We start from the raw sequence: 115,343 nt of genomic DNA, 5'->3' as shown, positions 1-115,343 counted from the left end.
GTGCACCCCCATGGGGTTTCCTTTATAAGTCATCTGTCCAAACAGGATAGATTCCCAAAAAGAATACATTTTAGGAAGATGCTTGTCCCAATCTACTTTAGCAACATCATTAAAGAAAAATCCTATGGTTTCATCCATAACTACTTTAGCATAAAATGAATTGACAAGGTGTTCTATGTCCTCTCTCGACTCCAGTTTTTTCATACTTCAAATGTACTCCAAAATCAATTTAAAACTCAAATGAATCAATTGATAAAATTCATCAAAACAATATTTTATCTTTGCACCGGAATGGGCGAAAGCCAAACAGTATAAACAAAAAAACAAATGATATACAATGACAGGAGGTTTCAGAAAAAAGATCCGGCAGAAAAACGCTGAAAACAGTGGTTTTGGTACCAACGCATCCGGAAGATTTATCAACAAAGACGGACTTCCCAATGTTCAAAGGAAAGGGGTGAATGTTTTCAACAGGCTAAGCTGGTACCACACAATGCTGAACCTGTCGTCATTCCGCTTTATTTCCTATTTAGTGGTTGCTTACATTCTTATCAATCTCGTTTTTGCGATGATCTATTACCTGATTGGCGTGGAACATCTCACCGGTATTGATAAAAGTGACCCGATCAATGAATTTATAGACGTTTTCTTCTTCAGTTCCCAGACGTTTACAACCGTGGGATATGGAAGAATAGCACCTGTAGGTTTTTTAGCAAGTCTTGTGGCTACTTTTGAAGCTTTTCTGGGATTGCTTACCTTTGCCATTGCAACAGGACTTTTCTATGGAAGATTTTCAAGGCCAAGAGCATTTCTTAGATTTTCTGATATAGCTGTTATTGCTCCTTTTCAGGGCTCGCAGGCGTTAATGTTCAGGCTGGCCCCTTATAAAAATAATGCATTAACGGATGCCGATGTCATTCTTTCGGCGGCTATTGAAGTGATAGAAAACGGTGTCGCCAAAAGTAATTTTTACAGACTTGATACACAGTTGAGTAAAATCAATACCTTGGCACTCAACTGGACAGTAGTACATAAGATTGATGAAAATTCTCCTTTTTATGGCTTTTCTGAAGAGGATTTTAAAAATACCGATATTGAACTTATTGTCCAGATAAGAGCATTCGATGAAGTGTTTTCAAATACCGTAGTGCAAAGGTCTTCATACACTACAGGAGAAATTGTTTATGGGGCTAAATTTGTTCCGATGTACTATCCGAATAAGGAGAACCTCACCACTATTCTGGATCTGGATAAAATTAATGAGTATAAGAAGGAAGAGCTTCCGGAGTTTGTGCGAAATAATGAATAAATGAACTTAGATTTTTATAAAAAGCAAGCAATACAAAAGCAGAAAGAGCATAAAAAATTTCTGGACGGCTTAAAGAAAAAACCGCCCAAAAATCTTGATTATATTGTACAGGAAACCCATGAAGAAGTTTTTGATGAAATAGACTGTCTGCAATGTGCCAACTGCTGCAAAACAACAGGCCCTTTATACACTGAAAAAGATATTGAACGTATTGCCAGGCATCTTCGCATGAAGTCTGCAGATTTTGAAGCTAAATTCTTAAGGGTAGATGAAGATAATGACAAAGTACTGCAGAATCTTCCGTGCTTTTTTCTAAACAGCGACAATACCTGCTCTATCTACGAAGTAAGACCCAAAGCCTGCCGGGAATACCCGCACACAGACCGTAAGAAGATTTACCAGATTAATAATTTGATGCTGAAAAACACAGTAATATGCCCCGCCGCTTTTGAATTTGTGGAAAAAATGATGAAGAATATTACGAAGTAGATTTTATAGATGCAAGTAGCAAGAGGGAAGCTTTTGTAATAAACTGTTTTAGCTGATAGTTCATTGAAATAAACTTCCGACAACTAATTGAAATTTTTTTTCCAAAATCCTCTTAAATAATTATAAAGTACGTTAAATAAGCTGTTTACATATAATTTTATAAATGATGTCTCGTTTAAGTTAAACAATCATTTAAATATTACATTATGAAAAAGTTATTTTTAACGGCAGCATTTACATTAGTCGGTGTAATTGCAGTATCAGCCCAATCAACAACGCAAAAACCAGCTGATACCTCCACAAATAAACCAACGACCACTCAAACTCAACCGAATACACAGACAACAAGTCCTTCGGATCCAAAAACCCAGCAGGAAAAAGCGCCTGTTACAACAATGGAGAATTCACCCGCAACAGATCCCACAGTAAGCACTACCCCTACTGATGCTACTAAGCCGGCAGATACTCCTAAAGAAGAAAAGAAAGACAAGAAGAAGAAAAAGTAAAGCACTTTAGCAAACATTAGTCTGAATCCTGGAATTTTAAATTTCAGGATTTTTTTTGCTCAATTTCTGTAATCCTGAACCGGATTATCTTATGAATTAACTCCAACGGAAGCGCTTCGGTAATTGGAAACTGTACCGCTCCTTTAGAAAATATGTATCTTCTTTCTTTGAAATCAGCCTCAAAATGACTGATGCCCTCAGCCCCGGGATATAATCCAATATGTTTTTTGTATCCTGCAAAATAGATCATCGGCTTTCCTTTGTATCTGAAAGCAGGCATTTGGTATCCAATATATTCTTCCAGATCAGATGTCTGAGAATGAATGGCTTTTCTTAGTTCAAGCAGTTTTTCCTGCACTTCTGCCGGAAACAGAAGAATATATTCATCAATATTTTTAATGGTGCCTTTCATTACATAAAAATAAAAAAAGCGCTGCATATAGCAGCGCTTTCTCCTTTCACTTTTTACTTTTTTCCCATTATCCCGGGAACAGGCTATATCAAAAAAGGTCGGGATTTTTTCCCAACCTTTACTTTTTTATGTTATACAACTCCTTGAGCCAACATAGCTTCTGCTACTTTTACGAAGCCGGCAATATTAGCACCTTTTACGTAGTTTACATAGCCATCTTCGTCTTTTCCGTAGTCTCTGCAAGCTTTGTGAATACCAATCATGATTTCCTTCAATCTTGCGTCTACTTCTTCAGAAGTCCAGTTAAGGCGGATAGAGTTCTGAGTCATTTCTAATCCTGATGTAGCCACACCTCCGGCATTGGAAGCCTTACCAGGAGAAAATAATACTTTATTATCTAAGAAATAGTTGATCGCATCTAATGTAGAAGGCATGTTAGCCGCTTCAGTTACACAGATACATCCGTTTTCAACTAATTTTCTTGCGTCATCTAAATCTAATTCGTTTTGAGTTGCAGAAGGGAAAGCTACATCACACTTCACATCCCAAGGACGTTTTCCTGCATGGAATTCAGCAGATGGATATTTTTTCGCATAATCTTCAGCTCTGTTGTTTCCTGAAGATCTAAGCTCTAACAAATAATCAATCTTTTCTCCGCTGATACCATCTTTATCGTAGATATATCCGTCCGGACCTGAGATGGTTACTACTTTAGCCCCAAGCTCAGTTGCTTTTTTAATAACTCCCCACGCTACGTTTCCGAAACCTGATACCGTTACAATTTTATCCTTGAAATCCTGTCCGATCGTTTTAAGCATCTGCTCAGCGAAGTATACAACACCATATCCTGTAGCTTCAGGACGGATTAATGATCCTCCGTAAGCAAGACCTTTTCCTGTAAGAACTCCGGTAAACTCGTTTCTGATTTTCTTGTACTGTCCGAATAAATATCCGATTTCTCTTGCTCCTACACCAATATCTCCTGCAGGTACATCTGTTTCAGGGCCAATGTGCTTGCACAATTCTGTCATGAAAGCCTGGCAGAAACGCATTACTTCCATATCAGATTTGCCTTGCGGATCGAAATCCGAACCTCCTTTACCACCTCCCATTGGAAGTGTTGTTAAAGAGTTTTTGAATACTTGCTCGAAAGCTAAGAATTTTAGAACGGATAGGTTTACAGTAGGGTGGAAACGGATTCCTCCTTTGTATGGTCCAATAGCAGAGTTCATCTGAATTCTGAAACCTCTGTTAACCTGAATTTCTCCTTTGTCATCAACCCATGGAACTCTGAAAATAATAATTCTTTCAGCTTCAGCCATTCTTTCAAGCAGCTTCATTCCGGTATATTCTTTTTTAGTAGCAATGAATGGAATTACAGTTACGGCAACTTCTTTTACGGCCTGTAAGAATTCCGGTTCGTTAGGATTTTTTGCTTCAATTTTTGCAATAAACTCTTGGATTTTCTGGTCAATATTATATTGTTCCATATATTAAGGTTGAATATTATTGTCAACAAATTTAATTTTTTTTTCAAGATTCACAACACTATATTTTAACATTGTTAAAAATTAAATAATAATGTTTCGTAATATTATTAAATTAATAATTCGCGAGTAAATTTTATTAAAAATGAAATGTTATGTGTGAAATAATGCAATATTAAGAAATCATTAAATATCAAATTGCCATAAATTGCCTCCCGGAAAATGATTTTACTTTCCCTAAAAGTTCCAATTCTAAAATTATCGGGAGAATTTTGTAAGGGGAAGCTTCCATTTTCTGTGACATGTCATCCAAAGAAATCTGCGGATGTTCTTTAATGATCTGATATATTATTTGTTGATTTTCAGATAATTGTACACTGGTCTCGCTATAAGGAAATAACTCTTCTATTTTTTCTTTCGGATCATTAAACCCAAGCATGCTGATTAGATCTTTTATAGTGGAAATGGCAATGGCTTTATTATGGAATATCAACTGATTACATCCCTGGCTGGTTGGTTCTGTAATTTTTCCGGGCAGGGCAAATACGTCACGGTTATAATCATTGGCAAAGGTAGCTGTACTTACCGAGCCGCCTCCAAATCCAGTTTCTACTACGATGGTTGCAGGAGACATCCCCGCAACAATTCTGTTTCTCTGAATGAAGTTTTCCCGGTCAGGCTTTTTTGAAGAACTGAATTCTGTGATTAATGCTCCTCCTTCGTCTATTATTTTTTCGGAAAGGCGTTTGTTTTTTGAAGGGTATAAAAATTGAAAACCATGAGCCAAAACTCCTACAGTAGGTTTCCGGGTGCGGATAGACTGCTCGTGAACCTCTTTGTCTACTCCCAAGGCCAGTCCGCTCACTGACATCAATGAAGAAGGGAGTAAAGCCTCAAAAAAGTCTTCAATAAATTGCCGGCCATATGAAGTAATGTTGCGGGTTCCCACAATACTCAATTTTGGAAGAGCATCATTAATCTGACCTTTTTGATAGAGAATGGCTGGAGAGTCATTGCAATGGCGAAGAAGTGAAGGCGTTTCATTAAGGTGTCTTAATCTGATCTGGATATTATTTTTTTCGCAAAAATTTAATTCATATTCTGCGAATTTCAAATGAGCTTCATTGCCAATATCTGAAACTGTTTTTTGTCCTATACCTTCCAGGTTCTTATAGTCTTTCTTTGCTCTTTTCCATGCTTCCTGAGCGCTTCCGAATGTACGGACAAGCCTGTGAAAATGAATGTCGCCGATCTGGCTGCATTCGCGGAGGGCAATGGCATATAAATATTCTTCGGAGATCATGTGTGTTTTTTTCAAATGTAAGGAAATAAGTTTTATTTTCTCCTCAATTCCTCCAGATGATCCCAGATATCATCTCTTTTTTTATAAGGAAGCTCCATAAAATCTTCAGGATGGTTTTCCTTATATTCCTGCCACAGCTTATCATCTTTTTCACTGTAATAATTAGGAAATTCCCAAATGAATTTTTTCTTCTTTTCACCTATATTTTTAAAGGAAAATGCAATGATACTTCCTACTACTGCGCCTGAAAGGTGAGCCTGCCACGAAATTTTACTGGGTTCCTGCATATTATAGAATAGTTCTTCAGGAAGCATTCCCCATACTAAGCTTCCATAATAGAGCACAACAAGCATGGAAATGGTCAGAAGTTTGGTATTCCATTTGAATACCCCGCTGAAGAATAGGAAAAATGCGAGAACATATACTACACCGCTGGCTCCGATGGTACATGTATACATATAGTCGCCGGTGAGAATGTCAATAGGGGGAAGAAGCCATACCAGAAGTCCCGTGGCCAGCCATCCGATTATAAACACTTTGTTCGCTACTACAGGATAAAACTGATAGAGCAGAAACATCAGCGCAGCTATTGGAATAGAATTCCCTATGATATGATCAATATTTCCATGCAGAAGAGGGGAAGTAACCACACCAAGCAGTCCTTCCGGCAGGAGTGGTATGATGGCTCCAAAACAGCTTTGAAAAAAGCCCTGCGTTTGTAAAAAATACCCGAACCACATCGCGGAAAGCATCAGCAATGGGTATATAACCGCTCTTTTGGAAATTACGTTTTTAAACATGAAGATTTTATGTCAAATCAAAAGCCAATGATAAATTTCGGAAAAATTGGCGACGAATTCCCTTCTACTTATCTGATTTTAAGACAAAAAGTTTCAAATTTATTTTTTAAACTTATTATTTTGGCACTGATTTTATAGAAATATTTGTTGTAAGTATTTAAAATTTAATAAAATTAGATTCTTTAAAGCCGTTTTTAGCTTTAAAAAAAATTATATTAATATTTTTGCAATGAAAATTATTTAGAGTAATGAAGAAGTTTTTATTGATTCTTTCCTTTTTTGTGGGAATGTATGCAAGTGCACAAGAAGAATTGAAAAAAGATTCCGTAGTGGTAGACACAGTAAGATACTGGTCGGTTTTAGGAAAAAACACATTAATGATTAACCAGGCTGCCTTTTCAAACTGGGTAGGAGGGGGAGCCAATAACGTAGGTTGGCTTGCCGGAGCGAATTACAACATTACCTATGAAAAAGACAAAGATCTTTGGGAGAATATCATTATTCTAGGTTACGGGCAAAATGATACGAAAGGGCTTGGAATCAGGAAAACTCAGGATGTTATTAATGTTTCTACCAATTATGGGAGAAAGTTTTCAAAAAGCTGGTATTTCTCTTTAGGCGCCGGATTACAGTCACAGTTTGCGGCAGGATATGAGGATGGAAACAATCCTGAAGCAAAAAAAATCTCAAACTTTATGGCACCCGGTTACCTGAACCTTGGTATGGGTATTACGTACAGGCCGAATGATGATCTTACGGTGACCTTACGCCCTACCAACGCCAGATGGACTTTTGTATTGGATAAAGATCTTCAGACAGCAGGTAGCTATGGTTTGAAGAGCGATGGTGATACTTCATTACTGCAGTTCGGTTTTCTGGGGACGGCTGTATACAAGCTGAAGATAATGGAAGATATCTACTTAACAAATACGGCTTCTGTATTTTCAAATTACCTTGATCACCCGGAAAGACTGGTTCTGGCATATGGAGCATTGCTTAACCTTAAAGTGAACAAGTATATTTCATCCAATGTAACGGTAGATTTGTTATATGATCATAACCAGATAGAAAAAACACAGCTGAAGCAAACCCTTGGAATTGGTTTTGCCTATACATTAAATAATGGTGTAAAACGTTCTGACCGTAAAGACAGCCAGTGGTGGATAAAAAAATAAGACAATATCTCTGTATTCCAATAAAAAGCACTTCAGAAATGAGGTGTTTTTTTGTTTCCAAATTACTGTAATTTTAAGTTGATTTAAGTTTGGTTTATGGAAATATACAACTTAAATGATTTATTATCAAATGATTATAGGTGTTAATTTACTGTTGTTAAATTCATTTTATAGTGAATTTTATTCCGGCAAAGATTATTATTTATACATTTGTAATAAATCGACATTATGAAAAAACTTTTATTGATCAGTTCTATTTCTTTAGGGGCTGCAGCAATGGCTCAGGAAACTAAAACAGAAGCTCCGGCAACAGATACTGTAAAAGCCTGGTCTATTCAGGGGCAAAACACATTAATGCTTAATCAGGCGGCCTTTTCCAATTGGGTAGGCGGTGGAGCCAATAACGTGGGATGGCTTGCCGGTGTCAATTACAATCTTACTTATGAAAAAGGGAAAGATCTTTGGGAAAACATCATTATCCTTGGTTATGGACAAAACAACACACAGGGAACAGGTGTAAGAAAGACTCAGGATGTTATCAATCTTTCTACCAATTACGGACGAGAGTTTGCCAAACACTGGTATTTCTCGGCGGGTGCAGGTCTTCAGACGCAGTTCGCACCGGGGTATGAAGATGGGAATAATCCTGATGCTAAAAAGATTTCTAATTTTATGGCGCCCGGATACCTGAATTTAGGGGCTGGAGTTACTTACCGTCCTAATGATAATCTTACGGTAACATTGCGTCCGGCGAATGCGAGATGGACATTTGTTTTGGACAGTGATCTTCAGAAAGCAGGAACCTATGGCCTTAAAAACGACGGAGATTCTTCTCTTTTCCAATTCGGTTTCCTCGGTACGGCAATGTATAAGCTGAAAATTATGGAGAACATTAGCTTGCTGAATACGGCTTCTGTATTCTCGAATTATCTTGACCACCCTGAAAGACTTGTTCTGGGATACAGCGGAGTTTTGAGCATGAAAATCAATAAATATATCTCTACGAATGTTACTCTTGATCTTTTGTATGATCATAATCAGATCTGGAAAACTCAGTTGAAGCAGACACTAGGCGTGGGATTGGCTTACAATTTTGATAACGGTAAGAAACGATCAGATAATAAAGGAAATCAGGACTGGCTGAAAAAATAAGACAGAAAGGATTATAATCAATAAAAAAAGCACTTCAAAATGAAGTGCTTTTGTGTATCAATATATAAGTCTTAGAATTCTATATCAACTTCCAGTTTCTCTGCCAACAACTTTGAAATTTTCTCTTTTAGAGGTTCTATATCAATGTTCTGCATTGCATCATTGGCAAAAGCATATAAAAGTAATGCCTGTGCCTCCTTTTTAGAAATTCCTCTTGCTCTCAGGTAGAATAAAGCATCTTCATTCAGTTGGCCTACTGTACAGCCGTGAGAACATTTTACATCATCAGCAAAGATCTCTAACTGAGGTTTGGTATCAATACTAGCCCCTTCACTTAGCAATACGTTGTTATTCTGCTGATAAGCGTTTGTCTTCTGAGCAATTTTATCAACGAAAACTTTTCCATTGAAAACCCCGTGCGCATTACCGTCAAAGATACCTTTATAGTTCTGGTAACTTTCACAGTTCGGGAAGTTGTGGTGAACTGCCGTGTGATGGTCTACCAACTGATCTTTCCCGATGATTGTGATTCCGTTCATGAATGAATTGATATTAGATCCATTATGAATAAAATCAAGGTTGTTTCTTACCAATTTACCGCCGAAAGAGAAAGTATTAACAGTTGTTAAGCTGTCTTTCTCCTGTCTTGCAAAAGTATTGTCAATAAGGTAAGTTGTGTTGTTGTCATTTTGAAGCTTGTGCCAGTCTGCTTTTGCATTAGGGTAGGTAAAGATCTCCGTTACAGAGTTTGTCAATACATAAGTGCTGTCAAAATTATGGTGGCTTTCAATCACTTCTACTTTTGCTCCTTCTTCTACAATCAAAAGGTTTCTTGTATTATAGAATGTATTTTCCTCCTGATTTTGAGAAATATAAAAAACGTGGATTGGTTTTTCAATCACTACATTTTTAGGAACTTTCAGGAAGAAACCATACTTGCAATAAGCAAGGTTAAGGTTGGTAAACGCTTGTTCTTGAGAAGCAATGGTATTGAAATATTTTTCAAAAACCTCTTTATGCCTGTCGTCATTCAATGCATAATTGAATGAAAGAAATTCTACATTTTCAATAGAAACTTTAGAAAGTTCTTTGTGAAGTTTACCGTTTACAAAAACAATCCAATCAAAATTTTCTTCCCCAAGGTGCAGTTCGTCAAACTGTTCTTTGGTGATATTGTGGCTCTCTTTCGGGAAGAAGTTGTAGCTTTTTTCCGTGATCTCCTTTAGATTGGTATATTTATATTCTTCGTCTTTTTTTGTAGGAAAACCTAGGTTGGCAAATCTTTGAAGAGCAGCTTTTCTGCTGTCGTCCAGAAATCTGTGACGAAGACTCTCCAAAAATTCATTATGGTTCTCTATAATTTGTTCTTTTAAACTCATTGTTTATTTGAAATTTGAAATTTGAGATTTGAAATTATGAGCGGTTAAATTTATTTCCGTTATGTTCAGTAGCTTTTAAATACTTCATAAAACCTGAAATCATTTTTGATTAATCCGCATAATCTTTTTTCAAATCATTAAATTCATTCTCGTTAATAAAATCTCTATCAAATGCTCTGATCAACTGAGATCTTACTTCTCCACATGATCCTTTCGACATAGATAAAAAATTAATAAACTCTTTATTTCCTTCCCTTTCAAAGCCTTCTGCATTACAGAAGCAGATGAACGGTCGATTTGATTTTTAATATTTTGACTGCAATTTGAATTTTGTATTAGTGAGATGAAAATTTTTTGGCATAATTCCCCGGATTTTTCCATATATCTAAATCCTCAAAATTATTTATAGTGGCCATAATTTCAAATCTCAAATATTTAATTTCAAATTAATTAAGAAGCCAGTCGTACCCTTTTTCTTCAAGCTCTAATGCTAAAGATTTATCACCTGTTTTGATGATTTTTCCATCTGCTAAAACGTGAACAAAATCAGGCTGGATATAGTTTAGCAATCTCTGATAGTGGGTAATCAAAAGAACTGCATTTCCTTCATTTTTAAAGTGGTTTACTCCATCTGCAACGATTCTTAAGGCATCAATATCCAATCCGGAATCAGTTTCATCCAGAATCGCTAATTTAGGATCAAGCATCATCATCTGGAAGATCTCGTTTCTTTTCTTTTCACCTCCTGAGAATCCTTCATTCAGTGATCTTGAAAGGAAATCTTTCTTAATTCCCAGTTTTTCAGACTTCTCACGGATTAATGCAAGCATTTCTTTAGCAGGCATCTCTTCCAGTCCGTTTGCTTTTCTTGTTTCATTCAAAGCAGCTTTGATAAAGTTCGTTACAGAAACTCCCGGAATTTCCACTGGATACTGGAAAGAAAGGAAAATTCCTTTGTGGGCTCTGTCTTCAGGAGCATCTTCACTGATATCTTCTCCCTGGAAAAGAATCTCTCCACCAGTTACTTCATAATCTTCCTTTCCGGCGATTACAGAAGATAGAGTAGATTTTCCGGCTCCGTTCGGCCCCATAATAGCGTGAACTTCGCCCGGCTTTATTTCAAGATTAATACCTTTTAATATTTCTGCGCCATCTTCAATTTTGGCGTGAAGGTCTTTAATTTGTAACATTCTTGCTAACTTTTGCTTTTTATAATTGTATGAGCTTCCTTCCTGTAAATATTGTCTTTATCCGGAACATTTCCTGGGCAGACGGGTTGGAGCTTTTTATATTTTATGTTTGTTATAATCTCCTGTGAAGATTACAATTTATAACCGTATAAAACAGTTTTTTTGATCTGATAAAAACGCTGAAAACCTTGCCAATAAATCAGTTAGTTTTTCTCTGATAGATCTTTTTGGGGAGAATGGAATTATCCCACAGAACCTTCTAATGAAATCTCAAGTAATTTCTGAGCTTCAATAGCAAATTCCATAGGAAGTTTATTTAAAACTTCTTTGCTGAATCCATTCACAATCAGAGCAATTGCTCTTTCTGTATCAATACCTCTCTGGTTGCAGTAGAAAATCTGGTCTTCCCCGATTTTTGAAGTTGTTGCCTCATGCTCTAACTGCGCTGTAGGGTCTTTGATTTCAATATAAGGGAAAGTATGTGCCCCACACTCATTACCCATCAATAGAGAATCACACTGCGAGAAGTTTCTGGCTCCTTTTGCAGAAGGCATTACTTTCACCTGTCCTCTGTACGAATTTTGAGATTTTCCGGCAGAAATACCTTTTGAGATAATTGTTGATCTGGTATTCTTTCCGATGTGGATCATTTTTGTTCCGGTATCTGCATACTGATGATTGTTGGTAACCGCAATAGAGTAGAACTCTCCGATAGAATTGTCTCCTTTAAGAATACAAGACGGATATTTCCATGTTACTGCAGAACCTGTTTCTACCTGTGTCCAGGAGATTTTTGCATTTCTTTCGCAAAGCCCTCTTTTCGTTACAAAGTTGAATACACCTCCTTTTCCTTCTTCATTACCCGGATACCAGTTCTGAACTGTTGAATATTTAATCTCAGCATTATCTAAGGCGATCAATTCTACAACAGCTGCGTGAAGCTGGTTCTCATCTCTTGACGGTGCTGTACAGCCTTCAAGATAAGAAACATAACTTCCTTCATCTGCCACAAGAAGCGTTCTTTCAAACTGTCCTGTACCAGCCTGATTGATACGGAAATAGGTGGAAAGCTCCATAGGGCATTTTACGCCCTTGGGAATATAGCAGAAACTTCCGTCAGAAAATACTGCGGAATTCAGTGCTGCGTAAAAATTATCTCCTCTTGGAACTACTTTACCCAGATATTTTCTCACTAAATCCGGATGGTTTTTAATAGCCTCAGAGATGGAACAGAAAATAATTCCTTTTTCTGCCAATGTATCCTGGAAAGTGGTTTTCACAGAAATTGAGTCCATTACGATATCTACGGCAACTCCTGAAAGTCTTTTTTGCTCTTCGATATTAATCCCTAGCTTTTCAAATGTTTTCAATAACTCAGGATCCACTTCGTCAAGACTGGCCAGTTCAGGCTTTACTTTAGGAGCAGCATAGTAACGGATTGCCTGAAAATCCGGCTTTTCATAATTGATATTGGCCCATTCAGGCTCTACCATTTTCTGCCAGATTTTAAAAGACTCCAATCGCCATTCAGTCATCCACTCCGGCTCCTCTTTTTTAGCAGAGATGGCACGGATGATGTCCTCATTTAAACCGATCGGGAAATCTTCATAATCAATCTTCGTTTCCCAACCGAATTCATATTTTTTATTTTCTAGATCGACTCTTAAATCGTCTTCTGTATATTTACTCATTATTTTTTTTTAGATTTCAGATTTTCGATTTCAGAAGTCAGAAAAGTTCTGAGGTCTGAAATCTAGAATCCAATGTCTTTTTCTAAAGACTAAATGATTCTCCACATCCACATGTTCTGGATGCATTAGGGTTATTAAAAACAAACCCTTTCCCGTTCAATCCTCCTGAATACTCAAGAGTTGTTCCTGCCAGATAAAGGATGGATTTTTTATCTATAATAATTTTAATGTTATTATCTTCAAATATCTGATCTGCGTCTGTTTTTTGGTTATCAAACTTTAAAACATACTCTAAACCAGAGCATCCACCGCTTTTCACCCCTACTCTTATATAATCTTCAGCAGGGTTAAAACCATCTTCCGTCATCAACTGGATGGCTTTCTCCTTTGCATAGTCTGATACTTTTATCATTGTATTTATTTAGAATGATTTAATGATGCAAAAATACGAACTAATTTCCGCAATCTCAAATCGAAGATATCTATTTTAATGATTCTTATATTAATAGCTCTGTAAAGAGGGAGGAATTATGTTAAAAAAAGATAAATACAGCCATTCAATGAGAAGATATTCTTACAGGTTTTAACCTTGAATCTTATTTTTGATCTATAAAGAAAATTGGTAATGAGACAAAAAACAGTTGCTTTTTTTGTGTTGCTTTTCGCAGCAATGTCTTACGGTCAAACCACACGATATGTATACGAGACACTGGTAAATCCGGATTCCATCAATCTGGTAAGTATGAAAAGTGAGCGGACTTTTCTGGATGTTAAAGGAGACCGTTCTTTATTTATCAGTGAAAATAAACTAAAAAGAGATTCTCTTTTTTTGGCGCTCAGATCAGAAGCGAAAGAAAATGATAAAAAAGAAGAAAAAGATTTTTCGAAGAGAGAGGGAAAAAAACCTGTCGAACCAACTTTTTTTGAATATTTTATTACCAAAGCCATTCCGGAACAGAAAGTGTATTACTATGAGAGGGCAGCCGGAAAACAAATTTATTATCAGGAAGACAGACCTGTAAAATGGGAAGTGACCCATGGTATAGAAAAACAAAACGGATATCCCGCCCAGAAAGCCGTTGCAGAGTTCGGAGGAAGAGTGTGGACAGCGTGGTTCACCAAGGAAATTCCACTGTCTGACGGACCCTACAAATTTTCGGGATTACCGGGATTGATTGTAAAGCTTGAAGATGATAAAGGAGATTATAAATTTGATCTTGTTAATAAGATTACAGTTAAAAATGCTTTTGAAGAACAGATAAGTTCTGATGCCAAGCTAAGTACAAGAACCAATTTTCATGGTGATAAAGCTGCCTTGGAATTAGAGTTTGGGAAAAATAGAAAGGCAGTTGCTGGCTATAACGGAGTAGGAAATATGAATATGGGAGGTGGAAGACATGGAGGCGGCATGGGCCGCGGAATGAATGGAGGAGGAATGAGAGGCGGCGGCCACGGCGGTGGAATGCACAGAGGCGGAATGGCTGGAGACAGCCAGGGAAGTATGACATCACAAAGTTCATCTGTAGAAATGCCTTCGTTTACCAATACTGCACAAAATCCAATTGAATTAAAATAAATAAAATATAAATGAAAAAATTAGGTATTATCGCATTAGCACTCTTCATACAGAATGTTTCTGCACAAACAAACCGGTTTGTGTATCAGGTGACTATGAAGCCTGATGCTGAAAATAAATCAGATATCAAGACTGAAAACGCCTATCTGGATATTTCCCCTGAAAAATCTGTATTTTACTCTGAAAACAGGATCAAAAGAGATTCTATTATGCAAAAGGCATTTCAGGGCGGAGGCGGAAGAGGAAGTATCAACAGAGAACAGATGGAGGGTTTAAGATCCAATATCAATTATTCTGTGGAAAAAGACAAAACAAACCAAAAGACGTATTTTAAAGACAGAATCGGGCGTGATCTTTATTCGTATGAGGAAGACAGACCTCTGAACTGGAAAATTGAGTCAGAAACCAGAAAAATAGGAGAGTATAAAGTTCAGAAAGCTGAAACTGATTTTGGAGGAAGAAAATGGACCGCCTGGTTTACAACGGATCTTCCCTATCAGGATGGGCCCTATAAATTTGGCGGACTTCCGGGGCTGATTGTAAAAATAGAAGATGATAAAGGAGATTATTCCTTTGACTTAATGAAGAATTATAAAATTGCTGAATTTCCTACTTTGAATCAGTTTGGAAATGCAGTAAAAGTAAAAAGAACAGATTATCTGAAACAGCAGCAAAAATTTAGAACAGATCCCATGTCATTCATGAACCAAAGCGGTGGCGGACAAGGCGGGTTTTCAATGACTGTGAGAGCTGGCGGCGGTGGAAGAGGTCCTGGGGGTGGCGGAAACCCAAACCCTGCCGATATGAGAAAGAGAATGGAGGAAAGGGTAAAAGATGAAGCTAAGAAAAACTCTAATCCAATCGAACTGCAATAAAAATAAAAAACCCTGAAAATATTTCAGGGTTTTTATATTTTGTTATAGATGATCAGGGCAATACATAAAGTTATGTGCAAATGTCTGCAGTTTTTGAATCCATAGAGCTGAAGCTCCAGGTCTTCTGTCTTCTACATTGTATGAATGACATGGTGTATGCTTCATTCCACCCCCGATATTTTTCATTGCATCTTTAGAAAGCTTAACAGCTTTGTTCTCAAAATTTTTTTTGGTTTTCATTGAAATTAGTTTTATAAACCACTAATATATAAAAATTATTTCAATAATTGGTTGAAAGTATCTCCCTGTCTGATGTCTCCGGTGTTATATCCTTTCATAAACCATTCTTTACGCTGTGCAGAAGACCCGTGAGTAAAACTTTCCTGATTTACATATCCCTGTGCTCTTTTCTGAATATTATCATCTCCTACCGCCTCTGCAGCATCAATTGCTGACTCAATGTCTCCGGGTTCAAGGATATGCTTGCTGTCATTGGTTCTTTTTGCCCATACTCCGGCATAGAAATCTGCCTGGAGCTCTGTTGCTACAGACACTCTGTTCAGCTGTTCTTCAGAATATCTTCCGCTTCTTCTTAGCGCATCCACTTTTTGTGTGGTTCCCAATAGAGTCTGTACATGATGCCCCACTTCGTGAGCAAGAACATAAGCTACTGTAAATTCTGTTACTTTAGCTCCGAATTTCTGCTGAAGTTCATTGAAGAAACTCATATCCATATACACTTTCTGATCAGCAGGACAATAGAAAGGTCCCATGGCAGACTGTGCAGTACCACATGCAGAAGAGGTTGTATTTTCAAAAAGAACTACTTGTGGAGCACTGTAAGTCATTCCATTTTCTTTAAATATCTGATCCCAGGTAAGGATATTCCATTTGGCCATCATATCAACCATTTCTCCGACCTGTTTTTCACCGGCCGTAAGCTCTCTTTGTTCAGTAGGATTTCCTGAAGACTGCATGCTGCCGGAATTCAAAATACCGGATGGGTCACCTCCCAAAAAGAATACGATGGCTGCTATAATAAGAGTTCCAAGTCCTCCTCCTACAATCATACCTCCACTTCCTCCTCCGGAACCACGGCGGTCATCAACGTTTCCGCCTCTGTCGTCTGTCCATTTCATGATAATAAATTTATGTGTTAATTTAAATAATTTACGCCAAACTATAAGCGAAAAATATTTAGATCTTTATCTGTTAAGCTGTTTCGTCTTTAACCAGTACGAAGTAGACTGATAAGCCGATACGGCATCATCTACCAGTTTCTGATCTGCTTTTTTTATTAATTTTTCGTCATAATACAGCTTAAATGCCGGCGGTAGATCGCTTTTTTCCAGTTCCAGAGAATATTGTTTTACTTTTTTTACCGGAGAAATAATCGTAAGACGCCCGTCTTTCACGAACCCCAGATCCTGATAGGTTGCAATATAAGCTTTAGGCTGGAATTCTTTTTTGAATACATCCTGTCCCAGAAATTTAGATTGATAGCTGAAATTCAATAGCCCTAAAACAGTAGGCATCAAGTCGATCTGAGACATCAATCCCTCAAATTTTTGAGCTGGTATAAATCCTTCTGAAAAGACCATCGCGGGAATTCTGTATTTATCCATCGGAAGTTCCGTTTTTCCGGCACTTGAGGCACAGTGGTCTGCAATGATCACAAAAACAGTGTTTTTATACCAATCCTGTTTTTTAGCCATTTCGAAGAACAGTTTAAGAGAGTAGTCGGTATATTTTACGCCTCCTTCACGTGATTTTGCTGTTCCCGGAATATCTATTCTTCCGTCAGGGTAAGTAAATGGCCTGTGATTGGAAACAGTCATCCAGTGATTGAAAAACGGTTTCCCGGATTTTGCTTCAGCATTCATCACCTGAATTGCTTTTTTAGCCATATCTTCATCAGCTACCCCCCAAACATTGGCAAAAGTGATTTCTTCGGGCTTAAAATTGTTTCTGTCTATAATGCCATAGCCGTTTCCGGCGAAGAAGTCCTGCATATTGTCAAAATAGCTGTATCCTCCGTATAGAAACTTGACATCGTATCCTTTGGATTTGAAAACACTTCCGGTTGTAAATTTATTTTTATTATCATCCCGCTTAATGATACTTTCTCCTGCTGTAGGAGGAATACAAAGCGTTAAAGCTTCCAGGCCGCGCACCGTTCTGTTTCCCGTTGCATACAGGTTGGTAAACATCAATGACTTCTCTGCAAGGCTGTCCAGAAAAGGGGTGATTTTTTGAGTGTTGCCATAATGTTCCATGAAATCTGCGGAAAGGCTTTCAATAGAGATCAATACAACATTTTTCTTAACTTCAGGCTGTTCTGCAACCACAGATCTTGAGAGTGTCTGCTGTGGATATTGGCTTAGGAAATTCTTTTCAGCCTGCTGTTGGTTAATCTGTGAATAAAACTGGAAATAATCCAGTTCATTATGAGTAAAGGCCCAGTAGAATTTAGGAAGGCCGTTGGCTTCAATTTCATCTGCAAAAACATTGTCTGACCGGATTTGCATTAAAGATGGTATCGCAAGGGCACTAAGGGCACAAAGGACCATAAAACTGCCTAAAAGCACCATTTTTTGTTTAAAATCTGGCAATTCCAGCAGTTCATCTTTTGTCTTTTTATAAATGAACCATGTGATGGTAAGTGTAATGATCATTATTCCTGAAAATAATGGAATTACAGGATAGCTTTCCATGATATTCCCGATCACTTCATTGGTGTAAATAAGATAATCTACCGCAATGAAATTATAGCGGACTCCAAATTCATTGTAAAAAAAGTATTCGCTGACTCCGTTGAAGATAATCAGAAGAACATAGAGTAATAATGTGATGAAATATAGAGCATTACGAATCTTAATTCTTTGTGCAGGAAGAAAAAGCATCAGTCCGAAGAAAAGGGTTTTTATGCCTACAAAAACTAATGCGATCTCCATAATTGATCCTCCATACTGCTTGAATATATTATTGGGTATAAGCCAGATATAAAGGAAGAACAAAACGAGTGCACTCAAAATAATGTATCCGTAAGGCTTTTTATATTTTGAATCAGACAGAAAGAGGAAGTAAATTGCAAGGATAGAACTGGCCAATATGAAAACAAAAATGTCATTCACCAGACCTATCAGCAAAACTTTTATAACTTCGAAAAACCCAAAACCGGCTGTGGTGATAGGATGAAAAAAGAATACTGTTCTTATTATCAAAGAAACAATAAGATAGAAAACTCCTAAATATAGGAACGGTTTTATTTTGCTTAAAAACATGTATGTACTGTTTTTATTAGTTTTCACAAAGATAGTTTTTGTACAGAACTTTTGAAGCAAAAAAACAAAAACATCCGTTTATTAATTAGATTTATGTTTCAGAGATGCTCTAATAAAAAAGGACTATTAAAAAATAGTCCTGATATTGTGTAAAGGTTGTTCCCGGTTAAGAGTGTCCGAATCCGATATTTCCTTTTTTATCTGATAGTTTCTTTTTGAAATCAATCATTCTTAATGCTGTAACGGCTGCTTCTACCCCTTTGTTTCCAAGATCTCCACCGCTTCTCGCGATAGATTGCTCTTTGGTGTCATCTGTTAATACACAGAAAATAGTTGGAGTATCAGTCATGATGTTGCAGTCTTTTATTCCCTGTGCCACTGCAGAACATACATAGTCAAAATGAGGGGTTTCTCCACGGATTACACATCCGATAGAAATTACTGCATCATATTTTCGCTCTTTGCAAAGCTGCATGCTTGCGTAGCTCAATTCAAAGGCTCCGGGAACAGGGAAAAGTTTGATGTTTTCAGATTTTACTCCTTCTTTCTCAAGTATTTCCAAAGCTGCATCACGAAGATTGTACGTTACAAAATCATTCCACTCAGAAAAAACAATGCCGATAGAAAAATCTTCGGCATTGGTTATATGAAGTGGCTTGTAATCGGAAAGATTAACTGTTGCCATTTTTTAGTAATATTTAGTCATTTCAATATAAGAATCAGACATTCCGTTGTCGTAGTCCTGATATTTCTCGTCAATTGTAGCGAAGTATTTTTTAGCTTCTGCATTTTTCTTCAATCCCAGCGCAACAATTCCAGCTTTTCTTGTGAAGTAGTAGGTGGTGTAAGGATCATCAGAAGCAGTAGCTGCTTTGTCTAACAAAGCTAAAGCCTCATCATTTTTGTTAAGACCTGACTTTGCATCTGCCATAGCTCCGTATTTCATTGCTACTAAAGTTTTGTTATCAGATGAAAACTGGTCTAAAAGATCATAAGCTTCCTGGAATTTTCCTTCTTTGAATTTCAGTAAACCAGCATTATAAGAAGAAAGTTTACCAATTTGTGTAGAAGAATATTCGTTATATGTACCGATAAAACCTGGGTTAGCTGCAGATTTTCCACCCAAAGCATCTTTATCTTTACCTTCAGTAAGACTTTTTTGAGCAGAAAGGAAACTTTTCACAGCTTCAGCATTCTTTGGAGCCACTACAAATTGCTTGTAAGCGAAGAATCCTAAAACGCCTAAGATTAATGCCCCAAATACAAAACCTAGAGGTTTTGAGTATTTTTCAACAAATCTTTCAGTGTTTAAAGCTTCTCTGTCAAGGTCTTTAAAGAACTCAACCGTTTCTTTACCTTCTTGCTCATTCTGAGCACTCTTTCCCAATTTTGCCATAAGTTTTTAAAAATTGAAATGCAAATTTAATTGTTTCTGAATGATTTACAAAATACTTTGTGAGTATTATTGATGAAATGTTGTGAATTGTTATTGGCGAATGAGGGATTTATTAAAAAAAGACGCTCCGGCAGGCTCAGAATGACAACTCTACTACTACCTGTTCTTATTTCACAGTAAATTATTAGCCTTGTCATGCTGAGCTTGTCGAAGCATATATGTCTTACCTTTAATAGCCTAAAATATGGTACACTTCAGCACCAAACTTCTTCAGCTTTTCATCACCATTCAAATCTTTTAATCCGATAAGGAAACTGAACTGGGAAACCGTTGCACCTTGTTTTTCAACCAGCTTTGCAGCGGCTTCTGTAGTGCCTCCCGTTGCCAAAAGATCATCATGAATCAAAACTCTCTGTCCCGGTTTTAGTTGTCCTTCGCGGGTTTCAATGACTGCACTTCCATATTCCAGGTCATATTTTTCTGAAATGACAGGTGGAGGAAGCTTTCCCGCTTTTCTGATTAAAATAAACGGAACTTCCAGTGCTACAGCAATAGCGATTCCGAATAAATAACCTCTGCTTTCTATTCCACAGACTGCATCTACTTTCCCTTTGCTGAAGGCTGCAAGATCTGAAATAACGTCTTCATAAAGTTTCGGATTTAAAAAGATGGGTGAAATATCCTTAAACTGTATTCCCGGAATAGGAAAATCAGGGATATTTTCAATTGTTTCTTCTAATTTTTTGATCAGTTCTGCTGAAGCCATTTATTAATTGATTTTATAGCTGGATATCTTCCAGTCTCCATTTACATTTTTAAGCCCGAAAGTTACTTTTAAGGAAGTGGTTTTCCCGCTTTTATCCGTTACATCATAAGTAGCATTTACGCTTGCACTGTTAGCATTAGCTCCGCTTGTTGTAATGTTCTTTACGCTTACATTTTTTACAGATCCAAAGCCTGAAGTAGGATTGGAGAAAGACTCATAGCTTCCCCAGCTAGGGTTGCTGGCTGTTTCATAAGCTGCTTTTAAATTCTGTGAGCTTACACTGTTCAAAAACTTGCTTACTGTATTTTTGGGATCTGCTGTGGGTTGTTTCGGAGCTGCCGGAGTTGCAGGAGCAGCAGTTGAAGGATCTGTAGCAGTTCCTGTGGTAGCAGATGGATTGTTTGGATCTACTACAGCGCTTGGCTGTTCCGGTACAGCAGTAGTGTCGGTTTTAGGAATGGCAGGAACTTTCAAGGCAGCGGCATTGACGTCAAGTCCGATTTTTGACATTTTAAAAGTTTTTGCAGTTGTTTTTACAGAAACTGTGATATCTATTTTGTTGTCTACCACTTTTGCAGCAGGAATAGAAGAAAATTTCAGGTTGAATCCTTTAAAGTTATTATCCTGCATCAGGTTTTTTGCTGTTGCTAATCTTACCCCGTTACTGAATACTTCAAGAGTCGCTTCAAGACCAGCTCCTGTAAATGAAACAGGATTTCCTGCTGTATCTACAAGTCTGGGAACGATCTGAATAGCTGTAGGTGCACCTGATCCATCATCTCCTGTAGGTCTTGTTACAAGGGTTAATGATCCGGCTTTCACATCATTAGGATCACTCTCTTTGGCTTTATCATCCCCGAAGATATTCATTTCTCCCAGTGACGGCGGGGCAGTACTTGCCCATTCTATTCCGTTTTTCTGTGCCACTTCGTCTGCAAGCGACATGATTTCAGGAACTTTTTTTCCATTAATCAGTTTTCCAAGGGCTTTTAGCTCGTTAATATCACCATCTGCTTCTACACCAAATGTTTTTAGGATATAAAGAGCCTCATTAAACTTAATCTGTTTAATGGTAGGTAAACTGGAAGTCATATCGTTGATACTTGACTGCAGTGTTTTAGTATTCGTAGCATCTACATGATCTTTCTTACATGCTGTAAAAAGCAACAGACTGAAAACAAGTAGAAAAGAAAACTTTTTCATTTTTATTTGGTTTGTTGCAAATTTAATAAAACCTTTATTAATACTGGATTTTATTTTCACTTTATGTTTTGCTGCTTATTTTATTTCTTTTTAACGATAGCCATAATTCTATATTCTTATTTTTTGTTGGGTTGTTCTTTCAGAGCTCCTTTGAAAAAATTGCTGAAGATAGTCTGCATATTCGGGAATGAAGGATCCTGCCAATACGATGTTTTATAATTACTGCTTTCTTTGTCAAACTTCACTTTCTCAACATCATTTTCATTACTAAAACGTAATTCAGTAGGATAAAAGTTATTGTAAAGGATGATCTGGTTGTAATCCGGCTCGCTTTTATGTTTTAATTTTACAAATGCCACCTCGTTGTATTCAAGAAAATCCTTCAGTGTTTTTTCAGATCCTTTTTCGAAAGACATATTCAGGATGGTTCTGATATCAAAAAATCTGAATCCGAACAGGGAGAATTCCTTTTCCTGAAGCGCGGCTCCGGTTACTTCAATCTGATCTTTTCGGTCACCTTTTAGTTCTTTGATTGTATTTCTTTTCGTTTTATAATCTTCCGGATTTCCTACGTTTTTAAGTTTTGGGAGCTGTAAAGAGTTACCATAGTCCCATGAAGATGTTTCTTTTTTCTCATTTTTAGGTTCCGTCAGCCTGAAAATCCTGTACTGTTCTACATTGGTACTCTTCAGTTTTTTGGATTTATTATCAAAAATATACGTTACCATTCCATCGGCATAGCTGTTCAGTTTACCGTTTACGGTTACGTAGGCGTTAAAATTTCCTTTGATGAATATATATCGGGCAGGTTTGCTATTTTTGAGGACGATGGTTTCAATTTCCCTGACCTGATCATTAAGCTTGATAACCGGCTGATCAAAGTCAGAATAGGAGAGTGTGGCCACCGGAAAATTATTATACACCAGCTGAAACTTTTCCTGTGCGGGAGATAATGCCTGTTTATCAATTTTCCCTTCAATATCAGAGAATGCCAGTATGTTTCCGTCTTTTCCAAATACTGAAACCCTTGGGAGGGGCTGATTTGTTTTTTCTGAAACAAATGTGACGGTTTGAGCCTGAAGAAAACTGGACAGAAATATAAATAATGAGTAAATGACAAATTTTGTTTTCATAGTAAGCGTATGTTTTACAGATTATTTTAACAATCAGTCTTTTATAATTTTATTTTGTTACATATTTCTGTTTAAGCATTAACAAGGCATAGATATTTTACGATCTCAGCTTTTGTTGGGAAAAATAATGTAATTTTATTTGTATTAATTGTTGAGATCGGTTCACGGCTTTTTGTGATGTGATCCCGCTAATTTCAAACTTAATGAACAGTTTAAAGAAAAGATATCATTACTACCGTTTTTTTCTTAGCACCTGGAAGCTGAGGAAAAATTTTCCATTTTATAATGTGGAATCTCTGGCAGAAACCATAGATGAAATCCGTATTCATAAAAAAAATATCAGCAGATTTGGAGACGGAGAATTTCGTTTGGTACTGAACACTGCTGGCATTGGCTTTCAAAATGGGAGTGAAGAAATGACGAATAGGCTCCGTGAAGTTCTCACCTCAGATTTGCCTAATCATCTCGTTGCTATTCCTGAAACGTTCTCTCTGAGGAATAATCTCAATTGGAGGGTGAAATTTTGGTGGTTGAATTACATCAATACAGTGGGTGTTCAGATTTCGCATCATCTGAACCCGAAGAAAAAATATTCTAATGCTTTTATTACAAGATTTTACTTGGATTACGAAACCAAAAAACACATTCCTGAAATTCTGGTGAAAATAAAAAAGCTTTGGAAAGATCAGGATATTTTGATTGTAGAAGGTGAATATTCAAGATTAGGAGTTGGAAATGACCTTTTTGATGATGTAAAATCTCTACAGCGAATTCTTTGCCCGGCGAAAGATGCCTTTTATTCATACCAGGAAATTTTTTCTGAAATTAAAGCTTTTGGAAGAGATAAACTGGTACTTTTGGCATTAGGTCCTACAGCAACGGTAATGGCTTATGATCTGGCAAAAGAAAACATCTGGACAATAGATATAGGGCATGTAGATTTAGAATATATGTGGTATTTGCAGAATGCTCAGGAAAAAGTACCTGTTGCCGGAAGATTGGTGAATGAAGCTGTTAAAGAACAAATTGTAGAAATACCAGTAGGAGAGAGGGTGAAATATGAAAGTTCCATAATAAAGAGAATGTAGATTATCTTTATTATTTTTTTACAATCCTTGAATTTTCTCATCTTAATAAATAATGTTTTTTTACTTTTAAGAAATCTGAGAAAAGGATATAACAAATAAACAAATGATTAAGAAAAGATTTGATCAAGTAAATCGGCTTGTAAAAGATATTTTAGCTTTTGAGAAGATTAAAAAAAACAAGCCTGAAAATACACAAAAGGCAGTATTAGTTGGTATTAAACATCACTATACCTATCATCGTTTTTTTTATTTACTTCTCAAATTCTATAAACTGGCAGGATACAACGTCTATTATCAGATGGATTTTGCTACATTCAGGAATATACGCAACAAAGAGAAATACCTCAGTATGATTGTGCGGGAAGATAATTTCTTAATTGTGAATAAGAAATATAAACCTGAAAATTACATCGAGATAAAAGATGAAATGTTCAGCCCTGATTATTTTTCCACTTATTTTGAAAAGAATAATAATACGGATTATGTATTTCATGTTCCTATGAGCTTTCATCCTTTAATGTATCATTACGGGTTTTGGAATCACAAGATTGATGTGGGCAAAGCAAGAATTAATGCAATCTTTTGTTATGGTAATTTTGATGCTAAGGCATATCTTGATATTAAAAGAACAGAGTTTTCCGTGGTTCCCAGAACTGAGCTTCTTAGCTTTATGAAAAAGAAATCTCAGTTTACAGCGCTTTCCGGAGTGGGTGAACTTTTAAAAAGGATCAAAGAAGGGAGTCTGGAAAAAAAATATGCCTTTGCCATTAAGGAAGATTTCGAACTTCCCATGGCAGAAGTGAGAGAAACGTTATCTTATTTTAATTTTTACTTCTGCTGCCCTGGAGTTGTAATGCCTTTGTGTCATAATGTAATCGAAGCAATGTCTGTAGGCACTATTCCAATTATTCAGAAAGAGTATGCAGAAGTGATGTATCCTAATTTGGCGGACGGCATAAATGCTGTAATTTTTGATAATCTGGAGCATCTGGAGTCTATTTTACAACATATCTTTGACACACCGGAAATTGAAATCAATAGGATGAGAGAAAATGTATTAAGATACTTTCAGGACTATCTTACTCCGGAAAGTGTAGTAGAGCATCTAAATGAAAGCATAAGGAATAAACAATTAGTTTATTTGCAAGCCGAGTACAGAAGTGTCAAGCTTGTTCGCTAAAGCATTTACTTCAAATTGTCTATAATAAAAAAACAGAACTGTTTTATGCTTATTATTATGAATTCCATAATGTTGATATCCATTGCATGAATAGAGAACGTTGTATTCGCAATAAAAAAGACCGGTCATCATGATGACCGGTCTTTTTTTTATTTTGTTGAGAGTCCTTAGAAAGGATACTCATAAATTTCAGATTCGTGTAAGAATGGGTTTCCTGTAGGGATCAGCTTCAGTTTAGATAAAGCTGAAAGTACAGTAAACATAAATAATCCAATTACGAATAATAAAGCTCCAAGGATCAGGATAAATACTTCAGGAGTGTTCCAGTAAGGTCCTACTGTTCCCGGCATTACCATATTGAAATAATCCAGAATGTGTCCTAAGATTACCACTACAGCCATTGTTGTAACAACTTTATAGTTTCTCTTGATGCTGCTGCTTACTAATACCAATAAAGGTAATAAAAAGTTAACGATCAACATTGGTAAGAACGTTGTGCCGTAGTGCTGGAATCTTCCAAAGAAGTAGTTAACCTCTTCCGGAACGTTCGCATACCAATAAAGCATGAACTGAGCGAACCATGTATACGTCCAAAGCATACTTGTAGCGAAAAGGAAAACTCCTAAATCGTGTAAGTGGTTATCATTGAACTGAGGAAGGAATCCGTTTTTCTTAAGGTATACACTTAGTAAAATGATTACAGCGATACCACTTGAAAGGCAGCTCACCATTGAATACCAGATGTACATAGTAGAGTACCAGTGAGGGTCAATAGACATCAACCAGTCCCAAGCCCATGCAGCAGAAGCAAATCCGAAGAATGCAATATATCCTACAGCCCATCTGTAAAGGAATTGATATTCTACTTTTGATTTTGTCTCATCTACTTTTTTAGACTGAGCTTTCAGTTTCCATGCGAAGAAAGAAGCACCTAATACATAGATGAACGTTCTGATGGCATAGAAAGGAATATTCAGGAATCTTTTCTTTTCAAATAAGATCACATCGAAATGAGCAGAGTTAGGATCTGTCAAATCCGGATCCATCCAGTGGAAAAGGTGTCCTTGGTGGAAGATATTTAAAAGCATTAAAATGATCAAAATAGCTCCTCCGTATGGAATGTAAGAAGCAATAGCTTCCATCACTCTTGTAATAATAATTGGCCAACCTGCATGTGCAGCGTGCTGAATACAGTAGAAGAATAATACTGCACAACTTACTCCGAAGAAAAATACAGCTACAAAATGTATTGCCGCTAATGGCTGGTTGTGAACCTGTAGAGTAGCGTGCTCCAGGTGAGCTGCGTGATCTTGAGGTCCTACCATTTCACTTGAGTGTGTAGGTGCATTATGACCGGAAGCATGAACCGCTTCCATCATTTGTTCAATCTTCTCAGTAGAGATTCCCTTGTTCATAAAGAAACCAATACCGAATAGCACTAAACCTGCAACAAGAAGTATTAAAGAAGTTGATTTTAATTTTGGTGAAAAACTATACATTTCTTTTCTTATTTTTTAGTTTCAGTAGTAGTTTCAGGTTTTGCTTCAGTAGTAGCTGCTGCCGCTGGTGCTGCTGCTCCTTTTTTGAATGCACTCATCACATACATTGCAACTCTCCATCTGTCTCCAGCGTTTAGTTGTCCTGCATAAGATCCCATCGCGTTTCTACCGTTTGTTAATACATAATGAACAGATCCTACAGTAATTTCTCTGTCAGCATAGTTAGGCACTCCAGAGAATGCTCCGCTTTGTACGATAGACCCTTGTCCATCACCTCCTGTTCCGTGGCATGCCGCACAGGTGTGATCAAACAATATTTTTCCTCTTTCAAGATCTTTAGCTGCATTAGCCGGGTTCAGAGGAGATACTGTAAGTTTTTTGGAAGCTTCATACCCTGCGTTGTACTCGTCAACATTCTTAGGTAATAAGCTTTCTTCAAAAACACCGTCTTTATTTTGAGGAACTGATCCTTCTACCGGAGAAAGACCTGTTGCACCATTATTTTTAACAAAAGCAGGAATTTCATTTTCATGATCAGAATAAGCGTCCTGAGCTTTCATCAATGGATCATAAGCTACCGGAAAATACATATCCGGGAAATACACCAGCGGAGTGTTCTCCTTTGGTCCGCAAGAGTTAAGTAAAACTGTTGTTAAACCTAAAACTGCTGTAATTTTTAATACATTCTTTTTCATTTTAAGCATCTTTAACAGTTATTTCTTCAACTCCAGTTTCAATAAGCAACTGTTTTACAGATTCTACATCTTCAGTTACAAATTCCATCATGAATTTATCATCAGTAGTTCTTGGGTCAGGGTTCTGAGCTGGTGCTCCTGGATACATTTTGTTTCTAACCAAGAAAGTTAAAGACATCATGTGAGCTGCGCAGAATACCATTAATTCAAACATCGGAACTACGAATGCCGGCATGTTGTGTGCCCAGTCAAAGGCAGGCTTACCACCAATGTTCTGCGGCCAGTCATGATTCATTACATACCAGGTTAAAGTAGCACCAATAGTTACTCCATAAAGAGCATATAAGAATGCAGCATCAGAAATTCTGGTTTTCTTTAACCCTAAAGCTTTGTCTAGCCCGTGAACCGGAAACGGAGTATAAACTTCGTTTATCGCGATTCCTTTATCGTTGAATGCTTTAACGCCGTTCATTAAATCGTCGTCGTCAGCATAAAGTCCGTATACAATTTTAGTGGTGCTCATCTCCTTCTTTTGCTTTATAAGTTTCACCTGAGATTTTCAAAATCGATTTTAATTCAGCCTGCGCAATTACAGGGAATGTTCTTGCGTATAATAAGAATAATACAGAGAAGAACCCGATTGTTCCTAAGTATACACCCACATCAATGATCGTTGGTTTAAACATAGTCCATGATCCTGGTAAGTAGTCTCTTGAAAGGTTGATAACGATGATATCAAAACGCTCAAACCACATACCGATGTTGATGATTAATGCAACAATGAATGTCCAGATAATGTTCGTTCTAAGTCTCTTGAACCAGAATGAAGCAGGGATAACAAGGTTACAGATGATCAATGACCAGAATGCCCACCAGTAAGGTCCTACAGCAGCACCCGGAGAAAGATATGTGAAATCTTCAAATCTGGATCCTGAGTACCATCCGATGAAATATTCAGTTGCATAAGCTACAGTTACCATACCACCGGTTAAGATGATTACGATGTTCATAATTTCGATATGATACATTGTAATATACTCTTCTAAGTGACAAACTTTTCTAGCTACCAGCAATAGTGTTTGTACCATTGCAAATCCTGAGAAGATCGCCCCGGCTACGAAGTATGGAGGATAGATCGTAGAGTGCCATCCTTTAATTACCGAAGTTGCGAAGTCAAAGGATACGGTAGTGTGTACTGAGAATACAAGTGGAGTAGCCAAACCTGCAAGAACCAAAGAAAGTTCTTCGAATCTTTGCCAGTGCTTTGCTTTACCACCCCAACCGAATGCTAGGAATGTATAAATTTTCTTAGTCCAAGGAGTTTTAGCTCTATCTCTGATCATTGCAAAGTCAGGGATTAGTCCCATGAACCAGAATACAGTTGATACTGAGAAATACGTGGAGATCGCAAATACGTCCCAAAGTAGAGGAGAGTTGAAGTTCCCCCAAAGAGAACCGAATTGGTTTGGTAAAGGGAATACCCAGTATCCAACCCAAACTCTACCCATGTGAATTACAGGGAAGATTGCTGCCTGTACAACCGCAAAGATCGTCATCGCCTCTGCAGATCTGTTTACAGACATTCTCCATCTCTGTCTAAATAATAATAATACTGCTGAGATTAGGGTCCCGGCGTGACCGATACCTACCCACCATACGAAGTTGGTAATATCCCAACCCCAGTTAATAGTTCTGTTAAGCCCCCATGCTCCAATACCTGTCCCGATAGTGTAAGCGATACAGCCGAATCCATAGAGGAATAGAACTAGTGCAGCATATAATGAGATCCACCATAATTTACCTGCTCTTTCTTCGATAGGTCGTGCAATATCTTCTGTGATATCGTGATAAGTTTTGTGACCAATAATTAGAGGTTCCCTTATCGGAGCTTCGTAATGTCCTGACATTTTTTACCTATTTATTATTTAAACTTTATTTTTCTACTCTGTTTCTTACTTTAGTGTGATAGAACACGTTTGGTTTTGTGCCGATCTCCTCTAGTAAATAATATCTTCTGTTAGAGGCGTACTGCTCTCTGATTGAAGAATCTTTATCATTCATGTCTCCAAATGTCATTGCACCAGTAGAACAAGCTTTAGAACAAGCAGTCTGGAATTCTCCATCCTTCACTTTTCTTCCTTCTTTCTTAGCCTCAAGAATAGTATTCTGAGTCATTTGGATACACATTGAACATTTCTCCATTACCCCTCTAGTTCTTACAACTACGTCAGGGTTAAGTACCATTCTTCCTAAATCATTGTTCATGTTGAAATCGAACTTGTCATTTAGGTTATAAGTAAACCAGTTGAAACGTCTTACTTTGTACGGACAGTTGTTTGCACAATATCTGGTACCGATACATCTGTTGTAAGCCATATGGTTTTGACCTTGCTTACCATGTGAAGTAGCCGCTACCGGACATACTGTTTCACAAGGAGCGTGGTTACAGTGCTGACACATTACCGGCTGGAAGATTACATCCGGATTATCAGCAGGGTGATTTAATGCACCTCCTTCTTTGTTGAATGCAGTACCGTATAATTCTGGTACAGCCAATCCGTCTTTTAACCCTTCATATACTTCTACAGTTTGTCTTGAAGAATAGTAACGGTCAATTCTTAACCAGTACATATCTCTAGACATTCTTACTTCCTCCTTACCCACTACAGGAACGTTGTTCTCTGCCTGGCAGGCAATAATACATGCTCCACAACCTGTACAGGAGTTCAGGTCAATAGATAAATTGAAGTGAGGTCCGTCTGTATCATCAAACGCATCCCAAAGGTCAATTTTTCTTGCCGGAAGAGCTCCGCTGATCGTGTGATACTCCAAAGGTTTGTTCCATCCCTTGTGTTCATCATCAAAAGGAACATTGATGAATTCAGCCAAAGGAACTTCTTTAGCGATTTCATAACGGCCCATTAATGTATTTTGAAGCTGAATCCCTGCGAATTCGTGGTCTTCTCCTGTTTTCTCGATTTTAACACCGGAAAGAACAAGGTTTGAACCGTCAAATAAAGGATAAGCATTTACACCTGTATCTGCAGTGGCTCCTGAGTTTTTCTTACCATATCCAAGCGCAAGACCTACAGATCCTTCAGCTTGTCCCGGCTGTACAAATACAGGAACGTTTTCTATTTTAACTCCGTTTACAGTAAGGTTTACAATAGAACCATCTAACTGCATTCTCGCGTTAAGATCGTTGTCAATTGCAAATTTCTCTGCATCTTTTGGAGAAATCGTCAGGTAGTTATCCCAAGACATTCTTGTGATTGGGTCAGGTAATTCCTGTAACCAAGGATTGTTCGCCTGAGTACCATCTCCCATAGAAGTCTTAGTATAAAGTACTAATTCTAATTCAGAAGGCTTGAAGTTTCCTAGTTCAGCAACAGCCTGAGCTGCGTTTCCACCTGCATAAGATAAAGTTGTTGCATTGGTAGAAGCGTTGATCCCGTTATACAATGCTTTGTTGAATGAAGTACCACCTAATAAAGAAGCAGAGTTTGCTTTTAAATAATCGTAGTAGTTGTTTGCGGCATTGTTTTTACCATTTTTCCAAACCAGCAAAGATTCTTCAATCTGTCTTGATTTGTAGATTTTCTGGATGGTAGGCTGCATTAATGAATATACTCCTGTCTGTGGCTCGATATCTCCCCAAGATTCCAGCCAGTTTGCTACCGGAATAACAGCTTTTGCTGCTTTGTACATTTCATTTTTCTTATCAGCAACAGCAACTACGTAAGGTACTTTTGATAAAGATTTTTTGAAATCTTCTCCTTTTGGATGAGAGTAGATCGGGTCTACATTGTTGGTAATTAATACACCAACCTGCCCACCGTTTACCCATCCAAGGAATTCCTGGTATCTTGCACCGTTAAATTCTTTCAGGAAGTTTGCTTTACCTGTGAAAGCTAATGAACCCAGTTTTTGGTTGATTAAGTGTGCTAAAACCTGAGCTCCTTTAGAACCGTCAGCAAAAACAACAGCTTTGCTTCCTTTTGCTTTCAATTCATTAGCAATTTCAGTTGCTGTCTTGTCAGAAGTACCGCCACCTACGATTGCGTTGTAAACTTCAACTAAAGTTTTGTTTACTGCACTTGGTTTTAATCTGTATCTTGAATCGGCATTAGCCCCGGTTAATGACATGTTAGATTCTACCTGAATGTGTCTCAACATGTTTGGCCCTGGCTTTCTTGCTGCCGCATAAGAAGTTTCTAAGCTTGAAGCATTATAATCTCCTAGGAAATCCGCCTGGAAAGAAACAACCAGTTCAGATCCTTTAAGATCATAAACAGGGAGTGCTCTTTGTCCGAATACTTCCTGAGCTGCATCCAATCCTGCAGAGTAAGGAAACGCATCGTACGTTACTAATTCTGCTGTAGGATATTTTGCTTGAAATTCACCGAATAACTTTTTGAAAGTTGGCGAAGCAAAAGAATGTGATAAAAGTACAATCTTTTTACCTGATGCTTTAGCTTCTTCCAAACCTTTAATAACGAAACTGTCTACTTTGTCAAAAGTTTCATCTTTGCCGTCTAGTTTAGGCTGTTTTACTTTATCATTATCATATAAAGAAAGTACACTTGCCTGAGCTCTTGCGCTAGTTTTACCTAAATCACCACCAGCCGGGTTCGGTTCAATTTTGATAGGTCTACCTTCACGGGTCTTTACCAAAACGCTGGCAAAGTCGAAACCATCAAAATATGTTGAAGCGTAATAGTTAGGGATTCCCGGAATAATATCATGTGGTTTTACCACGTAAGGAATCGTTTTGATTACCGGAGCCTCGCAGGCAGCTAATGTAACTGCTGCTGTGGAGAATCCTAATAATTTAAGGAAATCTCTTCTTGAAGTACTTGATCCGTTCTTCTCAGCATCTCCAAGGAAATCTTCTACCGGAATTTCTTCCTGAAACTCTTTAAGAGCCAGCTTTCCATTTAAAGCTGGGTCTTTAAGTTCATGAATACTTCTGAATTGTATTTTGTTTGAAGCCATTTTATACTTCTAATTTTTTAGTTATTAATAATGACATTTACCACACTCAAGACCTCCAATTGCATCTACAGTGATCTTACCTCCATCTTGTGGATATTGTTTTTTCAACTTGTCATGTAGATTTTTGAAGTACTCTTTATTATAACCGTTGTTCATATCAACTTCAGTCGTTCTGTGGCACTCGATACACCATCCCATAGTAAAGTCGTTAGCCATCTGAACAACATTCATGGTATCAATTTTACCGTGGCAAGCTTTACATACAACATCAATTTTGTTGTTAGGATTCTTTTTGTTGAAAGAATTGATGATTGCCTGCTCCCCAGCAATTACGTGCTGAGAGTGGTTGAAGTAAACGAAGTCTGGCATGTTGTGGATTCTTGTCCATTCAACCGGCTGTGTTTTTCCTGTGTACTGTTGTTTTGCAGGATCCCAACCTGTTGCAGCGTAGATCTTCTGGATTTCTCCGTCATAGAATGCCTTATCTTTTCCAGGCTCCATGTAGTGATCTGCGTTGTATTCGGAAATTGTTCTGTGGCAGTTCATACAAACGTTCATAGAAGGAATTTCAGATACTTTTCCGTATTTAGCACTGGAGTGACATAACTGACAGTCAATTTTCTGTTCTCCAGCGTGGATTTTGTGTGAGAAGTAGATAGGCTGCTCAGGTTTGTACCCCTTGTAAACCCCGATCCACATTAGCCAGTTCCATACTCCGTAAGCGGCCAGAATAGCAAGAATTGCCAGTAAACCTTTACCAATGTAGTGGAACTTTTCATACATTTCACTGAATGAACGAACTCTTGTTTCATTCAATCCTGCTAATTCTTCAGACTGACCTAGTGTTACCAATTGTCTTAGTTTAACCAAGATCCAAACCAGTAAACCTGCGATCGCTAAAAGTGAAATGATAACAACGTTTGTAGTTGTTTTGTCTGCAGGTGCTGCAGTAGTAGAACCAGCGTCAGCTGTTGCTTTTGCATCATCTTTCTTTGGTTCCGGTTCCGGAGGATTAGTTGTGAAAGCTAAAATGTCGTCAATATCCTTATCTGTAAGATTAGGAAAGACCTGCATTTCAGTCTTGTTAAACTTTTCAAAAATCTCATTGGCGTATTTATCCCCGGAAGCCCTTAGAGCTTTGTTGTCTTTGATCCACTTGTGAAGCCAATCTTTGTCTACACCACCTTCTGTCTTTACTCGTTCTACAACCCCCTTTAATGGTGGTCCAACAACTTGTTTGTCCAGCGCGTGACATGCAGTACAATTCGCTTTGAAAAGTTTCTCTCCGTTTTTAGGATCGCCGTCTTGCCCGTAAAATGAAGCACTGGTTGATAGCAATAAGCCTATTGCGATCAACGTTTTTTTATAATGCTTTCTCCAACTAATCATTTAAATTATCTTATGTTAGTAAATTATTGAACATTCAATCAATTCCGCAAAAATAATATTTTTAACAGGAATTTAACGGTATATCGAAAAGGGAAAATATCATTTACGTTTAATTTGTATTGATTCTAAATAACTAGTTTGGTATAGTTTTTTAATTTGTATAAATTTGCGCAAACAAGTTTAAATGAGAAATTTGATTAAAATATTTTCGATATTATCACTATTCGGTTTTTATAGTGTTGGAGCCCAGCAAGTTGTTAAAAAAGATACCCTTTCCGGAACAGAGCTTGTTATGACGATGGATTCTAAAATAAGTGCTGCTTTGGAGGGAATTGAAGGAAAGTGTGCTAAGGTTACTCCATCCAATTCTGCTAAAGATTTCAGTTCTGGTGATAGCGGAATTTCTACAGGGATTACGACAAGACCTCCTAAAATCTATGTTCCGAACAGAGAACTTACGAATGCTGAAATCTGTAAGAAAAATCCTAGAATTTTAGGATTCAAAATCCAGATTACAACCGTAAAAAGTAATGAAGAAGCTAACGAAGTAAAATCCTATTTCAGAAAGAGATTTCCTAACCTGAAAGTGGAAACAGATGCTTCTTTAAGACCTAATTATAAAATTTTGGCAGGAAGTTATTTCACCAAGCAAAGTGCGGCAAGCGATCTTTCAAAAATCAGAGAATATTTTAAATCTGCAGTTGCAGTACAATATAGAATTTTCTGTGCAGAAGCTAAATAGAAAAGATTTTAGTCAAAATAAAAATAAAAAAGCTGAGAAATTTCTCAGCTTTTTTATTGGTAATAGGTTTCCATAAACGAGAAAAATTCTGTCATCCGGAACACATTATTGATGATTAAATAAATGGAAAAAAATGCAAGTGCTACTGTTAAAAATGACATCACTTTAGGGGATGATCTGTAAGCGTAAAAAAGCCATCCCAATAAAAGGGGATATACGAAAACAAAATGTCCACCGTAGATATAAGAGGTGTGAAGCCCGAACCTCATCACACAATGAATAATCATATCAACAGAAAATGAGATCGCAATTACCTGAACCCATTTGTTTTTGAAATTTTTACAATAACTCCAAAAGAGAAGTATCAATAATAAAGCTGTAAAAAAGTAGGGAAACGGTGATGAATAAAGGTCCATATAAAGTCCTTTGAAATTAAATCCCTTCATATTATGCTTATCCGAAATGATAAAACCAGGGAAAAGAATATTGCCTCCGAAAAAGAATGAGATGATCATATCCCAAGTGGGCATTGATTCTACATTTGAAAATTTTTCATACTGTTGATTGGTCTTGGAAAAGATATTTTGGTATTTAAAATCAATTCTGTTTAAGTAAAGCAACACAAAGCAGATCGAAGCAACAGCGGTTCTAAGCACCGCATTACCGAATTTTTTCCAGTCTCTGAAAACCTTTTTTTCAAAAATAAGAGGGATGAAAACTTTTACAAAATTGGTAATGGTAAGTCCTCCTATAGTAATGCCGGCGAGAGAAAGTGCTGCTGCCGGAATTTTTTCTTCCTGTCTGAGCTTTATTGCGGCATAGTAATTATACAGTGACAATAGAAACAGGGTATAGGTGAAGTTTTCAGGAGTAAATGATAGTATGATATTGGTTGAAAAAGCTCCGAAAAATAGGATCATTATCCAACTTAGCCATAATGGAAGACAGATAATATTTTTCAGATATTTAAAGACCTGAACAATATTTAAGGTGATGATAATGTTACTGAGCCATGCCAGCGTAAGTCTGAAATTCATATCCATTTTTCCACCGGAAATGAGTAATGAAAACTCTCTTATCCAGTTGAAAAAATAGTAAGATAGGGGATGTCTCTCAAAACTGCCTCCAGTCATCAGAATGGATTTATTGTCAAAGCTGAAATAAGCGTCCCACGGAATTCTGCTGTCAAAAATGATTCTGTAATGAATTGCAATATATGAACCTAAAATTCCGTAGCAAATAATAAAAAACAGAAAAACTGCCCATTCAGTATAAGTGGAAGGAAAAATCAGTTTAAAAAAATTGATGATTTTTGTTTTGATAAAAGACACGTCTGGAATTTTTTGCAAAAGTAAAATAAAAAAACCACCAAAAGCTGGTGGTTCATAAAGATTGTATAAACGCGATTATTGTTTGATCACTTTTTCTGTGGTAGACGTTCCGTCTGCGAAGTCTACTTTTAACAGGTAAGTTCCCTTTGGCAGTGAAGAAATATCTGTCTTTCCGGAATCGTTAGTGGTAAGGATCTTTCCGGAAATATCAATAACGGATGTTGATCTGACTTTTTTATCTGTCTTAAGATGTACTTCTCCTTTTGAAGGATTAGGGTAAACTGAAAGATTGTCCGCCTGTGTTTTGGAAATCTCGCTGGTGCCGAGGGTTCCATTGGCTATAACCTGTACGTCATCAATTGAAACAGCATCAGCATCAGCGGCAACGTACTGAAACCTTACTTTTACATTGGCCTGGCCAACATAGCTGCTAAGACTTCTCTGCACTGTAACCGTATTGTAAAAGTCGGTGTCAATATTTCCGTCCCCATCGTCAGTAAAGCTTGTTTCACTGTCTTCATTCCAGAGGGTGGTCCAGCTGGTTCCTCCGTCGGTAGAGATCTGTGCCAGAAGATTGCCTTTGTTCAGGCTGATCATGTATCCCCAGCCTACTTTTACTTTAAAGCTGAAGACTGGAGATGTAGCCCCCACGAGGCTGAATGTAGGGCTTACAAGGCTGGCTGTGTTGGCGCCTGCAATCCAGTCGATAGTAGCAGAATTGGTTCCTGCAATTGTAAATCTTGTTTTTAACTCAATAGAGGTGGCGGTAGTTCCGGAAAAGACATTGCCGGTTAAATCCCATGCTCTTGATGTGTTTGTATTAGATCTGGTCCATCCTGTTGGAGGAAATGTCGTCCCTTCGAAGCTTTCCGAAAGTAATGTCTGGGCATGGCTGTAGAAGCCTGATGCCAAAGCTAAAGAAAATACAACTTTTTTCATATTAAATATTTGTCTAAATGTAGTGAAAATATTTAATATGTTAAAAATATGATAGTTAATAAATGTTTTTGTTATTAATTTACTATGAACTGCATGAAAGTGTAGAACATCCTGCAGTATCATCATATCCAGACGGTCTTTTGCCGGAGAATTCGGAATAGAGCTCCTGATATGGGTTTTCTAATGCTTTAGTCAGTTTTTCCAGCATTTCTCTTTTACCAGTGTTAATCTCTTCAATGCATTCGTAAAGAAGATAATTTCTGAGGATGAATTTTGGATTAGTTTTTTTTATCATCGTTACCGAATCCTCTTTTGAAATAGAGTTTAATGCTAATCTTGCTTCATAGGTTGTGATAAAGTGACTCAATTTTGCCAGCATCTCTTCGTTCAAATGAATATAAGAAACATCTTTAAATTGCTCTTTCAAGTCAGAATCCGGAGCTAAGCTTTCCAATCTGCTGAAAAACAGCGTGTAATCTAACTTGAGTTCCTGCATAAGCCCCTGCCAACTGGTGAAGAAATCTTCATCTCCTTTTCTAAGCTGATCCAGTCCGAATTTTTTGCAAAGCATCTGATCATGGCTTTCCCAGAAATAAGTGCCAAAATTATTTAAAGTGTTTTCTAAAAACTTTTCATCTTTGATTAATGGATGAAGGGCATTGGCCAGCTGCCAAAGATTCCATTGAGCGATCTGTCCCTGTTTTCCGAAAGCATATCTTCTTCCGGGGAGATCTGTCGTATTTGGGGTAAAATTCAGATCATATTCATCCATCATAGAGTAAGGTCCGTAATCAATAGTTAATCCCAGAACAGACATGTTATCTGTATTCATAACGCCATGCACAAAGCCTACTCTGAACCATTCAACCATTAAATCAGCAGTGCGGGTACAGATGTTTTCAAAGAAATCTTTATACTTCAGACTGTCTGTTGATGTGATTTCGGGATAATAGTTTTCAATAGTAAAATCAGCCAGTTCCTGCAGATTGTTGTATTCTCTCTGGGCAGACATCAATTCAAAGTGGCCGAACCGAAGAAAACTTTCAGCTGTTCTGATTACTACGGCTCCTTTTTCAAGCTGTGGATTTCCACTGTACATGATATCACGCATTACATTTTCACCGGTAAAAGCCAGGCTTAATGCTCTTGTTGTAGGAACTCCCAGATGATACATTGCTTCACTCATAAGATATTCCCGTACAGAGGATCTTAATACGGCTCGTCCGTCAGCATGTCTGGAATAGGGAGTGGCTCCGGCTCCTTTCCACTGGATTTCTGTTTTTTTGCCGGCGTCATTAGTAATCTCACCAGCGAGAATTGCTCTTCCGTCTCCCAGCTGTCCTGCCCAGTTTCCGAACTGATGTCCCGCATACGCTGTAGCATACGTCTGAATATTTTCCGGAAGGTTATTTCCTACCAGAAAGTCCAGGTCTTTCTCTTGAAATTTTCCCAATCCTATTTCCTCAGATAAGACTTCGTTAAAAGCTATTAATTCGGGCTTATCAAAGCCGGCCGGTTTAATGGTGGCAAATAGAACCTTCGGTGTATTTCTCTGCATAGGGTTGTTAGAGAAATCACCTGGAAAGTTCTCGATAAAAGGCTGTCTGATGCGTTCGATATTCATACATCAAAGGTATTAATTATAAAAGAAAAGACCTTTCAATAATTTGAAAGGTCTTGTATATTTCTAAAAGAGAAATTATTTATTGAAATCTACTTCATCATTGGAATGAAGGTTTTCATTAATGTTGTCCTCTTTCTTTTCTGTTGATTTTTTAGGAGTCGGGTCTACCGGCCTTGGATTTTTGATTTCATCAATAGTCTGAAGACTACCGTCATCTCCATATCCGCCGCTCAGGCCTTTAAGGTTGGCGCAGCCGTCTTTCCAGTCTGAAGGCTTGATAAATTTATCATCAGGAGTTACTCCGAGGGTTTTATCTGCCCATACTTTCTTCATGAAAATAGCCCAGATTGGCAATGCCATTTTTGCTCCCTGACCCTCACCTGTTCCATAGAAGTGGGTTGCTCTGTCTTCCCATCCAACCCACGCTCCGGTTGCTAGTTTAGGAGTAATTCCCATAAACCATCCATCGGAGTTATTCTGAGTTGTCCCTGTTTTAGCAGCAATTTCAACTGCTTTTGAGATTCCTCTTCTTCCTAATTCTCCGGAGGCGGTTCCGAATTGTGCTACCCCTTTCATTAGTTCAATCATGGTGTATGCATACATTGGATTCATTACCTCTTTCGGCTCTACGTTCACTTCCTTGATTACTCTACCGTTGGCATCTTCAATTCTCCAGATCATCTCCGGCTTGTTGTAGTTACCATAATTAGCAAAAGTACTGTAAGCTCCTAACATTTCATAAATTGTAATGTCTGACGAACCTAAGGCGATTGTATTGTTTCTTGGAATATCTTCTGTTACCCCCAGATCTCTTGCGGTCTGGATTACAGCATCTACACCTGTCATCTCAATAAGTCTTGCGGCAACGGGGTTTTGGGAGTGTGCCAAAGCATCTTTTAAAGTAAGCATTCCGCCTCTTCCAGGAACATGCCATCCATTGTGATCATAAGTTCCGTTAGAAACCGCTGAACAAGGCGTCATTCCAAGTTTCATAATCGCAGTTGCGTATACGAAAGGCTTGAATGTAGATCCTACCTGTCTTTTCCCCTGCTTGATATGGTCATACTGGAAGTGCTGCCAGTCTATACCACCTACCCATGCTTTGATTTCTCCTGTTCCCGGAACCATAGACATCAAACCTGCCTGTGCGATCTGTTTGTGATATCTGATAGAGTCCCACGGAGACATTTCTATCTCTTCTTCTCCGTTCCATGTGAATCTTGAAGTTTTGATAGGTTTCTTGAATTCCATCATGATAGAATCATCAGGCATACCGTCAGCTTTCAACATCTTGTATCTTCCGGTTCTTTTCATAGCCTGAACCATCACATCATTGATTTGTTTATCGTTCAGATAGTAGAAAGGTCTGTTCTTTCTTCCTCTTTGTTCTGCATCAAATCTTTTCTGAAGATCTGTTAAATGCTCCTTGATTGCCTCTTCTGCATATTTCTGCATTTTGGAATCAAGGGTAACGTATATTTTTAAACCGTCTTTGTAAAGGTTTAGTTTTTTGCCGGTTTCTTTTTCGTGAGTTTCAAGATATTTATCAATCTCTTTTCTCAGATAAAACTTGTAATAGGCAGAATAATCATCGTTAATATTTTTAATTGGATGATAATCTAATGCAATAGGTGTGGCAACAGCTTTGTCAAACGTAGCCTGGTCTATATAGCCTGTTTTCAGCATTTGATCCAAAACAACATCTCTTCTCGCTTTTGCTCTTTCCGGATTTCTCATCGGGTTGTTTTTTACCGGATTTTCAAGCATCGCAACAAACATGGTTGCTTCTGGTAAAGTAAGCTCTGAGGTCTTCTTGTTAAAGTATATTTTGGAAGCCATTTCAATTCCGTTGGCATTGTATAGAAAGTCAAACTTATTGAAATACAATGTTACAATTTCTTCTTTGGTATATCTCTTTTCAAGACTTACAGCCACTACCCATTCTTTCAGCTTTTGAAAAACAGCCTTAATTTTATTGTCTGCTCTTTTCCCTGTGAAAAGTAATTTTGCCAGCTGCTGGGTGATGGTAGATCCTCCACCTCGGCCTCCGCCAAAAACTACTGCTCTGGCAACAGACTGAAGGTCAATTCCTGAATGTTCCTTGAAACGCTCATCTTCTTTAGCCTGAAGCGCATAGATAAGGAAAGGAGGAAGGTCCTTATAAACGATAGGCTGTGTTTTCTCTTTTTCGAATTTTCCTAAAGTAACTCCGTCTGAAGAAATGATTTCTGAAGCAACAAAGATGTTAGGATTTTCAAGTTCTTTTACATCAGGCATTTCCCCAAGAAATCCTTGAGAAACCGCAAAGAAAAGTCCTGAAATTCCCAGAACTACTGCAACAAGTCCGATCCAAATGAACGAGACCCATTTTCTCCAGGAGGTATCTTTCTTTTTTTTGGGAGGCAGAGGAAATGTTTTCCCCTTATTTCCTGCATTTTTTTTGTTTTCTTCCATTTATGGTTACGGTTTAGCCGTTTCTATTTTTACCCCAATATCCTCTATTCCCAAAAGGTTGTCATTCCTCATCGCCTGTATCAGCCCGATTTCATATTTTCCTTTTGTGGGAAATTTATAATTTAATTTATACTGAAACAAAGTTTCCTTCGTGTCACCAAACCCTGTACCAAGCCATTCTCCATTAGGTTTTGCCAGTACATAATTCAAAGTGTCAGTTTCTTTTTTCTTGTTCTGGAGATTGGTGAAATTTACAATAAACCTTATATTACTGTAAGGGTAAGTATTGTTGTTTCTTACGACAAATATAATATTTTTAGGATTCTGCGGATCTGAAATTTCAAGATTAAATTTTTGCTCACTTTTCTTATTCCATTTGTTATCAACGGAATTCATGATGACGTCTCCTCCTGAGGAAGAGTTGCAGCTGAAGAAAAGGATAAGTGACAGTAATCCTAAAATTTTATGCATTATTATCTTTTTTTGGAGGATATTTTTTCTTGAATTTCTTTTTGTTTGGATTGTTTTGCGGCTTGCTTCCAGCATCAGCATTTCCTTCCGCTTTTTCCACCTGCGGTTTTGGCTGTGAATGTTGTTTTTGAGGTCTGGGCTGATTTCCGGATTGGGCATTGGGGTTTGGATTCTCGGATCTGTCCGGTCTTTCCTGTCTTTCAGATCTGTTTCTTTTTTGCCCCTGCGGCTGTCCGTGCTGCCCTTGCTGATTATTATTTTGCTTATTTTGGCTGTTATTTCTATTCCTGTTACCTCTGTTTTTCTTTTCAAAACGATCCACATTGTTTTCCTGAATAAGGTCAATGGTGTGAGTAGAAGTTTCCGGTTGTTTCAGGTCTTCCAGAGGAAGTGTTTTTTCTCCTCTTTTGTTTTTAGAAATCAGCTTTTTAACAAGATCAATGTCAAAGTCATACCATGCCATGGAGCTGTCTACGTAAGCAAACCACATTTTCTTTTTGAAAACATCAATTTTGATACAGAATGCCTTTCCTTTTTCCGTCTCTAATGTAGTAGAAGAAGAAGGGAAATTGCTTAATGCATCAAGATAGCTGTCAAGCTCATAGTTGAGACAACATTTAAGTTTTCCGCATTGTCCTGCCAGTTTCTGGGGATTAATACTCAGCTGCTGATACCTTGCCACGTTCGTGTTTACAGATCTGAAATCCGTAAGCCATGTAGAACAGCAAAGTTCACGTCCGCAAGACCCGATTCCACCTACTTTTGCAGCTTCCTGTCTGAAACCGATCTGCTTCATATCGATCTTCGTACGGAACGCTCCGGCATAATCTTTAATCAGCTGTCTGAAATCTACTCTGTTTTCGGCAGTATAGTAAAAAGTGACTTTTGAGGAGTCACCTTGGTATTCAACATCAGTAACTTTCATTTCCAGCCCTAGTCTCTGAGCAATTTTTCTTGCTTCAAGTTTTACGCTGTCTTCCTTTTTTCTTGCTTCCTGCCATACCTCAAGATCTTTTTGGTTGGCCTGTCTGTATATTTTGAGTGCAGATTCTTCAGAAAACTTTTTCTTTTTCATCTGAATCTTTACTAATTCTCCCGTAAGGCTTACAACGCCTACATCGTGTCCCGGACTTGATTCTACTGTAACTACGCTGCCTATATGTAAAGGAATATTATTTACATTTTTATAAAACGATTTTCTGTCATTTTTAAATCTAACTTCTACAAAATCACACCTGTTCGGTGCCGGATTGTTGATGTTAGAAAGCCAGTCAAAAACACTTAATTTATAACTATTCCCGCAGGTATTTACATTTTCACAGCCATTTGCGGTTTTCTTAGGGCCGCAAGAATGTGCAGAATCGCCGGATGTTTTACATCCACAACTCATATTTTATTTATTTATAATCTGCAAATTTATGTATTTTTATCTTTATGCAATTCTAAAATACTTAAATAACCTGAATTCGGAACAAAACATTCCTTCCTTTTAATTAAGAATAAAAGCTGAATACTGGTATAGAGTCGCTTTAAAGAGGATAAAAAGGAGATTGTGTTTTTTTTAATTTAACATTTTTAACCAACCGCTGTTTAATTTAACATATGTTTTTGTTTTTATTTCTTTATTTGAGTTTCCAGCGTACGACAGCTTAAAGGTTAAACAATTGTTTAAAATTAAACAATGTAATATCTGTTTTATGATAATGTTATTAAGTACTTAGTAATGAACGGTTTGTCGTGCATTTATCTGAAGGTGTTATTTTAAACATAGTTTTCTTTTCATATATTGTTTAAAATATTGGCAAATATTAACAGACGTATTCAAAATAATTTTATATTTGGCTTATATAATAATAGTCTATGAAAAAAATATTAGTATCAACTGCTTTATTGGCGGGAGTTCTATCTTACGCAGGAGGCTTCAGAGTTTCCCTGCAGGGGGTAAAACAATTGGCAATGGCGCATACTAGTGCTCATGCCGAAGACGCGAGTGTGACATTCTTTAACCCGGCGGGTATGTCATTTATCCCTTCCAAACTGAGCGTAGTGGCAGGAGGGTTTGCTGCAAGTAACAAAGTTACTTTTCAAAACTTCAATACTTTACAAAGTACAGAAACAGATAACCCTGTAGGAACTCCTTTCTACGCTGCAATTACTTATAGACCAATAGAAAAACTAACCGTAGGTCTTAGTGTTACAACACCTTTTGGAAGTACAATCAAGTGGCCTGATAATTGGGAAGGTAAAGAGATGGTTCAGAAATTGGAACTGAAGAGTTTCTACTTCCAGCCAATGGTTTCTGTAAAACTTGCTCCATGGGTGTCATTTGGTGCCAGCTATATCTATGCAAAAGGAGTTGTAGATTGGGATAAAGCAGTAACACAGTTTGGCGGACAGGTTAATATCAATGATAAAAAAGCAAGCGGGCACGGATATGGTTTCGGTTTCTATTTCAGACCTGATCCTAAATTAGATGTAAGTATTGCTTACCGTTCAGCAATAGATATGAAAGCGAAAAACGGTACAGCTACATTCCAGTTCCCGTCTCAATCTATTTATAATCAGCTGAAGCTGAATGCAGCCGGACAGGATGGATTTTCGGCAACACTTCCGTTGGTGGAAGAATATACAATTGGTTTAACTTATAAGGTAACACCAAAATGGCAGGTTTCTGCAGACTTTAACTATCATGGATGGGAAAGATACAGTAAGCTAACTTTAGATTTCGAGAATGCTCCTATTGGAAACAACCCTTCGGATCCTACTGTTCTTACAAGTCCTAAAAACTTCAGAAACTCCAAGACATTCAGATTGGGAACGCAATATGCCTTCACCAATATGTTTTACGGACGTTTGGGAGCTTATTATGATGAAGCCCCTTATACTACAGATAACTTTATTCCGGAAACACCTTCTTATGACACCTATGTTATAACTGGAGGTATTGGTATTAAGCTGAAGCAATTCGGAGTTGATATTGCTGGAGGATATGCAATGCCTCAATACAGAAATGTGAATAATGCTAATTTAGGCTTCTACGGACAGTCGAAAGCAACAGCGTTTTACTTAGGTCTAGGTTTATCTTATAATCCATTTTAATTTTAGAAGACTATGAAAAAAATTATAATATCGACAATTGCAGTTTCTGCACTTCTTTTTACGGTAACAAGCTGTAATACAGATTTCGATACGGATGTTAGAGATATTCCGGTAACAAAAGGTGATGCTGATTTTACAAAATATATTTCACTGGGAAATTCACTTACTTCCGGATATCGTGACGGCGCGTTGTACAGCAGCGGTCAAAATGAATCCTATCCAAGCATCATTGCAGGACAGATGAGACTTGCAGGAGGGGGCGATTTTAAACAGCCGTTGATACCTAATGATGTAGGAGGGTTTAATAATCTTCCGGGCTTCCCTGGTAAATTAACTCTTCAGGTTGTAAATGGATCTTTATCTCCGGTACCAAGCACTCCGGCAGCAGCATTAGATGTATTGTCCGGTGGAGGAACTTATAACAATATGGGTGTGCCAGGGGCAAAATCTTTCCACTTAGTGGCTCCCGGATATGGCAGCCAGGCTGGCCTTGCAACCGGTACGGCCAATCCTTATTTTGTGAGGTTTGCTTCTTCTGCTACTACAACTGTATTGGCTGATGCTATGGCTCAGAAGGCAACATTTTTCTCGCTTTGGATAGGAAATAATGATGTATTATCATATGCTACTAATGGAGGAACAAACTCTCAGACAGTAGGAGGGGTAACAACATATACTGCAGCTACGGTTCAGACCGGAAACACAAATCCTACGACTTACAGATCCAATGATATTTCTGATCCTGCACTTGTTGCCGGATCTATTAAGGCGGTTTTAGATGGTCTTAAGAGTGTCGGGACAACAAAAGGTGTTATCGCAAATATCCCTTCTGTTACTTCCGTTCCTTTCTTCACTACAGTACCTTATAACCCTTTGACACCAGCTGTTTTAGGTGCGAATCTGAATACTTTAAATACAAGTTTATACGGTCCTTTGAAGCAGGCACTTACTGCTTTTGGAGCCGGAGATAGAATTAATCTGCTTTCTGCATCAGGACCCAACCCGGTTTTGATTAAAGATGTTGCTTTGACAGATCTGTCAGCTCAGCTTACTGCTGCATTGACTCCTTCTTTGGGATTGCCTACAGCAACTGCTTTTGGACAAATCTTCGGACAGGCCAGACAGGCTACTGCAGATGATTATATTTTACTTACTACAAGTTCTGTAATCGGAAGCACTGCTGCAGGAGCTCCTGCACCGGTAAATGTGTATGGTATTTCTTACCCGTTACAAAACCAGCATGTTTTAACAAAAACAGAAGCGGGTTATGTAAAAACAGCTACTACTGCCTATAATACATCTATAAAATCTCTTGCAGACTCTTATGGACTGGCTTTTGTAGATATGGGGGCTAAAATGCTGGAGCTGAATGCACAATCCGGTATTTCCTATGACGGAGTAAAATATACTGCGAAATTTGTAACGGGAGGGGCTTTTTCTTTAGATGGAGTTCACCTTACAGGTCGAGGATATGGTATTGTAGCTAATGAATTTATTAAATCTATCAATGCTAAATATAAATCTACACTTCCACAGGTAGATCCAAACAAATATTCAGGAGTTAAGTTCCCTTAATCATTGATAAAATAAAAACTTAGAAACCACAGGAGTAAATCTTGTGGTTTTTTTTTAAATTTGCAAAATCTTTTAAAAAGTAAAAATGGCCGATCAGTTAAGTTATCTATTTTGTACAAGAACCAGCAGGGACTTGGCAGAGAAAATTGCCCAGAATTATGGGAAAGAATTAGGAAAAATCAACTTTCAGGAGTTCAGCGACGGGGAATTCGAGCCTGTTTTGGACGAATCTGTAAGAGGAGGAAGAGTTTTCCTGATTGGATCTACATTCCCTCCCGCAGACAATCTTTTGGAGCTTCTTCTAATGATTGATGCAGCAAAAAGAGCTTCTGCAAAGAGCATTACCGTAGTAATTCCTTACTTCGGACTTGCCAGACAGGACAGAAAAGACAAACCAAGAGCGCCGATCGGTGCGAAATTAGTTGCCAACCTTCTTACGGCAGCAGGAGCAACAAGAATCATGACAATGGATCTACACGCAGATCAGATTCAAGGATTCTTCGAAATTCCGGTAGATCACCTGTACGCTTCTACTATTTTCGTAGATTACATCAGATCTTTAAATCTTGATAATCTTACCATTGCTTCTCCTGACATGGGAGGTGCCAAAAGAGCTAAAAACTATGCAGGCCACCTGGGTGCTGAAGTAGTAATTGCTTATAAGGAGAGAAAAAAGGCAAATGTTGTAGAAGAAATGTTCCTTATTGGGGATGTAACAGGTAAAAATGTAATCCTTATTGATGATATGATTGATACTGCAGGAACACTTTGTAAAGCTGCAGATATCTTAATTGAAAAAGGAGCGAAAACGGTTAGAGCAATGGCAACTCATGGAGTGCTTTCAGGGAAGGCTTATGAGAATATTGAGAACTCCAAACTTTTGGAAGTTATTGTAACTGACTCAATTCCTGTTAAAAATAATTTGTCATCTAAAATAAAAGTGCTATCTTGCGCCCCGTTATTTGCAGATGTTATGACCATGGTTCATGAGCACAAATCAATTAGCAGTAAATTTGTTATTTAATTGATTTTTAGCAACTTGCAAGTTAAAATCAGAACAATTTTTTAAATTTTTTATAAATGAAATCTATTACAATTCAAGGTACAAAAAGAGAAAGCGTGGGCAAAAAGTCTACAAAAGCTTTACGTGATGCTGAATTAGTTCCTTGTGTTGTTTATGGAGGTGAAGCACCTTTGAACTTCTCTGCTGAAGAGAGAGCTTTCAAAGGATTAGTATACACTCCTGAAGCACACACGGTATCTATTGAAGTTGACGGAAAAACAATTCCAGCTGTTCTTCAGGATATTCAGTTTCACCCGATTACGGACAAAATTCTTCACATCGACTTCTATCAGTTATCTGACGATAAGCCAGTTATCATGGAGGTTCCTGTAAGAATTACTGGACGTTCTAAAGGTGTTGTTGCCGGTGGTGTTTTACGTCAGTCTTTCAGAAAACTAAAAGTAAAAGCTATTCCTGCTAACCTACCTGACGAAATCGTTGTAGATGTTACTCCATTAAGAATTGGTAACAAACTTTACATCGGTGGTATCAAAACAGAAGGTTATTCTTTCGTACACCCGGACAATGCAGTAGTAGTAGCTGTTAAGATGTCTAGAAATGCAATGAAAGGAGGTGCAGCCGCTATGGATGATGATGAGGATGAAGAAGTTGCAGCTGAAGAAGGAGCAGCTCCTGAAGCAGCAGAAACTGCAGCAGAATAAGATTTGCTTATTTATACAATATAAAACCTATCAATTTTGATAGGTTTTTTTATGTGATAAAGATAAATACCAATGGGCTGTTTCTGATTTTTGCTTTTCTACTTTTGTTCATGTGTTATCTTTAAGATCAACTATCGAATATTTCTATCGAATGATAACGATCAGCCTATCATTGAATGCCTCCTTTCGAAAAAAAAGCCGTAAATTTGAAGAGTTCTAAATAAGGACGTTTTAATTTAAAAAATAAATAAATGTTTGACATTCAGGAAATAAGAAGCCAGTTTTCTATATTGGACAGAGATGTGAATGGTAAACCCCTGGTTTATCTGGATAATGCAGCTACATCCCAAAAGCCAAATTCAGTTTTGGACGTCTGTCACGCATATTATACAGAACTTAATGCTAACGTTCACAGAGGAATTCATACACTGAGCCAGCTGGCAACAGAAGAAATGGAACTTTCAAGAAGAAAAATCCAGAAATTCATCAATGCTGAGCATGATTTTGAAGTAATTTTTACAAAAGGTACAACGGAAGGGCTGAACCTTATTGCTTATATTTTGACACAGAAACTGCAGAAGGATGATGAGATTATTATTTCATATCTGGAGCACCATTCTAATATTGTTCCGTGGCAGATGCTTTGCGAGAGAACAGGAGCGAAACTTCGTGTGATCCCTATTGATGAAAACGGAATTCTTCAGATGGATCACTTTGACCGTTTTTTAAGTGAAAAAACAAAGGTTGTTTCTGTAAATCAGGTTTCCAATGCGTTGGGAATTGTGAATCCAATTGAGGAAATTATTGCTAAAACAAGAAAGAATACCGATGCTTATATTGTGATAGACGGGGCACAGTCTGCACCGCATTTCAATATTGATGTTCAAAAGATGAATTGTGATTTCTTTGTGTTCTCGGGCCATAAAATGTATGCTCCAATGGGAACGGGGATTTTGTACGGAAAACGCGAAATTCTGGAAGCTTTACCGCCATTTCACGGAGGTGGAGAGATGATTGCTACCTGTTCTTTTGAAGGAACTACCTATGCAGGTCTTCCATTTAAATATGAAGCAGGAACACCCAATGTAGGAGGAAATATTGCTTTAGGCGCTGCGGTAGATTTTATGAACAGAGTAGGGCACGCCCATATTCAGAATCATGAAAATGCACTATTGGAATACGCTCAAAGACAGCTGCTGGAATTAGAAGGAATTAAGATCTATGGTGAAAAAGCAAAAAGAACCGGAGTGGTTTCTTTTAACCTGGAAGGAGTAGGAATTGCTTCCGATGTAGGAATGATCCTTGATAAAATGGGAATTGCAGTTAGAACAGGGCACCACTGTACACAGCCCATCATGAACTTCTTTAATATTGCAGGAACGGTGAGAGCTAGTTTTGCCGTCTATAATACTTTCGAGGAGATTGATATTCTTGTGGAAGGAGTGAAAAAAGCACAGAGAATGTTAAGCTAATTAATTGTAGCTCATTACAATATAAAGTAAAAGCAGCCATTGGGCTGCTTTTTTATTAGTCCATAGGAACACAGTAGCATCGGCCATCAATAATAACCTGGTAATATCCAATAGCGCATTCCAGGCAGATTTCTCCTCCTGCTATAATGCTTTTCATTTTTTCTTTGTTTAGTTTTTTCATAATTGTAGATTTAAAGTGTTAGTAATCAAAGATAAAATAAATTACTGATAGCCTGCTGAAAAAAAATAAAAAAGCCCCGTCAATTAATAACAGGGCTTTTGTATAGTTTTCAAAAGAAATTAATCTTATAAATTCGGTTTCCAGTCAACAACTGCTCTGATAAATGCTTCTGCATTTTCAACAGGAACATTCGGTAAAATTCCGTGGCCAAGATTTGCGATATATCTGTCTTTTCCGAAACGGTTGATCATTTCATTCACCATCTTTTTTATGGTTTCAGGAGTGGAATGAAGTCTTGCGGGATCAAAATTTCCCTGTAAAGTCATTGTATGATTCGTAAGGGTTCTTGCAAATTCAGGCTTAATCGTCCAGTCTACCCCAAGAGCAGAAGCTTTAGACATCGTCATATCCTCCAGCGCAAACCAGCATCCTTTTCCGAACACCACCACGTGAGTAAGAGGACTTAATGCTTCCACAATCTGATTGATATACTGCCAGGAGAATTCCTGATAATCTGTAGGAGAAAGCATTCCGCCCCAGGAATCGAAAACCTGTACTGCAGAAACTCCTTTTTCTACTTTTCTCTTTAAATAAGCAATGGTAGTATCTGTTATTTTCTGTAGTAATAAATGGGCTGCCTCAGGCTGCTGAAAACAGAAGGATTTTGCAATATCAAATGCTTTACTTCCTTTTCCTTCTACACAGTAACAAAGAATGGTCCATGGAGAACCTGCAAAACCGATCAATGGAATCTCATTATCCAGTTTCTGAAGAGTAAGTTCAATCGCATCAAAAACGTATCCTAAAGTATCATTCACATCCGGAGTTTCAATATTCTGAACCTGCTCCATTGTTCTGATAGGGGTATCCAACCATGGGCCAACGGATTCTTTCATTTTGAAATCAATTCCCATTGCCTGTGGAACTACCAGAATATCAGAAAACAGAATCGCTGCATCCAAAGGAAATCTGCGGATTGGCTGTAGAGTGATCTCAGCTGCAAGCTCAGGAGTCTGACATCTTGTAAAGAAATCATACTGATCTCTTAAAGCGATGAATTCCGGCAGATATCTTCCAGCCTGCCTCATCATCCAGACAGGAGGTCTTTCAACGGTTTCTCCGCGAAGTGCTTTTAAATATAGGTCGTTTTTTATCATAATCTATTTAAACTAATATTACCGGGATATTTCGGTAAAAGCTATTCTAAATTCTACTTCTGATTTCTTTTCTTATCAGTTCAAAAACAGAAGCCAGTGTATTTTCTTCAGAAGTGAAAATTTCTTCCTTTGTATAATTTCTCAACTCACCGGAAGTGGTTTCACCAATCGAAAAAAGCTTCATGTCTTCCAGAGAATTTCGCCTTGCAAAACTACGAACTCCGCTTGGACTAAAAAATACTGCAGCATGATATTTTTCATTTATTACGGGATAAGTTTCCTCAGTATTGTATACGGTAACTTTTTTGTACTTAATATTTTGTAAAGGAAGTTCCTTGTCCAGAACATTGATGGCGAGGTTGCCGCAGAAATGAAGAAACTGCTCATGCTGGCATTTCCCGGTAATAAATCTGGAAAGTGTTTCTGCATTTTTCAAAACTTTAAAGGTTCCGAAGCCGTGCTTTCTTAATTCTCTCTTTGTTTTTTCTCCTACACAATAGATCTTATTATAATTTTTGGAGGTGAAATCTTCATTAGGCTTAAACCTGTTTTTGAAAAACGAAATAACTCCGTTCACACTGGTAAAAATAAGAGAATAATTTTTCAGGTCAAAAGGACTGATTATAATAGGCTGGGTCTTAATTACCTCCATGCAATCAGCCAAAATATCCTCTCCTAATTCTTTGGATATAATAGCATGGTCTATATTTTTGGTAAATAAGATTTTCATGTTTTGAAGATTGAAGATAGAAGCCGGCTGTTGTAAGGGGGCTAAATCTGACTTTTAATTTCTGCCATTAATTCTTTTCCACCGTTTTCAAGAATAACTTTTGCAAACTTTTCGCCGAAATTCTCATTTAGAGTATAATCAAAGTTTTCATCCACTGCAATGCAGTTTTTACCGTCAAGAGAGCAAAGTGCAGCTTTGAAGCGGATCTGATCTCCCATGATCTGTGCATACGCTCCGATAGGTGCAGTACATCCTCCTTCCAAAGTGCTCAGAAAGTTTCTTTCAATTTCTACGCAAACTTGAGTAGGCTTATGGTTAATCTGGCTTACAATCTCATTAATTTCAGGCTTCTCTGTATGCCCGGCTACAGATATCACACCCTGTGAAGGTGCACAGATCATCAATGGAAGCATTTCATAATCTATTTCCATTTTCATCCTTTTGATTCCTGCCAAAGATAAAATGGTGGCGTCAAAATCTCCCTCTTCCAGTTTTTGAAGTCTTGTCTGGATATTTCCACGGATATCCGAAAATTCAGTAGTAGGATAATTTCTCAGCCAGAAAGCTCTCCTTCTCAAACTGCTGGTGGCAAGTTTAAGCTCATGGAATTCTTTATTCCTTGCAGATTCCTTTCTGATCAGGATGTCCTCAGGATGGTCTCTTTCCAGATAAGCAATCATCTCGATGTTCTGAGGCAATTGGGTAGGAACATCCTTTAAAGAATGCACAGCAATATCAATTTCATCATTTAATAAGGCAATATCAAGGTCTCTTGTGAAAACCCCGGTAATTCCCAAAGAATATAATGGCTGATTGAGGTTCTTATCGCCAGAAGAAACGATAGGAACAATTTCCGTTAAATAATTGTTGTTCTGAAGGTGCCTCGCAACCTCTCTAGCCTGCCAAAGTGCAAGTGCGGAATTTCTCGTTCCGATTCTAATGCTTTTCATTGAATTCGTTGTTTGGTTGTTCAACTAATATTTCGTGCATTAATTTACTAATTTCTTCGGCTTTTAAAGGATTGTCGATGATATATTTTGCAAAACGGTTGGTGATTTTCTGGATCATTTTATCAGAAAGTTCCATGTCCGTGATGTTTATGTATTTATTCTTTCTGTAGAAATTATGCATTTCATTGCGTTCCATATTCTTTAAAACCGCTTTGAAATGATGAATATTGGGGGCCAGTTTTCGCTTTTTCTCCCATTCAATGAAATCTTTCATCAGTTCTTTGATGATTTTTTCAGCCTTGGGAATTTCTCTTTCGCGCTGCTGAATCGTTTCCTGAATCTGTTTTGAAAGCTCATCCACATCAATCAATGTTACATTTTCATTTTCGGTAACATTCTTTTCCACATTATGAGGAATAGAAAGATCAATCACTAATGTTTCTTTTCCGTTCGGAAAATGAGACCGATTGACAATAGGATGTTTGGCTCCCGTTGCTACAATAAGAATATCAGTGTTTTTTAATTCCTGGTCAAAATCAGAGTAATCAACGTGAGGAATATTATATTTCTGGGAAATCTTTTCAGCTTTCTCCTGAGTTCTGTTGGCAATTTTAATTTTTGGCTGAAAGACATGCTTCACCAGGTTTTCAACGGTGTTCTGCCCAATCTCGCCCACACCCAAAAGAAGAATGTTTTTTTCAGCTATTCTTTTCTGACTGTTTAAAATATAATGTACAGCGGCATAGGAAACAGAAGCTGCACCATTGGAAATACCGGTTTCGTTTTTTATTCTTTTCGAAATCTGAATAGCGGCATTGATGGCTCTTTCCAGATAAGGATTGGAATTTTGTCTCTCTTTTTTGAAACGGTTGTATGCTTTTTTGATCTGGCCAATGATTTCAAAATCTCCGATAATCTGGCTTTCAAGTCCGGCCGCCACTCTGAAAAGGTGAATCAAAGCTTCCTCTTTGGTAAGAATATTAGCAAACTGAAGGAAATCCGTAAGATGTACACCAATTGTTTTGCAATACTCCTCAGCCACTAACAGATAATTGGGAGAAGTGGTATAAATCTCGGTTCGGTTACAGGTAGAAACTACAAATGCATCTCCAAGATCTTCCTGATGGACTCTGGAAACAAAGTTTTTGATGTTTTCATCAAAGAATGCAAACTTTCCTCTCGTTTCTACATCGGCTTTCTCGTAACTTATGGAAAGCACGGCAAAATTCGACGTCTGATGGATGTTGGAATACTGTAACATAAGCAGTCGCAAATTTACGCTTTTTTTAATTAATTACTCTCAGATAGTGTGTATGATAATTATCGTAAAAAACTATAGAGAGGAAAGAACTTGTTTATAGCAGAAAAATGCAAAACTGTGAAACAGCAAAAATTGAAAAATTGCTTATGTAGGTAAATGTACTTGTGCTTTTGACGTTTAATTTTGATCATTTTATACCCTCTTTTGGCCTTTTTCAAGTTTTTAACACCTCATTAAATTTAGTTGAAATCACCCTCTGTAAATAGCTAAACTGAAAGTTAATAAAGAATTATAAATTTTAATAAAATTTTAACCAAATTAAGTTGGTGGGAAATTTCTTTAGTAGTCTTAAATTTATATCTTTGTAATCTTAAAATCAGAAGAAAAATATGAGTTTATTTGATATGTTTACGCAAGAAATTGCGATAGACCTGGGAACGGCTAATACCCTTATTATCCATAATAATAAAATTGTTATAGATCAACCGTCAATTGTTGCAATTGAACGTTCTACGGGTAAACCCATTGCTGTAGGGGAACAGGCTAAGCATATGCAAGGTAAAACTCACGAAGATATCAAAACTATCCGTCCTTTGAAAGATGGGGTTATTGCTGATTTTCATGCTTCTGAACACATGATTAAGGAATTTATCAAAAAAATTCCTGGTATCAAAGGTAAATTCATTCAACCGGCATTACGAATTGTAATCTGTATTCCTTCTGGCATTACTGAAGTTGAGAAGAGAGCGGTAAGAGATTCTGCTCAGAAAGTGAATGCAAAAGAAGTAAGATTGATCTATGAGCCAATGGCAGCTGCCATTGGAGTAGGGATAGATGTACAGAAACCTGAAGGTAATATGATCATCGACATAGGTGGTGGTACTACGGAAATTGCTGTGGTAGCTTTAGGAGGTATCGTATGTGATAAATCTGTGAAGATTGCCGGAGACGTATTTACCAATGACATTGCTTATTACTTAAGAACTCACCATAACCTTTATATCGGGGAAAGAACTGCTGAAAGAATCAAAATTGAAGTGGGTTCGGCAGTAGAGGATCTTGATGTAGATATCGAAGACATTCCGGTACAGGGTAGAGACCTTATTACAGGGAAGCCTAAAGAAATTATGGTTGGATACAAAGAGATTGCGCGTGCATTAGACAAATCAATCATCAGAATCGAAGATGCAGTAATGGAAACGCTTTCTCTTACACCGCCGGAATTGGCTGCAGATATTTATAAAACAGGTATTTATCTTGCCGGAGGAGGAGCGTTATTAAGAGGTCTTGCAGACAGAATTCACAAAAAGACAGGTCTCCCTGTATTTGTGGCTGAAGATCCTTTGAGAGCTGTCGTTCGCGGAACAGGTATTGCTCTTAAGAATATGGATAAGTTCAATTTCTTAATTAAATAATTTTAACTTTTTACGACTATATATCTGAATGGGATTTTTGCTGAGATTATTTTCGAAGAATACTCTTTTCGTCTTCTTTATATTCCTGCAAATTATTGCTCTGGTTTTGATATTCTCCAGAAATGCCATGCAGAGATCCTGGATTGCCGGGCAGACCGCCGCTTTCAATTCCTGGGTTTCCGGATATATTGATGAAGGAGTTTCTTATCTGAAGCTCAAACAGATCAATGAAGATCTTGTGGTTCAGAATAAAGCCCTTATGACTGAGCTTTATGGAAAAGACGGCGCCAAAACCCCTGTCTTTAAAAGAGTTCATGATACTATTGGTGGGGGGCAGATCTACACTTTTGTTGATGGTGAAATTGTTTTCAACAGTATCAACAGAAGAAATAACTATTTTACAATCAACCGTGGCCGCAGAGACGGAGTCTTTCCCCAAATGGGAGTAATGGCACCCAGAGGTATTGCGGGAATTGTAATTAATTCCACAGACAGTTATGCATTGGTTCAGTCGGTCCTAAGTGTAAACAAGATCAGAATTAATGCAGCACTCAAAAACTCAGGATATTTTGGTACTCTAACATGGAATGGAGATAACTCCAGGGTAATGCACCTTGCAGACATTCCAAAATACGTAGCCCTGAAGGTAGGAGATACGGTGGTTACAGACGGTAAATCGGCCATCTTCCCTAAAGGAGTCACCATTGGTACCATTGCAGGATATTCTGTAGATAATAAAACCGGCTTCTGGGATATCTCCGTAGAGCTGAGTGAAAAAATGGGAGCGTTGAATAAAGTGTATGTAGTGAAGAATCTTAAGAAAGCGGAAGTGCAGAAGATTCAGGACACTATGCAGGCTGTAATAAAAAAAGAAAATGATTAGCAGAACTTTATTTACCGATATATTGATCATGATCTTTCTTGTTGCATTACAGATATTTGTACTGAACAGGATTACGCTTTTCGGGAAATATACTCCGGTATTATATCCTGTCTTCGTCATGTTTTATCCGTTTTTCAGAAATAAATTTCAGTTCCTGGCATTGAGCTTTTTAATAGGCCTTTCTATTGATGGTTTCCTCTATTCTTGGGGGATCAATGCATTTGCAACAACGTTGATCGCTTATTTCAGAACGTTGATTTTCAGGACTTCCACAGATACGTCTACAGACTTTTTCTCTTTTCAGTCCCTTCAATGGGCGCAGTTTTTGCTGTTCTTATTTTCAAGTATCTTCCTGCATCAGCTTTTAGTACAGTATATTGAGTTCTTTAAGTTTAGCAGATTTTTTGAAATATTATTTAATGTGTTGGTGACGAGTGTAATTTCGTTTATCTTTATAGTCATCTACGCATTAATATTTAAAATCAAACAAAAAGTTTGAACACACGTTATTTAAAAATTTTTTCCATCCTCGTTACCATCGCCCTCATTTTTGTGGCGAGGCTTGCGTATTTGCAGTTATTCACAGACCGTTATGCACTAAATGCTGCCAATACCTCCATCAAGACAGAATATATTATTCCGCAGCGTGGCGTTATTTTTGACAGAAACGGGAAAATCATGGTAGGGAACCAGCCCGCGTATGAAATCTCTTTTACCCAGGCATTAATGAGACCGGATTTTGATACGCTAGGGTTTTGTAATCTGATGAAAATCTCAAAAGCAGATTTTATCAAAAGAATTGAAGTTATCAAAAAGGAGAAGTATTATTCCAAACTTACTCCTATGACCTTCTTTAAAGATTTGAGCAGAGAAGACATTGCGAGAGTACAGGAAATTATTTTTAAATATCCGGCTTTCAATATTGTGCAAAGACCTCAGCGTCAGTATGAGGTTTCCACATCTGGTAACCTTCTGGGATATACCAGTGAAGTCAATGAACGTGAAATTAAAAAAGATTCCGCCTACTATTTGCCGGGAGACTTTATCGGGAAAACAGGCGTTGAAAAATCTTACGAAAAAGAACTTCGCGGAGTAAAAGGTGTGAAATATATCCAAAAAGACATCAGACTCCGGAATATTGGGTCCTATAAAAACGGATCTCTGGATAAAGATGTGATTACCGGAAAGGATATTACCCTAACCATTGATTATGACCTTCAGAGAACGGCCGAAGAAATGCTGATTAATAAACACGGAGCAATTGTTGCCCTGGATCCTAATAATGGAGAAGTTTTAGTAGCTGCTACCGGTCCGGATATTGATCCTAACCTGTTTACAGGACCTAATAAATCAAAAAATCTATATGCACTGTCAAAAGACACACTTTATGAAAATAAACCTACTTTTGACCGCGCATTGCAGGCAGGATATCCTCCCGGGTCAACTTTCAAGTTATTGACCGCCTTAGCAGCAATGCAGATGGGAGTGATGGATGAAAAAACTATTTTCCCTTGTGGAGGCGGCTTTTTCTATAAAGGAAAAAGAATTAAAGGTCATGGTGGAGCAGATCCGCTTATTCCTTCCATTCAGGTTTCCAGTAACTGTTTTTTCACATATGCATTTATTGCCATTATCAAAAAATATCCGGGCAACCCTTCAAAGGGTGTTGATGAATGGAAAAAGATCATGAGCAGTTTTGGTGTGGGAGAATTTTTGAATAACGACTTTGCTGTGGGTGCAAGAGGAAGAATCCCTTCAGGAGATTTTTACGAGAAAAGATTTAAAGCCATCATGAAAGCCAGTGGTTCCCAAAGAACTGATTTTAAAAACTGGGACGAAATGTCAACCGGTGCTATTTATAACGGAATGGGACAGGGTGACGTTTTGGTAACGCCTATTCAGCTGGCCAATTATGTTGGTGCTATTGCTAATAGAGGCTGGTACTATACCCCTCATATCGTAAAAGCAATTGATGGAAAACCTAATCCTGATCCCAGATTTAAGGTTAAGCATAAGACTCTGGTTGATCCGAAACACTTTGAACCTGTTTTAAAAGGGATGGAGGCCGTAGTTTTGAGAGGAACTGCAAGAGGACTGAAATCCAATGATTTTACGCAATTAGCCAAAACAGGTACTGCACAGGTACCGCAGGGAAAGGATAATTCCATCTTTGTACTGATTGCTCCCGCTGAAAAGCCAAAAATTGTTGTAGTTGCCGTAATGGAGCATGCCGGATTCGGAGCCACATGGGCCGGGCCGGCCTGTACAGTGATTGCTGAAAAATATATTACAGGTGATCTTAAAAGAGAAAATCTGTACAAAAAGATGATCACTTCGAGTTTCATGCCTGAGTACAAAAGGCAATGGATTGCAGATTTAAAGCGGAAAGGACTCTATGTGGATCCTAAACCTGATTCAATTAAACAAAAAAGAATTAAGGACAGTCTGGAGCAGGTGAAGCAGCAAAAAGCGAAACTGCAAAAGAAAATAGAAGAGGAAACTAAAAAAAATAATACTGCTAAAAAAACTGTGAAGCAATGAAATGGACAGAAGGAATAGATAAACTGGGCCTTGGGCTGTACTTCCTGCTTTGCATTTTTGCCATTGCAAATATTTACAGTGTTGACCAGAAACTGGGGGAGAAACAGCTAATATTTTTCTGTATTTCGCTTTTTGTCGGGCTTGTCATTTTTGTCAGCAGAAGTAAGTTCTTTGAGAATATGGCCGGGATTATTTATATCGGCGGTGTTCTGCTGCTGATCGGACTTTTCCCGTTTGGTAAAGAAATCCTTGGGCAAAAGAACTGGTATAAGTTTGGAAGTTTTACCATGCAGCCTGTAGAATTTGCAAAAATAGGGACCGCACTTATGCTGGCTAACTATGTTTCCGGACCTGATTTTAATCTTAAAAATAAAAAGTCCTTATGGACTACCTTAGCCATTATTGGTATTCCGGCAGCTGTGGTTCTTGCCATTCCGGATGTGGGGTCCATGCTTGTATTTATTGCATTCTTCATTGCATTGTACAGAGAAGGACTGAGCGGGCTTTTATTCGGGATAGGATTTATTTTTGCCGGTGTTTTTCTGATTTCATTGGCCATTCCACCCATTTATGTTGCAGTAGCTGTTTTGCTAGTTGCCGGTGTTCTGATTGCGATGAATTATCACAGGATGTCCTGGGATGTAATTACGATTTCAGGAATTGCAGGATCTGTTCTTTTGCTGTGCGGGCTGGCTTTCGGGTCTCCCTATATTTTAGAAAAACTGCCTAAGCACCAGAGAGAAAGAATTGAAGTTCTTTATAAAGGTGAAAAAGCTTTCAGAGATACTTCAGGGTACAATTTATTATATTCCAAAACAGCGATCGGATCTGGAGGCATCTGGGGAAAAGGTTACCGTGAAGGATCTGTTACCCAAGGGAAATTTGTACCGGAGCAGGAAACAGATTATATCTTTTGTACGGTAGGAGAAGAATGGGGTTTTGTAGGAAGTGCCGTTCTTATCTTGTGTTATATGATTTACATCGGAAGGATATACTATCTGGCAGAACAGCAGAAATCCACTTTTAACCGCGTATTCGGCTATTGCTTTGCATCGATTCTGCTAATGCACTTTTCCATCAATTTAGGGATGGTTATGGGGCTTTTCCCTACTGTTGGGATTCCTCTTCCTTATTTCAGTTATGGAGGAAGTTCTTTATTGGCTTTCTCGATGATGACTTTTATCTTCTTTAAGCTTAATTATTCGGATAAGAATAGCTTGGTGTAAAAGAAAGCCGGAAGCTGTATGATAGAAGTTTACGGTTATTGCGCTTACATTTCGTTTTCAAAATAAATCTGCATCATCTGCAAAGGCAGCGATAGCAAATACAATTTCATCAATACGATTTTTATGACACAATCCCATTTCTCAGACGAAAGTTTTGATAACAAAGATTTTACGCAGCATTTTTCAGAAAAAAGTGAGTACGAAAACTGTATCTTCAGAAATTGTAATTTTGAATATGGAAACCTATCCGGTTCCAGCTTTACAGATTGTGAATTTATCGAATGCAATCTCAGCATGACAAAGCTCGTGAAAACTTCTTTTCATGATGTGATTTTTAAAGAATGCAAAATGCTTGGTCTTCAGTTTAGCGATTGTAATCCGTTTGGATTATCATTCAAATTTGAAGGGAGTGTCTTAAATAATTCAGTCTTTTATCAGACCTCCATTAAGAAAATAGTTTTCAAAGATTCTACATTAATAGAGGCCGATTTTACCGAATGCGATTTATCAGGCGCAGTTTTCAGTAACTGTGATCTGTCAGGTGCTGTTTTTGATGCCACTAATCTCGAAAAAACAGATTTCCGAACCTCAGTTAACTATTCAATAGATCCGGCTTTAAATAAGCTTAAAAAAGCCAGATTCTCACTTTCCGAAATCTATGGTCTTTTATATAAACTGGATATTGAAATTGATAAGAACAGCTAAAGGCTGATGGCTATTCGGTAAGGGATATACAATATACTCTAGGGCAATAGAAGCAGAGCTAATCTTATCGTAAATACCAGATATAAAAAAGCCATCAGATTCTGATGGCTTCATTATTTAAATCAATTATTTATAAAATTAAAAATTTGCGGGTGTAGGAAGAGTAGCGGCTGCTAAGTTATTGTAAGCTTCTCCTTCTTCGTTGATCACTCTTTTGGCGAATCTGAATTTAGGTCCCCAGTAAGAATCATTCAGTGAAGAAATCATTACTCCTTTTGATGTTGCTGCGTGGATAAATTTGATCTCACCCTCTTCAGTAACACTTTCTACAATACCTACGTGAGAAATTCTTCTTCCATGAGAAAAGAAAATCAAATCTCCTTTCTGTAGATCTCCTTTTTCAATTCTTTCCCCTTCCTGAGCCTGAGATGCTGCTACTCTAGGTAAGCTAAGACCTGCTGCTGCTCCGAATACAGATAGAACAAAAGCTGAACAATCTATACCGTTTCTGGTTGTTCCTCCGTATCTGTAAGGAGTTCCAAGGTATGTTTCAGCTTCTTCAAGGATACCGTCAATGGTTTTATTATGTTTGATTACTTTCGCAATTTCAGAATTCTTAACTGCTTTTTTAGCATTGGCAATAGACGCAGCCTTTTCAGCCAGGAAAGAGTCGATAAGTTTCTGCTTATCCTGCTCCATTTTTTTGTTATCTATAGAAGCTAGTTTGGCATCTGTTTTGTATTCTTTTGTGTAAGTTGCTGGTTTTGAAACCACATAATTAGTAGCACACGATTGCAATGAAACAGTAGTAACTAAAGCAACTAAATAAAACAAAACTCTTTTCTTCATATATATTTGATTATCCGTGTTAAAAAGGAATATTTATTTTCAAAAGCATTACAAAAGTAGAGATTCCGAGCAAAAGACCCCTGTTATGATAATTATCAGGATCTTATTTTAACACATTTTAACATATTATTTACATATGTTAAAGAAAAATAAACCGCAACAGCCCATTTTTGGTAAGTGTGCGGTTTTTTTTATTAAGATTCTTTAACAAACTTATTCCAATTTATCCTGAATCAGTACATTTTTCAAATTGTTAAGTCTAAAAACGGTATTATAATTTTTGTTAATGAATCCGTTATTATAAGCCTATTTCGGGGCTTTAATTCTAATATTCTGTCCATCCCGGATTTCCTCTGATGCATTCTTAACAATTACATCGCTCGGTGATAGCTGTCCAATAACGGTTGTGGTCTCACCATTAGCAATTCCCGATGTCACAGGGACCCAATGTGCTGTATTTTTCTCCACTTTAATAACGAATACACCCAAAGTAGAATTGAGTACAGCTGAAGAAGGAACAGACAATGATTTACTGTTTTCGCTTAAAGGAAGAATAACGTTGGCCACCATCCCCGGAAGAAGCCTTTTATCTTTGTTATATACATCCATTTCTACCCATTGCGAACGTAATTTGTTGTCTAATGCTCCCGCAAATCGTGATACTTTTGCCGTAAATGTTTCTCCGGGAATAGACTGGATGGAGAATTTAATAGCTCCGTTTTTATTCAGTAATCCGGTGTACGATTCCGGAACATTCACAACAAGACGTAATCTGTCCTGCTGTACAAGACTGAACATAGGAAGGTCAGATCCTTTTCCTGATGGTCCCACATAGGCTCCTGCACTTACATTTCTGGTAGCGATGTTCCCGCTGAAAGGAGCCCTGATCTGCAGATAATTTTTAACATCAGCAACTTCCCGGTAGGATGCTTTTGCTGCCTCCAATTGGGCGAGATCAGATTTCTGTGCGGCCAGGGCCTGCTCAAGATCAAGAGCAGAAATTGTTCCCGGTGTTTTGCTCGTCTCTTTTAAACGGTCATATTTCGCTTTACTGGCAATGTAAAGGGCTTCTTTTGATTTTAAAGCTGATGAAGCTGCACTTTGCTGAGAATTGATTTCAGGTGCTTCCAAAGTAGCCAGTAACTGGCCTGCTCTTACTTCATTTCCAACATCCACATATAGTTTTTTAACAAAGCTGCTTACCTTTGCGTAAACATCCACTTTCTGATAGGGCTGCAATTCTCCCGGAATAGCGGTAGAGGAGGAAAAATCTTCCTGTCTGGGATTTACTGTTTCAATTTCCGGTGAAGAGGATTCCTCCGTCTTTTTAACTTCTTTCTTCTCCTCATGTCCACAACTTTGGAGGCTGAACATCAGTACTGCCGGAATTAAATATTGATATAATCTGTTCATCTTTTATTTTAATAGCTTAAGGTTATTTATTTTACAATTTCAGGCATAAAGTGTATGCTTTCCTCATCTTCAGGATCGAGAGAAACACTTTGGGTAGTCGCTTTTCCTTGTCCCCAGGCAAATGCCAGCGGAAGGATGAAAAGCGCAGCAAAAGTAGAGGCTACCAATCCCCCGATTACGGCTCTTCCCAGTGGGGAAACCTGATCTCCGGCCTCTCCTAATCCTAATGCCATAGGAATCATTCCCACAACCATTGCCAGAGCGGTCATTACAATGGGCCTTAACCTCAGCGCCGCGGCTTCTCTGGCAGAAAGTAAAGCATTTCCGTTATGTTTTCTCAGCTGTTCTGCATTGGTGATCAGCAGTACGGCATTGGAAATAGAAACTCCCACAGACATAATGATTCCCATATAAGATTGAAGGTTGAGTGTTGATCCACTGATTATTAATAACGCTAAAGAGCCCACTAAAACGGCTGGTGCTGTTACCAATACAACTCCTGAAACTTTAAAAGACTGGAAGTTAGCGGCAAGCATCAGGAATATCACAACGATAGCAATGATCAAACTATATTGTAAGCTGCTTAATGTTTCGTTTAAGGTCTGGCTTAAACCTATCAGCTGAACATTAAGACCTCTCGGCAGTTCTCCGATATGATCAATTACCTTTTGAACATCTCTTGAAGCAGTTCCCAAATCGGTATGATTAAGATTGGCTGTAACAGTAAGTGTCGGCATTGCTCCGAGGTTGTCGGTTTCTCCATAGGTGAAGCTGTTTTTAATGGTAGCCACATCACCCAGATTCGGTCTATTGGAGTTTTTCTGCAGCGGAATTCCTGCAATTTCCTCTTTGCTGTTCATTTTATTTTCAGGAATCTGAACCTGTACGTTGTAGCTGTAGCCCGCTTTTTCATCGGTCCAAATATTTTTTTCCGTAAATCTTGATGATGAGGTGGAAGCTACCAAAGACCGTGAAACGTCAGACATATCAATACCCAGCTGGGCCGCGCGAACTCGGTCTACATTGATGTCAAGTGCAGGATATTTTATAGACTGACCTATCTGAACATCTCTTAAATACGGTATTTTTTTTAGTTCAGCTTCTATTTTTTTAGCATACGCTTCGTTTACACTTTTATCTCTTCCGGCCAATCTTACTTCAATAGGAGTAGGCGATCCCTGACTGAGAATTTTTTCGGTTAATTCGATAGGTTCAAAAGATAATTTCATATCCGGATTAATGGTTTTTGCTTTCTCCCGGATTTTGTCTTTCAGATCATCCATGTTGGTATGGTAGTCTTCATTTAACCCAACCTGTAAAACGGTTTCATGAGAGCCTGCCATCCATAGGTAAATAGGGCTTACTGAGAAAAGAGTAGGGTGGGTTCCCACATAGGCAGAAGTGATCGAAACATTGTCTTTACCAACAATTTCTTTGATGCCGTCTAATAATTTTAAGGTCTGAAGCTCATTTTTTTCAATCCTGGTTCCGTCCGGAATTCTTGTTCTTACCTGAAACTGAGTTCCGTTCACCTGTGGTAAAACATCTCTTCCTATACTGTTTAAGAACAGGGCTACCATTGCCATCATCAATATAATATAAGCAGAAACCAGAATTTTTCTGTACGGCATAATTCTGTCTAAAAACTTCAGATAGCGGAACCTTATCCTCTCGAACATGCTTACTTTCCCGTCACGGTTGCTGTCTTCGGTTTGCAGCAGAATTTCTTTCTGGCTCCATGTATCACTTTCATCTGTTAATCCTGCTCTCTCAAGTTCTTCAGAATCTGTCAGAACATGTCCGTCTTTTGCTTTATGGTGCTTCACTTTCATAATCCAGTTTGCCATAACAGGAACGAAAGTTTGTGCAAGGAAATAGGAAACAATCATGCTAAAACCGATGGCCAGCGCAAGAGGCAGGAACAGAGATCCCGGAATTCCTCCCATCGTAAATGCCGGTGCAAAAACGGCCAGAATACAAAATAGAATGAGCAGTTTGGGAAAGGCAATTTCTTTACAGGCATCCCAGACGGCGAGAGATTTAGGTTTTCCCATGTCCAGATGCTGGTGGATATTTTCTATGGTAACGGTACTTTCATCCACGAGAATTCCAATAGCGAGGGCAAGCCCGCTTAGGGTCATAATATTAATAGTCTGACCGAATAGATTCAGGAATAACACCGCCGAAATAATAGAAGTGGGAATAGTGAGGATTACAATCAAAGCCCCTCTGATGTCACCGAGAAATAAAATTACCATCAGGCCCGTAAGTATCGCTCCGATAGTTCCTTCGCTCAATAAACTTTTAACAGAATTGATGACGTACGTCGATTGGTCAAATTCAAAGCTGACTTTCACATCATCCGGAAGGTTAGACTGAATCTGGGGCAGTTGTTTCTTTAAATTCTGCACAACATCCCATGTGGAAGCATCGGCACTTTTGGCAATACTCAGATATACGGAACGGCGTCCGTTTACCAGAGCATAACCGGAGGTCATATCCGCTCCGTCAGTAACGGTGGCAACGTCCCTTAAATAAAGATTTTGAACACTGCCTTTGTATAAAGGAATATTCTCGAAATCCTTGACATTTTTAATCATCGTATTGGTGGGAGTGATGTAATATTTGTCTCCGATTCTTACATTTCCGGAAGGGGCAGTCTGGTTGTTGAGACGAAGTGCTTCCACAAGCTGATCAGGAGTCATATTGTGCTGCCGGAGCAAGTCTGGATTTGCATTGATAACCACTGTCCGGATATTTCCTCCAAAGGGAGGTGAGGAGACAATTCCCGGAATGGAAGTAAATGTGGAACGGACATACACATTGGCAAGATCAAGCAGTTCATTATTTGACCTTTTATCACTGCTCAGTACAAGTTGCCCTACAGGAAGTGTGGATGCGTCAAAACGAATAATGAAAGGAGGGTTGGATCCTGGCGGAAAAGCAGCCTGGATTCTGGTGGAAAATGAATTTAATTCTGCAGCAGCCTGTGCCATATCGGTACCGGGATAGAAATTAATCTTCATTAACGTGAGACCCTGAATATTTTTGGTTTCAATACTTTTAATCCCGTTCACAAAAAGGAAAATATTGATGTATTGTTTGGCAAAGAATGCTTCCATCTGCTGTGGGGTATATCCGCTGAAAGGATGGGAAACATAAATTACCGGTAAATCCAGCTTGGGGAAAATATCTACTTTAATGGAGTTCATAGACCGGATTCCGAAGAAAAACAGCCCGGCGACAATCACCAAAATCGTAATGGGTTTTCTTAATGCAAATCTTATTAAGTTCATTGAGATACTATTGATTTATAATTGATATTCATCTTACAGTTCACTTTCAAATACTGAAAAATCGCCCATGGCGGCAGCTTTTAATAGTAAGGCGTTCCATACATTGCTTACGGCAATATCTCTGTCCGTCTCAGCTCTCACCAGGGCATAAATAGCTTGCGATAAATCCACAAGATCTGTTAAGCCGTTTTTGTATAAAACAGACCTTTGGATATAAGCATCAGTGGCAGATTTGAGCTGAACGGGAACCTGATCATAAATGAGAACTGCATTTTTCCACTTATTATCAGATAAGTCCAGCTGTGCTTTTAATTGCTGTTCTGCAAGGTCATATTCACGTTTTAAACCCTGGCTTACATAGTCCTGAGCGCTTATTTCCTTTGACAGTCTGTAGGTTTGTGTCAGATTCCATGAAACGCCGATCCCGAGAAGGTAATTGCTTCTGGTAGGATGAATTCCATCCCAGTAAGAGGAAGAAAAATCATTTTGATTCTGCGCATAGTTGTTTCCAAACCCGGAACCTCTCGTCTGAATGATCCCTACCATTGAAAATGATGGGTAATACTGGGTTTTAAGAAATTGTTTTTCCTGTTCGCTGACATCTATTCTGCTTTTATACAAAGCCAGTAAAGGATGGTTTTCCAAAGAAGAGTTCTTTTCAGAAGGGAAATCTGCCGGAATTCTTTTCAGTAAAGTACTGTCAAGCACAAATTCCTGAGGGGGAATTCCCAATAATTGGGCAAGTTTATTTTCCTGTTCCTGTTCGTTGTCTTTTGCTTTGGTGTAGGTGATCATTGCGTTGGCGTAATCTGCTTTAGCAAGAGAGAGGTCCACACCGGGAACGATTCCGTTTTTTTCTTTCACCTCAACAATTCTTCTGATGGTATCGGTTCTTCCCAGATTCCGGGCATACGAAAGTTTTAGTTTCTGAGCAGCTAAAACATTCAGATAAGCGGCCGTCACTTTTATTTTGTGCTGGAAAATTTCATCCGATAAATCTTGAGTATCTCTCTGGTTTTTAGATTCGGCAACTTTCACCCTTTGCCTGGCTTTTCCAAAGGAGAAAAACTCCCAGTTGACATTGGCCAGATACAGGGCTCCGAAAGAAGCGTTCCAGTTTTGATCGGGAAGAGGAAGCCCGGATGAAGCGACTCCATATCCTCCGAATCCGTACAAAGGGCCGTTTTGTCCGTTGACGGTTCCGTAATCCTGCTGGATACTCATGTTAAGATTGGGCAGGTATTGCCGTTTTGCCAATTCTATTGATTCTTTCGATGACTGCCGATAAGATTCTTTGGCTTTGATGGATCCGTAATTCTGAACAGCTGTTTCCAGCGCAGACTGAAGGGTAAGAACCTGCTGTGCGTTGGCTGTGTTCGTAAAAAAGACGGATAATAATGCGAGAATAAAAACTCTTGAAAGCATCTAACGTATTTTTCTTTTTTCAAAGTAAAAAATACATTTTGAAGCAAATTTGAAGTTGGGGAAATACTATAAAACGACAATTATTTAGCAAAATTCACCATCTGTTCTACGGGTTCAAATATCATGGTGTTTTCTGTTAATATCCTTTCTGAGATGGAAGATTCATGCATGTTGGTATGATCAAAATAGACAGTAATGCTGTGCCAGCCATTTGTGAAATCATAATGAACAGAAAAATCATTGACTTCACAAATCTGTTTTACAATAGACAGCCCGAGCCCGATGCTTTCCTGAGACTGATTGCTTTTCTTAAACCGTTTAAATAAATCCTGGGTCGGAACATGAGGAGGAAGTCCCGTATTATTAATTTGAAAATAATGATGTGTTAAATTGATTTCAATTTTTCCTCCCTCGAGATTATGGCGAATTGCATTAGACAGAAGATTACTCAGAAGGATTTCTGCTAATGTAGGGTGTATTTTAACGAAAACACTTTTTTCACAATTCCTGTTCAGTGTAATCTTTTTTAAAGCAAGGTGATCGGCATACATGCATAATGCTTCTTTTTCCACGCGGCAGAATTTCAGTTCTTCGTTGGTTGGAAATTCGTTGTTATTCAGTTTCGTAAGGAGAATGAGTGAGCGGTTTATCCTGCTTAATTTATCAATAGAATTTTGAATGTCAGTTAATAAAATGGCCTGGTTCTCATTAATCTCTGTTTCTGCAAGCAGTTCTATTTTACTTTGGATAATGGCCAGGGGAGTCTGAACTTCATGGGAGGCGTTTTCTGAAAATTCTTTTACAGAAGCATAGTCTTCCAATGCTTTATCCGTCATTGTTTTCAGGAATTCATTAAGCTTTTTAAATTCCCTGGTGCTTGTTTCCTGAAGCTGCAGCCGGTCCTTTTTCTGAATGCTGAACTGCTGAAGCTCATGAATGGCGTGGTGAAAAGGTTTCAAAATGAATTTAGATAAAATCCTTGCCGTAATAAAAACAATGAGTATAATCAATAATAATTTCCAGATAAGCGCCACAAGCATCCCGCTCATGATCTGCTGCGTGGCGGAAACATAGCCGTATGAAGAAATCTTATAAATTTTGTCATCAACTTTTGTGTAAGAATTGACCTGAATCTTACATTCATTATTGGAAACCCCTTTGTTTTCCAGGCAGGTATGAATAACTTCCGGTTCGGATGGAATATTCTTTTTAGTCTGTAAATTGATAGAAATCGGGAGCCCCTGTGATGTTTTTGCCGGATCTTCTCCTTTTTTTATTTGATTGATAACATAAATGTTAACATGCTTAAGCCTTTCTATTTCAACATTGTCCAGGCGTTTTTTTATGCTGGTATAGGAAATATACATGCTTACCGGAGTAACCAGTAATATAATGGCAATAAACCAGACTGATATTTTATTCAATAAATTCATGCGCCACTATATTTCAGAGCATTAAACTTGTAGCCCAATCCGTAGATGGTTTCTATATAATCGTTGCCGCGCGCAGCCCCGATCTTTTTTCTCAGGTTTTTAACGTGCTGATACACAAAGTCAAAATTAGCTAAATTATCAGTGTAATCTCCCCAAAGATGGTTGGCGATAGACTGTTTAGACAGTACACGGTTTTTGTTCACCAGAAAATATAGCAGCAGTTCAAATTCTTTTTGGGTGACCTCCAGCCTTGTTGTGTGAATCACTACTTCGTAAGTGTCCGTATTTAATGCAATTTCATTGAATTTTACTTCACTGTAGCCATCCATTTTCTTTCTGCGGTATACGGCTCTTAACCTGGCATGCAATTCCGGAAGATGAAACGGTTTTGTGATATAGTCATCGGCACCTTTTTCCAATCCGTTAATTTTGTCATCCAACGCATTTTTGGCAGAAATAATTAGAATACCGCTGCTGATTTTTTCAGTTTTTATATAATTTAAAATGTTTAATCCGTTTCCGTCAGGCAGCATAATATCCAGTAAAATACAGTCATAAGAATGGAAGCTGAGTCTTTCCATAGCCTCATGGTAATGGTAAGCACATTCGCAGATGTAGTTTTCGCCTTCAAGGTAATATTTCATACTTTGGGCCAGTTCATGGTTGTCTTCTATGATGAGGATTTTCATAACGGAAACAAAGGTATAGCTAAATTCTGTATCAAATTTGAAGTTGTAGAAGTCTTTGTCTATGAGTGTTTTAAGCTAAATAAAAAATTCCCCGTAAATCGGGGAATTTAAACTAATATGGAACTTTACAGGACGTTATTTTGTAAACAACATTTCTCTGTATTTTGTCATCGGCCAAAGCTCATCGTCTACCATCATTTCCAGTGCATCAGAAGCTTCTCTGATAGGATCGAATAATGGTTTTACTTGGTTACAATAGCTTTCTGCCTGTTTTTGGCTGTCTGTAATACCTTTTGCGGCTTCTCTTGCTTTAAGAAGATCTTCAACTCCCAGTTTAATTTTAGAAACATTTTCAGAAATGCTTGTAATTAAACTCATCTGTTCTTTTGCCAGAGACTTGAATTCTTTATCACCAAAGATTTCTTTAAGGCCTTTTACGTTTTCAATTAATCTGTTCTGATAATTTAATGCAGAAGGAATGATGTGGTTTCTTGCGATATCACCCAGTACTCTTGCTTCAATATCAATAACGGTAGAGTATTTCTCTAATTTAATTTCGTTTCTTGCTTCAACTTCTCTGTGGTTGAAAATTCCCATTTCTTCATATAGATCTAAGAATTTCTTATCCATTTCCTGCTTTAACGCTTCAGGAGTTGTTTTAAGATTGTTTAATCCTCTTTTCTCAGCTTCTTTTGCCCAGTCATCAGAATATCCGTCTCCTTCAAACATGATGTTTTTACATTGCTTGATGTATTCTCTCAATACATTGAAGATGGCTTCGTCTTTCTTAAGACCAGTTTCAATTAAAGCATCTACTTCTTTCTTGAAATCATTAAGCTGCTTTGCCGCAATAGTATTCATTACCGTCATAGACTCTGCACAGTTTGCAGAAGAGCCTACCGCTCTGATCTCAAATTTATTTCCTGTAAATGCAAAAGGAGAAGTTCTGTTTCTGTCTGTATTATCTAACAGGATTTCAGGAATTTTTCCAACTACATTTAATTTTAATTCTGTTTTCTCTTCCGGAGATAATTTTCCGTTGGTTACTTTTTCAAGTTCTTCCAATACACTGAAAAGCTGAGTTCCGATGAATACGGAAATAATTGCCGGCGGAGCTTCGTTGGCACCAAGTCTGTGGTCGTTGCTTGCAGAAGCAATGCTTGCTCTTAAAAGGTCTGCATACTCATGAACCGCCTTAATGGTGTTCACAAAGAATGTTAAGAACTGTAAGTTTTTCTTTGGATTTTTTCCCGGGCTTAAAAGATTTTCTCCAGTATCTGTTGCTAAAGACCAGTTATTGTGTTTTCCGCTTCCGTTTACCCCTGCAAATGGTTTTTCGTGGAAAAGAATATGGAAGTGGTGTTTGTGAGCTACTCTTGCCATGATGTCCATCAGTAAAGAGTTGTGGTCTACCGCAACGTTTACTTCTTCAAACATTGGAGCAAGCTCGAACTGGTTAGGTGCAACCTCATTGTGTCTTGTTGTTGCAGGAATTCCCAATTTCATACATTCGATTTCCAGCTCCTTCATGAAGTTCATTACTCTTGTAGGAATAGAACCGAAATAGTGATCATCCAATTGCTGTCCCTTTGCCGGAGAGTGTCCCAGTAAGGTCTTGCCAGTTAGTACAAGGTCCGGACGGGATTGGTATAATGCCGAATCAACAAGGAAATATTCCTGCTCCCAACCCAAAGTAGGCGTTACTTTCGTTACGTTTTTGTCAAAATACTGCATTACATTCGTTGCAGCTTCATCTACAGCGTTCAAAGCTCTTAAAAGCGGTGCTTTGTAATCTAATGTTTCTCCTGTATAAGAGATGAAGATAGAAGGAATACAAAGTGTAGTTCCCATAATGAATGCCGGAGATGTAGGATCCCAGGCTGTATAACCTCTTGCTTCAAAAGTATTTCTGATACCACCGTTCGGGAAAGAAGAGGCATCTGGCTCCTGCTGGATCAGCATGTTTCCGCTGAATCTTTCGATCGCTCTTCCTCCTTCAATCGGAGTAAAGAAAGAATCGTGCTTTTCTGCAGTAGTGCCTGTTAAAGGCTGAAACCAGTGCGTATAGTGTGTTACTCCTTTGCTCATTGCCCAGTCTTTCATGGCAACAGCTACCTGATCTGCAATATGTCTCTGGATTTTAGTTCCTTTTTTAATGGCATCTATGATAGAACTGAATGCTTCTTTTGTTAAATATTCTCTCATTGTTTCTTCTGAGAAAACATTTTTGCAGAATAGCTCTGATAATTTCGCAGGGATCTCAACAGAGTTGTCTTTTCTGAAATCCTTAAACGGAAGGGTTTCTAATGCTTTGAATCTTAAGGTTGACATAATTGGGTTGATTTTTTACACGGCAAATTTACAAAAAAAATGAATTGAAAATGCGTTGACCCTAAAAAAATTAGGGGTGTGCTTAATAATTATGTAATTTAAACGGTTGTTTGGTGTTTTTTGAGCGGGGTATTTTGTGATATGACGCCAAAAACCTGAGATTTCAGGCATGTTTTGTAAAGTAGATATATAAATGTATTATATAAAGTACAAGATACAATAATTCTTCGGGATTAAGCTACTTATTAAAAGACAGTTAAAATAAAGTGGGTAAAGATTTTGTATATTTGTGTGAAATTTATTTTATGACAAATTCTAGAGCAAGAGAAACCACAGAGGCTATTGAAAGACTATATATCTCTATGAGACACCTATTTTATAGAGGATTTTTCAAGCCGGGCGGAGTTTCAGGAGAGAGTATCAGAAGTTTGTTGAAAACCATCAATCCGGAAATCTACGGAACCATGAATATTCCTAGCAAATTGGAGCTGGACGGTTTGATGTATGTTTTAGACAGGCTTCCGGAAGGGATTGAAGAATGCGCTTTTATTCATCTTACATCGGATGAAGGGTTTGATAAAGGAAGTTTCGAACCTATTGTTCCCAAGAAAAGAAGAAGAAACTGTTATAGAATAGACGAACACCAGATGAATATTGAGGTTCTTTTGGGCCGTTCCGAAATTTATGACATCCTTACCCACCTTACCTTCCTGTTTATAGAAGCTGATAAAGTTCGTAACCTGGCATTTATCCAGGATGAAAACTGGAAACCTACCCGTGCTTTCAAAATTATTGAAGAAGTGGTGAAGGGTGAAAAGAAATTCAGCAGAAAAGAAAAAGAAGTGGCACTTATTCATCTTTCTTCTTTAATAGGAAGATCTTTTGATGAAACATTAAGAGCTTACAATACTTTCGGTGATGATCATAACCCTGACCGTTTGTTCAAAATCATCTACAACCTTGCAAAAGTAAGTCTGGACGATGCCAAAGGAAGCAGAGAAAGAGAAATTCATTTCAGTTCTATATTAAAAGAAAGAGTAGGGCACCATTATTTTGGTGAAAAGTGGGCCAACAAAGTGAAAGAAGTTTTATTTGAAAACAATCTTCATATGCGTCCTCTACATATTATTTCTGCCAACATGCACTCGGTGAAAAATATGCTCTACGCTAATAATGCCCTTAAAAAGAAACAGCATGACGAGGTAGATTATAAACTCTATGAAGAGATTTCGAATAAAAAAGAACTTCGTGACAAGGTTTTGAAATATGCTTTGGACGAAGGCATGATCCATATTGCCGACAAAAGCGGAAGCAATATTGATGTACAGATTATAGACCTCAGCAAAACAGATCTGAAAAATACACCATTTGCAGACTGCAAGTTCGGAGGAGATGATGTGGTGATGGTTTTTGATTATGCTTTCGGAGAACAGGCCTTTGAAGTAATGGATGAATTACTGAGACCTTTTGAGCATAAAGGAGAAGTGTATATGATGCATGTGAAATCCGTTTCTATCATGGGGAAAGCCGGAATTCTTACCGGAGAAAAAGGAGATATTATGATTCCTACTTCCCATATTTTTGAAGGAACAGCAGATAACTATCCTTTTGAAAATGCCTTGAAGCTGGAAGATTTCCAAGATGACGAGCTAAAAGCTTTCGAAGGGCCGATGATTACGGTACTGGGAACATCTCTTCAGAATAAAGATATTCTTTTATATTTTATGAATACCTCATGGAAGGCCATCGGTCTTGAAATGGAAGGGGCCCATTACCAGAAAGCCATTCAGGTAGCCTCTAAAATAAGACACCATATTTCACCGGATCTGTTTGTAATGTATGCTTATTATGCATCAGATAATCCGTTGGAAACAGGAAGTACGTTGTCTTCAGGAGGATTGGGTCTTACAGGGGTAAAACCAACTTATCTGATCACTTTAAGAATTTTGGAGAAGATTTTAAAGAGTGGTAAGAAAGAAGCTTCTGCTAAAAAATAATTGTAATTCAACAGTATAATATCAGCCTCAAATGTATCTTACATTTGAGGCTTTTTGTATTTTAGAAAACAAAAATAGCAGCCTATGAGTTCAGTGTCAGAATTATCAAAAAGATTCAGAGAAGTTATGCTGGATGGTCTCTGGATCGCCAATACCAATTTTAAAGATCAGCTTTCAGATGTGAGCTGGGAACAGGCGGTTGCCAAAGTAGGTTCTTTAAATACCATTGCTATGCTTACTTTTCACATTGATTATTATATTGCAGGGATCATCAATGTGTTGGAAGGCGGTGATCTGGAGATCAGAGACCAATTCAGTTTTGATCTTCCTCCTCTGGAATCTCAGCAGCAATGGAAAGACCTGTTGAATAAACTATGGACAGATTCTGAAAAGTTTGCGGCATTACTGGAACAAATGCCCGATTCTCAACTTGATGAGGTGTTCGTTGACGAAAAATACGGAACCTACCGAAGAAATATTGACGGAATGATTGAACACAGCTACTATCATCTGGGACAGATTACCCTACTCAAAAAACTATTGAAAAGCCCATCAAAATACTGATCTAGCCGGGATACCTTCTAAAGAACCTGAACTCTGGCAACATGTAATGGGAATCAGGGCTAAAAAAGATTTTAACAATCCCAATTAAAATTCATCTAAAACCATAATAAACAGAATAAAACCTTCAAATAACTCCTATTTGAAGGTCTTGTTTAAATTACCTACCTTTATAAAAAATAAAATTTTAAATGAGAAAATCGGCTGCAATCATTTTTGCGTTTATCATTTCACAATTTCACGCTCAGCAAGGAGCTTATTATCAGCAGGCTGCGAAGTACAAGATGGATATTGATGTTAATGCTGAAAAATTTACCTATCAGGGAAAACAAACTTTAGAATACACCAACAATTCGCCGGATGAGCTGAATGTGGTTTATTTTCATTTATACTGGAATGCTTTTAAACCTAATTCGATGATGGATCAGAGAGTAGCTTCCCAGGGGAAAAATGGAGATGGAAGATTACAGAAAGACGGAATCTCAAGACTGGCCTCTATTCCTAAAGATCAGGAAGGCGCTCAGAATATCCACTGGATTAAACAAAATGGAAAAGAACTGAAATTTGAAGTTCAGGAAACCATTATGAAAGTATACCTGGCAGAACCTTTAAAACCCAAGTCCACCACTACCTTTACCATGGACTGGGATTCTGTGATCCCGCAGCAGATCAGAAGAAGCGGAAGAAATAACAGGGAAGGAATAGACATGACGATGACTCAATGGTACCCGAAAATTGCAGAGTACGATTATGACGGCTGGGCTACTTTCGATTATCTGGGAAGAGAATTTCATGCACCGTTCTCTGACTTTGATGTAACCATCAAAATCAACAAAGATTATGTAGTAGGCGCGGGAGGAATTCTGGAAAACCCTGCAGAAGTAAAAGGCTATGATGCCAATGCTAAAATAAAAGCAGAAAAAGACAAGAAAGTAACATGGAAATGGACTGCAAAAAACATCCTTGATTTTGCCTGGAGTGCAGACAGAGATTATTCCGTAGAAAGCTTCAACGTTCCGGAAGGACCAAAGGTGTATCTGGTGTATCAGAAAAATGATAAAACAAAAGCGTGGGGTGAAGCACAGCCTTACATCACCAAATATTTCCAGATCATGAATTCTCACTTTGGAAAATATGTGTATCCTACCTATGCATTCATTCAGGGAGGAGATGGCGGAATGGAGTACGGGATGTGTACCATGATCTTAGGTGAAGCTAAAAGCGTTAAAGATTTATTAGGCTTAATGGCTCACGAAGGTTCTCACTCATGGTATCAGCAGATGCTTGCCACGAATGAATCTGTACGCCCGTGGATGGATGAAGGCTTCACAAGCTATGCGGAAGGTTATACCATGTATCAGCTATTCCCGGAAGAACTGCCGAATCCTTTTGCCAAAACACTGGATGCTTACAGAAACTTTATTAAAAAAGGAATTGAAGAACCTGCCGTATGGCTGGGAGATCACCATGATAACGGTACCGCCTATACTTACTCATCTTATGTAAAAGGTGAATTATATCTGGTGCAGCTGGGGTACATTATGGGAGAGCAGAATCTGGCAGAAACCTTAAAGCAATATTATGATCAGTGGAGTATGAAGCACCCTTCAGACAGAGATTTCCTTCATATTGCACAGAAAGTTTCCGGGATGGATCTGAAGTGGTTCCATAATTATTGGATCAATACCACAAAGACGATTGATTACGGAATTAAGGACGTAAAGTATGAGGCAAAATCTACTACGATTACCCTTGTTAATAACGGTCAGGTTCCAATGCCCATTGATTTTGGAGTGATGACGGCCGATAAGAAAATTGTTACCTATCAGATTCCCATGAATATGACCCATACATGGAAAGAAAAGGATGTGTATGGTGAATTTAAAACAATGCCTTACTGGCCATGGACACAAAAAGAATATACCCTTACCATTCCTTATACAAAATCTCAATTATCTGTTCTGGGAATTGATTTCAGCCAGAGAATAGCAGATGTAAATATGGAAAACAATTTTGTAGAAGTAAAGTAATTCATACAAAATATCAGATACCGGCGCGGAAATAAAATTTCCGCGCCGGTATTTTTTTAATCTGTGCAGCTGTTTTTGAAGCTATATCATATCAGAATTATTCGGTAATGAGGAAAAAACAGCTCATTTTGTTACAAACGGACAGGCGGGAGACTGCCGGAGGTCTCATTTGCTTTCCCCCGGCTTTCGGGAGACTTCCGGACTTCTCCGGAAGTCTCCCGAAAGCCTGTTTTGAACCTCCGGAGATGTCCGGAAGATTAAAACACTATTGTTTGTAACTTCCGGAGAAGTTGTGCAGGTACAGACGGGCCTGTTTTGGATTAATCAGAATTCTGCCAGTGATAGTATTGAGATCATTGTAATTTATAGGAGATTGGCAGGATGTTTTTATAAAAATTATTAAATTTATTGCTTCAAAATTAAGCGGGAACTTCAACGGTATTTTATGAATTTCCCTGAAAAACATGTCAATGAATTCAATTGTAATAAACGTAGGAAACAGCAATATCAGATTTGGGCTTTTCAATGGTGATAATTGTGATATTTCATGGGTAATCAATACCAAACCTTACAGAACGGCAGACGAGCTTTATGTACAGATGCTGATGCTGTATCAAACCTATAAAATCGATCCAAAGGAAATTGATAAGGTAATCATCGGCTCGGTAGTCCCTCAGCTTACCAAAGTAATGAGCTCCGGAATCAAAAAAATTCATGGTACTGCTCCTGTGATTGTTGACAGGAATACTCCTTCTGCAGTACAGGCAAAATCTAAACAGATGGGAACCGATATTTATGCGAACCTTGTGGCAGCCCATAATCTGTACCCGGACAGAAAGAAGATTGTTATAGATTTTGGAACGGCTCTTACCGCAAGCTGCGTGGCAGAAACAGGAGAAACTTTAGGTGTGATCATTGCTCCCGGAATTGTTACTTCCCTGAATTCACTGATCAATCAGACAGCACAGCTTCCGGATATAGAACTGAAAAAGCCAAAAACGGTTTTGGGACTGGATACGGTTACCTGCATGCAAAGTGGTATGGTGTACGGCTTTTTGGGAATGGTGGAAGGCTTTGTAAGCCGCATCAATGAGGAGGTGAATGATGATTGTTTTGTAGTGGCCACAGGAGGAGTATCTCATGTCTATAAACCTTTGACAGATAAAATTCATGTCATGGACAGGCTCCATACCCTGAAAGGCCTTTATTTCCTTGGAAAAGATTTATAAACCAATATGATTAAAGTTGAGGTTAGCCTTACAAATGCTTTAGTCTTAACCTAAACTTGCTATCATGGAAAAATTTCCCATTATACAAACCGAAAGATTGATTCTTTCAGAACTGAAAGAAAAGGATATTCCTTTTATTGTTCAATATCTTCAGCACAGGATTTTTTCTGATCTTACTTCCAATATTCCGTATCCGTATTTGGAAAGTGATGCCGCATCCTGGCTGAAAATGTCAAAAGAAGCTTTCGATAACCATACAGGATACACTTTTGCCATTCGAAATAAAGAAGATCAAATTATGGGGGCTATCGGGCTGCATGACAGAGATGATGATAAGGCAGAACTGGGATATTGGATCGGAATCCCTTACTGGAATAAAGGATTGGTAACCGAAGCGGCACAAGCGGTTTTAGATTTTGGTTTTAAAAAACTGGAGTTCAATAAAATTTTTGCGACTCACTTTCTGCACAATCCGGCATCCGGGAGAATTATGGAGAAAATTGGAATGAAGCAGGAAGCTGTGCTGAAGCAGGAAATGAAGAAAGACGGAGAATATTTTGACATCGTGCGGTATGCTATTTTTAAAGACTGACCGGCCGGAATATAAAACTTTCGGGCTCCTATAAAGCAAAAGCCAGTGAATATATTATTCACTGGCTTTTTATCTGCTATTATTCTATGAACTCTTTTAAAGTCCGCCAAGACATGCATCGCATTCTTTTAACGGATATACCCAAACCCCGCTTTCATCCTGGAAAGGGAGATTTTTACATCCTACTTTTCTTACGCCGTTATCATCAGTATAAAAACATTGATCCGGACGGATACCTCCATTAATTTTTGCGGTGTCTTTTCTTGTTAATTTTTTCATGATATTTTGTATTAGTTGTAGTCAAATATAATTAATTATTCAATTTACTGTATATGTTTTATTGAATTTGTTGTTGTATTATAAAAAACATCCTAATAAGAAGTTATCTTTTGCTTTTGAAAAAATCTTTTACTAGAGAAGAGCACTCGGCTTCCATGATTCCTGTAATAATTTCTGTTTTTGGATGCAGAGAAAGATGTTTATTGATAAATCCTCTCTGCTCGTCTCTGGCTCCAATTACCACTTTTGAGATCTGAGACCAGGAGAGTGCACCGGAGCACATCACACAGGGCTCTATGGTGACGTATAGCGTACAGTCTTTTAAATATTTTCCTCCAAGGAAATTGGCGGCTGAGGTGATGGCCTGCATTTCAGCGTGGGCGGTAACGTCATTCAGCGTTTCGGTGAGATTATGGGCTCTGGCGATAATACGGCTGTTAGAAACCACCACGCATCCTATAGGAACCTCATCTTTTTCTAAGGCGGCTTCTGCTTCCTGGAGAGCCATTTTCATATAATATTCGTCAGTAAACATTTTAATCCGTCATCGTTAAAGTTAAGGGAATTTTGAAACGGTAGCATACAGGATCGCCTTTTATCATCGCGGGAGAAAATTTTTCGGCCAGTGAATAGAGTGCAATTTCTGCCTGCCTGTTAAAAGTGAAATTATCACCCTGTGCATGAACATTGCTTACTGTGCCGTCTTTTTCTACAATAAAAGCAACATCTGTCTTTATTGTTTTTTCTTCAGAATACACCCCGTCCACATACAGGAGATTGGCTACTTCCTGTCTCAGAGAATTGATTCCGCCGGGATAATCTGCAGTTTTTTCTGCATCTGAAAAATATTCAGATGGTGTAAGCTTGGGATTTTTGATGGTATGAAGATCTTCCAGGTTTCTCACCTTCAATAAAGCTCCGATCAGTGCATTGTTTTCAATGCTGTCCATTTTTTTCATGAAAAAAAGAAAGTCTCCTTTAATCTCTGCTTTTTTTACAGTATTGGATTCTGCATCAAATTTTTTTTTGAATTCTTTATTCAGCATCGTTCTGTGCTGGTTGTAATAGTTTTTTACAAGCCTGAATTCTTCTTTCTGCTGCGACAGTAAAAAGGAAGAAATAAAACAGCTGATGCCAATGAATAGAGTTTTCAATAAGGGTATATTTATGTAAATATAACGAAAAATATCAAATCAAGTATGTATTATCAGCTTTCAAGATAGCGGTTTAAAGATTCCTGCAAATGATTGCGAATATCATCAACTAAACCTTTCGGTTCCAGAACGGTAACTTCTTTTCCGAAGGAAAGAATCTCCTGCATAAAGTCGTAGGTAGGATGCAGGAAAAATTCAAAATAGATTTCTTCCGGAGTTTCCCTGGTTTCTTTTTGCGATTGATGAAGCGGAAAACTTCTGATATATTCTCCCTGGTGACGGCTGCATTTTAAAACAATATTCTGGGGTTTCTGTTCTGCCAGATTCATCACTCCGAACGCATTTTTGAAATGTTCTCTGAAGTTGTACTTGTACTTTTCTCTGAACTGATTTTTAGATACATCCAGGTAATTGATTCTATCCAATCCGAATGATTTTAAAACTTTATCCTTTGTATCAATGGCAATAAGGTACCAACGGTCTTTGGATTCTTTTAAGGCTAAAGGATGAACTTTTCTGGAAGTCATCAGTTTGTTTTTATAATTGTAATGCTCAAAGCTTACCACTCTTTTATTTCGGATGGCAAAGAACAGGTCGTAGAAATGCTCTACGCCGGTGGGCTTACGGCTTTCAAAGAAGATGAAATCTGAAAAATCGGGGTGGGTATTCATGGCGTTACTCACCTGGAAAGATTCGAGTAACTTTTGATTGTATTCATCCACTTCCATGATGGGGCGGCTTTCAATATAATACCGGTTGTCACCTTTTTTTTTGTTATGGATGGAAAGATTGAAGAGATCAGAAATCTCCCGGATATCCCTCTGCAGGGTCCGGATAGAGTAGCTTTTGATCCCTGCATCCTGGAATTCAAAAGAGTTTAAAAGATAGTCCTCCAGCTGGGAATATGTTGCCGGAGAACTTTCTAATCTTTTTATAATTAAGGCATATCTTGTCAGATAAAAATCTTTCTTCATTTCTCTTTTTTTAGGGTGCAGCAGCGCTGCAGTTCATGGTAAAGTTTTATAAGACAAATATATGTGGTTAATGCGACAAAACGTGTCGTGTTTTATTTTTTTATCTATTATATTCTTATTAGAAGGATGCCATCAAATTGCCATTTTCATCCCATTTTTTATAAGTTCCGTCATATTCTACGTTGTTGTGGGCTTTATATTCTGTATATTTTTTACCGTTTTTATGATAAGATCTGAACCATCCTTCCTGATATCCGTCTTTATATTCCTCTTCGCAAAAAAGCTCGCCTGTATCATAGTACCGTAAAACAATCCCTGTAAAAGGACTGCCATTGTGAAAATATGTAGGAACTCCTCCGCCGTCTAAACGGTCACATGTTAAATCATGTTCTTTTATTTTTAATAATGTCATATTTTTAATTTACTTCCATATTTTGCCTGCTATCAATATAGCAAGAATATGACAGGTTTAAACAAAAATATAAGCCACAGCATTTGCTATGGCCTATTATCTATGGGAAGAAAATCTTTATGAGAAAGTATATTGTGGTTATTTATCCTAAAAAAGTCTTAAATAATAAGTTTTTAAGATTCTAAATCACTATAATTTAAAAGTTTGCTAATGTATAGTGGTTCACCACTGTTATAAAAAGATTTAAAATGTAGATAATTGTTATTAAACTTGTATGGAATCATGCTTTTAGTAGATCGCATAAATACAATATAATATTCGCCTAATGCTTCATAGATATCACTATATTTAGCATTATTTTGTTCCTCCGAAGATAAATGGTCATTTGCCCACTGTTCTTTTATATATTCTCTAAAATAGTTTATTCTATCATTAGCATATTCTTGAGGTATTTTATGTTCATCCTTTAAAAGGTTTTGTAATATATTTTCATATGCCTTAAGAATATTCTCATAAGAACCAGGCTCTAAGAATAAATCTTCTTTGCCTAAGCTTTCTCCGAAAATAGATTTAAAAACTTCATTTTCTAAAAAAGTATGATCTTTTAATTGAGGATTTACAAATAATATCTTACGTTTGCCTTCTGTGCTTTTTATACCCTCAGTAATATAGTTCTTCGCTGAAACTAAAATAATTTGTTGTTTTTCTTCTGACATAATTTTATTTTTCTAACATCCAATTATACCTCTGTCCGTTGGAAAGTTTGTTGTAGATTATTTCAATATAAAATAATTTGTTAGTACTGTATACAATAGCTGGATATTTATTATCTATTAAAAATGTTTTTTCTCCATTAATCTTTACCACAGAGTCAATATTATATTTTTTCTGAATAGCAGCATCATTATAAATATCCTCTTCGGAATATTTAATATTTGAAGAACTTAATAAGTTTTTCACCTGATCTAAGCTGGTAATTGTAGATTTATTTTTTAAACCCGAATTACTTTCAAGTAAATTATCCACAAGATATACCTTAGAAATAAGGCTGTCATTTCTGTAGTGATAATAGACAAATTTATTATGATTTTTTTTATCAAAATATTCAAGAACTTTAGGCTCATCAATATAAACAAGTCTTCCTAAAGGTTTAGTGCTTCTGGATGTGCGAATATTATCAGGTTTGATATTTGAGTAAAAAATATTCTTTTCAGATGATGTTTGCAGAGGCAAAATGTTATTATACTCATATAATGACATTTTTTTGATTTGATTTATAGTTTTAGGTTGAATATCAGTTAGTATTAATTCTTTTTCGCTGGTACACGAAATTAAAGCTATTACAATTCCTAAATATTTTGATCCTTTTTTCATATTATTTTTTTTTGATTAGGTCTTCTTGTAAAAGTTCCAATATTTCTCCCATTATAAAATCTTCATCTAATTTTTCAGAACTTCTTAATATTTGTTTATAGCCCCCAATTGGTATCCCGGAGCCATTTGATACATCTGCTTTTTCATAAAAATCATGATAAATTGGAGAAAGTGGAATAGGGCCCCTTTCATCAAAAAACTTATCAATAATTTTAGTTTTAGAGTCTACATCACTTGCATAAGCAATAATCTCTAGTAAACTTTGTATTGGTTTTACAAATTTAAGAGGGATCTCAACAGGAATTGCAGCAATGGAAATCCAGTCTAAAATCTCCTCTAATTTTTCTTTTTTTTCTCCTACTAATGCATAGATATGGTTGGTGTCACCACATGCATTTCTCATAGAAGCATTTATTAATTCTTTGTAAGCTCTGTTGTTATTGTTTATAGATATTTCAGCGCCTGTTGCAAATTTATATTTTTTTTCTATAAAAATTTCATTATGCAAATCTTTTCCTTCAGATAGATATTCATGTATCTTTTTATTTATTGGGGTCAATAATTTTTTTTCGTACGCATAGAATCCTCCTTGTGGAACTTTTTGAGATTGAGTTTTAAAATCCAAATGAATTTGTTTTCCAGAAACTAATTTTCCTAATTTATTCATATAGAATACATTTACATATATAAAGTGATCTTTTATAGTATCTATTTCGTATGTATCATAGCATTCATGATGTTCTATCCAGCATATGGCGTTCATACAAAAGTTTATATCACTCTTAAAATCTTCATCATAGATTACCTGGTTTTCTGTAAATCCAAAATCCATATAATATCTGTCTCTCATTTTGAATTCTTCGTGAGGAAATGTAGAATTTAATGTTGGAATATATTTGGGGCCATCAGTTACTAATTTATCAAGGTTTTTATTCTTCCTGATTAATGGCTTCCTTGCTTCTCTTTCATTATTCCTTTTTTCGAATTCCTTTATGAGTTCCTTTTTATCTACTTTAAGAACCTGACCAAGATATACTTTATCATCTGTTAATTTATTAAGGAGCTTTAGCTCACTTGGAAAAATACTATATAATTCTGATATTCTGGCTAAATTTTGCCCAGGATTAACAACGTGAAATAAAGAAGCGTCATTTTTTTTATTATCTTCCTTTCCTAGTGCAATTTTTTTTAATCCTAATGGTTTTACTATACTCATTTTTTTAATTTTAGAGGTTAAAATAGAAATGGCGGCAATTATACCGCCATTTTGTTAAATAAATATTATCCTAAAGTACTGGTATCTTTTTCTCCATGTTGTAATTGTGCTTCTTCATCTAAGCTGAAACTTGTTTCAAACTCCAGTTCTAATGGGTTTTCACAATTTTTAGGATCATTTTCCGGGAAAATCGGTAAAGGTTGGTTTACCGGAAGTCCTGTAGACTTATCCTGAAGGATAGTAAGGGTAGTAGGGATTCTGGTAATCCAGTATTTACCTTGAGGTTCTCCAGTTGGTTGTCTCATTTCATCCACGATACTCATGTACATTGGGTCTCCGATTACAGGAACAGATCCTCCATTCCAGATTAATCCTGTTTCAAGGAAGAATTGAACTGCTTCTTCAAAACCTGGTTTTACCGTAACAATGATTCTTGCCATACCTGCCTGTAGGAAGCTTCTGAATAAAGGATCCATACTTTCGCTCAGGTAAAATTCCTGCCAGCTCTTACGGTTTGCCCAGTAGTACGGATAGAATGTGTAATCCATGATTTCCCATTCAAACGCCTGTTCCATAAACTTGGCAAGTGCGGTATATTTATCCAGATTTTCGTTCAGATATACCTGGAAATTATCCATTGTTGTTTTCTCACCGGCACCATTGGTAGTTTCCTGGCCTAATGTATAAAGATAATCCTGCAATAAATAGGCAATACAGTTATGCTTTAATACATCGTGCTCCATAAATCGATAGAAAGTATCCTGTCTTTCTTTAAGCTGTGCTTCTTTTTCTTTTTGCTCTGCATCTAATCTTGCCTGATCTTCCTGAAACTTTGCATAGGCAGCATCATAAGCTTTAATAATATTGGTGAAAGCTTCTGTTTTCCAGTTGTTGATGTATTCATCACTTAGTTCACAGTTTACGATTACCTTTATGTTGTAATTTCTTACATTATGTCCTTTCACCTGGAAAGATACGGTACCCGTTATGTTAAGACCAGATGATCCTTCATCAAAATTGATGTCGCCATATTCGGAACGACCAATCATGTCTCCTTTTAAGTTTGAACAAACAACTTCAGAATAACGGGCTCCTGACCAGCCTCCTCCTCTGTTTCGGGATGATCTGCAGCTGAAAGATGCATTTTTTCCGGCATAATTGTCTGGAATTACAAACTGTGTATAATCTACACCAAAGTCTTCATTTTGCTGAGGAACGCTTGCCGCACTGTGAATAACCTGTTTTGTAGCGGCAGGAAAAGCATCTACGCTGATTCCATAAATCTGTGCCCAGTGCTGAATCTGCTCTATGGTAGCAGACTTTGGATCTGGCATATACCATGGCTCCGGAGCTTTTCTAGGGTCAACAGGAGCAGTAAGTACCTGTGCTTTGGCAACAGTAAGGGCTAAACGATGTAATCTTGAAGGCTCAGGAACCATAAACTCAAACATAGTACGTTTACCATAGTTATAGATCTGATTCTTCATTTTCTTGTCGATCCATCTGTAAACTCCAGTAATATGTTTAGGCTGTGCAGCATCAGGATTATCGGTATTGGTTACTTTTCCTCTGTTATCATATTCATGAACATTGGTTTCCGTATATTCTTTGATAATTTTCTGTACTCTTTCTTCTGAAATCTTAGTAAGAACTCTTTCCATTGCTCTTTCTGTAATTTCCTGAGACTTCATCATAGCCTGTCTTGTACTGTCGTGCTGTGCATTATTGTTGGCATAGTCAGCTCCAATTTCAAATTTCATCGCACTGTCATTTCCATAGCTGAATCTTGTGTAGGCAGAAATACTTTGCTGTCTCTCAATTTCTTTGGCAACTTCAGTCTGCATATCTGTTCTGGAAGTTTTTGAAGTATCAGAAATTTTCTCAGTTTCTTCAGATTTGGATGTGGTGTCTGTAATTTCAGAATATTCTCTGGAAACAGAAGACTTGTGTCTCAATTCGCTTGCCATAACATTCTCAATGTTAGAGACTTCACCTGGGACATAAGCGTGAACACTTTGTACTACTTTCATATAATCTGCAACTCCGAGTCTCTTGATCCCGAAATTTTTACGTTTTTGGATCAGTACAGGTTCAGGCTCACCAGGATTTTCAATGGCAGCACGCTTCAGAGTAAGCATACCGGTAAGGTTTAAATCTTCTTTTGGGTATTGTGTGGCAATATCTCCATATGCCTGGCTTCCATTATTGAAAATAATCTCAACTCTTAAGCTAAAGCTGGTTCTGAACTTATTGACCAAACATGGAGGTAAAGTGATCTTATTATCTACTACCTGAATATTGCTGAAGTTTTCTTCAAATGCTCCTACAGCATCTGTGGTAGCAATAATCTTAACATTGGCAACGCTCCATGAAATATCCTCAACCTCAAAAGAGAAATTAACAAATCCTCTATTACCGGATAAGTTGTAAGGACTATATGCGTATAAACTATATGCCATAGGTGTTCTTGCAGTATTCTGGGTAAGGGGAACTGAAGCTCCTCCAATGTTTGCATACTGTACTTCCGGAAGAGAGCTGCTCTGCAAGGCTGTTTGCATAGATGAAGAAATGTTTTTCTGTACTACAAGCAAAGCATCAGCATAGCTTTGTACTTCGTCATCAAGAATAATAGTCTGAGCACCAATTTTCAATGTATCACTAGAAAGGATCTGAAGTTTTTCTGCATCTTCTGCTTTGGAAACTTCTCCAAGACTGGCTTCACCAAAAAGCTCAACAAAAAGGTCGAAAGATTCCGGGGAAAGTTTTGCCTGCAAATCTTGTAAATCAATTTCATTTCTAAAAATAAATTCAAAAGAAGGAACTTCGTATTCTTTTAAGCTATTGTAAAGACGTTCTTTTTCTTCATCCGGAGTTTCTGGAGTGATTTTACTTTCTACTTCAGCCAGTTTTCTGTCATAGAGATCCATACGCTCTTTGTTGGCATCCATATACCTTGTATAGCCTTCCTGGTATGCCTGATATCGGGATTTGTGATACTTTTTCTGAAGTTTTTCCAGCTCGGTATTTAATTTGTCCAAACCATCTTTTTGATAGATTGCTTTGCTGGCTGCTAAAGCATTTCTTGCTTCAGATTCAAGTCTTTGAACAGTCATTACACCCAGAGAAGGGTCGGAAGTTTCTGATGCTCTGGCGGTTGTTGAAAAAGGTGTTTCCGAATAATCTTCTGAAAATAAATTAGTTGGTAATACGATCTTTCCATCCAATGCTTTTTCTAATGGCTTCTCACCATTAATTTTGATGATCTCCTCGTTAGTAAGATCCTGATTGCTTGCAAAACCAAGCTGGATAGCCATTAGAATATGACTGATTGCTTCTTTAATATAGAAATCACCTTGTGTAACGACTTGATAAATAAAGTTGTTCCAAAGGAGTGTAAATGTGGCAATTCCTTCTGTGTTAAGCTGTCTGTTGATATTGATAAGGGTCTTGTAATATTCTGTAACGAAAGTCCAGTCACTACTGTCTAATGTTTCTTTTTTCGAAAGTTTTCTTCCGATAATAAGAAGATCTTTGAATGCTCCTTCTTCAATTTTCTTTTCGGTTTCGAATCCTACATTGTTAAATTCTCCTGCAGCTCTTTTCATTGCTGCAAATTTTAGGGTTTTGGCAGGTCTGTTTGTAACTGCAGTGTCAAAAGCACCTGCAACGCCTTTAGGTCTATGGATGAATCCTAAATTTTTGTCTTTAGTTTCTGTTAATTGCGGGTTTCTCAGACTTACAAATCTGAAAAGAGATTGTGATGCATTATTTGTTGAGCTCATAGAATTTGTTTCTTTATAGTTAATAATTCCTTCTCCTACTAAGGATTTTCCTACAGTAAATGCAGATTTTTTTGTTGATGTATTAGTTGTTGGCATTTTGTTTATTTTTTGGTGTACTCAAGAGTTAGAGTAAATGAGTTAATAAGGGAATAGTTATAATCTGGTACATTCAATAGTTCAATGGTAGCCATTTCTCTTTCGACGGTAATGAAGGCCTTTGATCGCCATTGATTTCCCGCAAATGCAGTTTTCATATCATCCCATTCTGTAAACATTTCATTGGAAATAATAGTGTCGATGTCTGGGAATTCAGCTTTCAGCTCAATTTGGCCCGTTCTAGGGATCTGGTCCAAAAACAACGTTTTTTTGTAAACTGGTTTACCATTGATCCATTTCCCGCCTGTTAGCTCTTCTTTGGTGGTATAAGAATGCTGCTTGTCTGCATACTGTTTCTGGATGTAACTTACATCTTGATAAAATTCTCCGTAATAATTTCCTCCTTTTAAACCGGAGAAAGTAGGACTGTTTGAAAATACTGTAACATCATCATAGTAAACTCTTAGTGCTGTTTTTATATTTTGTCCCCCCATCCAGTAGATATATGGAGTTAGTGCACCGTCGTCCTCAATGTCGAAACCTGCTTTATCAGTAGTAGAATGGCTACTATGAAATCCGAATGAATTAATACCTGTTGTATCACTTCCCTTGTATTCAATAGCTCCGGTTAAAGGATTATCCTGTTGTGTCCCGGTAAGCGGAATAAAATTGGTGAAATCTGACAGGTTTTTATACCCAAATACATTATTGGTATTCAGAACAGCTACTTTTGTATATGTATTATCTGCCAAAGGAGTTCTTTTTGCTGAAACAACAGCGTCAAAATCCAGTGTTCTTGCGGCAAAATCTCCACCAATTAAAGGCGTAACAAAATCATGACGTCTTGCTACAGGATTGGATTCAATAACTAACTTATTGAAAGTGGATCCTCCTAATGGAGCATTACAGCCTATAACCACGTTGTTATCTCCCCAAACACCCATTGCATGAGTAGTTGATGCTGCATTGTATCCGATGAAGGTATTTGAACCCCATGCTCCTGAAGAGGTAACTTTTCCATAATTCTGGCCTGCAAAAGCTCCAAGAAATGTGTTTTGAACTCCATGAGTTAGCCAGTAGCCGGATCCTATTCCTAAAGTGGTATTGTATTTTCCATCGATATTTTTAACACCAGCTTCGTCTCCAACATAGGTACATCCTAAAGCTGTTGTTGAATTTTTACCAGCTTCAGTTCCAACCATTACGTTATAACTTCCAGTTGTTAAAAGAGAACCACTGTTTACGCCTACCATAGTGTTCCAGTCTCCGGTTGTTAAATTAGCACCGGCAAAACCTCCGATAGCAATATCACTTTGCCCGGTTGTTAATTTGGGAAGAGCATTATATCCGATTCCAACTCCATAGGTTCCGGTATGGTCTGGGTTCATGTTTCCAAACCATAAGGAATAGGTTTTGGAACTGAAATTGATTTCACCAGCTCTGCCTTCGCTGGGTTGGAAAATGATAGGATTGTTTGTTCCGTTTCCTCTGTTAATAACATCTTGTAATTTATCATTACCGGTATAAGAAGGTTTATCTGAGAGATCATTGTAGCTGCCTGTGAGTGCTACTTTTTTCAGAACTACTTTATCCTGACCTTCCTGGGCTAATGTTACGCTTCCATCAGCATTGGTAGTAGGAATAATACTGAATTCTGAAAGGTTAATATGAAATGCAGATCCATCACTTTGGGTAATTGTGATAATATTTTGAGCTGCATCGTATTCTGCCTTGTCAATATGAATATTATTGGTAGCTAAAGTTCCTAAATCCACAGATTTACTCTGTTGAACACCATTTTCTCCTGTATAAAATACGGTTAAAATATTTCCGTTCAATTGTGGAGCCTGGATAGATGTAGGAGTTTCAATTTTGTTTTTCCAAAGCTGAACATCTTGTGGGCTTAAGTTGGACGCATTTACATCTGCTTTTTTAGAAAAATCATAATCTATCTTTTCTAAAGGTAGTTTTTCATCCTTATGCCAGTAAGACTCCTGCCACTCCCAGAATTCTTCCTGGATGGGAATATCTCCGTTTTCGAAATATTTTTTTAATTCTTGTTTTGTTTTCATTTTGGTAAAAATTTTAATTGATAAGTTGCCCTCCGGTTACCTGAACTCCAGCATCAAAAGAATATGAATAATACTTTGTGTTTTCTCCTAATACAACTTCTGTCAGTCTATTATCAAGAAACGCGTAAGGATCTATATTAAGCACACTGTTGGGAATCTGTAAAGATGTAATAAGATTATTTGCAAATGCATAACTTTTGATTTCTGTAACACTATCAGGTATTACTACAGTAGTAAGTTTATTAGAGCCGAATACAGACTGTCCAAGGGTTTTAAGTGTCTTTGGAAGTAATAAATTTGAAATTTCATTACTTGAAAATGCACCGTCACCAATCTCAGATAGATTTTCAGGAAGCTGAAGTGAGCTTAATTTATTGGATGAAAATGCATAGCTCTGAATTTCAGTGACGCTATCTGGGATGTCTACAGCAGTAATTTTATTAGAACTGAATGTAGATTGTTCAATCACCTTAAGATTCTTTGGAAGTGATAAATCCGAAATTTCATTACCTGCAAATGCAGCGTAGCCAAGTACCGATAGATTCTCAGGAAGCTGAAGTGAGTTTAGCTTATTACTTGCAAATGCCATCATATGAATTTCCGTAACGCTATCTGGGATCGTAATAGATTTAATCTGTGAGCTTGAAAAAGCGTTCTCTCCAATACTTACGATGCCTTGAGGTATTTGTATATCGGTGATCATTACACCCATTGTAAAGTTTTTTGGGATTCTTAAAGTTCCGGGAGGTATGATTAATTTTCTTTTTGTAAAAAAGTCTATTGAAGCATTTTTATCAGCATCCATTTCTGCATATAGGATATTGAATGTACCATTCTCCAGTCCGGAAACTTTTTGCATATCAATTTTTTCGTCTTTATGCCAGTACGAATTCTGCCATTCCCAAAAATCTTCCTGTCTTGGGACATCTCCATTTTCAAAATAGAGCTTTAATTCTTCTTTTGTTTTCATGTTGTTAAGTTATCTATAGGTGATTGTAGCTGTTGAAGGAATGCCAGCCTTACTTAGATCTAATCCTTCAGGCGCTGAAACATTCTTAAGAGAAGGAAGAGAAAATGAACTTTGGCCCACCGTTTTTACTGAATCTGGGATATGGAGAGTTTCTATAACCGTTGCTCTGGGGCAGTTAAAAGCATAATCTCCAATACTAACCAAACCCTCATTTAAAATAATCTCTTCTATTGAATCAGATCCATTAACCATATTGGCTTGATAAGCAAAAGCATTAGTTTCAATAACCTTAAGGGTTGAGGGTGTTCGGACTCTTTTAATGTTTTGCTGATTAAAAGCAGAAGAGCCAATCACTTCAAGTCCTTCATTGAAATTTACTTTCACAATCTGGTAAGACATTCCTGAAAAGGTATAAGATCCATTAATAATTTTTTTTGTATTGGATGGAATGGTAATTACTAATGCTGAACCAAGAAGTTCATTGTCATTCGTAAAAAATGGTACTACTTTTTCAATGCTTTCAATAGAGTTTTGGGTAATTTTTTCATCCTTATGCCAGTACGAGTTCTGCCATTCCCAAAAGTCTTCCTGTCTTGGGATATCTCCATTTTCAAAATAGAGCTTTAATTCTTCTTTTGTTTTCATAGTATTAATTGTTAGATGTCTGCATAGTATAAAATAGTTGCTGTCGCTGGAATACCGGCATTACTGATATCTAAACCTTGCTTTACAGAAACAGTCTTTAAGGATGGAATATTGAATGCATTTTGCCCTACAGATTTTACAGATTTAGGAATATAAAGATCTGTTAAGTCCTTGCTGGTAGTCAGCTGAAAAGCAGCTTCTTCAATAGTTTCTATACCATTTTCTAATACTAATTTTGATAAATTAGCAGAAGTACTTGAGAAGGCATTTGCTTCAACTACTTTACATGATCCGGGAATTGTTAACGTTCCTTTCAGATATTGTCCACCAAACGCTTTGTTTTTTATTCTTTCTAGAGATTTTGGAAGTATAATTTTTGATATACGTTTGGTTGGGAGTGTAAAGGAAAACCCTCCAATGACTTTTACTCCTTCAGGAAAGGCCATAACGGAGTCAGACCCGATGATTTCTGTATTATCTATTGGAGAAAAGATGAACTCCTCATATACAGATACTTCAAGAGAACTGTTGGGAAGTTTTTCACTCTTATGCCAGTACGAGTTCTGCCATTCCCAAAAGTCTTCCTGCTTTGGGATATCTCCATTTTCGAAATAGAGTTTTAATTCTTCTTTTGTTTTCATAAAACTTTGTGTGATTTGTTGGTTAATAAATTGATTGTTGTATCCTCTTTTGTAGTGGAGAATGTCACTTTTGTCTTATATTTTCAGACATAGTTCTGGCTGTCCAGCATTTTTGTGAATGGTGAATTCAAAGGTGTTGAGATTATTTAATGAGATTGCTGTGCGTGTATTATAGAGTTTTCAAAGGTAATGGCGGACAGCGTCAGAACTTGTCGTGTTTTTAGATTTTATTTAAAAAGTATCTTCTTCAAGTATTCCTTCTTCAAAGTCTTCTCTGAAGAAGTTTTCAATGTCATTGAGATAGTTTTCATAATCCATCTCTGCATTTTCGATGTCGCTCCATTCTATGGTGTAGAGGTCTTCATCGAAGAGTATATTGTTGTTGTGATTGGGTGCTTCCATGTTTTGTGTTGTAAGGTGTTGGTTATATTTTGAACATATTTCAAGCTGTTCAGCATAGGTGAATGTTGAATTCAAAGGGTTTTTAAAAGTTTTTAAGGATTGTTGTTTGTGTCTTTTTTGATACTCCAAAGGTAGTAGCAGAGAACGACAAAACTTGACGTGTTAAAAAATATTTTTCTGATTTTTAAAATATAATTGCTAAAGCTTATATGGAGTGTTTATAAGGTAAAAAGCTTATATTTTATTTTTGATGAGTTTCTGAACGATTTGGTTCAAAGTTTCTCTGTTGTCATCAATATAGCTCAATCCGGCCTGTATCAGGTTTTCAATATTAGATCTTCTCACGTTATCCATTGCTGGAGAAGCATTTTTTAGTGAAGGATTCAGGCGGTAATAATTCTTCTGATTTCTAAGTCCCAGCGTTTGAAACATCTGTTCCAGCTGATAATCTACGGTTTCTGCATTGGCAGACATTAAAATGTCAATAATAGGGCTCACCCAACCAATTTTTCCTGCTTTTTCAAGCCTTTTAAAAGGATAAGGTCTTGCTTCAATTCCTGTTCCGATAGATATTACGATCATGTCATTTACAGTTGGGTGGTTGGCTTTCTGATGGTTTTTTAAAACCTCTGCGAAAGGAATTTTTCTTGCTTCTGCATAAGCGCAAAGAGCAGGATTATTTGCAAACATACCGCCGTCAATCAGGCTGAAGATCTGTCCGTACATGGATTTGATCTGCACAGGGCTGAAATAAGTAGGAGCTGCCGAAGTCGCTCTGCAGATATCCTTTACAAAGAAATTATCTGTGCTGAGGTGCGCTTTCCAAGAGTTGAAAAGCTTTGCTCTTCTGTTCTCGATATCATAACTTGTTATTAAACATGGTTTTATTAATTCTTTTAACTCTAAGTTTCCAAAAAAGTCGTTCAGGTTTTTTTCAAGCGATTCCTGTGGAATTTTTTCATTCAATAATCCGAATGGATTGACCAGTTTTTCCCAAAAAGAAACCTGGAAAATATCGCCACCCTTCTCAGCATATAATTCCAACCCCTTCTGGATAGAATATTTTGCTTTTCGGGTTTCATCGGGACATAAAATAATAGAAGCAATCAGACCTCCGGTGCTGCTGCCCGCTACCAGATCAAAATAATCTCCGAGCTTGGCAGTCGGTTTATCATAATACTGAAGCTGTTCTTCTATGTAACGCAGAATAATGCAGGTAATGATTCCCCTTATTCCACCTCCGTCCAAAGAAAGAATGGTTGTCTTTTTCATGTGATATTTTTAATGGTTTGTTAAAAGGACACATGCAATCTTAATCTACAGAATCCATATTTTTTTTCCAGAAATGCTGAGATTCTATACTGAGATTTCATTGCTTTTTTCGTTGTTTTCTTATAAAGCAAAGGTAGGCCGGGGAAGCGACAGAACGTGTCGTATTATATTTAATTTCAGATAAATGATACTAAAAAATAACGTAATTCTGCTTGTCTCTTGGCATCTTCAAAAGCGCTCTCCAACTGGTTTTTACGGGACCTTTTTTAGATGGAATATTCTTTTTTTCGAAGTGGGGAAGATCCTTAAATGTCTTCCAGTTTCCACCCCAATCCCAGCCATGGCGGGCAAAAATTTTTACACACTCATACCAGTCTGCAACTTTATCATTATCCCAGTCTTTTGCGGTATCCCAGCTTGCCGTTTTTCCGTCAATGATCAGGCATATGTCTACAGCAAGACCATAATTGTGGATACTTTGCCCAGCCTTTGCATTAGTTACCTTCTTTCCTGAAGTAATTCTTCCGATTGCATACAGCTTTTCCTGTTCTTCAAAAGATCTTAGGCCCTGTGTAATCCTGATTTTGGCTCTTCCGGTGAGTGCTTCATCACATTCGGTTATAATTTGCTTTACTTCATCTCTTACCAACGGGTGAAGTTTTTGAATCCGTTCTAAGGTTACTTTGTCCATATTTTGTATTTTCTTGTAGAACAAAAGTATAGCGCGGAAGCGACGAAACTTGACGTATTTTATTTGAATTTTGTTTAAAAATTCCAAAACATTCATCCTGAACCGTAAACAGGATCGATCAAAAGATTTGTCATCTTAAAATATAAAAAGTGAGAAAAAAATTGCTTTTGAAAAATAGAATTAGTAAATATGGTGCAGAAAAACACAATATCAAATGCATACCATCTTACCCTTTTTACTTGCTATGGTCGCAGCCATCGTGCTGCTCAATATGTGGGCGACCAAATTAAAAATTGCCTACCCGATTCTGCTTGTTGTATTTGGGCTTCTCGTTAGTTTTGTACCGGGGCTTCCGGTAGTAAAAATCAATCCGGATCTTATCTTTTTTATATTTTTACCTCCTCTTTTATTCGAAGCTGCCTGGTCTATTTCCTTCAAAGAAATGAAAAAATGGTGGCGTATTATCGGAAGTTTTGCCTTTTTGGTAGTCTTTTTTACTGCGTTGGCAGTAGCGGTAACGGCTAATTACTTTATTCCCGGATTTACCCTTGCGCTTGGGTTTTTGCTGGGAGGAATTGTGTCTCCGCCTGATGCGGTAAGTACCGGAGCCATCATGAAGTTTGTAAAAATACCATCCAGTACATCTGCTATTCTGGAAGGAGAAAGTCTTCTGAATGATGCTTCTTCACTCATTATTTTCAGGTTTGCCCTGGTTGCAGTAGGAACCGGACAATTTATATGGCAGGAAGCTTCGCTTGATTTTTTATGGATGATCATAGGAGGTGCAGGAATCGGATTAATACTGGCATGGATCTTTGTACAGGTTCATAAAAGACTTCCTACGGAAGCAGCTTCAGATATTGCCCTTACTATTATTGAGCCTTATCTCATGTATTGGATTGCAGAACAGTTTCATGCTTCCGGTGTTTTAGCTGTTGTTGGCGGAGGGCTGTATATGTCAGGCAAGCGATTAATATTTTTAAACAGTACCAGCCGTATCATGGGATATAGTGTATGGCAGAGTTTTGTATTCATATTGAACGGTATTGTATTCTTAATTATAGGCCTTGAGCTTCCTGAAATTGTTGGAGGGCTGCGATGGGAAGGAATTCCTTTGGGTACAGCCATTCAATATGGCGTATTCGTGACAGGAATTTTAATTGCTGCCAGAATTATAAGCTCTTATGCGGCAATGCTGGCTACGCTGATTTTCCGGCCAAGTGTAGCGCCCCGCGCTTCTTCCACCAGAAGACGTTGGCTGATGCCTCTTATATTGGGATGGACGGGAATGAGAGGGGTGGTTTCATTAGCTGCGGCATTGGCCATTCCTATTACTCTTGAAAATGGGCTTCCTTTTCCGAACAGAAACCTTATCCTCTTTATTACTTTCGTTGTGATCCTCTTAACATTGCTCGTACAGGGACTCACGTTACCCTACCTGATAAAATATGGACATGTATTTGATGACTTTGCAGATGATGAGAAAGATAAAAAAGTAAGAGATGAAATAAAACATAAACTGAAACAGCACGTTTATCATTTTCTTAAAGATAAACATGAAAATGAACTGAATGGCCACGCCGGATTAGAAAGAATGCTGAAACACTGGGAAGAAAAAATACAGGCTAAAGATGCAGAATGGATGAATGAAAAAACAAAAGATATCTTTTTTGAAATGCTGGAAAGCCAGAGACAGTTTCTTTCAGAACTGAATAAAGATATAGCCATTAATGAAGAAATTATCCGCCATCAACTTTATCAGCTGGATCTTGAGGAAGAACGGTTGAAAATGATTTAATCTTTGTCTTAATTAGTGTTTTTGACAACAAAATTAACATGCCAATGCGACAAAACATGTCGTGTTTTATTCGGATTTTACTAAAAATAATAAATAAGTTACTGAAACAGTTTTTTGTTTATTTCCGTAACATCCCGTCTTAGCTCTAAAAGTATATGCTGTATATTAGAGTTGTCAACAATTTTAGGCTCAAAATCTTCAGGAAAGATTCCCGAGGCATATTGCCATACTTCTACAATTTCTTCAAAAGGAATGTCATAAGGCTTATAAAATGAATTATCAGCAGAAACAGTTATTGATTTTTTATTACCAGAGATCAACCTTTTGTAAGAAATGCCATCATTCAGCGTAACAAAAACATAACTATTACCCGGTTTCAATTCATTAATATTTTCAACATATTTTCCGATAATATAGGAGCCGTCTTTAAAAGGCGGCATTGAGTCTCCTTGCGCAGGAAAAGCTCTGTACTTTCCATTGGTCAGGAAAGGCAGTGTGATTCTCTGTAAATTTTCAATGTATTCAGGATCACTGTAGCCGGATAAATAACCCATTGATGCTTTTTGCGGAACGATTTCGATGCTGTTGTTTCCTAATTGGTCTACAACAACAGGCAAAACAATTCGATTATCGGGAAGCTTAAGAATATCTTCCAATGGATACTTCCGGATATCAACAGTAAGAAGTAGATCAATACTTATATTGAAGTACTTTGAAATCTTTATTAATACCTCGTAGGGAGCCTCTGAACGGCCACTTTCATATTTAGAGTATCGGTCTCTGCTGATGATAAGAATATCATTGGCAAAAGCATGTTGGGATAAACCTCGTTTACCTCTCAAAAACCTTATGTTATCTGCAAAAATTGACATTGGGACAAATTGTACCAGCAAATATAATAATTTTGGGACAAATAGTCTCTAATTTTGTATCGTGAATCGGGCAATTGTACATATGGATCTTGATACATTTTTTGTATCCTGCGAGAGACGCAATAACTCGCAGCTTCAAGGTATTCCCTTAATTATAGGAGGAGGAGACCGTGGAGTGGTAGCCTCATGTTCCTATGAAGCCAGAAAATTTGGGGTTCGTTCTGCAATGCCTATTCGTATGGCATTAAGGCTTTGTCCTGATGCAAAAGTTATTAGAGGTGATCATGAAATGTATTCCAATTTATCACATACTGTAAGCGAAATTATTCAGGAGAAAGTTCCGGTGATGGAGAAAGCAAGTATTGATGAATTTTATCTGGATTTATCAGGAATGGATAAATTTTTTGGCTGTTACCAATGGACCCAAGAAATTGCCGAGACCATTACGAAGGAGACGGGGCTTCCGATAAGCTTTGCCCTGTCAGGAAACAAGACCGTTTCAAAAATTGGAACTGGAGAAGCTAAACCTGTGGGAAGAATGCAGATCAAAGAATTGGAAGTGCAGCCCTTTTTAAATCCTTTATCCATCAAAAAAATTCCAATGGTTGGGGATAAGACTTTTCAGTTACTGTCAAGAATAGGAATACGGACCATTCAGACGTTGTCCGAAATGCCTGTTTTAGTTTTGCAGCAAATGATTGGAGTCAACGGGAAAGAACTTTGGAAAAAGGCCAATGGAATTGATGAAAATCCTGTAATTCCTTATTCTGAAAGAAAGTCTATCTCAACCGAGAGAACTTTTACCAACGATACGATGGATATGATTGAATTAAAACGGCTGATATCGGGAATGGCAGAGCAGCTGGCCTATCAATTGAGACAGGAAAAATGGCTGACCTCAACCGTGGTAGTGAAAATCCGTTATGCCAATTTCGATACAGAAACCAAGCAGCATAAAGTAGCTTATACTTCAGCAGATCACACCCTTTCGAGAGTGGCACTGGAACTTTTTAATCAGGCATACACAAGAAGAATGAGGCTGAGGTTGGTTGGATTACGGTTTACAGGGCTCGTGCATGGTAATCATCAGATGAATCTGTTTGAAGATACCGAAGAACAGATGAGCTTATACCAGACAATGGATTATCTGAAGAACCGGTTTGGCGCCGGTGCAGTCGGCAGGGCATCAGGTTTTAATTTTGGAAAATAACGTACAAAGCTTTCTATCATGTTTCTTAACTGTCATTCTTTCAACAGTCTTCGTTACGGTACCTTATCGGTAAAAGAATTGGTACAGCAGGCCTATGCGTTGGGTATTAGAGAACTGGTATTAACAGATATCAATACCGTTACCGCTATTTATGATTTTAAGAAAGAATGTGAAAATGTAGGAATTAAACCTATCGCAGGAATTGAGATCAGAAAAGAAAACAGGCTGCTTTATATTGCGGTGGCAAAAGAGTTCTCCGGAATAGGTGAAGTCAATAAGATGCTGACAGACCACAATTGCCATGGAGGTGAACTTCCTGAAACTGCTCCTGTATTTAAAAATGTTTTTATTGTTTATCCGATAGATAATATTCCTTTAAAGCTAAAAGATAATGAGTTTATTGGAGTCCGGGAGGAAGAACTGAACCTATTGATCCGTCCCGAATTGGCAAAGCTGATTCCAAAAATGGCAGTTCTTCACCCAATTACATTCAGCACTAAAAAAGAATATAATCTTCATAAGATATTAAGGGCTATTGACCATAATACTTTATTGTCGAAACTGAATGAACAGGATGTTTGCAGGAAGACAGAATATTTTAAATCCGAAGATGTGATCATCAGGGCTTTTCAAAGGTATCCTGATATTATAAAAAATACCCGGAATTTGCTGGAAGCCTGCCGTTTTGAATTTGATCTTGAAAAAGTTAAGAACAAACAATACTATACGAAGTCTAAAGAATCTGATGTAAAGCTTTTGAGAAGATTAGCCTACTTAGGATTGGAAAAGCAATACGGTAAAAACCATGAAATTGCAAAAATAAGAGTAGAAAAAGAGCTGAAAGTAATTGACGAGCTCAACTTCTGTTCTTACTTTCTCATTACCTGGGATATTGTACGATACAGCAACAGAATGGGGTTTATGCATGTAGGGCGTGGAAGCGGAGCTAATTCTATTGTCAGTTATTGTATCGGAATTACCGATATATGTCCTCTGGAACTCGATCTTTATTTTGAAAGATTTCTCAACCTTGACAGGAAAAGCCCTCCGGATTTTGATATCGACTGGAGCTGGCAAAACCGGGATACAATTCTGGAATATATTTTTAACCGTTACGGAAAAGATCACGTTGCTTTTTGCGGAACAAACGTTGAATTCAAATACAAATCCAGATTCAGAGAAGTGGGAAAAGCTTTTGGGCTGCCGAAAGATGAACTGGATGAACTGACGAAAAAGCCAATGGAAGTTCAGGAAACGAATTCTGTTGTTCAAACCATCCACAAATACGTCAGGCTGATGGAAAGATTTCCCAATCAAAGAAGCATGCACGCCTGTGGAATTTTGATTTCTGAAGAACCCATTACAAATTATTCTGCCCTTGAAATGCCGCCGAAGGGATTTCCGATTGTGCAATTCGATATGAATGTAGCAGAAGATATTAAATTGGAAAAACTCGATATTCTGTCTCAAAGAGGACTTGGAACGATAAAAGATACGGTAGATCTCATCAGAAAAACAAGAGGAATTGATGTTGATATCCGCAATACAAGCATTTCCAAAGATGAAAAAAAAGCTAATGAATATCTGGCTGTAGGAAGAACAATAGGATGTTTTTATATAGAATCTCCTGCAATGCGCGGACTTTTAAGAAGATTAAAGTGCGACAATTACAGAATATTGGTTGCTGCTTCCTCCATTATCAGACCGGGAGTGGCACAGAGCGGTATGATGCGGGAATATATTTTCAGGCACAACCACCCGGATCAGTTTGAGTATTTTCATTCCGTATTCGAAGAGCATTTAAAAGAAACATACGGGATCATGGTGTATCAGGAAGATGTGATCAAAATTGCACAGTATTTTGGCGGGCTTGCCCATGCTGATGGTGATATTCTCCGAAGAGCGATGAGCGGAAAAGAACGGTCCATTGAAAAATTGAATGAAGTAAAAGTCAATTTTTTCAAGTCCTGCAGAAAGCAGGGGCATTCAGAAGCACTTACTGCTGAAGCGTTTCGCCAGATTAAGTCCTTTGCAGGGTATTCTTTCTGTAAAGCGCATTCAGCTTCATATGCAGTGGAAAGCTATCAGAGTTTATATCTGAAGGTGTATTACCCACTGGAATTCATGGTTTCTGTGATCAACAATCAGGGAGGATTTTACCGGACCGAAGTCTATATTCATGAAGCAAAAATGTCTGGTGGAAATGTTCGGGTTCCTTGTGTAAATTCTAGTGAATTCAAGGCTACATTAAAGGGAAAGGATATCTTTTTAGGATTCATGTTTTTGGAAGGACTAGAGACAAGAATCGCCCACGGAATTGTTGAGGAACGGCATAGAAACGGAAATTATAAATCATTGGAAGATTTTATTAAACGTGTTCCGATTGGTATTGAAACAATTCAGATTTTGATTTTTATAGGAGCATTCGGTTTTACAGGAAAACCTAAAAATGAGCTTCTTGTAGAGGCAAGAATATTATTGGTGAATTTTAAACCTGAAAATAGAGGTTTAATGTTGATCGAAGAACCGGCTCAGGAGTTTAAGCTTCCCGAACTAAAAAGAGAAAATTTTGAAGATGCGTTTGATGAAATTGAGTTGATTGGTTTTCCGGTTTCGTGCAGCCCGTTTGATCTGTTACAGACCCAATACAGGGGTTCTGTATTGGTAAAAGATTTATTGAAATTTCATAAAAAACAGGTGAAAATGCTCGCGTATCTTATTGCCAGAAAACACGTTCCCACAAAGAAAGGAGAAATGTATTTCGGAACCTGGATCGATGTCAACGGAGATTATTTTGACACGGCACATTTTCCGGACAGTCTGAAGCAATATGATTTTCAGGGAGGGGGATGTTATCTGCTGTTAGGAATGGTAGAAGTAGATTATCATTTTCCGACGATTACCGTTCATAAAATGGCAAAGATGCCGATGATTCCTGACCCTCGATATTCTTATGATAAAGAAAAACAATATGATATTCATCGGCAGATTAAGGAAGATGTAAGTATGACTCATAGGAAGCCTTACCCACAGGCCCATGAGATTGGACTGCCAAGACACCGAATTAATTAACAATAGCAAATGTTAAGGCTGAAATTTTTCTTCAAAAAAATAAATTCTTTAAAAATTTCTAACGGAAAAGAGTTCCTGTTTTATTTTAAATGATAAAATTCCGTATTTTGATAATGTAAAATAAAGTGTTATTTCGTTTATTTTCAATGTATTATGTGTTTTCGCCTTCCATGGAACTATTGTAGGAAAGGTGATTTTACATTTATCTTTGGCCAAGAATTGCACACGATTTAAAAACCACAAATTACATGAAAAATCTAAGTATTTTGATGAAGGGAATGCTCATTCCTTTATGCTTTACCATAAGCTATTCAAAAGCTCAGGTAGGTATTAACACCTCAAATCCTCAGGCCGCTTTCCATGTGGATGGGGGCAAAGATAATCCCTCATCCGGGCTGCCATCCTCTACTCAAACAGGCAATGATGTTGCTATTACTTCTGCCGGAGAAATAGGGGTAGGAACTATAACACCAGCCGTTAAGATCGATACACGTTCAGCAGCCAATTCCGACAATTCAATCGGAATAGGGGAGACTATTCAAACGGCAGCAGCAGCAGGTGGAGGCGCTGTAAGGTATAATCCGCTGAATGGTGGAAAAATGCAGTATTCTGACGGTGTGGTATGGCAGGACCTTATTTCTTCACCTACAAAAGCTGTAGTGGCAGCCAGCCTTCAGGCAGCCAATTTTGCTGTAAAAATTCCTTACCAGGTTTCTACAGGTATTGCCGGATGGACGGAGGTTTCCGATCCAACAGGTAATTTTACCCCCGGTACAGGTATTTTTACAGCTCCACGAACCGGCGTATATCTTGTTTCTTTTACGTACGATTTTGTAAGGATTCCAATTGTTTCAGGCTATTTTTCAGAAGCAAGGTATGTTGTGAACGGAAACAGCACAGTGAAAAAATGCGTAAAATCTTACTCCAATATTTCAAAACAGGCACAGGTAGCAGGTTCCTGTGTTGCCGGAGTTCAGCTGAATAAAGGAGATACTCTTCAGCCTTATATCTATCAGTCTGTTTATAATGGAAATCTGAGTCTGAGGACAGATACATCCTCTGCAAGCAATGAATATGGCTTCGTAAATCTCTCTATTTTAGAACAATAACACATTTGATATGAAAAAGAAATTAGGACTGATACTGATTATTTGCTCTGGCATGGGGATGAAGGCACAGATCGGTATCAATATGTCTTCTCCTGAAGCAACAGTACATATAGACGGACAAAAAAATACCACTATTTCTGCTTCTTCCAGTTATTATGATGACGTAGTTATTACCCCGTCCGGAAATGTAGGGATAGGAACAAAATCTCCGAAAACAAGACTGGATTTAAGATCAGGGGAACATTTAAACGCAGTTGGAATTGGCGGAACCTCACAATCTGCCTCGGCAGCAAAGCCTGGGGCGATGAGGTATAATTCCGGAACTCAGGATCTGAGCTATTCTAACGGAACGTCCTGGATAACGCTGGCTCATAAAGCTCCCAATGATTTTGTGGATGCAGAAAATGCCTCTACACAAAGCTTCAGTGATGGAGTACAGGCTGCGGTTGCCGGCTGGACCAAAAAAACAGATGTGAATAGCAGTTTTAATGCGGGTACAGGAACCTTTACTGCTTCAAAGACAGGGGTATACATTGTATCATTTACCTTTTCGCTGGCTTCTGGAAGTATTTCGGACGATTCAAGGTACGAAACGCTGATTCAGACTAATTCAGGGTCTTCTGCAACCAATAAGGTATTTAAATGTGTAGGAAGTTACCCGGGAAATAATACCATCGCAAACCGTGTCGCGGGAAATTGTTCCGGAATTTTTAACCTGAACCAGGGAGACAATATTACCGTAAGCCTGAATCAAAAGCTGGGAAGCTCAAAATCACTGGACACAGATCCCACGCTTACTTCTTTAAGTATTTTCGGATTATAAAAAATAGATGATGAAAAAAAATTGTTTACTGATTGTAATGACTTTAAGCTTCCAATATGCATTTTCGCAGATTGGAATCAATACCCCAAACCCGCAAGGCATTCTGCATATTGACGGGCAAAAAGATAATCCTTTATCAGGACCAACATTTACTCCGGCTCAGCAGGCCAATGATGTGCTCGTGAGCAGCACAGGAAAAATAGGAGCAGGAACCTTAACCCCGGCAGTAAAAGTGGATGCCAGAAATTCAGGAAACGGAGCTATTGGTTTTGGAACGTCTGCTCTTACGGCAGCAGAAGCAGATGAAGGAGCAGTGCGTTATAACAGCGGAGTGGAATATTCCAACGGAAATGAGTGGCTTCCATTGCTTACAGCACAACCGGCTGGTAATAAAGTGATTGTGATTGCTGCCAAAACGACTAATAACGTAAAGCTGGCAGCTCCCTCTACACCAACCGTAACAGCTGGTCTACAGAACAGAGCCAGTAACTATCTGGTAGACTGGAGCAAAATATTTGAGAGTAATTCCGGAACTACTTTTAATGCAGCAACTGGAATTTTTACAGCTCCCAGAAACGGAATTTATGTAGCTACTTTCACCACAGATCTTGCTCCACTGGCTATTAATTATACGACAGATCCTTTAAATCCTGTTCAGATAGAGGCCATCTGGCAGCTTTATGATAACACAACAGGATTAACCGCTGCCAATATCGTCAATACCGTGAAATGTGCCAATACCATGTCCTCAAACAGTGTAGGAAATATTGATGCAGGCAGTAACTGTACCGCATCATTCTATATGACGGCAGGGCAGAGACTCATGCCTTATATCTGGTTTAATTTAAATAATTCAAACGTTGCGAATTTTTCGCTTAATAACACGGGAGGTTATAATAATCTGACCATAGCAGAGCAGTAATCAGGAGATCTCATCCAGCGTTTTAATAAAAGCAGACGGATGCAGCCCTGTAATCTTCTTGAATTCAAGAGAAAAGGCACTGTGAGATGAATATCCAGTGATTTCAGCCAGATGATTGATCTTATACTTTCTGTATTGAGGTTCATTTTTCAACTGATTGACAATGTAATTGATCCTCAGGTGGTTAATGTATTGGTTGAAATTAAATTTTTTATGCTTCTTAATAACCGTTGAAAGATATTTTGTGTTGATATTCAGCGTGTTTGCAAGATTGTAACGAGAAATGTTTTTGCTGTTAAACTCAAGGTTTTCTTCAAAAATTTTTAATCCCTCTAGTATGTTTTCCTCTACTTCAGGTGAAATTTTGATTTCTGCCGGAGTAGAGGAGTTTTTGGTCTGAATATCTTCAGACGTTTCCTGTGGGTCTTCCTCATAAACCACGGGAGAAATTCCTTCTCTGTAAATTTTAGCAACAGCTTCCTTATGTTTTTTACGGAGGCGGATGGTATTGAAAACCGCTGCCCCTAAAACCATTGTCAGAGCAATACAGGCTATAATAAGCCCTTTTGAAATGCTGTGGCTTTCATTAAGCTGCTGATGAAAATTTTCTTCTTTTTTGGATAAAGTTTTGTTGACGGCCATGGCTTTGTTGTAAGCAATACTGTCTTTCAGTGTAAGATTTTCTATTTTATACTTTTCGGTATTAGGCTCATCGTGAAGCTGGGCATATGCTTCTTCAAGATTTTTTGTTACCTCAATTTTTTTTTCATTAAATCCGTATTGGTCTACAATTGCCAGAGATTTTTGAAAGTACAGAACGGCGCTGTCCGGCTTATTCTGTTTTGAAAGAGAAAATCCGATATCATTAAGGATATTGGCCCTAAGATAGTAGTTGCTTTCTCCTGCCAGTGAAAGGGCATTTACGAAATAATATTTGGCTTCTTTGAACTTTTTTACCTCAGACAAGTTATATCCCATATTGGTATAAGCGGAAATCAGCAGTTCATTTCGCCTGGCTGTGTTTTTTAGCTTCTTAAATTCCTGGATGGCACTTTTAGAATAGAATGCTTTTTCTTTGTACTGATTCTTATTGAGTAGGATCAGAAAAGAATTGAAGATCATCCCTTTCAGCTCATGTCCTTCCTCTGTATTATTATGTTTTACTTCAGCTAACGCATTTCGGAGACTTGTGGAAGACTCTTTAAGCAGTCCCAGTTTTGCATACTGTGTTCCCTGCATTCTGTATGCTAATGCCTTACCGATGCTGTAATTGCTTTGCGTGGCTGTTTTAAGTGCTTTGTCTGCAAAATCAAGGCTCTTTTCTGCATCCGATCTTAAGTAGCTGTTGAATGACTTTAAATAATAAGCTTTTGCAAGAAACTCCGGTAGATTTTTTCTCTTCGCAGAATCAATAATCTTATTCAGGACAATTTCTGAGCTGTCCGGATTTTTAGAGGAAAGCATACGGGCATATTTGTACTGTCCCTCAAAATCAAACGACTGAGCGAGGGTAAAAATTGAAATAATAAGGAAGAAAAAGAGAATAATTTTTTTCTTCATTGCGTGTGTTTTTTTATTTTTTCTGGTACTTCCAGTTACGGCCTTTACCTTCGGCTATCCATTCCAGAGACTGTTCCAATCTCTTGTTTCTGGTAACGTCTGTTTTGGCTTCGGTAACCCATGCAATATACTCTTTTCTGAAAGACGGTGAAGCTTTTTCAAAAATTTCTTTTGCTTTGGGCCGGGCATTTAATGCCGACTGAAAATAATCAGGAATATCCATTTCTATTGTGGATGGAGGTGCTTTTTTCATGGTAACTCCCATGTCTGTAAGCTCCATGGCTTCCTGAATAGCTTTTATCAGCAAAAGTTGGGAGGGAAGATCTTCAGGACGGGTTATTTTTCCTACACTGAACATGGAACTTTTTTCAGCCGTTGTCTCTATTTCCTGTAAAGTTTTCATTTCCTGATGCAGCCAGAATCCCAGGCTGCAATATTGCTTGAAAGCCGTGATTGAGCAGAGGATCTTTCCTTTATACATAAAAGCAGGAAATTTCCACTTGATGGCTTCTTCTGCATCAGGGCAGGCTTTATGAATGGTTTCACGAAGATACTCTAAGATAGGTTTTGCAAAATCCGGAGATTTTTCAATGTATTCATCAACATTTATACTGTGTTTTCCCATGGTTTTTATTGGAATAATGGTACAATTTCATTGACAAGGAATTTTACCTGATCAGGTCTCCCTCTGTCATTTTTAGGGTTATTGGCATAGCTTCCTGTTTTTACGATAACGATGTTGTGCTCAGGAACCATAATAATATATTGTCCCTGCAATCCAAGGAAATAATAATGCTTGACCGGGTTGTCATGATTAATCCAAAGTCCCATTCCATAGATGTTTTCAGATTTTTCCGTAGGAGTTCTCATCTGTTCTATGAAGTCAGCATTGAGAATCTGCTGATCTCCGGCTTTTCCGTCATTCAGAAATAACTGCCCAAGCTTAGCAAAGTCTCTTGCATTGGAATGGATACAGCAATAGGTTTTTTCCACGCCATAATCATCTGTACTCCATTTAGCATTCTGCTCCATTCCCAGAGGAACCCAGAATTTTTCTGATAAATAGCTCGCCAGTGGTTTATTAAGAGCTTTTCGAAGCGCAAATCCGAGAAGCTGCGTAGATCCGCTCTGATACTCGAATCTGACGCCCGGCTTTTCCTTGAATTTTCTCGAAAATACAGCTTTTACAAGGCTTTTACCATAATAAGCTTTAGCGTTGGGAAGAAACGGATTGTTGTAGTTTTCATCCCAGTCCAAACCGGATTCCATTTGAGCCAGGTTTTTAAGGGTAACCTCATTTCCGAACGGCTTATTGTTAAATTCAGAATAAAAATCTGAAAGTTTTTCATCAATGGACGGAATGATTCCTTCTTCAAGTGCTTTCCCCAAAAGCATTACCGTAACGGCTTTGGCCATAGAAAAAGAATTGGTCTGTGAGAGCTGGTTATAGCCGTTCCAATATTGTTCATGAAGAATTTTCCCATTCCTGATCACTACAAAAGCTGCTGTTCTGGAATGTTGTAAGTTTTCAACTAAATGTTTAGGTAACTCTTTTTTATTGTAATCAGGATCCTCTTCCCAAAGTATGGGTTCTTCTGTAGCAACAGGATTGCCGGGGAAAAGCGTTCCGTCATCAATGTATGCACTTGATTTGCCTTTAAGATAGGTTTTGGAAATACCACTAAATAAATAATCATATCCCAGAAAATAGGCCGCAGCCGCACCTGCTACAGCTCCGCCTATCATATACTTCAGTATTTTCATTTTTTCATGAATGGGGTCTTTAACAAATTTAAAATAATTTGGCTATAAAAATCACAATGAATCATCAAATACGTTATTTTTGCGCTTATTTGATGAAAACATGACCAAAAAATTGATTGTATTGGGGTATTTTCTATGTTCGATGATAACAATAGCCCAAACTTATAAACCTGTTGATACTGCAGATTATATTCAGAGAAAAGCATTTTTAAAAAATTTTGAAGGCAATAATGAAGTCACTGTCAAAAGATTAAAATCACAGTATTCGGGGAAGACAGGTACAGAATTGTCTAAAATCTATAAAGAATTCGGAACTGATTTTGAAAAGCAGGTAAAGAATAAGGATTTTATCTTCAAATCTGAATTTGAAGCCAGTATACACTCAATGATTCAACGTCTGAAAAAGAATAATCCTAAAGTTCCCCAGGATCTGAAAATACTGATCGCAAAAGATAATACTCCCAATGCCTATTGTCTTGCGGATGGCACTTTTGTAATCAATATGGGACTGTACAGCTGGCTGAACAATGAGGAACAGATTGCAGCTGTGATTGCTCACGAACTGGGACATAAAATAGAAGAACATTCCCTGAAAACTTTTCTAAAAATCATTCAACAGGATGAACTGGATAAAGTAGTGGTGGATAATATAAAATCTACAACAACAAGCAGAAGCCATAGCCAGAATCAGAAAGCTTTCGATATTTTAAAAAATAGAGTGTACAAAAAAGGGGTGGAAAGAAGACAAAGTGAAATGCAGGCAGATTCGCTGGGCTATGCCATTTTTAAAAACAGTGATTTTAAGAAAGCAGAATTTGTAAATGCTCTTCAGAGGCTTCAGGATTTTGATACGATCTCGCCAAGAGCACTGAAGGTGGAAACTTATAAAAAGCTATTTAATCTCCCCCAACAGGCATTCAATGAGAAATGGATGAAAAAAGAAGATTTTTCCCTGTATAACTATAATTTTTACAAAGAAAAGCTGAACAAAGACTCTCTCGCCTCTCACCCTGAAATATCGAGAAGAATTGAAATGCTTAAAAAGACTTTTGCAGAGCTTAAAACTCCTGCAGATCCGGAAAAACCTACAGATTTGTTTGTTGCCTTAAAGAAAACGGCTAGGATGGAAATTCTGCCCAATTATTTCCATTCTGAAGATTATGGACTGGGAATTTATACTGCCATGCAGTTTTTGCAGGATGAAGAAGAAGAAAAGTATTACAAAAGCTGGCTGGGAAAATGCTTTTCCAAAATATACGAAGCGAGAAAAAACTATAATCTGAACCGCTATCTGGACAGGATAGAACCCAAAAATCAGAGTGAAAGCTACCAGCAGTTTCTTAATTTTATGTGGAACTTAAGTCTTGATGAAATTAAGAATATTGCAGACTTTTATCAGGCCAATGAGACTCTAGCGAAAGTAAACTGATCTTGATATAAATAGCTTATATATCAATAGGGACGGGTTTTAGTCAAAATATAAAAAAAGAACCCTGATGAAATACCGGGGTTCTTTTTCGTTTTTAGTAATTTAATTTTTCCAAACGGATCTTATTGAATTTTTCTTTTTCGTTATATTCACGAAGCAGAATGTAGCCTTCTTTTCCTACATACGGAGTTACGGCATAATTGTCTTTTTCAGATATGGGAATAATCTCCTGTTTGAATTTGCCGTCAATAATAGTATTGATAAACAGGTTCCATCTTTTCTGTTTGGTAGTTTCATCTTTTTGATAGTCGCGGTAGAAAAATACTACATCTTTTCCGCCATTGAGATACTGTGAAAAGAGATAATCACTGTTTACCCATTTTGATTTTTCTTTTTCAAAAACCTGAACATTTTTTACTTTGAAGTCTTTATCGGTATAAATATATACAAGATCTGTAGTCTTTGGAGCAGAGTACTGGCCTTCCGGCTTATATTTTTCTGATAAAATACCAACACTTCCATCGTTCATAAAATACATGTCTTTGGTCTGAAGCATATAGCCGCTTTCTACCATTCCCAATCTATTGAGTTTTGGAAGAAAAGCAGAAATGTTGGGTTCGTAATTAATTGCTTTTGTATCTACTGAAAAATCAGACTTATTGACGATCATCCTTGCAAATCCTACAGATTGGGAATCATCATAATTTCTTCCCAGAAGAACTACTTTATCATCAAAAGTTTTATCATTATCCATTTTTCGGTATCCGGAATAAAAAGATTCAATATTATCAATAGTATCATCAGATAATCCTGTAACCGGTTTGTTGGACTTTTCTTTTCCTGTTTTCATATCAAGAACCAGAAGACTGAATGTTTTCTGCCTGTCATTGACTTTTTTCATGATACAGTACATGAAATTCTCGTCTCTTTCCAGAACAGATAAAGTTGTATAAAGCTTTTTACTTCCTTCTGTGTTGTATTTGTACCTCCAGACTTCTTTTTTATTTTCATCAAACCTGATGAGGCTGTTGCTGTTCTCGTACTTTCCGTAATCTTTGTATTCAACAGCAAAATATCCGCCTTCTTTCAGTTCTCCTACAGCAGAAACATAGTTATAGCCTTTCTCCTTTTTCTCATCACGGTTTTCCTTTCGCTGTTCTTTCCAGCTTTTAGGCTCGTTGATTTCTTTGAAGGTACCGTTTTCCAGATAGTCATAATAGAGTTTTCTGGTAATAGAGTTGGTCTTAGGATCTATCACCATAGAAACAGGAGTGAAAACTTCTTTGCTTTTTACAAGGGAATAATCCATCATAGAAGGCTTTAGAATAATCTGCCCTTTAAAATCTACATATCCCAAATAAGAAGCAGCGGTGATGTCTCCTTCAAATTCCTTATTGGCAACAGGATTTAGGTTTTTGTCCAGGATTACATATTCAAACTTCTTGGTCTTATCACCGGATTTTCCGTAAGAATACAGAGAGACGTAACCGTAAAGATTGTCTTTATCATCGAATAGAGCATTCATTCCGACATGATCTCCGGCAGCGAGTGTCGTAAGGTCCTGAGTTTGGGAATATACCAGGGTCTGAATCAGCCCAAACATCATTAGCGTTATTTTTTTCATGGTTAAAATTTGAGGGGTAAAAGTAATAAATTAAGCTATATGTTGCGAAAAATAAAAAAGCCTTGAAAAAGCTCAAGGCTAAATATTGGTATAAGTATTTGTGATTACTTATTGTATTCGTAAAGATAGGTGTAAGAATAAGTTCCGAAAGAAGAATTTGTATCTGTAATAACTGATTTCGTAGGATAATTAGCACTGTTTAATGTATGAACTCCATTGGTTTTATGGGTTTCATTGTCAATACCGGTATAATATCCGTTTAAATCGATAAGATTATTGTATCCCAGTTTATTACTTTCTGCATCTATATCGTCAAATATAGCCATTTTTACAAAACCTGTTACATTTTTCATGGGATGGTTATTGGTATCGTAAACGTATGTGACATTGTGTGTAGCTCCCTCATCTATATAGTTGGAAGTAGCTATATTTCCGTTAGTATTAAAATAGACCTCCCTTGAATGAAATTTGATATCTGTAAAAGTTCCTGTTGTCGGATTATAGATCGCAGAATAGAAGTCATTAAATTTAACATGATTATCACTTAGATATTGATAATTTTGTGTATAAACTAAAGTTCCAAGTTTTGTATCGGTCTTTTTTTCAGACATCAGCTTTCCGTTAGAATAAGTGAATTCTCTTGTAACTTTCAATACGCCATTCTGATACATTTCAGTTTTTACAATATAGTCCCCATTATAAGTATATATAGTTTTTGAATTATCAGCAATGGATTCCGTAATTTTAGTTCCGTTGTATTTATATTCCGTAACAGATGATTGTCCGTTTTGGACCATAGTCCTTTTTTTTAGAAGATAGGGAACATTAGCATCGTTACCATTGTTGTTGTTGCTTTCAGAAATTTCGTCATTTGACGAACTACAGCTTGCGATCACTGCCATAGCCAGTGATGAAATAATAAATTTTCTCATTTGTTTTTTTTAAGTTCGGCTAAAATAATATTTTTTATAATATAATTGCTGCCAAATTGTAAAAAGATAAAAAGCCCTGAAACCAGGGCTTTTCAACTATATTTTAGAAAGTAAATTTCTGAAGTTCGTTTTCTCATCAATGATTCTTCTCAACTCCGATACAGGAACTCTTTCCTGCTGCATCGTGTCTCTGTCTCTGATGGTTACCGTGTGATCCGTTAAAGAGTCGTGATCTACCGTGATACAGTATGGAGTACCAATGGCATCCTGTCTTCTGTAACGTTTTCCGATGGCATCTTTCTCCTCGTAGAATAAGTTGAAATCATACTTCAGATCATTGAAGATCTTTTCTGCATATTCTGCTAAACCGTCTTTCTTCATCAATGGAAGAATAGCCGCTTTAATTGGTGCTAATGCCGGAGGTAAAGAAAGAACAGTTCTTTCTGAACCATCTTCCAGTACTTCGTCTCTTAAGCAATGAGAGAATATAGAAAGGAATAATCTGTCTAAACCTACTGAAGTTTCCACTACATAAGGAACATAATTCTCGTTTCTTTCAGGATCAAAGAACTGAAGCTTTCTTCCGGAGAATTCCTCATGCGCTTTTAAGTCGAAATCTGTTCTTGAGTGGATCCCTTCCAGTTCTTTGAATCCGAATGGGAAATTAAATTCAATATCAGCGGCAGCATTCGCATAGTGAGCCAATTTCTCATGATCATGGAATCTGTAGTTTTCATCTCCTAAACCTAAAGCTCTGTGCCAGTTCAGACGTTTCTGCTTCCATTGCTCGTAGAATTCAAGTTCCGTTCCCGGCGCAACAAAGAACTGCATTTCCATCTGTTCAAATTCACGCATTCTGAAGATAAACTGTCTTGCAACAATTTCATTTCTGAAAGCCTTACCAATCTGTGCAATACCGAAAGGAAGTTTATGACGGGAAGTTTTCTGTACGTTTAAGAAGTTAACGAAGATCCCCTGAGCTGTTTCAGGTCTAAGGTAAAGATCCATTGCAGAATCAGCAGAAGCACCCAGCTTGGTTCCGAACATCAGGTTGAATTGTCTTACCTCCGTCCAGTTTTTAGAACCTGTATCAGGATCAGCAATTTCAAGCTCTTCAATCAAAGCTTTTACATCAGCAAGGTCTTCATTCTCCAGAGATTTTGCCAGTCTTGAAAGAATAGCCTCTCTTTTTGCTCTGTATTCTATGATTTTTGGATTCGTTGCAACAAACTGATCTTTATCAAAAGCATCCCCGAATCTCTTCGCTGCTTTTTCGATCTCTTTATTCTCTTTATCTTCAATTTTAGCACAGTAATCTTCCACCAAAACGTCTGCTCTGAAACGTTTTTTAGAATCTTTATTGTCAATCAATGGATCGTTGAAAGCGTCTACGTGGCCTGATGCCTTCCAGGTTGTTGGGTGCATAAGGATCGCCGAATCAATGCCGACAATATTTTCGTTAAGCTGTACCATCGCTTTCCACCAATATTGTTTGATATTATTTTTGAGTTCGGCACCGTTCTGTCCATAATCATAAACAGCGGATAAACCATCATAGATCTCACTCGATGGGAAAATAAAACCATATTCTTTAGCGTGAGAAATCACTTTCTTGAAAACATCTTCTTGCTTTGCCATAATTTTTTAACGTCTGATCTGCAAAAATAGTGAAAATGTGGGAAGATAGAAGCGGGAAGATGGAAGTTTTTATAATGCAGTAATTTAGGAGCCGGGAACCTGCTTTCCGCTGTATCTTTTGCTTTGCAAAAGGATGCCGCTGCAATCAGGGCTAAAAAACAAGAGATAAAATTTCCTTTATTATTGTCTTATTTTGAGACAATTTATCGAAATTTGGAATTTACAAATATGATATCATGAAAAAATCAGCATTCATCGTTATACTGTTTATAGCATTTACCCAGTGGATTTGGGCTCAGAAAATACCCGAAGGGAAAGTTGTTACTACCTATATTACTGCAGAAACGCTACAAAACAAAGCAGGGGAAAATCCTAAACGCAGGGTAACGGTTTATCTTCCCCCGGATTATGACAAATCCTCAAAAAGATATCCTGTCATCTATTATCTGCATGGCTTTTTCTGGAGCGACAGCCTGCTGGTTGCGAATGATAAAATTAATCATATCATCGACCGTGCCATCAGTTTGAAAAAAATAAAACCTGTTATCATCGTGATGCCTGATGAAAGTACCGTGTTCAAAGGAAGTTTTTATGCCAATTCAAAGTCGTCCGGAAACTGGTCAGATTTTACTTCCATTGAGCTGGTTAATCATATTGATAAAAATTACAGAACCATTGCCCATAAAGACAGCCGGGGAATTGCCGGACATTCAATGGGTGGGAATGGTGCGCTGAGAAATGCTTTTCTGCATCCTGAAGTATTTTCTTCCGTGTATGCGCTTTCTCCCGGAATTCTGGATGCCCGCTATTTTGCAATGACTGAAATTGATATGTATAAAAAAGTAAAAAATATCACAGCGATCAAAGATCTTTCAAAACCTGAAAATGCAAGAACCAATATTATCTTCGCTATCGCAAGAGCATACAGTGGAAATGAAAATAAACCGCCCTTTTTTGCAGACCTTCCATTTTCTTTTGATGGAGAGAATCTGAATATAAATGCTTCAGCAGCCGAAGAACTAAAGAAAAATTCTACTTCCGAATTGCCATTTTCACAATATAAAAACCTAAAAAAACTGCATGCCATAAAATTTGACTGGGGAAGAAATGATGAATTGAAACACATTCCCGTCACCTGCATGAACTTAAGCAAAACCCTTGAAATGCTGAAGATCAAACACGAAGCGGAAGAATACATAGGAACGCATGGCAGCGAAGTCAGTAGGGAAAACGGAAGAATAGAAAATCAAATGCTGCCATTTTTTAATGATCACCTGAAGTTTGAGGAATAAGTAAAAACCTCTACTTTTGCTCCATGTTAGAAATTCTTTATCGTGACGAACATCTTATTGCCATCAATAAGCCCAGCGGATTACTGGTTCATAAATCTTTCTATGCCGGAGAAGCTGATACCTACGCCATTCAGGAGCTGAAGAAACAGATCGGGCAAAAAGTGTTTCCTGTACACCGGTTAGACCGGAAGACTTCTGGGGTTCTGCTGTTTACTTTAGATAAAGATACCCTCAGAATCATGAGCGAACAGTTTGCATCACGCGAAGTGGAAAAGAAATACTTGGCCATTCTTCGGGGCTGGACAAAAGAAGAAGAGACTATAGATTATGATTTGGTGAATGAAAATGAAGTCAGACAAAATGCTGTTACCTACTATCGCCGTTTGCAGACTTCCGAAATAGACTTACCCTTTTTAAAGCATCAGACTTCAAGGTATTCTTTGGTAGAAGCCATTCCTGAAACCGGAAGATTTCATCAGCTGAGAAAACATTTTAAACACATCCTGCATCCTATTTTAGGCTGCAGAAAGCACGGCTGCAATAAACAGAATAAACTGTGGCTTCAGACATTTGATATCAATAAAATGACACTCCACGCCCATGAATTGATCTTTGACCATCCCATCTCTAACGAAAGAATTACGGTCAATGCCGCTATAGATGAAGAGTTCAAAAGAGTAGGGGATATCCTGAAATTTGATCTGGGTGCATATTCTTAATTTAAATATGTTTTCAGGATGATCGAACCCTTGCGGTCGCAGTGTTTAAAATGATCTTTTATTTGATGTCTCAATAGATACCATATATCAAACATTTTGATAAAATATCATACATCAATCGAGCATTAATTTTAAAATGAGTAATTTTGTAAAACTTTTTTTCAATGTACAAATCGCTCATTCGGCCCATTCTTTTTAAATTCGATCCTGAAGATGTTCATCACTTTACATTTTCAATGCTGAAGAATTTTGGATTTCTCACTCGATTATTTTTCCCAAAACCTGTTGAAGACAAACGTCT

Annotated in this window: 101 protein-coding genes (2 of these 101 cut by a window edge); 36 read left to right on the top strand and 65 right to left on the bottom strand. The window is 37.6% G+C overall.

The features are described 5' to 3' along the window. Window positions 1–204, bottom strand: partial view of a group III truncated hemoglobin gene (locus tag BLW74_RS13760; RefSeq protein WP_089693068.1) — the 5' portion only. It extends 177 nt beyond the left edge of the window; 204 of the gene's 381 nt are visible here — the first part of the coding sequence; it begins with the start codon at window positions 202–204; its stop codon lies off the left edge, out of view. 133 nt (window positions 205–337) lie between these two features. Here BLW74_RS13760 and BLW74_RS13755 point away from each other — a divergent pair, with 133 nt between their 5' ends. From BLW74_RS13755 to BLW74_RS13745, 3 genes are all read left to right on the top strand, one after another. Then, the gene (locus BLW74_RS13755) at window positions 338–1,309 is read left to right on the top strand and encodes an ion channel (RefSeq protein WP_089693066.1); all 972 of its coding nucleotides are present in this window, start codon (window positions 338–340) and stop codon (window positions 1,307–1,309) included. Further along, the gene (locus BLW74_RS13750) at window positions 1,310–1,798 is read left to right on the top strand and encodes a YkgJ family cysteine cluster protein (protein ID WP_089693064.1); all 489 of its coding nucleotides are present in this window, start codon (window positions 1,310–1,312) and stop codon (window positions 1,796–1,798) included. It begins immediately after the preceding gene. 206 nt (window positions 1,799–2,004) lie between these two features. Further along, complete coding sequence (locus tag BLW74_RS13745) at window positions 2,005–2,304, top strand: hypothetical protein (RefSeq protein ID WP_089693062.1); 300 nt, start codon at window positions 2,005–2,007, stop codon at window positions 2,302–2,304. Window positions 2,305–2,347: 43 nt separating this feature from the next. Here the strand turns inward: BLW74_RS13745 and BLW74_RS13740 are convergent, their stop codons facing one another. The 4 genes from BLW74_RS13740 to BLW74_RS13725 all read right to left on the bottom strand — a co-directional run bounded on the left by BLW74_RS13740 (window position 2,348) and on the right by BLW74_RS13725 (window position 6,306). Continuing rightward, on the bottom strand, window positions 2,348–2,743 hold the full coding sequence (locus tag BLW74_RS13740; RefSeq protein WP_228424908.1) for an iron chaperone: 396 nt from the start codon (window positions 2,741–2,743) through the stop codon (window positions 2,348–2,350). Between the two features lie 104 nt (window positions 2,744–2,847). Beyond that, the gene (gene gdhA, locus BLW74_RS13735; RefSeq protein ID WP_062673086.1) at window positions 2,848–4,206 is read right to left on the bottom strand and encodes an NADP-specific glutamate dehydrogenase; all 1,359 of its coding nucleotides are present in this window, start codon (window positions 4,204–4,206) and stop codon (window positions 2,848–2,850) included. Window positions 4,207–4,396: 190 nt separating this feature from the next. Further along, window positions 4,397–5,506, bottom strand: coding sequence for a DNA-processing protein DprA (dprA, locus tag BLW74_RS13730; protein WP_089693058.1), 1,110 nt, complete (start codon window positions 5,504–5,506; stop codon window positions 4,397–4,399). A 32-nt stretch (window positions 5,507–5,538) separates the two neighbouring features. Then, window positions 5,539–6,306, bottom strand: coding sequence for a rhomboid family intramembrane serine protease (locus tag BLW74_RS13725; RefSeq protein WP_089693056.1), 768 nt, complete (start codon window positions 6,304–6,306; stop codon window positions 5,539–5,541). A gap of 248 nt (window positions 6,307–6,554) precedes the next feature. On the opposite strand from BLW74_RS13725, the gene BLW74_RS13720 reads away from it, so the two are divergent. Both BLW74_RS13720 and BLW74_RS13715 read left to right on the top strand, forming a co-directional pair. Next, the gene (locus tag BLW74_RS13720) at window positions 6,555–7,481 is read left to right on the top strand and encodes a DUF3078 domain-containing protein (protein WP_089693055.1); all 927 of its coding nucleotides are present in this window, start codon (window positions 6,555–6,557) and stop codon (window positions 7,479–7,481) included. Between the two features lie 228 nt (window positions 7,482–7,709). Further along, window positions 7,710–8,633 carry a DUF3078 domain-containing protein gene (locus BLW74_RS13715; RefSeq protein ID WP_089693053.1) on the top strand — a complete coding sequence of 308 codons (924 nt, stop codon included), beginning with the start codon at window positions 7,710–7,712 and terminating at the stop codon, window positions 8,631–8,633. 71 nt (window positions 8,634–8,704) lie between these two features. Here BLW74_RS13715 and sufD read toward each other — a convergent pair whose 3' ends face one another. From sufD to BLW74_RS13690, 5 genes are all read right to left on the bottom strand, one after another. Beyond that, complete coding sequence (sufD, locus tag BLW74_RS13710; RefSeq protein WP_089693050.1) at window positions 8,705–10,012, bottom strand: Fe-S cluster assembly protein SufD; 1,308 nt, start codon at window positions 10,010–10,012, stop codon at window positions 8,705–8,707. A 109-nt stretch (window positions 10,013–10,121) separates the two neighbouring features. Continuing rightward, window positions 10,122–10,232 carry a four helix bundle protein gene (locus BLW74_RS22805; protein ID WP_262487323.1) on the bottom strand — a complete coding sequence of 37 codons (111 nt, stop codon included), beginning with the start codon at window positions 10,230–10,232 and terminating at the stop codon, window positions 10,122–10,124. A 226-nt stretch (window positions 10,233–10,458) separates the two neighbouring features. Continuing rightward, complete coding sequence (gene sufC / locus BLW74_RS13700) at window positions 10,459–11,202, bottom strand: Fe-S cluster assembly ATPase SufC (RefSeq protein ID WP_089693048.1); 744 nt, start codon at window positions 11,200–11,202, stop codon at window positions 10,459–10,461. A gap of 242 nt (window positions 11,203–11,444) precedes the next feature. Continuing rightward, complete coding sequence (gene sufB, locus BLW74_RS13695) at window positions 11,445–12,893, bottom strand: Fe-S cluster assembly protein SufB (protein ID WP_089693046.1); 1,449 nt, start codon at window positions 12,891–12,893, stop codon at window positions 11,445–11,447. A gap of 82 nt (window positions 12,894–12,975) precedes the next feature. After that, window positions 12,976–13,305, bottom strand: coding sequence for a HesB/IscA family protein (locus BLW74_RS13690; RefSeq protein WP_045491822.1), 330 nt, complete (start codon window positions 13,303–13,305; stop codon window positions 12,976–12,978). 213 nt (window positions 13,306–13,518) lie between these two features. Here BLW74_RS13690 and BLW74_RS13685 point away from each other — a divergent pair, with 213 nt between their 5' ends. Together BLW74_RS13685 and BLW74_RS13680 are read left to right on the top strand one after the other, a co-directional pair. After that, window positions 13,519–14,469: a GLPGLI family protein gene (locus BLW74_RS13685; RefSeq protein ID WP_089693044.1), complete on the top strand. Its 951-nt coding sequence runs from the start codon at window positions 13,519–13,521 to the stop codon at window positions 14,467–14,469. A gap of 11 nt (window positions 14,470–14,480) precedes the next feature. Beyond that, window positions 14,481–15,344 (top strand): GLPGLI family protein, encoded by an 864-nt coding sequence (locus BLW74_RS13680; RefSeq protein ID WP_089693042.1) that lies wholly within the window; start codon window positions 14,481–14,483, stop codon window positions 15,342–15,344. Window positions 15,345–15,386: 42 nt separating this feature from the next. On the opposite strand, the gene BLW74_RS13675 is transcribed toward BLW74_RS13680, so the two are convergent. The 8 genes from BLW74_RS13675 to BLW74_RS13640 form a co-directional block, all read right to left on the bottom strand. Further along, a complete protein-coding gene (locus BLW74_RS13675; RefSeq protein WP_089693040.1) occupies window positions 15,387–15,584 on the bottom strand; it encodes a hypothetical protein in 198 nt (65 codons plus the stop codon). A 35-nt stretch (window positions 15,585–15,619) separates the two neighbouring features. Continuing rightward, entirely contained in the window at window positions 15,620–16,483 is an 864-nt protein-coding gene (gene ypfJ, locus BLW74_RS13670; protein ID WP_089693038.1) for a KPN_02809 family neutral zinc metallopeptidase, read from the bottom strand. A gap of 66 nt (window positions 16,484–16,549) precedes the next feature. Next, window positions 16,550–18,628 (bottom strand): LTA synthase family protein, encoded by a 2,079-nt coding sequence (locus BLW74_RS13665; RefSeq protein WP_089693036.1) that lies wholly within the window; start codon window positions 18,626–18,628, stop codon window positions 16,550–16,552. Between the two features lie 166 nt (window positions 18,629–18,794). After that, window positions 18,795–19,313, bottom strand: a complete 519-nt coding sequence (ribH, locus tag BLW74_RS13660; RefSeq protein ID WP_002982386.1) for a 6,7-dimethyl-8-ribityllumazine synthase — start codon at window positions 19,311–19,313, stop codon at window positions 18,795–18,797. A 3-nt stretch (window positions 19,314–19,316) separates the two neighbouring features. Next, complete coding sequence (locus BLW74_RS13655; protein WP_089693034.1) at window positions 19,317–20,024, bottom strand: YfgM family protein; 708 nt, start codon at window positions 20,022–20,024, stop codon at window positions 19,317–19,319. A 229-nt stretch (window positions 20,025–20,253) separates the two neighbouring features. Then, complete coding sequence (locus BLW74_RS13650) at window positions 20,254–20,790, bottom strand: adenine phosphoribosyltransferase (protein ID WP_089693032.1); 537 nt, start codon at window positions 20,788–20,790, stop codon at window positions 20,254–20,256. 3 nt (window positions 20,791–20,793) lie between these two features. Further along, window positions 20,794–21,993 carry a hypothetical protein gene (locus BLW74_RS13645; protein ID WP_089693030.1) on the bottom strand — a complete coding sequence of 400 codons (1,200 nt, stop codon included), beginning with the start codon at window positions 21,991–21,993 and terminating at the stop codon, window positions 20,794–20,796. Window positions 21,994–22,109: 116 nt separating this feature from the next. Continuing rightward, window positions 22,110–23,126, bottom strand: a complete 1,017-nt coding sequence (locus BLW74_RS13640; RefSeq protein ID WP_089693027.1) for a hypothetical protein — start codon at window positions 23,124–23,126, stop codon at window positions 22,110–22,112. Between the two features lie 203 nt (window positions 23,127–23,329). On the opposite strand from BLW74_RS13640, the gene BLW74_RS13635 reads away from it, so the two are divergent. Both BLW74_RS13635 and BLW74_RS13630 read left to right on the top strand, forming a co-directional pair. Continuing rightward, entirely contained in the window at window positions 23,330–24,214 is an 885-nt protein-coding gene (locus BLW74_RS13635) for a GT-D fold domain-containing glycosyltransferase (RefSeq protein WP_089693025.1), read from the top strand. Window positions 24,215–24,317: 103 nt separating this feature from the next. Next, window positions 24,318–25,394, top strand: coding sequence for a glycosyltransferase (locus tag BLW74_RS13630; protein ID WP_089693023.1), 1,077 nt, complete (start codon window positions 24,318–24,320; stop codon window positions 25,392–25,394). A 167-nt stretch (window positions 25,395–25,561) separates the two neighbouring features. On the opposite strand, the gene BLW74_RS13625 is transcribed toward BLW74_RS13630, so the two are convergent. Genes BLW74_RS13625 through BLW74_RS13600 form a run of 6 tightly spaced genes read right to left on the bottom strand, consistent with a single transcriptional unit; the run spans window position 25,562 to window position 33,972 of the window. Then, window positions 25,562–26,893 carry a quinol:cytochrome C oxidoreductase gene (locus BLW74_RS13625; protein ID WP_089693021.1) on the bottom strand — a complete coding sequence of 444 codons (1,332 nt, stop codon included), beginning with the start codon at window positions 26,891–26,893 and terminating at the stop codon, window positions 25,562–25,564. Window positions 26,894–26,901: 8 nt separating this feature from the next. Beyond that, window positions 26,902–27,597, bottom strand: a complete 696-nt coding sequence (locus BLW74_RS13620; protein ID WP_089693019.1) for a c-type cytochrome — start codon at window positions 27,595–27,597, stop codon at window positions 26,902–26,904. Then, entirely contained in the window at window positions 27,590–28,111 is a 522-nt protein-coding gene (locus BLW74_RS13615; protein WP_089693017.1) for a DUF3341 domain-containing protein, read from the bottom strand. The genes BLW74_RS13620 and BLW74_RS13615 overlap by 8 nt, the downstream gene beginning before the upstream one ends. Next, window positions 28,098–29,495, bottom strand: a complete 1,398-nt coding sequence (gene nrfD / locus BLW74_RS13610; protein WP_034691792.1) for an NrfD/PsrC family molybdoenzyme membrane anchor subunit — start codon at window positions 29,493–29,495, stop codon at window positions 28,098–28,100. Before nrfD ends, BLW74_RS13615 begins: the two co-directional genes overlap by 14 nt. Window positions 29,496–29,520: 25 nt before the next feature. Next, window positions 29,521–32,583, bottom strand: coding sequence for a TAT-variant-translocated molybdopterin oxidoreductase (locus BLW74_RS13605; RefSeq protein ID WP_089693015.1), 3,063 nt, complete (start codon window positions 32,581–32,583; stop codon window positions 29,521–29,523). 24 nt (window positions 32,584–32,607) lie between these two features. After that, a complete protein-coding gene (locus BLW74_RS13600; RefSeq protein ID WP_089693012.1) occupies window positions 32,608–33,972 on the bottom strand; it encodes a c-type cytochrome in 1,365 nt (454 codons plus the stop codon). 184 nt (window positions 33,973–34,156) lie between these two features. On the opposite strand from BLW74_RS13600, the gene BLW74_RS13595 reads away from it, so the two are divergent. Beyond that, window positions 34,157–34,714, top strand: coding sequence for a sporulation protein (locus BLW74_RS13595; protein WP_089693010.1), 558 nt, complete (start codon window positions 34,157–34,159; stop codon window positions 34,712–34,714). A gap of 53 nt (window positions 34,715–34,767) precedes the next feature. On the opposite strand, the gene BLW74_RS13590 is transcribed toward BLW74_RS13595, so the two are convergent. The 6 genes from BLW74_RS13590 to BLW74_RS13565 all read right to left on the bottom strand — a co-directional run bounded on the left by BLW74_RS13590 (window position 34,768) and on the right by BLW74_RS13565 (window position 42,923). Beyond that, complete coding sequence (locus tag BLW74_RS13590; RefSeq protein WP_228424906.1) at window positions 34,768–36,045, bottom strand: DUF6080 domain-containing protein; 1,278 nt, start codon at window positions 36,043–36,045, stop codon at window positions 34,768–34,770. A 75-nt stretch (window positions 36,046–36,120) separates the two neighbouring features. After that, a complete protein-coding gene (locus BLW74_RS13585; protein WP_167358428.1) occupies window positions 36,121–36,984 on the bottom strand; it encodes a T9SS type A sorting domain-containing protein in 864 nt (287 codons plus the stop codon). A gap of 82 nt (window positions 36,985–37,066) precedes the next feature. Then, window positions 37,067–38,608: a protein adenylyltransferase SelO gene (locus tag BLW74_RS13580; RefSeq protein WP_089693007.1), complete on the bottom strand. Its 1,542-nt coding sequence runs from the start codon at window positions 38,606–38,608 to the stop codon at window positions 37,067–37,069. Window positions 38,609–38,683: 75 nt separating this feature from the next. Beyond that, the gene (locus BLW74_RS13575; protein WP_089693005.1) at window positions 38,684–41,062 is read right to left on the bottom strand and encodes a transglycosylase domain-containing protein; all 2,379 of its coding nucleotides are present in this window, start codon (window positions 41,060–41,062) and stop codon (window positions 38,684–38,686) included. Window positions 41,063–41,068: 6 nt separating this feature from the next. Beyond that, window positions 41,069–41,533, bottom strand: a complete 465-nt coding sequence (locus tag BLW74_RS13570) for a gliding motility lipoprotein GldH (RefSeq protein WP_089693003.1) — start codon at window positions 41,531–41,533, stop codon at window positions 41,069–41,071. Then, window positions 41,526–42,923 carry a PSP1 domain-containing protein gene (locus BLW74_RS13565; protein WP_089693000.1) on the bottom strand — a complete coding sequence of 466 codons (1,398 nt, stop codon included), beginning with the start codon at window positions 42,921–42,923 and terminating at the stop codon, window positions 41,526–41,528. The genes BLW74_RS13570 and BLW74_RS13565 overlap by 8 nt, the downstream gene beginning before the upstream one ends. A 470-nt stretch (window positions 42,924–43,393) precedes the next feature. Between BLW74_RS13565 and BLW74_RS13560 the strand changes: the two genes are divergently transcribed. The 5 genes from BLW74_RS13560 to BLW74_RS13540 all read left to right on the top strand — a co-directional run bounded on the left by BLW74_RS13560 (window position 43,394) and on the right by BLW74_RS13540 (window position 49,404). Further along, window positions 43,394–44,632 (top strand): OmpP1/FadL family transporter, encoded by a 1,239-nt coding sequence (locus tag BLW74_RS13560; RefSeq protein WP_089692998.1) that lies wholly within the window; start codon window positions 43,394–43,396, stop codon window positions 44,630–44,632. Window positions 44,633–44,644: 12 nt separating this feature from the next. Further along, window positions 44,645–46,207 (top strand): SGNH/GDSL hydrolase family protein, encoded by a 1,563-nt coding sequence (locus BLW74_RS13555; RefSeq protein WP_089692996.1) that lies wholly within the window; start codon window positions 44,645–44,647, stop codon window positions 46,205–46,207. Window positions 46,208–46,292: 85 nt separating this feature from the next. Continuing rightward, entirely contained in the window at window positions 46,293–47,231 is a 939-nt protein-coding gene (locus BLW74_RS13550) for a ribose-phosphate pyrophosphokinase (RefSeq protein WP_089692994.1), read from the top strand. Window positions 47,232–47,287: 56 nt separating this feature from the next. Further along, window positions 47,288–47,932 (top strand): 50S ribosomal protein L25/general stress protein Ctc, encoded by a 645-nt coding sequence (locus BLW74_RS13545; protein WP_089692992.1) that lies wholly within the window; start codon window positions 47,288–47,290, stop codon window positions 47,930–47,932. A 251-nt stretch (window positions 47,933–48,183) separates the two neighbouring features. Next, entirely contained in the window at window positions 48,184–49,404 is a 1,221-nt protein-coding gene (locus tag BLW74_RS13540; RefSeq protein ID WP_089692989.1) for an aminotransferase class V-fold PLP-dependent enzyme, read from the top strand. A gap of 55 nt (window positions 49,405–49,459) precedes the next feature. Here BLW74_RS13540 and BLW74_RS13535 read toward each other — a convergent pair whose 3' ends face one another. From BLW74_RS13535 to hemA, 5 genes are all read right to left on the bottom strand, one after another. Next, window positions 49,460–49,585 carry a GNAT family acetyltransferase gene (locus BLW74_RS13535; protein WP_089692987.1) on the bottom strand — a complete coding sequence of 42 codons (126 nt, stop codon included), beginning with the start codon at window positions 49,583–49,585 and terminating at the stop codon, window positions 49,460–49,462. Window positions 49,586–49,710: 125 nt separating this feature from the next. After that, the gene (gene hemE, locus BLW74_RS13530; protein ID WP_089692984.1) at window positions 49,711–50,742 is read right to left on the bottom strand and encodes a uroporphyrinogen decarboxylase; all 1,032 of its coding nucleotides are present in this window, start codon (window positions 50,740–50,742) and stop codon (window positions 49,711–49,713) included. Window positions 50,743–50,788: 46 nt separating this feature from the next. Then, the gene (locus tag BLW74_RS13525; protein ID WP_089692982.1) at window positions 50,789–51,472 is read right to left on the bottom strand and encodes a uroporphyrinogen-III synthase; all 684 of its coding nucleotides are present in this window, start codon (window positions 51,470–51,472) and stop codon (window positions 50,789–50,791) included. Window positions 51,473–51,513: 41 nt separating this feature from the next. Next, window positions 51,514–52,422 carry a hydroxymethylbilane synthase gene (gene hemC, locus BLW74_RS13520; RefSeq protein ID WP_089692980.1) on the bottom strand — a complete coding sequence of 303 codons (909 nt, stop codon included), beginning with the start codon at window positions 52,420–52,422 and terminating at the stop codon, window positions 51,514–51,516. Further along, window positions 52,409–53,683, bottom strand: coding sequence for a glutamyl-tRNA reductase (gene hemA / locus BLW74_RS13515; RefSeq protein ID WP_089692978.1), 1,275 nt, complete (start codon window positions 53,681–53,683; stop codon window positions 52,409–52,411). The genes hemC and hemA overlap by 14 nt, the downstream gene beginning before the upstream one ends. A gap of 389 nt (window positions 53,684–54,072) precedes the next feature. Between hemA and BLW74_RS13510 the strand changes: the two genes are divergently transcribed. From BLW74_RS13510 to BLW74_RS13485, 6 genes are all read left to right on the top strand, one after another. Next, window positions 54,073–55,098 (top strand): rod shape-determining protein, encoded by a 1,026-nt coding sequence (locus BLW74_RS13510; protein ID WP_045491741.1) that lies wholly within the window; start codon window positions 54,073–54,075, stop codon window positions 55,096–55,098. Between the two features lie 28 nt (window positions 55,099–55,126). Further along, on the top strand, window positions 55,127–55,981 hold the full coding sequence (mreC, locus tag BLW74_RS13505) for a rod shape-determining protein MreC (protein WP_089692976.1): 855 nt from the start codon (window positions 55,127–55,129) through the stop codon (window positions 55,979–55,981). Beyond that, window positions 55,974–56,480 carry a hypothetical protein gene (locus BLW74_RS13500; RefSeq protein WP_002982456.1) on the top strand — a complete coding sequence of 169 codons (507 nt, stop codon included), beginning with the start codon at window positions 55,974–55,976 and terminating at the stop codon, window positions 56,478–56,480. The genes mreC and BLW74_RS13500 overlap by 8 nt, the downstream gene beginning before the upstream one ends. Next, on the top strand, window positions 56,477–58,522 hold the full coding sequence (locus BLW74_RS13495) for a penicillin-binding transpeptidase domain-containing protein (RefSeq protein WP_089692974.1): 2,046 nt from the start codon (window positions 56,477–56,479) through the stop codon (window positions 58,520–58,522). The genes BLW74_RS13500 and BLW74_RS13495 overlap by 4 nt, the downstream gene beginning before the upstream one ends. Beyond that, window positions 58,519–59,748, top strand: a complete 1,230-nt coding sequence (gene rodA, locus BLW74_RS13490; RefSeq protein WP_089692973.1) for a rod shape-determining protein RodA — start codon at window positions 58,519–58,521, stop codon at window positions 59,746–59,748. Before BLW74_RS13495 ends, rodA begins: the two co-directional genes overlap by 4 nt. A gap of 123 nt (window positions 59,749–59,871) precedes the next feature. Next, a complete protein-coding gene (locus tag BLW74_RS13485; RefSeq protein ID WP_089692970.1) occupies window positions 59,872–60,453 on the top strand; it encodes a pentapeptide repeat-containing protein in 582 nt (193 codons plus the stop codon). A gap of 138 nt (window positions 60,454–60,591) precedes the next feature. Here BLW74_RS13485 and BLW74_RS13480 read toward each other — a convergent pair whose 3' ends face one another. From BLW74_RS13480 to BLW74_RS13450, 7 genes are all read right to left on the bottom strand, one after another. Then, on the bottom strand, window positions 60,592–61,302 hold the full coding sequence (locus BLW74_RS13480) for a C40 family peptidase (protein WP_089692968.1): 711 nt from the start codon (window positions 61,300–61,302) through the stop codon (window positions 60,592–60,594). A gap of 306 nt (window positions 61,303–61,608) precedes the next feature. Beyond that, entirely contained in the window at window positions 61,609–62,715 is a 1,107-nt protein-coding gene (locus BLW74_RS13475; protein WP_089692966.1) for an efflux RND transporter periplasmic adaptor subunit, read from the bottom strand. Between the two features lie 26 nt (window positions 62,716–62,741). After that, window positions 62,742–66,011 (bottom strand): efflux RND transporter permease subunit, encoded by a 3,270-nt coding sequence (locus tag BLW74_RS13470; RefSeq protein ID WP_089692964.1) that lies wholly within the window; start codon window positions 66,009–66,011, stop codon window positions 62,742–62,744. 33 nt (window positions 66,012–66,044) lie between these two features. Beyond that, the gene (locus BLW74_RS13465; protein ID WP_089692962.1) at window positions 66,045–67,436 is read right to left on the bottom strand and encodes a TolC family protein; all 1,392 of its coding nucleotides are present in this window, start codon (window positions 67,434–67,436) and stop codon (window positions 66,045–66,047) included. Window positions 67,437–67,516: 80 nt separating this feature from the next. Beyond that, window positions 67,517–68,869: a sensor histidine kinase gene (locus tag BLW74_RS13460; RefSeq protein WP_089692960.1), complete on the bottom strand. Its 1,353-nt coding sequence runs from the start codon at window positions 68,867–68,869 to the stop codon at window positions 67,517–67,519. Next, a complete protein-coding gene (locus BLW74_RS13455) occupies window positions 68,866–69,558 on the bottom strand; it encodes a response regulator transcription factor (RefSeq protein WP_089692958.1) in 693 nt (230 codons plus the stop codon). The genes BLW74_RS13460 and BLW74_RS13455 overlap by 4 nt, the downstream gene beginning before the upstream one ends. Window positions 69,559–69,693: 135 nt before the next feature. Continuing rightward, window positions 69,694–71,889: a glutamine synthetase III family protein gene (locus BLW74_RS13450; RefSeq protein WP_089692957.1), complete on the bottom strand. Its 2,196-nt coding sequence runs from the start codon at window positions 71,887–71,889 to the stop codon at window positions 69,694–69,696. 305 nt (window positions 71,890–72,194) lie between these two features. On the opposite strand from BLW74_RS13450, the gene BLW74_RS13445 reads away from it, so the two are divergent. The 5 genes from BLW74_RS13445 to BLW74_RS13420 all read left to right on the top strand — a co-directional run bounded on the left by BLW74_RS13445 (window position 72,195) and on the right by BLW74_RS13420 (window position 78,298). Continuing rightward, window positions 72,195–73,886: a DUF6909 family protein gene (locus tag BLW74_RS13445; protein WP_089692955.1), complete on the top strand. Its 1,692-nt coding sequence runs from the start codon at window positions 72,195–72,197 to the stop codon at window positions 73,884–73,886. Between the two features lie 84 nt (window positions 73,887–73,970). Further along, a complete protein-coding gene (locus BLW74_RS13440) occupies window positions 73,971–74,450 on the top strand; it encodes a DinB family protein (protein WP_089692953.1) in 480 nt (159 codons plus the stop codon). A 188-nt stretch (window positions 74,451–74,638) separates the two neighbouring features. Continuing rightward, entirely contained in the window at window positions 74,639–76,477 is a 1,839-nt protein-coding gene (locus BLW74_RS13435; protein WP_089692951.1) for a M1 family metallopeptidase, read from the top strand. 470 nt (window positions 76,478–76,947) lie between these two features. Further along, on the top strand, window positions 76,948–77,706 hold the full coding sequence (locus BLW74_RS13425; protein ID WP_089693587.1) for a type III pantothenate kinase: 759 nt from the start codon (window positions 76,948–76,950) through the stop codon (window positions 77,704–77,706). 64 nt (window positions 77,707–77,770) lie between these two features. Then, window positions 77,771–78,298, top strand: coding sequence for a GNAT family N-acetyltransferase (locus BLW74_RS13420; RefSeq protein ID WP_089692947.1), 528 nt, complete (start codon window positions 77,771–77,773; stop codon window positions 78,296–78,298). Between the two features lie 96 nt (window positions 78,299–78,394). Here BLW74_RS13420 and BLW74_RS13415 read toward each other — a convergent pair whose 3' ends face one another. The 16 genes from BLW74_RS13415 to BLW74_RS13340 all read right to left on the bottom strand — a co-directional run bounded on the left by BLW74_RS13415 (window position 78,395) and on the right by BLW74_RS13340 (window position 94,278). Continuing rightward, a complete protein-coding gene (locus BLW74_RS13415) occupies window positions 78,395–78,577 on the bottom strand; it encodes a hypothetical protein (RefSeq protein WP_089692945.1) in 183 nt (60 codons plus the stop codon). Window positions 78,578–78,680: 103 nt separating this feature from the next. Next, window positions 78,681–79,112 (bottom strand): nucleoside deaminase, encoded by a 432-nt coding sequence (locus BLW74_RS13410; protein WP_089692943.1) that lies wholly within the window; start codon window positions 79,110–79,112, stop codon window positions 78,681–78,683. Window position 79,113: 1 nt separating this feature from the next. Then, window positions 79,114–79,731, bottom strand: a complete 618-nt coding sequence (locus BLW74_RS13405; RefSeq protein WP_228424904.1) for an energy transducer TonB — start codon at window positions 79,729–79,731, stop codon at window positions 79,114–79,116. 53 nt (window positions 79,732–79,784) lie between these two features. Further along, window positions 79,785–80,705: a helix-turn-helix transcriptional regulator gene (locus BLW74_RS13400; RefSeq protein WP_089692941.1), complete on the bottom strand. Its 921-nt coding sequence runs from the start codon at window positions 80,703–80,705 to the stop codon at window positions 79,785–79,787. A gap of 118 nt (window positions 80,706–80,823) precedes the next feature. Further along, window positions 80,824–81,117: a toxin-antitoxin system YwqK family antitoxin gene (locus BLW74_RS13395; protein ID WP_089692939.1), complete on the bottom strand. Its 294-nt coding sequence runs from the start codon at window positions 81,115–81,117 to the stop codon at window positions 80,824–80,826. A 173-nt stretch (window positions 81,118–81,290) separates the two neighbouring features. Continuing rightward, complete coding sequence (locus tag BLW74_RS13390; RefSeq protein ID WP_089692937.1) at window positions 81,291–81,833, bottom strand: hypothetical protein; 543 nt, start codon at window positions 81,831–81,833, stop codon at window positions 81,291–81,293. A gap of 4 nt (window positions 81,834–81,837) precedes the next feature. Next, entirely contained in the window at window positions 81,838–82,491 is a 654-nt protein-coding gene (locus BLW74_RS13385) for a hypothetical protein (protein ID WP_089692935.1), read from the bottom strand. Between the two features lies 1 nt (window position 82,492). Further along, the gene (locus BLW74_RS13380; RefSeq protein WP_089692933.1) at window positions 82,493–83,707 is read right to left on the bottom strand and encodes a LysM peptidoglycan-binding domain-containing protein; all 1,215 of its coding nucleotides are present in this window, start codon (window positions 83,705–83,707) and stop codon (window positions 82,493–82,495) included. A 65-nt stretch (window positions 83,708–83,772) separates the two neighbouring features. After that, window positions 83,773–87,585: a hypothetical protein gene (locus tag BLW74_RS22700; RefSeq protein WP_228424902.1), complete on the bottom strand. Its 3,813-nt coding sequence runs from the start codon at window positions 87,583–87,585 to the stop codon at window positions 83,773–83,775. A gap of 5 nt (window positions 87,586–87,590) precedes the next feature. Then, window positions 87,591–89,657 (bottom strand): hypothetical protein, encoded by a 2,067-nt coding sequence (locus BLW74_RS13370; protein ID WP_089692931.1) that lies wholly within the window; start codon window positions 89,655–89,657, stop codon window positions 87,591–87,593. Window positions 89,658–89,670: 13 nt separating this feature from the next. Further along, window positions 89,671–90,627, bottom strand: coding sequence for a leucine-rich repeat domain-containing protein (locus BLW74_RS13365; protein WP_089692929.1), 957 nt, complete (start codon window positions 90,625–90,627; stop codon window positions 89,671–89,673). Window positions 90,628–90,636: 9 nt separating this feature from the next. Beyond that, window positions 90,637–91,272, bottom strand: coding sequence for a leucine-rich repeat domain-containing protein (locus BLW74_RS13360; RefSeq protein ID WP_089692928.1), 636 nt, complete (start codon window positions 91,270–91,272; stop codon window positions 90,637–90,639). 11 nt (window positions 91,273–91,283) lie between these two features. Further along, window positions 91,284–91,913 carry a leucine-rich repeat domain-containing protein gene (locus BLW74_RS13355; protein WP_089692926.1) on the bottom strand — a complete coding sequence of 210 codons (630 nt, stop codon included), beginning with the start codon at window positions 91,911–91,913 and terminating at the stop codon, window positions 91,284–91,286. Between the two features lie 231 nt (window positions 91,914–92,144). After that, window positions 92,145–92,390, bottom strand: a complete 246-nt coding sequence (locus BLW74_RS13350; RefSeq protein ID WP_139265742.1) for a hypothetical protein — start codon at window positions 92,388–92,390, stop codon at window positions 92,145–92,147. A gap of 159 nt (window positions 92,391–92,549) precedes the next feature. Continuing rightward, window positions 92,550–93,587: a patatin-like phospholipase family protein gene (locus tag BLW74_RS13345; protein ID WP_089692922.1), complete on the bottom strand. Its 1,038-nt coding sequence runs from the start codon at window positions 93,585–93,587 to the stop codon at window positions 92,550–92,552. Between the two features lie 190 nt (window positions 93,588–93,777). After that, the gene (locus BLW74_RS13340; RefSeq protein WP_089692920.1) at window positions 93,778–94,278 is read right to left on the bottom strand and encodes a M15 family metallopeptidase; all 501 of its coding nucleotides are present in this window, start codon (window positions 94,276–94,278) and stop codon (window positions 93,778–93,780) included. Window positions 94,279–94,492: 214 nt separating this feature from the next. Between BLW74_RS13340 and BLW74_RS13335 the strand changes: the two genes are divergently transcribed. After that, window positions 94,493–96,076 carry a Na+/H+ antiporter gene (locus tag BLW74_RS13335; RefSeq protein WP_089692918.1) on the top strand — a complete coding sequence of 528 codons (1,584 nt, stop codon included), beginning with the start codon at window positions 94,493–94,495 and terminating at the stop codon, window positions 96,074–96,076. Window positions 96,077–96,174: 98 nt separating this feature from the next. On the opposite strand, the gene BLW74_RS13330 is transcribed toward BLW74_RS13335, so the two are convergent. Beyond that, complete coding sequence (locus BLW74_RS13330) at window positions 96,175–96,948, bottom strand: XRE family transcriptional regulator (RefSeq protein ID WP_089692916.1); 774 nt, start codon at window positions 96,946–96,948, stop codon at window positions 96,175–96,177. 61 nt (window positions 96,949–97,009) lie between these two features. On the opposite strand from BLW74_RS13330, the gene dinB reads away from it, so the two are divergent. The 5 genes from dinB (at window position 97,010) to BLW74_RS13305 (ending at window position 104,084) form a co-directional block, all read left to right on the top strand. Next, window positions 97,010–98,158 (top strand): DNA polymerase IV, encoded by a 1,149-nt coding sequence (gene dinB / locus BLW74_RS13325; RefSeq protein ID WP_089692915.1) that lies wholly within the window; start codon window positions 97,010–97,012, stop codon window positions 98,156–98,158. Between the two features lie 18 nt (window positions 98,159–98,176). After that, window positions 98,177–101,230, top strand: a complete 3,054-nt coding sequence (locus BLW74_RS13320) for a DNA polymerase III subunit alpha (protein WP_089692913.1) — start codon at window positions 98,177–98,179, stop codon at window positions 101,228–101,230. A 248-nt stretch (window positions 101,231–101,478) separates the two neighbouring features. Further along, window positions 101,479–102,339: a complement C1q domain-containing protein gene (locus BLW74_RS13315; RefSeq protein ID WP_089692911.1), complete on the top strand. Its 861-nt coding sequence runs from the start codon at window positions 101,479–101,481 to the stop codon at window positions 102,337–102,339. 10 nt (window positions 102,340–102,349) lie between these two features. Next, window positions 102,350–103,162: a hypothetical protein gene (locus BLW74_RS13310; protein WP_089692909.1), complete on the top strand. Its 813-nt coding sequence runs from the start codon at window positions 102,350–102,352 to the stop codon at window positions 103,160–103,162. Between the two features lie 7 nt (window positions 103,163–103,169). Continuing rightward, on the top strand, window positions 103,170–104,084 hold the full coding sequence (locus BLW74_RS13305; protein ID WP_089692907.1) for a hypothetical protein: 915 nt from the start codon (window positions 103,170–103,172) through the stop codon (window positions 104,082–104,084). Here the strand turns inward: BLW74_RS13305 and BLW74_RS13300 are convergent, their stop codons facing one another. From BLW74_RS13300 to BLW74_RS13290, 3 genes are read right to left on the bottom strand one after another with little or no spacing between them, the layout of a single operon-like run. Further along, the gene (locus BLW74_RS13300) at window positions 104,085–105,644 is read right to left on the bottom strand and encodes an AraC family transcriptional regulator (RefSeq protein ID WP_089692905.1); all 1,560 of its coding nucleotides are present in this window, start codon (window positions 105,642–105,644) and stop codon (window positions 104,085–104,087) included. Between the two features lie 13 nt (window positions 105,645–105,657). Beyond that, a complete protein-coding gene (locus BLW74_RS13295; protein WP_089692903.1) occupies window positions 105,658–106,269 on the bottom strand; it encodes a YdeI/OmpD-associated family protein in 612 nt (203 codons plus the stop codon). Window positions 106,270–106,274: 5 nt separating this feature from the next. Continuing rightward, complete coding sequence (locus BLW74_RS13290; protein WP_089692901.1) at window positions 106,275–107,408, bottom strand: serine hydrolase domain-containing protein; 1,134 nt, start codon at window positions 107,406–107,408, stop codon at window positions 106,275–106,277. A 100-nt stretch (window positions 107,409–107,508) separates the two neighbouring features. Between BLW74_RS13290 and BLW74_RS13285 the strand changes: the two genes are divergently transcribed. Beyond that, window positions 107,509–108,837 (top strand): M48 family metalloprotease, encoded by a 1,329-nt coding sequence (locus BLW74_RS13285; RefSeq protein WP_089692899.1) that lies wholly within the window; start codon window positions 107,509–107,511, stop codon window positions 108,835–108,837. A 94-nt stretch (window positions 108,838–108,931) separates the two neighbouring features. On the opposite strand, the gene BLW74_RS13280 is transcribed toward BLW74_RS13285, so the two are convergent. The 3 genes from BLW74_RS13280 to BLW74_RS13270 all read right to left on the bottom strand — a co-directional run bounded on the left by BLW74_RS13280 (window position 108,932) and on the right by BLW74_RS13270 (window position 113,031). After that, window positions 108,932–110,461, bottom strand: coding sequence for a hypothetical protein (locus tag BLW74_RS13280; protein ID WP_089692897.1), 1,530 nt, complete (start codon window positions 110,459–110,461; stop codon window positions 108,932–108,934). A gap of 104 nt (window positions 110,462–110,565) precedes the next feature. Further along, entirely contained in the window at window positions 110,566–111,393 is an 828-nt protein-coding gene (locus BLW74_RS13275; RefSeq protein ID WP_089692895.1) for a hypothetical protein, read from the bottom strand. A gap of 96 nt (window positions 111,394–111,489) precedes the next feature. Continuing rightward, entirely contained in the window at window positions 111,490–113,031 is a 1,542-nt protein-coding gene (locus BLW74_RS13270) for a glycine--tRNA ligase (protein WP_089692894.1), read from the bottom strand. A gap of 236 nt (window positions 113,032–113,267) precedes the next feature. Here BLW74_RS13270 and BLW74_RS13265 point away from each other — a divergent pair, with 236 nt between their 5' ends. The 3 genes from BLW74_RS13265 to BLW74_RS13255 all read left to right on the top strand — a co-directional run. After that, on the top strand, window positions 113,268–114,323 hold the full coding sequence (locus BLW74_RS13265; protein ID WP_089692892.1) for an alpha/beta hydrolase: 1,056 nt from the start codon (window positions 113,268–113,270) through the stop codon (window positions 114,321–114,323). A 23-nt stretch (window positions 114,324–114,346) separates the two neighbouring features. After that, a complete protein-coding gene (locus BLW74_RS13260) occupies window positions 114,347–115,042 on the top strand; it encodes a pseudouridine synthase (RefSeq protein ID WP_089692889.1) in 696 nt (231 codons plus the stop codon). 164 nt (window positions 115,043–115,206) lie between these two features. Next, window positions 115,207–115,343, top strand: the 5' end (the start) of a protein-coding gene (locus BLW74_RS13255; protein WP_089692887.1) for a quinone-dependent dihydroorotate dehydrogenase. It continues 901 nt past the right edge of the window; only the first 137 of its 1,038 coding nucleotides appear in the window; its start codon is at window positions 115,207–115,209; its stop codon lies off the right edge, out of view.

Source organism: Chryseobacterium culicis, from assembly GCF_900108365.1.
In the GTDB taxonomy this organism is placed as follows: Bacteria; Bacteroidota; Bacteroidia; order Flavobacteriales; family Weeksellaceae; genus Chryseobacterium; species Chryseobacterium culicis.
The sequence above is the reverse complement of the archived record's forward strand: the minus strand, read 5'-3'. Positions and strand labels throughout refer to the sequence as shown.

Coding starts and splice junctions, on each gene's coding strand:
- BLW74_RS13755 (WP_089693066.1), top strand. CDS start 338: ATGACAGGAGGTTTCAGAAAAAAGATCCGGCAGAAAAACGCTGAAAAC.
- BLW74_RS13750 (WP_089693064.1), top strand. CDS start 1,310: ATGAACTTAGATTTTTATAAAAAGCAAGCAATACAAAAGCAGAAAGAG.
- BLW74_RS13745 (WP_089693062.1), top strand. CDS start 2,005: ATGAAAAAGTTATTTTTAACGGCAGCATTTACATTAGTCGGTGTAATT.
- BLW74_RS13740 (WP_228424908.1), bottom strand. CDS start 2,743: ATGCAGCGCTTTTTTTATTTTTATGTAATGAAAGGCACCATTAAAAAT.
- gdhA (WP_062673086.1), bottom strand. CDS start 4,206: ATGGAACAATATAATATTGACCAGAAAATCCAAGAGTTTATTGCAAAA.
- dprA (WP_089693058.1), bottom strand. CDS start 5,506: ATGATCTCCGAAGAATATTTATATGCCATTGCCCTCCGCGAATGCAGC.
- BLW74_RS13725 (WP_089693056.1), bottom strand. CDS start 6,306: ATGTTTAAAAACGTAATTTCCAAAAGAGCGGTTATATACCCATTGCTG.
- BLW74_RS13720 (WP_089693055.1), top strand. CDS start 6,555: ATGAAGAAGTTTTTATTGATTCTTTCCTTTTTTGTGGGAATGTATGCA.
- BLW74_RS13715 (WP_089693053.1), top strand. CDS start 7,710: ATGAAAAAACTTTTATTGATCAGTTCTATTTCTTTAGGGGCTGCAGCA.
- sufD (WP_089693050.1), bottom strand. CDS start 10,012: ATGAGTTTAAAAGAACAAATTATAGAGAACCATAATGAATTTTTGGAG.
- BLW74_RS22805 (WP_262487323.1), bottom strand. CDS start 10,232: ATGTCGAAAGGATCATGTGGAGAAGTAAGATCTCAGTTGATCAGAGCA.
- sufC (WP_089693048.1), bottom strand. CDS start 11,202: ATGTTACAAATTAAAGACCTTCACGCCAAAATTGAAGATGGCGCAGAA.
- sufB (WP_089693046.1), bottom strand. CDS start 12,893: ATGAGTAAATATACAGAAGACGATTTAAGAGTCGATCTAGAAAATAAA.
- BLW74_RS13690 (WP_045491822.1), bottom strand. CDS start 13,305: ATGATAAAAGTATCAGACTATGCAAAGGAGAAAGCCATCCAGTTGATG.
- BLW74_RS13685 (WP_089693044.1), top strand. CDS start 13,519: ATGAGACAAAAAACAGTTGCTTTTTTTGTGTTGCTTTTCGCAGCAATG.
- BLW74_RS13680 (WP_089693042.1), top strand. CDS start 14,481: ATGAAAAAATTAGGTATTATCGCATTAGCACTCTTCATACAGAATGTT.
- BLW74_RS13675 (WP_089693040.1), bottom strand. CDS start 15,584: ATGAAAACCAAAAAAAATTTTGAGAACAAAGCTGTTAAGCTTTCTAAA.
- ypfJ (WP_089693038.1), bottom strand. CDS start 16,483: ATGAAATGGACAGACGACAGAGGCGGAAACGTTGATGACCGCCGTGGT.
- BLW74_RS13665 (WP_089693036.1), bottom strand. CDS start 18,628: ATGTTTTTAAGCAAAATAAAACCGTTCCTATATTTAGGAGTTTTCTAT.
- ribH (WP_002982386.1), bottom strand. CDS start 19,313: ATGGCAACAGTTAATCTTTCCGATTACAAGCCACTTCATATAACCAAT.
- BLW74_RS13655 (WP_089693034.1), bottom strand. CDS start 20,024: ATGGCAAAATTGGGAAAGAGTGCTCAGAATGAGCAAGAAGGTAAAGAA.
- BLW74_RS13650 (WP_089693032.1), bottom strand. CDS start 20,790: ATGGCTTCAGCAGAACTGATCAAAAAATTAGAAGAAACAATTGAAAAT.
- BLW74_RS13645 (WP_089693030.1), bottom strand. CDS start 21,993: ATGAAAAAGTTTTCTTTTCTACTTGTTTTCAGTCTGTTGCTTTTTACA.
- BLW74_RS13640 (WP_089693027.1), bottom strand. CDS start 23,126: ATGAAAACAAAATTTGTCATTTACTCATTATTTATATTTCTGTCCAGT.
- BLW74_RS13635 (WP_089693025.1), top strand. CDS start 23,330: ATGAACAGTTTAAAGAAAAGATATCATTACTACCGTTTTTTTCTTAGC.
- BLW74_RS13630 (WP_089693023.1), top strand. CDS start 24,318: ATGATTAAGAAAAGATTTGATCAAGTAAATCGGCTTGTAAAAGATATT.
- BLW74_RS13625 (WP_089693021.1), bottom strand. CDS start 26,893: ATGTATAGTTTTTCACCAAAATTAAAATCAACTTCTTTAATACTTCTT.
- BLW74_RS13620 (WP_089693019.1), bottom strand. CDS start 27,597: ATGCTTAAAATGAAAAAGAATGTATTAAAAATTACAGCAGTTTTAGGT.
- BLW74_RS13615 (WP_089693017.1), bottom strand. CDS start 28,111: ATGAGCACCACTAAAATTGTATACGGACTTTATGCTGACGACGACGAT.
- nrfD (WP_034691792.1), bottom strand. CDS start 29,495: ATGTCAGGACATTACGAAGCTCCGATAAGGGAACCTCTAATTATTGGT.
- BLW74_RS13605 (WP_089693015.1), bottom strand. CDS start 32,583: ATGGCTTCAAACAAAATACAATTCAGAAGTATTCATGAACTTAAAGAC.
- BLW74_RS13600 (WP_089693012.1), bottom strand. CDS start 33,972: ATGATTAGTTGGAGAAAGCATTATAAAAAAACGTTGATCGCAATAGGC.
- BLW74_RS13595 (WP_089693010.1), top strand. CDS start 34,157: ATGAGAAATTTGATTAAAATATTTTCGATATTATCACTATTCGGTTTT.
- BLW74_RS13585 (WP_167358428.1), bottom strand. CDS start 36,984: ATGAAAAAAGTTGTATTTTCTTTAGCTTTGGCATCAGGCTTCTACAGC.
- BLW74_RS13580 (WP_089693007.1), bottom strand. CDS start 38,608: ATGAATATCGAACGCATCAGACAGCCTTTTATCGAGAACTTTCCAGGT.
- BLW74_RS13575 (WP_089693005.1), bottom strand. CDS start 41,062: ATGGAAGAAAACAAAAAAAATGCAGGAAATAAGGGGAAAACATTTCCT.
- BLW74_RS13570 (WP_089693003.1), bottom strand. CDS start 41,533: ATGCATAAAATTTTAGGATTACTGTCACTTATCCTTTTCTTCAGCTGC.
- BLW74_RS13565 (WP_089693000.1), bottom strand. CDS start 42,923: ATGAGTTGTGGATGTAAAACATCCGGCGATTCTGCACATTCTTGCGGC.
- BLW74_RS13560 (WP_089692998.1), top strand. CDS start 43,394: ATGAAAAAAATATTAGTATCAACTGCTTTATTGGCGGGAGTTCTATCT.
- BLW74_RS13555 (WP_089692996.1), top strand. CDS start 44,645: ATGAAAAAAATTATAATATCGACAATTGCAGTTTCTGCACTTCTTTTT.
- BLW74_RS13550 (WP_089692994.1), top strand. CDS start 46,293: ATGGCCGATCAGTTAAGTTATCTATTTTGTACAAGAACCAGCAGGGAC.
- BLW74_RS13545 (WP_089692992.1), top strand. CDS start 47,288: ATGAAATCTATTACAATTCAAGGTACAAAAAGAGAAAGCGTGGGCAAA.
- BLW74_RS13540 (WP_089692989.1), top strand. CDS start 48,184: ATGTTTGACATTCAGGAAATAAGAAGCCAGTTTTCTATATTGGACAGA.
- BLW74_RS13535 (WP_089692987.1), bottom strand. CDS start 49,585: ATGAAAAAACTAAACAAAGAAAAAATGAAAAGCATTATAGCAGGAGGA.
- hemE (WP_089692984.1), bottom strand. CDS start 50,742: ATGATAAAAAACGACCTATATTTAAAAGCACTTCGCGGAGAAACCGTT.
- BLW74_RS13525 (WP_089692982.1), bottom strand. CDS start 51,472: ATGAAAATCTTATTTACCAAAAATATAGACCATGCTATTATATCCAAA.
- hemC (WP_089692980.1), bottom strand. CDS start 52,422: ATGAAAAGCATTAGAATCGGAACGAGAAATTCCGCACTTGCACTTTGG.
- hemA (WP_089692978.1), bottom strand. CDS start 53,683: ATGTTACAGTATTCCAACATCCATCAGACGTCGAATTTTGCCGTGCTT.
- BLW74_RS13510 (WP_045491741.1), top strand. CDS start 54,073: ATGAGTTTATTTGATATGTTTACGCAAGAAATTGCGATAGACCTGGGA.
- mreC (WP_089692976.1), top strand. CDS start 55,127: ATGGGATTTTTGCTGAGATTATTTTCGAAGAATACTCTTTTCGTCTTC.
- BLW74_RS13500 (WP_002982456.1), top strand. CDS start 55,974: ATGATTAGCAGAACTTTATTTACCGATATATTGATCATGATCTTTCTT.
- rodA (WP_089692973.1), top strand. CDS start 58,519: ATGAAATGGACAGAAGGAATAGATAAACTGGGCCTTGGGCTGTACTTC.
- BLW74_RS13485 (WP_089692970.1), top strand. CDS start 59,872: ATGACACAATCCCATTTCTCAGACGAAAGTTTTGATAACAAAGATTTT.
- BLW74_RS13480 (WP_089692968.1), bottom strand. CDS start 61,302: ATGAAGAAAAGAGTTTTGTTTTATTTAGTTGCTTTAGTTACTACTGTT.
- BLW74_RS13475 (WP_089692966.1), bottom strand. CDS start 62,715: ATGAACAGATTATATCAATATTTAATTCCGGCAGTACTGATGTTCAGC.
- BLW74_RS13470 (WP_089692964.1), bottom strand. CDS start 66,011: ATGAACTTAATAAGATTTGCATTAAGAAAACCCATTACGATTTTGGTG.
- BLW74_RS13465 (WP_089692962.1), bottom strand. CDS start 67,436: ATGCTTTCAAGAGTTTTTATTCTCGCATTATTATCCGTCTTTTTTACG.
- BLW74_RS13460 (WP_089692960.1), bottom strand. CDS start 68,869: ATGAATTTATTGAATAAAATATCAGTCTGGTTTATTGCCATTATATTA.
- BLW74_RS13455 (WP_089692958.1), bottom strand. CDS start 69,558: ATGAAAATCCTCATCATAGAAGACAACCATGAACTGGCCCAAAGTATG.
- BLW74_RS13450 (WP_089692957.1), bottom strand. CDS start 71,889: ATGTCAACCTTAAGATTCAAAGCATTAGAAACCCTTCCGTTTAAGGAT.
- BLW74_RS13445 (WP_089692955.1), top strand. CDS start 72,195: ATGACAAATTCTAGAGCAAGAGAAACCACAGAGGCTATTGAAAGACTA.
- BLW74_RS13440 (WP_089692953.1), top strand. CDS start 73,971: ATGAGTTCAGTGTCAGAATTATCAAAAAGATTCAGAGAAGTTATGCTG.
- BLW74_RS13435 (WP_089692951.1), top strand. CDS start 74,639: ATGAGAAAATCGGCTGCAATCATTTTTGCGTTTATCATTTCACAATTT.
- BLW74_RS13425 (WP_089693587.1), top strand. CDS start 76,948: ATGAATTCAATTGTAATAAACGTAGGAAACAGCAATATCAGATTTGGG.
- BLW74_RS13420 (WP_089692947.1), top strand. CDS start 77,771: ATGGAAAAATTTCCCATTATACAAACCGAAAGATTGATTCTTTCAGAA.
- BLW74_RS13415 (WP_089692945.1), bottom strand. CDS start 78,577: ATGAAAAAATTAACAAGAAAAGACACCGCAAAAATTAATGGAGGTATC.
- BLW74_RS13410 (WP_089692943.1), bottom strand. CDS start 79,112: ATGTTTACTGACGAATATTATATGAAAATGGCTCTCCAGGAAGCAGAA.
- BLW74_RS13400 (WP_089692941.1), bottom strand. CDS start 80,705: ATGAAGAAAGATTTTTATCTGACAAGATATGCCTTAATTATAAAAAGA.
- BLW74_RS13395 (WP_089692939.1), bottom strand. CDS start 81,117: ATGACATTATTAAAAATAAAAGAACATGATTTAACATGTGACCGTTTA.
- BLW74_RS13390 (WP_089692937.1), bottom strand. CDS start 81,833: ATGTCAGAAGAAAAACAACAAATTATTTTAGTTTCAGCGAAGAACTAT.
- BLW74_RS13385 (WP_089692935.1), bottom strand. CDS start 82,491: ATGAAAAAAGGATCAAAATATTTAGGAATTGTAATAGCTTTAATTTCG.
- BLW74_RS13380 (WP_089692933.1), bottom strand. CDS start 83,707: ATGAGTATAGTAAAACCATTAGGATTAAAAAAAATTGCACTAGGAAAG.
- BLW74_RS22700 (WP_228424902.1), bottom strand. CDS start 87,585: ATGCCAACAACTAATACATCAACAAAAAAATCTGCATTTACTGTAGGA.
- BLW74_RS13370 (WP_089692931.1), bottom strand. CDS start 89,657: ATGAAAACAAAACAAGAATTAAAAAAATATTTCGAAAACGGAGATATT.
- BLW74_RS13365 (WP_089692929.1), bottom strand. CDS start 90,627: ATGAAAACAAAAGAAGAATTAAAGCTCTATTTTGAAAATGGAGATGTC.
- BLW74_RS13360 (WP_089692928.1), bottom strand. CDS start 91,272: ATGAAAACAAAAGAAGAATTAAAGCTCTATTTTGAAAATGGAGATATC.
- BLW74_RS13355 (WP_089692926.1), bottom strand. CDS start 91,913: ATGAAAACAAAAGAAGAATTAAAACTCTATTTCGAAAATGGAGATATC.
- BLW74_RS13345 (WP_089692922.1), bottom strand. CDS start 93,587: ATGAAAAAGACAACCATTCTTTCTTTGGACGGAGGTGGAATAAGGGGA.
- BLW74_RS13340 (WP_089692920.1), bottom strand. CDS start 94,278: ATGGACAAAGTAACCTTAGAACGGATTCAAAAACTTCACCCGTTGGTA.
- BLW74_RS13335 (WP_089692918.1), top strand. CDS start 94,493: ATGCATACCATCTTACCCTTTTTACTTGCTATGGTCGCAGCCATCGTG.
- BLW74_RS13330 (WP_089692916.1), bottom strand. CDS start 96,948: ATGTCAATTTTTGCAGATAACATAAGGTTTTTGAGAGGTAAACGAGGT.
- BLW74_RS13320 (WP_089692913.1), top strand. CDS start 98,177: ATGTTTCTTAACTGTCATTCTTTCAACAGTCTTCGTTACGGTACCTTA.
- BLW74_RS13315 (WP_089692911.1), top strand. CDS start 101,479: ATGAAAAATCTAAGTATTTTGATGAAGGGAATGCTCATTCCTTTATGC.
- BLW74_RS13310 (WP_089692909.1), top strand. CDS start 102,350: ATGAAAAAGAAATTAGGACTGATACTGATTATTTGCTCTGGCATGGGG.
- BLW74_RS13305 (WP_089692907.1), top strand. CDS start 103,170: ATGATGAAAAAAAATTGTTTACTGATTGTAATGACTTTAAGCTTCCAA.
- BLW74_RS13300 (WP_089692905.1), bottom strand. CDS start 105,644: ATGAAGAAAAAAATTATTCTCTTTTTCTTCCTTATTATTTCAATTTTT.
- BLW74_RS13295 (WP_089692903.1), bottom strand. CDS start 106,269: ATGGGAAAACACAGTATAAATGTTGATGAATACATTGAAAAATCTCCG.
- BLW74_RS13290 (WP_089692901.1), bottom strand. CDS start 107,408: ATGAAAATACTGAAGTATATGATAGGCGGAGCTGTAGCAGGTGCGGCT.
- BLW74_RS13285 (WP_089692899.1), top strand. CDS start 107,509: ATGACCAAAAAATTGATTGTATTGGGGTATTTTCTATGTTCGATGATA.
- BLW74_RS13280 (WP_089692897.1), bottom strand. CDS start 110,461: ATGAAAAAAATAACGCTAATGATGTTTGGGCTGATTCAGACCCTGGTA.
- BLW74_RS13275 (WP_089692895.1), bottom strand. CDS start 111,393: ATGAGAAAATTTATTATTTCATCACTGGCTATGGCAGTGATCGCAAGC.
- BLW74_RS13270 (WP_089692894.1), bottom strand. CDS start 113,031: ATGGCAAAGCAAGAAGATGTTTTCAAGAAAGTGATTTCTCACGCTAAA.
- BLW74_RS13265 (WP_089692892.1), top strand. CDS start 113,268: ATGAAAAAATCAGCATTCATCGTTATACTGTTTATAGCATTTACCCAG.
- BLW74_RS13260 (WP_089692889.1), top strand. CDS start 114,347: ATGTTAGAAATTCTTTATCGTGACGAACATCTTATTGCCATCAATAAG.